The organism is Pseudomonas sp. NFPP02 (assembly GCF_900119355.1).
GTDB classification, from domain to species: domain Bacteria; phylum Pseudomonadota; class Gammaproteobacteria; order Pseudomonadales; family Pseudomonadaceae; genus Aquipseudomonas; species Aquipseudomonas paracarnis.
In genome coordinates this window covers 170216-284152 of the sequence record NZ_FPJI01000008.1, presented here as the reverse complement: position 1 = coordinate 284152, position 113937 = coordinate 170216, and the positions used below count along the sequence as shown (strand labels likewise).

Annotated in this window: 108 protein-coding genes, 1 pseudogene and 1 riboswitch (2 of these 110 only partly in view); of the genes and pseudogenes, 50 read left to right on the top strand and 59 right to left on the bottom strand. The window is 60.7% G+C overall.

What is annotated here, in order from left to right:
• The 7 genes from flgK to BT204_RS16380 all read right to left on the bottom strand — a co-directional run.
• Positions 1-889 carry the beginning of a flagellar hook-associated protein FlgK gene (gene flgK, locus BT204_RS16410; protein ID WP_072447509.1) on the bottom strand. 1157 nt of this gene lie to the left of the window's left edge, so the window shows 889 of its 2046 coding nt (coding positions 1-889); the start codon lies at positions 887-889; its stop codon lies beyond the left edge, outside the window.
• A 10-nt stretch (positions 890-899) separates the two neighbouring features.
• Positions 900-2159: a flagellar assembly peptidoglycan hydrolase FlgJ gene (gene flgJ / locus BT204_RS16405; protein WP_054898649.1), complete on the bottom strand. Its 1260-nt coding sequence runs from the start codon at positions 2157-2159 to the stop codon at positions 900-902.
• A gap of 4 nt (positions 2160-2163) precedes the next feature.
• Positions 2164-3273, bottom strand: a complete 1110-nt coding sequence (locus tag BT204_RS16400; protein WP_175550974.1) for a flagellar basal body P-ring protein FlgI — start codon at positions 3271-3273, stop codon at positions 2164-2166.
• A gap of 6 nt (positions 3274-3279) precedes the next feature.
• Positions 3280-3975: a flagellar basal body L-ring protein FlgH gene (gene flgH / locus BT204_RS16395; protein WP_014719364.1), complete on the bottom strand. Its 696-nt coding sequence runs from the start codon at positions 3973-3975 to the stop codon at positions 3280-3282.
• Positions 3976-4028: 53 nt separating this feature from the next.
• Positions 4029-4814, bottom strand: coding sequence for a flagellar basal-body rod protein FlgG (flgG, locus tag BT204_RS16390; RefSeq protein ID WP_003192986.1), 786 nt, complete (start codon positions 4812-4814; stop codon positions 4029-4031).
• A gap of 62 nt (positions 4815-4876) precedes the next feature.
• Complete coding sequence (locus BT204_RS16385; RefSeq protein WP_003192988.1) at positions 4877-5617, bottom strand: flagellar basal body rod protein FlgF; 741 nt, start codon at positions 5615-5617, stop codon at positions 4877-4879.
• A 236-nt stretch (positions 5618-5853) separates the two neighbouring features.
• Positions 5854-7416 carry a sigma-54-dependent transcriptional regulator gene (locus tag BT204_RS16380; RefSeq protein ID WP_072447505.1) on the bottom strand — a complete coding sequence of 521 codons (1563 nt, stop codon included), beginning with the start codon at positions 7414-7416 and terminating at the stop codon, positions 5854-5856.
• A 256-nt stretch (positions 7417-7672) separates the two neighbouring features.
• Between BT204_RS16380 and phhA the strand changes: the two genes are divergently transcribed.
• The 3 genes from phhA (at position 7673) to BT204_RS16365 (ending at position 10112) form a co-directional block, all read left to right on the top strand.
• On the top strand, positions 7673-8464 hold the full coding sequence (gene phhA, locus BT204_RS16375) for a phenylalanine 4-monooxygenase (RefSeq protein ID WP_003192992.1): 792 nt from the start codon (positions 7673-7675) through the stop codon (positions 8462-8464).
• 98 nt (positions 8465-8562) lie between these two features.
• Positions 8563-8919 carry a 4a-hydroxytetrahydrobiopterin dehydratase gene (locus BT204_RS16370; protein ID WP_003192995.1) on the top strand — a complete coding sequence of 119 codons (357 nt, stop codon included), beginning with the start codon at positions 8563-8565 and terminating at the stop codon, positions 8917-8919.
• Positions 8919-10112, top strand: a complete 1194-nt coding sequence (locus BT204_RS16365; RefSeq protein WP_072447504.1) for an amino acid aminotransferase — start codon at positions 8919-8921, stop codon at positions 10110-10112. The genes BT204_RS16370 and BT204_RS16365 overlap by 1 nt, the downstream gene beginning before the upstream one ends.
• 179 nt (positions 10113-10291) lie before the next feature.
• On the opposite strand, the gene BT204_RS16360 is transcribed toward BT204_RS16365, so the two are convergent.
• Entirely contained in the window at positions 10292-11101 is an 810-nt protein-coding gene (locus BT204_RS16360) for a UDP-2,3-diacylglucosamine diphosphatase (protein ID WP_072447502.1), read from the bottom strand.
• A 137-nt stretch (positions 11102-11238) separates the two neighbouring features.
• On the opposite strand from BT204_RS16360, the gene BT204_RS16355 reads away from it, so the two are divergent.
• Entirely contained in the window at positions 11239-11988 is a 750-nt protein-coding gene (locus BT204_RS16355; RefSeq protein WP_072447500.1) for a helix-turn-helix domain-containing protein, read from the top strand.
• Between the two features lie 100 nt (positions 11989-12088).
• Positions 12089-12970, top strand: coding sequence for a DMT family transporter (locus BT204_RS16350; protein ID WP_054898654.1), 882 nt, complete (start codon positions 12089-12091; stop codon positions 12968-12970).
• 2 nt (positions 12971-12972) lie between these two features.
• Here the strand turns inward: BT204_RS16350 and BT204_RS16345 are convergent, their stop codons facing one another.
• Positions 12973-13260, bottom strand: a complete 288-nt coding sequence (locus BT204_RS16345; protein WP_014719371.1) for an Rdx family protein — start codon at positions 13258-13260, stop codon at positions 12973-12975.
• Positions 13261-13343: 83 nt separating this feature from the next.
• Between BT204_RS16345 and BT204_RS16340 the strand changes: the two genes are divergently transcribed.
• Positions 13344-15533 (top strand): patatin-like phospholipase family protein, encoded by a 2190-nt coding sequence (locus BT204_RS16340; RefSeq protein ID WP_034126768.1) that lies wholly within the window; start codon positions 13344-13346, stop codon positions 15531-15533.
• A gap of 130 nt (positions 15534-15663) precedes the next feature.
• Here the strand turns inward: BT204_RS16340 and BT204_RS16335 are convergent, their stop codons facing one another.
• Positions 15664-16098 (bottom strand): MarR family transcriptional regulator, encoded by a 435-nt coding sequence (locus BT204_RS16335; RefSeq protein WP_003193007.1) that lies wholly within the window; start codon positions 16096-16098, stop codon positions 15664-15666.
• 121 nt (positions 16099-16219) lie between these two features.
• Entirely contained in the window at positions 16220-18349 is a 2130-nt protein-coding gene (recQ, locus tag BT204_RS16330; RefSeq protein ID WP_014719373.1) for a DNA helicase RecQ, read from the bottom strand.
• 276 nt (positions 18350-18625) lie between these two features.
• On the opposite strand from recQ, the gene BT204_RS16325 reads away from it, so the two are divergent.
• The 3 genes from BT204_RS16325 (at position 18626) to BT204_RS16315 (ending at position 23207) form a co-directional block, all read left to right on the top strand.
• Positions 18626-19213, top strand: coding sequence for a UPF0149 family protein (locus BT204_RS16325; RefSeq protein ID WP_072447498.1), 588 nt, complete (start codon positions 18626-18628; stop codon positions 19211-19213).
• Positions 19214-19233: 20 nt separating this feature from the next.
• Complete coding sequence (locus BT204_RS16320; protein ID WP_072447496.1) at positions 19234-19617, top strand: YbaN family protein; 384 nt, start codon at positions 19234-19236, stop codon at positions 19615-19617.
• A gap of 119 nt (positions 19618-19736) precedes the next feature.
• On the top strand, positions 19737-23207 hold the full coding sequence (locus tag BT204_RS16315; RefSeq protein WP_072447494.1) for a hybrid sensor histidine kinase/response regulator: 3471 nt from the start codon (positions 19737-19739) through the stop codon (positions 23205-23207).
• Positions 23208-23314: 107 nt separating this feature from the next.
• Here the strand turns inward: BT204_RS16315 and rmuC are convergent, their stop codons facing one another.
• Both rmuC and BT204_RS16305 read right to left on the bottom strand, forming a co-directional pair.
• A complete protein-coding gene (rmuC, locus tag BT204_RS16310; protein ID WP_169918249.1) occupies positions 23315-24679 on the bottom strand; it encodes a DNA recombination protein RmuC in 1365 nt (454 codons plus the stop codon).
• A 175-nt stretch (positions 24680-24854) separates the two neighbouring features.
• Positions 24855-25178: an SEL1-like repeat protein gene (locus BT204_RS16305; RefSeq protein WP_034128342.1), complete on the bottom strand. Its 324-nt coding sequence runs from the start codon at positions 25176-25178 to the stop codon at positions 24855-24857.
• Positions 25179-25635: 457 nt separating this feature from the next.
• Between BT204_RS16305 and BT204_RS16300 the strand changes: the two genes are divergently transcribed.
• The 4 genes from BT204_RS16300 to BT204_RS16280 all read left to right on the top strand — a co-directional run bounded on the left by BT204_RS16300 (position 25636) and on the right by BT204_RS16280 (position 28792).
• Entirely contained in the window at positions 25636-25941 is a 306-nt protein-coding gene (locus BT204_RS16300; protein WP_072447492.1) for a hypothetical protein, read from the top strand.
• Positions 25942-26383: 442 nt separating this feature from the next.
• Positions 26384-26608, top strand: a complete 225-nt coding sequence (locus BT204_RS16290; protein ID WP_034128340.1) for a hypothetical protein — start codon at positions 26384-26386, stop codon at positions 26606-26608.
• Between the two features lie 278 nt (positions 26609-26886).
• Positions 26887-27369, top strand: a complete 483-nt coding sequence (locus BT204_RS16285; protein ID WP_054899027.1) for a hypothetical protein — start codon at positions 26887-26889, stop codon at positions 27367-27369.
• A 145-nt stretch (positions 27370-27514) separates the two neighbouring features.
• A complete protein-coding gene (locus tag BT204_RS16280) occupies positions 27515-28792 on the top strand; it encodes an OmpP1/FadL family transporter (protein WP_003193026.1) in 1278 nt (425 codons plus the stop codon).
• 64 nt (positions 28793-28856) lie between these two features.
• Here the strand turns inward: BT204_RS16280 and BT204_RS16275 are convergent, their stop codons facing one another.
• The 13 genes from BT204_RS16275 to cobO all read right to left on the bottom strand — a co-directional run bounded on the left by BT204_RS16275 (position 28857) and on the right by cobO (position 40725).
• Complete coding sequence (locus tag BT204_RS16275; RefSeq protein WP_034128338.1) at positions 28857-29408, bottom strand: glutathione peroxidase; 552 nt, start codon at positions 29406-29408, stop codon at positions 28857-28859.
• Positions 29409-29558: 150 nt separating this feature from the next.
• Positions 29559-30758 (bottom strand): MFS transporter, encoded by a 1200-nt coding sequence (locus tag BT204_RS16270; protein ID WP_175550973.1) that lies wholly within the window; start codon positions 30756-30758, stop codon positions 29559-29561.
• Positions 30759-30821: 63 nt separating this feature from the next.
• Positions 30822-31226: a MarR family winged helix-turn-helix transcriptional regulator gene (locus tag BT204_RS16265; protein WP_003193031.1), complete on the bottom strand. Its 405-nt coding sequence runs from the start codon at positions 31224-31226 to the stop codon at positions 30822-30824.
• 42 nt (positions 31227-31268) lie between these two features.
• A complete protein-coding gene (locus BT204_RS16260; RefSeq protein ID WP_054920193.1) occupies positions 31269-31997 on the bottom strand; it encodes an adenosylcobinamide-GDP ribazoletransferase in 729 nt (242 codons plus the stop codon).
• A gap of 2 nt (positions 31998-31999) precedes the next feature.
• Positions 32000-32575: an alpha-ribazole phosphatase family protein gene (cobC, locus tag BT204_RS16255; RefSeq protein ID WP_034128334.1), complete on the bottom strand. Its 576-nt coding sequence runs from the start codon at positions 32573-32575 to the stop codon at positions 32000-32002.
• Positions 32572-33627, bottom strand: coding sequence for a nicotinate-nucleotide--dimethylbenzimidazole phosphoribosyltransferase (gene cobT / locus BT204_RS16250; RefSeq protein ID WP_057976926.1), 1056 nt, complete (start codon positions 33625-33627; stop codon positions 32572-32574). The genes cobC and cobT overlap by 4 nt, the downstream gene beginning before the upstream one ends.
• Complete coding sequence (cobU, locus tag BT204_RS16245; protein WP_060764462.1) at positions 33624-34145, bottom strand: bifunctional adenosylcobinamide kinase/adenosylcobinamide-phosphate guanylyltransferase; 522 nt, start codon at positions 34143-34145, stop codon at positions 33624-33626. The genes cobT and cobU overlap by 4 nt, the downstream gene beginning before the upstream one ends.
• A 607-nt stretch (positions 34146-34752) precedes the next feature.
• On the bottom strand, positions 34753-36204 hold the full coding sequence (locus tag BT204_RS16235; protein ID WP_054899032.1) for a cobyric acid synthase: 1452 nt from the start codon (positions 36202-36204) through the stop codon (positions 34753-34755).
• The gene (gene cobD / locus BT204_RS16230; protein WP_054899033.1) at positions 36201-37190 is read right to left on the bottom strand and encodes a threonine-phosphate decarboxylase CobD; all 990 of its coding nucleotides are present in this window, start codon (positions 37188-37190) and stop codon (positions 36201-36203) included. Before cobD ends, BT204_RS16235 begins: the two co-directional genes overlap by 4 nt.
• On the bottom strand, positions 37183-38091 hold the full coding sequence (cbiB, locus tag BT204_RS16225) for an adenosylcobinamide-phosphate synthase CbiB (RefSeq protein WP_072447489.1): 909 nt from the start codon (positions 38089-38091) through the stop codon (positions 37183-37185). Before cbiB ends, cobD begins: the two co-directional genes overlap by 8 nt.
• Positions 38088-38738, bottom strand: coding sequence for a 5,6-dimethylbenzimidazole synthase (gene bluB / locus BT204_RS16220; RefSeq protein WP_034128328.1), 651 nt, complete (start codon positions 38736-38738; stop codon positions 38088-38090). The genes cbiB and bluB overlap by 4 nt, the downstream gene beginning before the upstream one ends.
• Positions 38735-40117, bottom strand: a complete 1383-nt coding sequence (locus tag BT204_RS16215) for a cobyrinic acid a,c-diamide synthase CobB (protein ID WP_072447487.1) — start codon at positions 40115-40117, stop codon at positions 38735-38737. Before BT204_RS16215 ends, bluB begins: the two co-directional genes overlap by 4 nt.
• Positions 40114-40725: a cob(I)yrinic acid a,c-diamide adenosyltransferase gene (cobO, locus tag BT204_RS16210; protein ID WP_072447485.1), complete on the bottom strand. Its 612-nt coding sequence runs from the start codon at positions 40723-40725 to the stop codon at positions 40114-40116. The genes BT204_RS16215 and cobO overlap by 4 nt, the downstream gene beginning before the upstream one ends.
• Positions 40726-40803: 78 nt before the next feature.
• A riboswitch (cobalamin riboswitch) is annotated at positions 40804-41051 on the bottom strand.
• Positions 41052-41150: 99 nt separating this feature from the next.
• Between cobO and BT204_RS16205 the strand changes: the two genes are divergently transcribed.
• On the top strand, positions 41151-42464 hold the full coding sequence (locus BT204_RS16205) for a PQQ-dependent sugar dehydrogenase (protein ID WP_072447483.1): 1314 nt from the start codon (positions 41151-41153) through the stop codon (positions 42462-42464).
• Positions 42465-42587: 123 nt separating this feature from the next.
• On the opposite strand, the gene BT204_RS16200 is transcribed toward BT204_RS16205, so the two are convergent.
• From BT204_RS16200 to BT204_RS16180, 5 genes are all read right to left on the bottom strand, one after another.
• Positions 42588-43127 (bottom strand): C40 family peptidase, encoded by a 540-nt coding sequence (locus BT204_RS16200; protein WP_003193049.1) that lies wholly within the window; start codon positions 43125-43127, stop codon positions 42588-42590.
• Between the two features lie 144 nt (positions 43128-43271).
• Complete coding sequence (locus BT204_RS16195; RefSeq protein ID WP_003193051.1) at positions 43272-43901, bottom strand: C40 family peptidase; 630 nt, start codon at positions 43899-43901, stop codon at positions 43272-43274.
• Positions 43902-44110: 209 nt separating this feature from the next.
• On the bottom strand, positions 44111-44815 hold the full coding sequence (gene hda / locus BT204_RS16190; RefSeq protein ID WP_014719395.1) for a DnaA regulatory inactivator Hda: 705 nt from the start codon (positions 44813-44815) through the stop codon (positions 44111-44113).
• Positions 44816-45020: 205 nt separating this feature from the next.
• A complete protein-coding gene (locus tag BT204_RS16185; RefSeq protein WP_003193054.1) occupies positions 45021-46094 on the bottom strand; it encodes an AI-2E family transporter in 1074 nt (357 codons plus the stop codon).
• A 55-nt stretch (positions 46095-46149) separates the two neighbouring features.
• Positions 46150-47190 (bottom strand): DUF2066 domain-containing protein, encoded by a 1041-nt coding sequence (locus BT204_RS16180; protein WP_070415432.1) that lies wholly within the window; start codon positions 47188-47190, stop codon positions 46150-46152.
• 341 nt (positions 47191-47531) lie between these two features.
• Here BT204_RS16180 and purM point away from each other — a divergent pair, with 341 nt between their 5' ends.
• The 7 genes from purM to BT204_RS16145 all read left to right on the top strand — a co-directional run bounded on the left by purM (position 47532) and on the right by BT204_RS16145 (position 55871).
• Positions 47532-48590 carry a phosphoribosylformylglycinamidine cyclo-ligase gene (purM, locus tag BT204_RS16175; RefSeq protein ID WP_014719398.1) on the top strand — a complete coding sequence of 353 codons (1059 nt, stop codon included), beginning with the start codon at positions 47532-47534 and terminating at the stop codon, positions 48588-48590.
• The gene (gene purN / locus BT204_RS16170; RefSeq protein ID WP_003193061.1) at positions 48590-49240 is read left to right on the top strand and encodes a phosphoribosylglycinamide formyltransferase; all 651 of its coding nucleotides are present in this window, start codon (positions 48590-48592) and stop codon (positions 49238-49240) included. The genes purM and purN overlap by 1 nt, the downstream gene beginning before the upstream one ends.
• 8 nt (positions 49241-49248) lie before the next feature.
• Complete coding sequence (locus tag BT204_RS16165) at positions 49249-49962, top strand: DUF3108 domain-containing protein (RefSeq protein ID WP_014719399.1); 714 nt, start codon at positions 49249-49251, stop codon at positions 49960-49962.
• 275 nt (positions 49963-50237) lie between these two features.
• Complete coding sequence (locus BT204_RS16160; RefSeq protein WP_003193064.1) at positions 50238-50426, top strand: hypothetical protein; 189 nt, start codon at positions 50238-50240, stop codon at positions 50424-50426.
• Positions 50427-50612: 186 nt separating this feature from the next.
• Complete coding sequence (locus BT204_RS16155) at positions 50613-52538, top strand: IucA/IucC family protein (RefSeq protein ID WP_072447481.1); 1926 nt, start codon at positions 50613-50615, stop codon at positions 52536-52538.
• Positions 52528-53748: an MFS transporter gene (locus BT204_RS16150; protein ID WP_072447479.1), complete on the top strand. Its 1221-nt coding sequence runs from the start codon at positions 52528-52530 to the stop codon at positions 53746-53748. The genes BT204_RS16155 and BT204_RS16150 overlap by 11 nt, the downstream gene beginning before the upstream one ends.
• Positions 53749-53750: 2 nt before the next feature.
• The gene (locus BT204_RS16145) at positions 53751-55871 is read left to right on the top strand and encodes a TonB-dependent receptor (RefSeq protein ID WP_054897824.1); all 2121 of its coding nucleotides are present in this window, start codon (positions 53751-53753) and stop codon (positions 55869-55871) included.
• A 66-nt stretch (positions 55872-55937) separates the two neighbouring features.
• On the opposite strand, the gene BT204_RS16140 is transcribed toward BT204_RS16145, so the two are convergent.
• From BT204_RS16140 to BT204_RS28170, 8 genes and pseudogenes are all read right to left on the bottom strand, one after another.
• Entirely contained in the window at positions 55938-56483 is a 546-nt protein-coding gene (locus tag BT204_RS16140; protein WP_072447477.1) for a DUF2058 domain-containing protein, read from the bottom strand.
• Positions 56484-56508: 25 nt separating this feature from the next.
• Entirely contained in the window at positions 56509-57342 is an 834-nt protein-coding gene (gene mazG, locus BT204_RS16135; protein ID WP_034128320.1) for a nucleoside triphosphate pyrophosphohydrolase, read from the bottom strand.
• Positions 57343-57495: 153 nt separating this feature from the next.
• Positions 57496-59739 (bottom strand): GTP diphosphokinase, encoded by a 2244-nt coding sequence (gene relA, locus BT204_RS16125; protein ID WP_003193076.1) that lies wholly within the window; start codon positions 59737-59739, stop codon positions 57496-57498.
• 120 nt (positions 59740-59859) lie between these two features.
• Entirely contained in the window at positions 59860-61212 is a 1353-nt protein-coding gene (rlmD, locus tag BT204_RS16120) for a 23S rRNA (uracil(1939)-C(5))-methyltransferase RlmD (protein ID WP_034128319.1), read from the bottom strand.
• Complete coding sequence (cysM, locus tag BT204_RS16115) at positions 61212-62114, bottom strand: cysteine synthase CysM (protein WP_034128318.1); 903 nt, start codon at positions 62112-62114, stop codon at positions 61212-61214. The genes rlmD and cysM overlap by 1 nt, the downstream gene beginning before the upstream one ends.
• A 105-nt stretch (positions 62115-62219) precedes the next feature.
• A complete protein-coding gene (locus tag BT204_RS16110) occupies positions 62220-62819 on the bottom strand; it encodes a tRNA-uridine aminocarboxypropyltransferase (protein WP_072447473.1) in 600 nt (199 codons plus the stop codon).
• A gap of 7 nt (positions 62820-62826) precedes the next feature.
• Positions 62827-63720, bottom strand: a complete 894-nt coding sequence (locus tag BT204_RS16105) for a LysR family transcriptional regulator (RefSeq protein WP_034128316.1) — start codon at positions 63718-63720, stop codon at positions 62827-62829.
• A gap of 68 nt (positions 63721-63788) precedes the next feature.
• A pseudogene (locus tag BT204_RS28170) lies at positions 63789-63899 on the bottom strand (outer membrane lipoprotein carrier protein LolA); the annotation flags it as partial.
• A gap of 124 nt (positions 63900-64023) precedes the next feature.
• Between BT204_RS28170 and speB the strand changes: the two are divergent.
• Together speB and BT204_RS16095 are read left to right on the top strand one after the other, a co-directional pair.
• A complete protein-coding gene (speB, locus tag BT204_RS16100) occupies positions 64024-64974 on the top strand; it encodes an agmatinase (RefSeq protein ID WP_034128315.1) in 951 nt (316 codons plus the stop codon).
• Positions 64975-65136: 162 nt separating this feature from the next.
• Complete coding sequence (locus BT204_RS16095; RefSeq protein ID WP_072447471.1) at positions 65137-66519, top strand: sodium:solute symporter family protein; 1383 nt, start codon at positions 65137-65139, stop codon at positions 66517-66519.
• A gap of 189 nt (positions 66520-66708) precedes the next feature.
• Here the strand turns inward: BT204_RS16095 and BT204_RS28295 are convergent, their stop codons facing one another.
• Together BT204_RS28295 and BT204_RS16090 are read right to left on the bottom strand one after the other, a co-directional pair.
• Complete coding sequence (locus tag BT204_RS28295) at positions 66709-66831, bottom strand: PA1414 family protein (protein WP_003193089.1); 123 nt, start codon at positions 66829-66831, stop codon at positions 66709-66711.
• Between the two features lie 142 nt (positions 66832-66973).
• Complete coding sequence (locus BT204_RS16090) at positions 66974-67867, bottom strand: putrescine utilization regulator PtrR (RefSeq protein ID WP_069557109.1); 894 nt, start codon at positions 67865-67867, stop codon at positions 66974-66976.
• Between the two features lie 104 nt (positions 67868-67971).
• Here BT204_RS16090 and BT204_RS16085 point away from each other — a divergent pair, with 104 nt between their 5' ends.
• Positions 67972-69150, top strand: coding sequence for an MFS transporter (locus tag BT204_RS16085; RefSeq protein ID WP_054897829.1), 1179 nt, complete (start codon positions 67972-67974; stop codon positions 69148-69150).
• Here the strand turns inward: BT204_RS16085 and BT204_RS16080 are convergent.
• Both BT204_RS16080 and BT204_RS16075 read right to left on the bottom strand, forming a co-directional pair.
• Positions 69094-69492, bottom strand: a complete 399-nt coding sequence (locus tag BT204_RS16080) for a DUF2177 family protein (RefSeq protein WP_072447469.1) — start codon at positions 69490-69492, stop codon at positions 69094-69096. The genes BT204_RS16085 and BT204_RS16080 overlap by 57 nt on opposite strands.
• A gap of 159 nt (positions 69493-69651) precedes the next feature.
• Complete coding sequence (locus BT204_RS16075) at positions 69652-70488, bottom strand: CvfB family protein (RefSeq protein WP_054897831.1); 837 nt, start codon at positions 70486-70488, stop codon at positions 69652-69654.
• 324 nt (positions 70489-70812) lie between these two features.
• Here BT204_RS16075 and BT204_RS16070 point away from each other — a divergent pair, with 324 nt between their 5' ends.
• From BT204_RS16070 to BT204_RS16060, 3 genes are all read left to right on the top strand, one after another.
• Positions 70813-70992 carry a hypothetical protein gene (locus tag BT204_RS16070; protein ID WP_003193095.1) on the top strand — a complete coding sequence of 60 codons (180 nt, stop codon included), beginning with the start codon at positions 70813-70815 and terminating at the stop codon, positions 70990-70992.
• Between the two features lie 212 nt (positions 70993-71204).
• Positions 71205-71927 (top strand): TorF family putative porin, encoded by a 723-nt coding sequence (locus BT204_RS16065; RefSeq protein WP_057976196.1) that lies wholly within the window; start codon positions 71205-71207, stop codon positions 71925-71927.
• A 66-nt stretch (positions 71928-71993) separates the two neighbouring features.
• Entirely contained in the window at positions 71994-72860 is an 867-nt protein-coding gene (locus BT204_RS16060; RefSeq protein WP_072447467.1) for a DUF6279 family lipoprotein, read from the top strand.
• 13 nt (positions 72861-72873) lie between these two features.
• Here the strand turns inward: BT204_RS16060 and BT204_RS16055 are convergent, their stop codons facing one another.
• From BT204_RS16055 to BT204_RS16045, 3 genes are all read right to left on the bottom strand, one after another.
• Complete coding sequence (locus BT204_RS16055) at positions 72874-73701, bottom strand: copper resistance protein B (protein WP_072447465.1); 828 nt, start codon at positions 73699-73701, stop codon at positions 72874-72876.
• Positions 73702-73711: 10 nt separating this feature from the next.
• The gene (locus BT204_RS16050) at positions 73712-75427 is read right to left on the bottom strand and encodes a copper resistance system multicopper oxidase (protein WP_054920224.1); all 1716 of its coding nucleotides are present in this window, start codon (positions 75425-75427) and stop codon (positions 73712-73714) included.
• A gap of 126 nt (positions 75428-75553) precedes the next feature.
• The gene (locus tag BT204_RS16045) at positions 75554-75943 is read right to left on the bottom strand and encodes a hypothetical protein (protein WP_034128303.1); all 390 of its coding nucleotides are present in this window, start codon (positions 75941-75943) and stop codon (positions 75554-75556) included.
• Positions 75944-76096: 153 nt separating this feature from the next.
• Here BT204_RS16045 and BT204_RS16040 point away from each other — a divergent pair, with 153 nt between their 5' ends.
• Positions 76097-76366, top strand: coding sequence for a hypothetical protein (locus tag BT204_RS16040; protein ID WP_072447464.1), 270 nt, complete (start codon positions 76097-76099; stop codon positions 76364-76366).
• Between the two features lie 106 nt (positions 76367-76472).
• Here the strand turns inward: BT204_RS16040 and BT204_RS16035 are convergent, their stop codons facing one another.
• Positions 76473-77819 carry a DEAD/DEAH box helicase gene (locus tag BT204_RS16035; RefSeq protein ID WP_003193110.1) on the bottom strand — a complete coding sequence of 449 codons (1347 nt, stop codon included), beginning with the start codon at positions 77817-77819 and terminating at the stop codon, positions 76473-76475.
• A gap of 192 nt (positions 77820-78011) precedes the next feature.
• Between BT204_RS16035 and BT204_RS16030 the strand changes: the two genes are divergently transcribed.
• Positions 78012-79304 (top strand): mechanosensitive ion channel family protein, encoded by a 1293-nt coding sequence (locus tag BT204_RS16030; RefSeq protein ID WP_034128301.1) that lies wholly within the window; start codon positions 78012-78014, stop codon positions 79302-79304.
• Between the two features lie 16 nt (positions 79305-79320).
• On the opposite strand, the gene BT204_RS16025 is transcribed toward BT204_RS16030, so the two are convergent.
• Positions 79321-79887, bottom strand: coding sequence for a TetR/AcrR family transcriptional regulator (locus BT204_RS16025; RefSeq protein ID WP_072447462.1), 567 nt, complete (start codon positions 79885-79887; stop codon positions 79321-79323).
• A 125-nt stretch (positions 79888-80012) separates the two neighbouring features.
• Between BT204_RS16025 and BT204_RS16020 the strand changes: the two genes are divergently transcribed.
• On the top strand, positions 80013-80801 hold the full coding sequence (locus tag BT204_RS16020; RefSeq protein WP_072447460.1) for an SDR family NAD(P)-dependent oxidoreductase: 789 nt from the start codon (positions 80013-80015) through the stop codon (positions 80799-80801).
• Positions 80802-80863: 62 nt separating this feature from the next.
• The gene (locus BT204_RS16015) at positions 80864-81892 is read left to right on the top strand and encodes an NADP-dependent oxidoreductase (RefSeq protein WP_054897837.1); all 1029 of its coding nucleotides are present in this window, start codon (positions 80864-80866) and stop codon (positions 81890-81892) included.
• On the opposite strand, the gene BT204_RS16010 is transcribed toward BT204_RS16015, so the two are convergent.
• The 3 genes from BT204_RS16010 to BT204_RS16000 all read right to left on the bottom strand — a co-directional run bounded on the left by BT204_RS16010 (position 81849) and on the right by BT204_RS16000 (position 83987).
• Positions 81849-82718, bottom strand: a complete 870-nt coding sequence (locus BT204_RS16010; RefSeq protein ID WP_034128297.1) for a carboxylate/amino acid/amine transporter — start codon at positions 82716-82718, stop codon at positions 81849-81851. The genes BT204_RS16015 and BT204_RS16010 overlap by 44 nt on opposite strands.
• A 203-nt stretch (positions 82719-82921) precedes the next feature.
• Positions 82922-83521, bottom strand: coding sequence for an FMN-dependent NADH-azoreductase (locus BT204_RS16005; protein WP_072447459.1), 600 nt, complete (start codon positions 83519-83521; stop codon positions 82922-82924).
• 151 nt (positions 83522-83672) lie between these two features.
• Positions 83673-83987: a hypothetical protein gene (locus BT204_RS16000; protein WP_054897838.1), complete on the bottom strand. Its 315-nt coding sequence runs from the start codon at positions 83985-83987 to the stop codon at positions 83673-83675.
• A 49-nt stretch (positions 83988-84036) separates the two neighbouring features.
• Between BT204_RS16000 and BT204_RS15995 the strand changes: the two genes are divergently transcribed.
• The 5 genes from BT204_RS15995 to aqpZ all read left to right on the top strand — a co-directional run bounded on the left by BT204_RS15995 (position 84037) and on the right by aqpZ (position 89137).
• Positions 84037-84960, top strand: coding sequence for a PA3225 family LysR-type transcriptional regulator (locus BT204_RS15995; protein ID WP_003193120.1), 924 nt, complete (start codon positions 84037-84039; stop codon positions 84958-84960).
• A 14-nt stretch (positions 84961-84974) separates the two neighbouring features.
• Positions 84975-85778 carry an alpha/beta fold hydrolase gene (locus tag BT204_RS15990; RefSeq protein ID WP_072447458.1) on the top strand — a complete coding sequence of 268 codons (804 nt, stop codon included), beginning with the start codon at positions 84975-84977 and terminating at the stop codon, positions 85776-85778.
• A 3-nt stretch (positions 85779-85781) separates the two neighbouring features.
• Complete coding sequence (locus tag BT204_RS15985; protein WP_034128293.1) at positions 85782-86345, top strand: peptidylprolyl isomerase; 564 nt, start codon at positions 85782-85784, stop codon at positions 86343-86345.
• An 82-nt stretch (positions 86346-86427) separates the two neighbouring features.
• Positions 86428-88260, top strand: a complete 1833-nt coding sequence (locus tag BT204_RS15980; RefSeq protein ID WP_054897840.1) for an ABC transporter ATP-binding protein — start codon at positions 86428-86430, stop codon at positions 88258-88260.
• A 175-nt stretch (positions 88261-88435) separates the two neighbouring features.
• Complete coding sequence (aqpZ, locus tag BT204_RS15975) at positions 88436-89137, top strand: aquaporin Z (protein WP_054897841.1); 702 nt, start codon at positions 88436-88438, stop codon at positions 89135-89137.
• A gap of 120 nt (positions 89138-89257) precedes the next feature.
• Here the strand turns inward: aqpZ and BT204_RS15970 are convergent, their stop codons facing one another.
• Positions 89258-90391, bottom strand: a complete 1134-nt coding sequence (locus BT204_RS15970) for a GNAT family N-acetyltransferase (protein ID WP_054897842.1) — start codon at positions 90389-90391, stop codon at positions 89258-89260.
• A 285-nt stretch (positions 90392-90676) separates the two neighbouring features.
• Here BT204_RS15970 and BT204_RS15965 point away from each other — a divergent pair, with 285 nt between their 5' ends.
• The gene (locus BT204_RS15965) at positions 90677-91999 is read left to right on the top strand and encodes a putative porin (protein ID WP_003193136.1); all 1323 of its coding nucleotides are present in this window, start codon (positions 90677-90679) and stop codon (positions 91997-91999) included.
• 135 nt (positions 92000-92134) lie between these two features.
• Here the strand turns inward: BT204_RS15965 and BT204_RS15960 are convergent, their stop codons facing one another.
• The 5 genes from BT204_RS15960 to aceK form a co-directional block, all read right to left on the bottom strand.
• Positions 92135-92371, bottom strand: a complete 237-nt coding sequence (locus tag BT204_RS15960) for an anti-sigma factor family protein (RefSeq protein ID WP_014719432.1) — start codon at positions 92369-92371, stop codon at positions 92135-92137.
• Complete coding sequence (locus BT204_RS15955) at positions 92365-92979, bottom strand: RNA polymerase sigma factor (protein WP_057976213.1); 615 nt, start codon at positions 92977-92979, stop codon at positions 92365-92367. The genes BT204_RS15960 and BT204_RS15955 overlap by 7 nt, the downstream gene beginning before the upstream one ends.
• A gap of 145 nt (positions 92980-93124) precedes the next feature.
• Entirely contained in the window at positions 93125-94246 is a 1122-nt protein-coding gene (locus tag BT204_RS15945) for a beta-ketoacyl-ACP synthase III (protein ID WP_072447456.1), read from the bottom strand.
• 312 nt (positions 94247-94558) lie between these two features.
• Complete coding sequence (gene hrpA, locus BT204_RS15935) at positions 94559-98470, bottom strand: ATP-dependent RNA helicase HrpA (RefSeq protein ID WP_072447452.1); 3912 nt, start codon at positions 98468-98470, stop codon at positions 94559-94561.
• A 134-nt stretch (positions 98471-98604) separates the two neighbouring features.
• Positions 98605-100305 (bottom strand): bifunctional isocitrate dehydrogenase kinase/phosphatase, encoded by a 1701-nt coding sequence (aceK, locus tag BT204_RS15930; protein WP_072447450.1) that lies wholly within the window; start codon positions 100303-100305, stop codon positions 98605-98607.
• Between the two features lie 161 nt (positions 100306-100466).
• Between aceK and BT204_RS15925 the strand changes: the two genes are divergently transcribed.
• A complete protein-coding gene (locus BT204_RS15925; RefSeq protein ID WP_072447448.1) occupies positions 100467-101351 on the top strand; it encodes a DMT family transporter in 885 nt (294 codons plus the stop codon).
• Positions 101352-101481: 130 nt separating this feature from the next.
• Here BT204_RS15925 and BT204_RS15920 read toward each other — a convergent pair whose 3' ends face one another.
• Complete coding sequence (locus tag BT204_RS15920; RefSeq protein WP_072447446.1) at positions 101482-102342, bottom strand: DMT family transporter; 861 nt, start codon at positions 102340-102342, stop codon at positions 101482-101484.
• A gap of 421 nt (positions 102343-102763) precedes the next feature.
• Here BT204_RS15920 and BT204_RS15915 point away from each other — a divergent pair, with 421 nt between their 5' ends.
• The 4 genes from BT204_RS15915 (at position 102764) to BT204_RS15900 (ending at position 106881) form a co-directional block, all read left to right on the top strand.
• On the top strand, positions 102764-103555 hold the full coding sequence (locus BT204_RS15915) for a CPBP family intramembrane glutamic endopeptidase (protein WP_054921757.1): 792 nt from the start codon (positions 102764-102766) through the stop codon (positions 103553-103555).
• 216 nt (positions 103556-103771) lie between these two features.
• Complete coding sequence (locus BT204_RS15910; RefSeq protein ID WP_034128405.1) at positions 103772-105337, top strand: methyl-accepting chemotaxis protein; 1566 nt, start codon at positions 103772-103774, stop codon at positions 105335-105337.
• Positions 105338-105500: 163 nt separating this feature from the next.
• Positions 105501-106349, top strand: coding sequence for a hypothetical protein (locus BT204_RS15905; protein ID WP_072447444.1), 849 nt, complete (start codon positions 105501-105503; stop codon positions 106347-106349).
• 85 nt (positions 106350-106434) lie between these two features.
• Positions 106435-106881, top strand: a complete 447-nt coding sequence (locus BT204_RS15900; RefSeq protein WP_072447442.1) for a hypothetical protein — start codon at positions 106435-106437, stop codon at positions 106879-106881.
• A gap of 43 nt (positions 106882-106924) precedes the next feature.
• Here BT204_RS15900 and BT204_RS15895 read toward each other — a convergent pair whose 3' ends face one another.
• Positions 106925-107611, bottom strand: a complete 687-nt coding sequence (locus tag BT204_RS15895; protein ID WP_072447440.1) for an alpha/beta family hydrolase — start codon at positions 107609-107611, stop codon at positions 106925-106927.
• Positions 107612-107690: 79 nt separating this feature from the next.
• On the opposite strand from BT204_RS15895, the gene ccoN (BT204_RS15890) reads away from it, so the two are divergent.
• The 8 genes from ccoN (BT204_RS15890) to ccoP (BT204_RS15855) form a co-directional block, all read left to right on the top strand.
• Positions 107691-109115, top strand: coding sequence for a cytochrome-c oxidase, cbb3-type subunit I (ccoN, locus tag BT204_RS15890; protein ID WP_034128402.1), 1425 nt, complete (start codon positions 107691-107693; stop codon positions 109113-109115).
• Between the two features lie 10 nt (positions 109116-109125).
• The gene (gene ccoO / locus BT204_RS15885; RefSeq protein WP_003193159.1) at positions 109126-109734 is read left to right on the top strand and encodes a cytochrome-c oxidase, cbb3-type subunit II; all 609 of its coding nucleotides are present in this window, start codon (positions 109126-109128) and stop codon (positions 109732-109734) included.
• 3 nt (positions 109735-109737) lie between these two features.
• Positions 109738-109938, top strand: a complete 201-nt coding sequence (locus tag BT204_RS15880; RefSeq protein WP_072447439.1) for a cbb3-type cytochrome oxidase subunit 3 — start codon at positions 109738-109740, stop codon at positions 109936-109938.
• Positions 109935-110882: a cytochrome-c oxidase, cbb3-type subunit III gene (gene ccoP / locus BT204_RS15875; RefSeq protein WP_054897851.1), complete on the top strand. Its 948-nt coding sequence runs from the start codon at positions 109935-109937 to the stop codon at positions 110880-110882. Before BT204_RS15880 ends, ccoP (BT204_RS15875) begins: the two co-directional genes overlap by 4 nt.
• A gap of 418 nt (positions 110883-111300) precedes the next feature.
• A complete protein-coding gene (ccoN, locus tag BT204_RS15870) occupies positions 111301-112743 on the top strand; it encodes a cytochrome-c oxidase, cbb3-type subunit I (RefSeq protein WP_014719443.1) in 1443 nt (480 codons plus the stop codon).
• On the top strand, positions 112743-113351 hold the full coding sequence (gene ccoO, locus BT204_RS15865; RefSeq protein ID WP_003193167.1) for a cytochrome-c oxidase, cbb3-type subunit II: 609 nt from the start codon (positions 112743-112745) through the stop codon (positions 113349-113351). The genes ccoN (BT204_RS15870) and ccoO (BT204_RS15865) overlap by 1 nt, the downstream gene beginning before the upstream one ends.
• A 5-nt stretch (positions 113352-113356) precedes the next feature.
• Positions 113357-113542: a CcoQ/FixQ family Cbb3-type cytochrome c oxidase assembly chaperone gene (locus tag BT204_RS15860; RefSeq protein ID WP_005790274.1), complete on the top strand. Its 186-nt coding sequence runs from the start codon at positions 113357-113359 to the stop codon at positions 113540-113542.
• Positions 113539-113937: the start of a cytochrome-c oxidase, cbb3-type subunit III gene (ccoP, locus tag BT204_RS15855; RefSeq protein WP_014719444.1), read on the top strand. The gene runs 579 nt beyond the window's last position; 399 of the gene's 978 nt are visible here — the first part of the coding sequence; its start codon is at positions 113539-113541; its stop codon lies beyond the right edge, outside the window. Before BT204_RS15860 ends, ccoP (BT204_RS15855) begins: the two co-directional genes overlap by 4 nt.

Sequence of the window (113937 nt, the reverse complement as noted above, 5' to 3'; positions counted from 1 at the left end):
TACGCCCCAAGTCATTGATGGCCGGCATCAGGGCATCACTGCGATAACGCAACAGGCCGCCGATGCTGCCCCCACTGAGCACGTTGCCCAGGTCGATCGCCGTACCGCCGCCAGCATTGAGCGCAATGGTGTACTGGCTTGGGTCGCTAGCGCTCGGCACTGCCGAGAGGGTGTTGGACCGGTCGCCCAATACCAGGGATTGGCCCGTGCCGGTGCTGACGCTGAACACACCATTCTGTTCACTGGTGGTCACACCCACCAGTTCATTGAGCGAGCGCACCGCCTCGTTACGGGCATCCAGCAGGTTGGCCGGGGCGCTGTTGCTTGAGCCCTGGGCCTGGGTGATCTGCTTGTTGAGCGAAGCAATCGAGGAGGTCAACTGGTTGACCTGGTCACTCATGGTGCTCAACTGGCCATTGATCGACTCTTTCTGTTGAGTCAATTGGCTGGAGATGGCGTTGAAACGGTTACTCAGGGTCTGGGCGCTGGTCAGCAGCACTTGCCGGGCAGACACGTCGCTGGGGTTGGCCGCGGAGGTCTGCACAGCGGCAAAAAACGCGCTGAGCACCGAAGACATGCCGGTTGTCTTGTCCGACAAAGTCTTGTCGATGGCGCTGGCCTGGCTGGAATAAGCCTTGGCATCGTTATTGAGCGCCGTGCTGTTCTGGTAGGCCGCGTCCAGGAACTCGTTATAGACCCGACGCACATCCGCCAGCGTGGTGCCGCTGCCAATGTACACACCGCCGTAGGGGTTGTTGGCACTCGCATTCTGCGTGGTCTGCTGGCGCGAATAACCCGAGGTGTTGGCGTTGGCGATGTTATTACTCAAGACCGACAACGATCCTTGAGCGGCATTGAGCCCTGACATCCCGATACTGAGCAAACTCATGGTTCAGACCTTATAAATGTGTGGTTGCGCCAGCGGCAGCGTAGTTCTGGTAACTGTTCATGTTTTTTGCGATCTGCGAAATCTTGCTGGCGTAATCCGGGTCGGTTGCATAACCGGCTTTTTGCAACTCGCGTACAAACTGTTCCGGGTTGTCGGCTGATTTCACAACTTCTTTATAGCGATCATGGCTTTGCAGCAGGGTCACGAGGTCGTGGAAGCTGTCTTGGTAGGAGCTGTAGGAACGGAATTGCGCCGTTTCCTTGACCATCGCCCCATCGCGAAACTCGCTGGTGATCGCCCGGGCCTGACCGCCCTGCCAGCTCTGCCCGGCCTTGATGCCAAACAGGTTGTGGCTGCTGCTGCCGTCCTCGGCGCGCATGACTGATTTGCCCCAACCGGTTTCCAGTGCCGCCTGGGCCACCAGGTACTTGGGGTCGATACCAATCCGTGCGGCAGCGGCCTTGGCCATCGGCAACATGGTGGCGACAAATTCATCCTGGGAGCTGAAGGCTTTCTTGGCCGGCGCCAGCGGTGGCTGGGCAATGGCGCGGCCATACACCTGCATGCGCCCGCTCGGCACGGCAAAGCTACGCGTGCTGCTGTTGATGACCGTGTCGTCGGCAGCGCTGTTACGCAGGGGCGCGGATTTGGCTTCGACCGGAGCGTTCGGCACGATACCCGCCAGCAGGCGGTCGGCCAGCTTGCTGGGCAAGGCGATACGACGCTGGTTCATCAGTTCCATGTCGTTGGCATGGGTGCTGGCGCCCTCAGGCACGGCCACGCGATACGCCCACAAAGGCCGCTGTCCATTGGAGCGGCCCAACGGGCCTTCGGCCTGGGTACCGGCGGCAATCTCGGTCGGCACATCGACTTTCTTCACCGGCGCATCCGCCGCCGGGCCTTGCAAGGTGGCGGCCTGAGCCTCCACCGGCTTGTTCTTCTGCATCTGGCGCATCAGCACATCGGCCAGGCCGATACCGCCACCTTCGCGGGACATCGACACCGCCAGTTGCTGGTCGTACATTTCCTGGTATTGCTTGGCGGCCGGGGTGTTCAGCGGGTTGTCCTTGCCCAGGGCCTCGGTGGCCGAACGCATGGACTTGAGCATCTCGTTCAAAAACAGCGACTCGAATTCCTGCGCCACTTTGCGCAGGTTGCCTTCGCTGTTTTTGTCGTCACCGACCTTGAGCTGGTTAAGCCGGTTCAGGTCGGAGTAAGACCCCGAGTCCGCCGTGCTGCTGATGCCGCTCTTGCGCATATCCATGGCCATGGCCTCAGATCACGATCAGGTCGGCTTGCAACGCGCCGGCCTGCTTCAAAGCTTCGAGGATCGCCATCAAGTCGCCGGGCGCAGCGCCCACCTGGTTCACCGCACGGACAATCTCGTCCAGGGTGGTGCCGGGGCCGAACTTGAACATCGGCTTGGCTTCTTGCTGGGCATTGACCCGCGAGCGCGGGACCACGGCAGTCTGGCCACCGGACAACGGCCCAGGCTGGCTGACGATCGGGTCTTCGGTGATGGTCACCGTCAGGCTGCCGTGGGTTACCGCCGCTGGCGAGACCTTGACGTTCTGGCCGATCACGATGGTGCCGGTGCGCGAGTTGATGATGACTTTCGCCACGGCCTGGCCGGGGTCCACTTCAAGGTTTTCCAGAATCGACAGGTAGTCCACGCGCTGGCTTGGGTCCAAAGGCGCAGTGACGCGAACCGAGCCGCCGTCGATGGCCTGGGCCACGCCAGGGCCGAGCATGTCGTTGATCTTGTCGACCACGCGCTTGGCGGTGGTGAAGTCGGAGCGGTTGAGGTTCAAGGTCAGGCTGTTGCCCTGGTTGAAACCACTCGGCACGGTGCGTTCAACCGTGGCGCCACCGGGGATACGCCCGGCCGACGGCACGTTGACGGTGATCTTCGAGCCGTCGCGGCCTTCGGCGTCAAAACCGCCGACCACCAAGTTGCCCTGGGCAATGGCGTAGACGTTGCCGTCGATACCTTTGAGCGGCGTCATCAGCAAGGTGCCACCGCGCAGGCTCTTGGAGTTACCCATGGACGACACGGTGATGTCCACCACCTGCCCCGGCTTGGCAAACGCGGGCAGATCGGCGCTGATTGACACCGCTGCGACGTTCTTCAACTGCACGTTGCCCGAGCCTGGCGGTACCTTGATGCCGAACTGCGAGAGCATGTTGTTGAAGGTTTGCAGGGTGAACGGCGTCTGGGTGGTCTGGTCACCCGTGCCGTTAAGCCCCACGACCAGGCCATAACCGATCAACTGGTTGGAGCGCACGCCGGAAATACTGGCGATGTCCTTCAGGCGCTCGGCCTGGGCCACAGCACTCAAGGCCAGCAAAAGCGCCATCGCCATCAGCAGTTTGAACTTCAAAATGGCCACCTAGAAAGGGAACAGCGGGCTGAGGAAGAAGCGGTCGAACCAGCCCGGCTGGCTCGCATCGGCAAACGAACCGGTGCCCGAGTAGGTAATGCGTGCATCGGCAATGCGCGTCGACGGCACGGTGTTATCGGTGGAGATGTCATCGGCGCGGACCATGCCGGCGATGCGCACCAGCTCGTCGCCGGTGTTGAGGGTCATCCACTTTTCACCGCGCACGGCAATGATGCCGTTGGGCAATACATCGGCGACGGTCACGGTGATCGAACCGGTCAGGCTGTTGCCCTGCCCGGCCGCGCTCTTGCCGTTGGTGGCGCGGTCGCCGCTGTAGCCGGCGTCCAGGCTCAGGTCACCACTGCCCAGCGGGTTGTTGGTGTTGAGGCCGCCGCCGAACAGCGAAGTCAGGCCGATGCTGGTCTTGCTGTTTTTGCCGATCTGCGAGTTGGCGTTCTTGCTGGCCTGGGTCTTCTCGTTCAGGGTGATGGTGATGATGTCACCGACCCGGAACGCCTTGCGGTCGCTGTACAGGTTCTGCTCGAAACCGGCCTGGTAGATCGAGCCATTGTTGGCCGCCGCCGGCAGCGGTGTGCGTGGCAACACCGGCGCGTAGTACGGGTCATTGGGCTTTGGCGTAGGGGCGACACAGCCCGCAAGCACGGCGATCCCACTCAATGCCAACACACAAACATAGCGATTCATGACCCTAACCTCACGGTGTTGCAGGCACCCTCAAGGGCGCCCCATAGACTTGATTACAGATTCTGCGTAACGAACGAAAGCATCTGGTCGGCGGTGGAAATCACCTTGGAGTTCATCTCGTAGGCGCGCTGGGTGGTGATCATGTTGACCATCTCCTCAACGGTGCTGACGTTGGAGGTTTCCAGAGTGCTTTGCAGCGTGGTGCCGAAGCCGTTCAAGCCAGGGGTGCCGATTTGCGGCGCGCCACTGGAGGCGGTTTCCAGGAACAGGTTGTTGCCCATGGCCTGCAGGCCGGCCGGGTTGATGAAGTCGGCGGTTTGCAGGTTGCCGATCACCTGGGACGCTGGGTTGCCAGCGACGGTGATGGACACGGTGCCGTCGTTGCCGACGGTGAAGGTCTTGGCGTCGGGCGGCACCACGACAGCAGGCTCCAGGGCGAAACCGTTGGCGGTCACGATCTGGCCGTTGGAGTCCAGGTGGAAGGTGCCGTCACGGGTGTAAGAAGTGGTGCCATCCGGTTGCAGCACTTGAAAAAAGCCCCGGCCGTTGATCGCCATGTCCAGGGGCTGGCCGGTTTGCTGCAGGTTGCCGGCGCTGAAGTTTTTCTGGGTGCCGACGATCTGCACACCGGTACCCAGTTGCAGGCCCGACGGCAGTTCGCTGTCCTGGGTCGATTGGGCGCCCGGTTGCTTCTTGATCTGATAGAGCAAGTCCTGGAACTCGGCGCGGTCACGTTTGAAGCCCGTGGTCGACACGTTTGCCAGGTTGTTGGAAATGGTCGTCAGGTTGGTGTCCTGGGCGGACAGGCCTGTCTTGGCAACCCATAGAGCCGGAAGCATGCTGTTCTCCTTCGTGCGCCGGATGGTTGGCGCTGCGTTGCAAATTAGTTAATGGGCTTGAATCAGCTCATCTGCATGACGCGCGTCATGGCCTGGTCGTCTTCTTTAGCGCTGTTCATCATCTTGATATGCAGCTCGAACTGCTTGGCCAGCGCCAGCACTGCGGTCATTTCTTCCACGGCATTGACGTTGCTCGCCTGCAGGAAACCCGAGGTCAGCCGCACGTTCGCGTCGGCCTGGGCCGGTTGGCCATCCTTGGTGTGGATGGTGCCGTCCAGGCCCTTGGTCATGTTCTTGAGGTCAGGCTGGACCATCTTGATACGGTCCACTTCCGCCATCACCCGCGGACCTTCGCCCATGGCACGGATGCTGATGGTGCCGTCCGAACCCACTTCGATTTTCTGCTGGGGCGGCACGGCGATCGGGCCACCGTTGCCCATGATCGGCATACCGTTGCCGGCCCGCAGCACGCCCAGGGCATCCACGTTCATGCTGGCGCTGCGCACGTAGGCTTCGCCGCCATCGGGGGTCTGCACCGCCATCCAGCCGTCGCCGCTGACGGCTACGTCCAGGTCGCGACCGGTCTCGATCATCGCGCCCGGTGAAAAGTCGGTAGCCGGACGTTCGGTCATGGCAAACGCCCGCGCCGGAAAGCTGTCACCGAACACCGGCATCGAACGCGCCTGTTCCAGGTCGCGCTGGAAGCCGTTGGTGGAAATGTTCGCCAGATTGTTGGCATGGGCCTTCTGCGCCAGTGCATTCTGGCTGGCGCCGGTCATTGCCACATAAAGGTACTTGTCCACGCTCTATCCTCTTTCTGACGGACGCTTGCCGCCCACCGCTGTACTGAGGAGGCTTAAGCAATTTGCGAACCAACTTTTTAAAAGAGGCTAAAGTCCAGGCGGGGCAGGGGTTTCGTGGAGTAGCTGAAAGAAGTGAAGGGAGAAACAGTCGAAAAAACGGCGGACTACTGCCGCCTGCGGCAAACACCGGCCTGGAAAACGACGAAGATCAAATGTGGGAGCGTTGAATCAGCGAACTATTTATCGGCCTTGAGCACTTCGTAATCACGCAGTTTGTTGGCAATGGTGGTGTGCGACACCCCCAGGCGCTTGCCCAACTGGCGACTGCTCGGGTGTTCGGCGTACAGGCTTTCCAACACCGCCTTTTCAAAGCGCCCGACGATATCCTCCAGGCTACCCTCCATGGAAAAATCGCCCAGCGGCTGACGCACGCCATAATCCGGCAACCGAATATGCTCAACCTTGACCGTACCGCCCTCACACAACGACACCGCCTGGAACAGCACGTTTTCCAGCTGCCGCACGTTGCCCGGCCAGTGGTAGTGGCTGAGCTTGTCCATAGCGGCGGGGGCCAACTTGGGCAGAGGACAACCGATCTGCCGACTGGCCTGATCGAGAAAGTGCTCGACCAACGGCGCGAGGCCATCCAGGCATTCGCGCAACGGCGGAATATGCAAAGACAGCACATTCAGCCGGTGATAAAGGTCCTGACGAAACTCACCCCGGGCGCAGAGTTCCGACAAATCTACCTGGGTCGCGCAGATCACCCGCACGTCCAGGTACACCTCTTCATCACTGCCCACCCGGCGAAAACAACCGTCCTGCAGAAAGCGCAGCAGCTTGACCTGCAAGCGCGCGCTCATTTCTCCCACGCCATCCAGAAACAAGGTACCGCCCGCCGTCAGCTCAAGCAGGCCCAACTTACCTTCCGCCCGCGCCCCTTCAAATGCGCCGGGGCCATAACCAAACAGTTCGGTCTCGGCCATCGACTCGGGCAACCCCGCGCAGTTGAGCGCCATCAACGGCGACTGCCCGCGCGGGCTGGCCAAGTGGCAGGCCCGGGCCAACAGCTCCTTGCCGGTGCCGGTTTCGCCTTCTATTAATAGTGGCGCATCCAGCGGCGCCATGCGCCGCGCTTCACGCACCACTGCGGCCATGACCTTGGAGCTCTGGAAGATGCTGTCGAAACCGCGCAGCTCTTGCTTGCGCACGTTATAGATACGCTCACCGACCCGGTCGGCACGGTGCAGGGTGAGCACGGCGCCGGCCATGGCTTCACTGTCATCGTGCTCGGAGGATTGCAGGGGCGCGATGTCCGCCAGAAATACGTCACCCTTGACCTTGACCCGCAGGCCATTGATTCGCGATTTGCTGGCGCGCACCAGTTCCGGCAGGTCGAAATCCTCGGCGTAACGCGACAGGGGAATCCCCGGCACTTCATCTACCCGTACGCCAAGCAACTGCGCCGCCGCACGGTTGGCGGCCACGATGGAGCCGCCCATATCAATGGACAGCACCGGGAATTCCAGGGCGCCGAGCAATGCGTTGAGTTCCATATGCCGCCGCTCGCTGGGCATCAGCCCTACCCGCTTGACCCCGAACACTCCGGCAATCGCCTCGAACTGCGGGCGCAACGCCTGGAACTGCATGTTCACCAGGTTGGGGCAGAACAGGTAGATGGCATTGCCGTGCTCGCCGCCGACTTCGCCCTTGGCGACGTTGACGCCGTACTCCACCAGCAGGTTGAGGATGTCCCGCAGGATGCCGATGCGGTTTTGGCAGTGCACTTTGATACGCATGGAAAGACTCGAAAAGGGAGTAGGCGCCGCGGCTTTTTGTCGCTGGGCGCAGATAGTCGTCAAGATTATGTGACAGCGCGGTGGCTTTTCCCAGCCCATAGCTGCGACGAGCGGGCCTGTCGTAACGAATACTTTACGATAATCGGTAATTTTTCCTACACAAGTCCGTTAAGGCTGATGGAATCCGGCGCCTATCCGGTTATCAATAGGAGCATCCCAGGACATAACAAGAACGAATGCCTAGCAGGAGAGCCGTATGAAGCAGACGCACTACGTGGCCCGCGAGCCCGATGCGCAAGGTTTTATCCACTACCCGCCAGAAGAACATGCGGTGTGGAACACCCTGATCACTCGCCAATTGAAAGTGATCGAGGGCCGCGCCTGCCAGGAATACCTGGACGGTATCGACAAGCTCGGCCTGCCTCTGGACCGCATTCCCCAGTTGGGCGAAATCAACAAGGTGCTGGCCGACACCACCGGCTGGCAAGTCGCCCGCGTGCCGGCGCTGATCCCCTTCCAAACCTTTTTTGAATTACTGGCCAGCAAGCAGTTTCCGGTGGCGACTTTTATTCGCACCCGTGAAGAATTGGACTACCTGCAAGAGCCGGATATTTTTCACGAGATCTTTGGCCACTGCCCGCTGCTGACCAACCCCTGGTTCGCTGAATTCACCCACACCTACGGCAAGCTCGGCCTGGCGGCCACCAAGGAGCAACGGGTGTACCTGGCGCGCCTGTACTGGATGACCATCGAGTTCGGCCTGGTGGACACGCCCCAGGGCCGGCGTATCTACGGTGGCGGCATTCTGTCGTCGCCTAAAGAAAGTGTGTATTGCCTGTCGGACGAGCCCGAGCACCAGGCCTTTGATCCGCTGGAAGCGATGCGCACCCCCTATCGCATCGACATCCTGCAACCTTTGTACTTCGTATTGCCCGAGCTCAAGCGCCTGTTCGACGTGGCGCAGGAGGACATCATGGGCATGGTGGAGCGCGGTATGCAGTTGGGTCTGCACGCACCGAAATTCCCACCCAAGCCCAAAGCCGCGTGAACCTTGCGTTTTAAGGCCAGGTGAGTCTGTTCCCTGGCCCCGCGTTGCTTTAGGGTAACGCCACTGACCTTCAATCATTCGAATTCAGGACACCTTCCATGACCACCTTGAACCAAGCCCACTGCGAAGCCTGCCGCGCCGATGCCCCGCAAGTCAGCGATGAAGAACTGCCGGTGCTGATCAAGCAGATCCCTGACTGGAACATCGAAGTGCGCGACGGCGTGATGCAGCTGGAAAAGGTTTTCCTGTTCAAGAACTTCAAATTTGCCCTGGCTTTCACCAACGCCATGGGTGAAATCTCCGAAGCCGAAGGCCATCACCCAGGCCTGCTCACCGAGTGGGGCAAAGTCACCGTGACCTGGTGGAGCCACTCCATCAAGGGCCTGCACCGCAACGACTTCATCATGGCCGCGCGCACCGACGAAGTGGCCAAGACCGCCGAGGGCCGCAAGTAATGCATTTCGATGCCATCGACCGCGTGCCCGGCGACCCGATCCTAGGGCTGATGGACCTGTATGCCCAGGATGCCAACCCGAACAAGTTCGACCTGGGCGTAGGTGTCTATAAGGACGACCAAGGCCTCACGCCGATTCCTCACTCGGTGAAACTGGCGGAACAGCGCCTGGTCGACACGCAAGTGACCAAGACCTATATCGGTGGCCATGGCGATGCAGCCTTCGGCAGCCTGATCAGCCAACTGGTGCTAGGCGCCGACTCGGCCTTGCTGCGTGACCGCCGCGCTGGCGCCACACAAACCCCAGGCGGCACCGGCGCCCTGCGCTTGAGTGCCGACTTTATCGCCCACAGCCTGCCGGGCCGTGGCGTGTGGCTGAGCAACCCGACCTGGCCGATCCACGAAACCATTTTTGCCAAGGCCGGGCTCAAGGTCAGCCATTACCCTTACGTGGGCAGCGACAACCGCCTGGATGTGACGGCGATGCTGGCAACCCTGTCCAGCGTGCCCAAGGGCGACGTGGTATTGCTGCACGCGTGCTGCCATAACCCGACCGGCTTTGACCTGTCCCAGGATGACTGGCGCCAGGTGTTGCAGATCGTGCGTGAACGCCAGTTGCTGCCGCTGATCGACTTCGCCTACCAGGGCTTTGGCGATGGCCTGGAGCAGGACGCCTGGGCGGTGCGCCTGTTTGCCGCCGAGCTACCGGAAGTGCTGATCACCAGTTCGTGCTCGAAAAACTTCGGCCTGTATCGCGACCGCGTGGGTGCATTGATCGTGTGTGCGGCGGATGCTGAAAAGCTCACCGATGTGCGTAGCCAACTGGCGAATATCGCTCGCAACCTGTGGTCGACACCGCCGGATCACGGTGCCGCCGTGGTGGCGACCATCCTCGGTGATGCACAGTTGAAAAAGCAGTGGAGCGAGGAAGTCGAGGCCATGCGTTCGCGGATCGCCCATTTGCGCGCAGGATTGGTGGAAGCGCTTGCACCCCATGGCCTGGCCGAGAAATTCGCACATATCGGCGCGCAGCGTGGGATGTTTTCCTATACCGGCTTGAGTGCCGAGCAGGTCAAGCAACTGCGCGAGAAGCACAGTGTGTATATGGTCAGTTCGGGGCGGGCTAACGTGGCTGGGGTTGATGCGACGAGGCTGACGTTGCTGGCTCAAGCCATCGCCGACGTCTCCAACTGAAGCAACAGGATTAACTGTGGGAGCTGGCTTGCCTGCGATGGCGGTGGTTCAGTTGCAGATTAATTGCCTGACCCGCCGCCATCGCGGGCAAGCCCGCTCCCACATTTGAATCGTGGGGTGTCAGGTAGATCAGCGTCGGCTGTCAGGCCGTCACGGGAGCAAGCTCCCTCGCCACAGGTTCAGCCAGCGACCATTTCGGCCTTTAGCAGTGCCTCTTTAGCCTGCGCATCCGCCAACCGATACAACTCGATATGCCCATCCCAGTGCTCGATCAAGGCCGTGCACGACTCCACCCAGTCCCCGCAGTTGAGGTAATCCACCTCGCCCACCTTGCGAATCTCGGCATGGTGAATATGCCCGCACACCACCCCGTGCAATTCCCGCTTGGTCACCTCGTGGGCAATCGCCTCTTCGAAATCGCTGATAAAACTCACCGCCGTCTTGACCTTGTGTTTCAGGTACGCCGACAGCGACCAATAACCGTAGCCATACCGCGCACGCCAGTGGTTCAGCCAGCGGTTCAGCGTCAGGGTGAATTCGTAGGCCGAGTCGCCGAGGAAAGCGAGCCAGCGGTGATAGCGCGTGATCACATCAAACTGGTCGCCATGAATCACCAGCAAATGGCGGCCATCGGCGGTGACGTGCACAGCCTCATCGACCAATTGGATATTGCCCAGGATCAGCTTGGAATAGCGACGCAGGAACTCGTCATGGTTGCCGGTGACATAGATCACCTCGGTGCCACGCTTGGCCATGGTCAGCAAGCGGCGGATCACGTTGGTGTGGGCTTGAGGCCAATACATGCCGCCGCGCAGTTTCCAACCGTCGATGATGTCACCGACCAGGTAGACCTTGTCGGCGTGGTAGCCCTTGAGAAAGTGCGAAAGGTGTTCGGCCTGGCAATCCCGAGTGCCCAGGTGCACGTCGGAAATCCACAGGGTTCGCACCCGGTGCTTGCGGCTGGGCTTGGTGAACTCGGCACGGGTCATGGGCATCCCTCGACGCTGTTTTGGCGAGCTTGCGCCTTGGCGATTAATAGCCCATGACAAGCGTGCGTCAGTCTGATGACAGCGCCTGCGGCCCGCCAAGCGTTGTAGACTGACGGCTTGCCGCCCTGGAGACCGCGATGAGCCCGACCCTCACGCTACGCCACTACCTCGAAGCGCCCATTGCCCACAGCCATGACCATGCGCAGTTGGTGTTCGGCCTTTCCGGGCACCTGGACCTGGAGGTCGATGGCCGTGGCAGCCAGGTACGCGAAAGCAGCGTGATGGTGCTGCCCTTCTCCGCCCACCACGCCTGCATCAGCCACGATGGCAGCCGCTGCCTGGTGCTGGATGTGCCGACCGAGCACTGGGTGGTGCAATCCTTGGGCGAACATGCCGATGCCAGCCGCCGCTTGCTCGACCAACCCGCGCGCCTGGCGCTGGATGCCCGGCAACACCAGTTAGTGCAGTGGCTGGCACAAAGCCCGGTGCACGACCCGCTGATCGTCCAGCAAGGCGCTGTGTTGTTACTGGCCAGCCTCAACCACCCTCAAGCTCAACCGCTGCCTGGCCGGCGTCTGCCTTATGCCGCGTTAAATAGCCATATCGAGCGCCATGCGGCGCGTCCGCTCCAGGTGGCCGACCTGGCGCGGATTGCCGATTTGTCCGTGCCGCGCCTGCATGCGCGGTTCATGGCGGAGTGCGGGCAAACGCCGATGGACTATCTACGCAGTCGCCGCTTGCACTTGGCGCTCAGGCTTTTACGCGAAACCTCCCTACCCATCGGCGAGATTGCCGAGCGCGTCGGCTACGCCTCGCAAAGTGCATTTTGCGCCGCCATGCTTCGGGCGTTTGGCGCCTCGCCCGGTGCATTGCGTCGAGCGGGCTAGCAAGAGTCTTGCGCTAAAAATCACCCCACCCGCGACAGACGCCCACCCGCCAACCCTCTAGACTGCGAGGCTGTCACCCCCTGTTGGATCAAGGATCGCAATGACTCCCCGCTCAGCCCTCGGCGCCCTGCATATCGGCGCATTGATGTTTGGCCTCACCGGCGTGTTCGGCAAGCTGGCGGCGGCCTCCCCCGCCATCATCGTATTTGGCCGGGCGGCGTTTGCCGTGCTGGCGCTGGCGGTATTTGCGCGCTTTGCCAGCAACGCTCCCTGGAAAAAACTGGAGATGCGTGACTGGCGCCGGCTGCTGGTCAGCGGCGTGTTGTTGGCTGCCCATTGGGTGACGTTCTTTATCGCCGTCAAAGTCGCCGGCGTGGCCGTGGCGACCTTGGGGTTCACCGCCTTTCCGGCCTTTACGGTGATCCTTGAGGGGCTGATTTTCCGCGAGCGTATTCGGGCCAATGAAGTGCTGCTGGTGGTGCTGGTCACCGTTGGCCTGGTGCTTGTGACCCCGGATTTCAATCTCGCCAGCGAAGCCACGGGCGGCCTGCTGTGGGGCATCGCCTCGGGCCTGTTGTTCTCGTTGTTGTCGCTGAACAATCGCGCCAGTTCCGGGCGCATTCCAGCGGTACAGGCCGCGCTGTGCCAGAACGTCGTGGTCGCCGCGTGCCTGCTGCCCGTGGCCGCGCCGGGGTTGGCGGATGTGCGAGGGATAGATTGGCTGTGGATCGGGCTGCTGGGGGTGTTTTGTACCGGCCTCGCCCACAGCCTGTTTGTCGCCAGCCTTGCCGTAATCAAGGCGCGCACCGCTTCGGTGGTGTTTGCGATGGAACCGGTCTACGGCATCACCGTGGCCTGGCTGTTGTTTGCCGAAACCCCGACCCTGCGCATGCTGCTGGGCGGCGCCTTGATCATCGTCGCCATCGTGCTCTCCGGCCTGATGGGCAGCGCCAGCCAGGCCAAGCAACCGGCGCCGGCCTGACTTCAGACGGTACGGTCGTTATGCCCGAGGTCGCGCTGGGGGTCGATCTGGTCGCGCACTCGCTGCTTGAGCACCTTGGCCTCGGGAAAACCGCCATCGGCCTTGCGCTCCCAAATCTGCACGCCATCGCAGGTAATGCGAAAGGCCCCGCCGGTGGCCGGTTCCAGTGCCACGCGCCCCAAGTCATCGGCAAAGGTGCTGAGTAGCTCCTGGGCCAGCCACGCGGCGCGCAGCAACCACTGGCACTGGGTGCAATAGGTGATAACGATCTCGGGTTTGCATGCAGACATCATTAAGCGGCTCCTGGCGTAACAGGCTCAGCGAATCGGGTGGCTATAATAGCGGCCTTTGTCGCCCAGCCACGAGATTGATGATGCGCCGCCTGCTGTCTTGCCTGTTCCTGTGCCTTGTCCCCCTACTTGCCGACGCGGTAGAAGCCCCCCGCCCGAAAATCGGTCTGGTGCTGTCCGGCGGGGCTGCCCGTGGCCTGGCGCATATCGGTGTGCTCAAGGCGCTTGAAGAGCAAGGTATTCATATCGATGCGATTGCCGGCACCAGCATGGGCGCGGTGATTGGCGGGTTGTACGCGTCAGGCTACAAGATCGACGAGCTGGAGAAGTTGGCGCTGGGTATCGACTGGCAGCAGGCCCTGTCCGACGCGCCACCACGTGAAGACGTACCGTTTCGGCGCAAACAGGATGACCGGGATTTCCTGGTCAAACAAAAACTCAGTTTCCGCGACGATGGCAGCCTCGGCCTGCCGCTGGGCGTGATCCAGGGCCAGAACCTGGCACTGCTGTTGGAAAGCATGTTCGCCCACAGCAGCAACACACGTAATTTCGACAAGCTGCCGATCCCATTCCGCGCCGTGGCCACCGACATCACCACCGGCGAAAAAGTGGTGTTCAGCAAAGGCCACCTGCCCCAGGTGATACGCGCCAGCATGTCGATCCCCGCGGTGTTCGCCCCGGTGGAGCTGGATGGCCGCCTGCTGGTAGATGGCGGCATGACCGACAACATTCCGTTGGATGTGGCGCGGGAGATGGGCGTCGATATCGCCATCGTGGTCGACATCGGCACCCCGCTACGCTCGCGCAAGCAATTGGCAACCGTGGTGGATGTGCTCAACCAGTCCATCACCCTGATGACCCGGCGCAACTCCGAAGAGCAGCTCAAGGCCCTGAACCCCAAGGATGTGTTGATCCAACCACCGCTGGCCGCTTATGGCGTCACCGACTTTGGCCGCGCCAAGGACATGATCGACGCTGGCTACCGCGCCACCCGTGCCCTCGACGTACGCCTGGCACACCTGCGCCCTGCCGAACCCATCGACGCCGACCTGGTAGCCGCGCGCACGCCGGGCGAACGCACCCCGGTGATCACCGCGATCCAGGTGGAGAACGACTCCAAGGTCAGCGATGACGTCATCCGCTACTACATTCGCCAGGGCCTGGGAGAACCTTTGAATCTGGGCCGCCTGCAATCGGACATGGGCACCCTGTACGGCCTGGATTACTTCGAGCAGGTGCAATACCGCGTAGTGAAAAAGGGCCAGGACAACACCCTGGTGATCAGCGCACGCGGCAAGCGCAGCGGCACCGACTACCTGCGACTGGGCTTGAACCTCTCGGATGACATGCGCGGTGATAGCGCCTTCAACCTCGGCGCCAGTTACCGTGTGAACGGCATCAACCGCCTCGGCGCGGAATGGCTCACACGGGTGCAGATTGGTGATCGGCAGGAGCTCTACAGCGAGTTCTACCAGCCCATGGACACCGGCTCACGCTACTTTGTGGCCCCCTATATCAGGGCCGAGGCACAGAATGTCGAGCTGATCCTGGACAACGACCCCATCTCCGAATACCGCCTGGAACGCTATGGCTTTGGTTTGAATGTTGGCCGGCAGATCGGCAACAGCGGCGAGATCCGCTTTGGCGTGGGCGAAGCCTGGGGTAAGGCGGACGTGCGCATTGGCGACCGCGACCTGCCGAGCGTGAGCTTCAGCGAAGGCTTCTATGAACTCAAATATTCCTTCGACTCCCTGGACAACGTGTACTTCCCCCACAGCGGCGAAGACATCGGCCTGGCCTTTCGCGAGTTCGAACCCGGTTTGGGCTCCGACCAGCGCTACCGCCAGTGGGAATTCAAGCTGGACAAGGCCATGAGCCACGGGCCGGACACCTTGATACTGGGCGGTCGTTACGGTCGCACACTGGATAATTCGGATGTGGTGATTTCCAGCTTCCTGCTGGGGGGCGCACGGCAATTGTCGGGCTTCCGCCAGGATGCGATTTCGGGGCAGAACATCAGCCTCATGCGCGCGGTGTACTTCCGCAGGCTCACCCCCCGCTCTTACCTGCCGCTGGACTTCCCGTTGTACCTGGGTGCATCCCTGGAACGGGGCCGGGCGTGGAACAACGATAACGAGTTCGACAGCGGCTATATCAACGCCGCGAGTATTTTCCTGGGGTTTGATACACCACTGGGGCCGCTGAATTTCAGCTATGGGTTCAATGATGATAATCAGAAGGCGGTGTACTTGAACCTGGGCCAGACGTTCTAGGAAAGGATTGCCAAGGACTTTTGTAGGAGCGAGCTTGCTCGCGAAAAACCCACAGACGCCGCGTTTATTCAGGAAGCCCGCGTTATCGTTGGCGTTTTTCGCGAGCAAGCTCGCTCCTACATTTTGCAGATCAGGACTTTTCCAGGTTCGCCAGGATGTGCTCATGCACCCGCATGCACACCCGCAGGTCTTCTTCATTCACGCCCACGAACAATTCATGGCGCAACGCCGTGGCAATGGTTTCGATCTGGTCGATCAACGGTTGGGCGGTGTCGCACAGCAGGATACGTTTGGCACGACGGTCTTCCACTACGGCCTGGCGTTGCACCAGGCCCTGGCCCTCGAGGCTGTCGAGCAGGCGAGCCAGGGTGGGCCCTTCCACGCCGACACTTTGGGCCAATTCACGCTGGGTGGGTGCTTCGACAAAACGGGCCAGGTGCAGCAGCACCAACCAGCGCGCCTGGGACAAGCCCAGCCCCGCCAAGCGGCGGTCCAGTTCGGCGCGCCAACCTCGCGACATTTGCGCCAACTGCATGCCAAAACGGTGTTGATCGGTTAACGGCATAAAAAACTCGTGTTTAAGACTGAAAATAAAGTATGGCTAATTATTAGTCAGCTAAGCATGAGCCCTGCCCATAGGCAAGGCCCGCTATGTACTGATTCGTTACATTGTCGTAATTGGCACACTAAATTTCGAATTCAGACTGCAAAGCGGCACGCACGCAGTACAAAACGCCTTCCGGAACACGCCCGGTAAACAACGGCGCAATTTCGGTGACAGCTGGCAATTCGCCTTCTCCATCGAGAAAGGCGTCCTGGATTTCACCGAGCAAATCCTCAGGCAAATCAAGGGCCTGCTCCAGGGACAATTGCTGCTTGCCGATGGCTTCGGCAAGCAAGGTGTACACGTTTTTTTCCGAGCATTGCAGTTGGCCTGCGATCTGGATCGGGGTCATGCCGGCACGGGCCAGGCTGATCAGTTCGTGGCGAATATCGGCGATTTCCTTCGGCGCTTCGGCCTGGCCGCCGAGCACTTCCAGGAAGGCCTGGCCGTAGCGCTCCAGTTTACGCGCGCCCACACCGCTGACCCGGGCCATCTCGGCCATGGTGGTGGGCTGCTCGCGGAGCATCTCCAGCAGGGTGGAGTCGGGGAAGATAACGTAGGGTGGCACGCTGTGCTCCTGCGCCAGTTTGCGCCGCAGGGTGCGCAAGGCTTCCCATTGTTCGCGCTCTTCACCCCGCACCAGTTGGCTGGCCTGGCTGGTGCTGCTGCTTTTGGCGGTGGTCTGCGGCTTGAGGTCACGGCGCAGTTCCAGGCTCACTTCGCCCTTGAGCAACGGCCGGCAACTGTCATTCAGCCGCAGCCCGCCGTAGCCTTCGATATCGATGTCGACAAGCCCACGGGCAACCATCTGGCGAAACAGCGAACGCCACTCACCTTCGGCGCGAGCTTTACCGACACCGTACACCGAGAGTTTTTCGTGGCCGAAGCTGCGGATTTTTTCGTTGTCCTTGCCCAGCAGAACATCCACCAGATGGCCCACGCCATAACGCTGGCCGGTGCGATAGATCGTCGACAACGCCTGGCGCGCCGGTTCGGTGGCGTCCCAGGTTTGCACGCCGTCGATGCAGTTATCGCAGTGGCCGCAGGGCTCAGGCATGTCTTCGTCAAAATACGCCAGCAGGGTCTGGCGGCGGCAGCGGGTCTCTTCGCACAACGAAAGCATGGCATCGAGCTTGTGCTGCTCCAGGCGCTTGTGGCGCTCGTCGCCCTCGGAGTTCTGCAGCATCTGCTTGAGCATCACCACGTCTTGCAGGCCGTAGACCATCCAGGCATCCGCCGGCAGGCCATCGCGGCCGGCACGCCCGGTTTCCTGGTAATAGGCCTCAAGGGACTTGGGCAGATCCATGTGCGCCACGAAACGCACGTTGGATTTGTCGATGCCCATGCCAAAGGCAATGGTCGCCACCATGATCAGGCCTTCCTCGTTCAGGAAGCGTTTCTGGTGCGCTGATCGCGTTTCATTGGGCAGGCCGGCATGGTAAGGCAGCGCCGGGTAGCCTTGTTCACAGAGGAACGCCGCGACCTCGTCGACTTTCTTGCGCGAAAGGCAATACACGATGCCCGCGTCACTGCGCCGCTCGGACAGGAACGCCAGCAACTGCTTGCGCGGCTGCTCCTTGGGCACGATGCGGTAGAAAATATTGGGCCGGTCAAAACTCGACAGGAAGCGCTCGGCGTTCTGCAAATGCAGGCGCTCGACGATCTCTTCGCGGGTGCGCTTGTCGGCGGTGGCGGTCAGGGCGATACGCGGCACATCGGGAAACAGTTCTGCCAATTGGCCAAGCTGCAGGTATTCGCGGCGGAAATCGTGGCCCCATTGCGACACACAGTGGGCTTCGTCGATGGCGAACAGAGCGATCTCAAGGCTCTGCAAAAAGGCCAGCATGCGTGGCTGCACCAGGCGCTCCGGCGCCAGGTAAAGCATTTTAACCTCGCCACGCTTGATGCGTGCAGCCAGGTCGCGCTGCTGCTCGGCGCTGAGGGTGGAGTTCAACGACGCGGCGGCGACACCGAGTTCTTCAAGGGTGGCGACCTGGTCGTCCATCAACGCAATCAGCGGCGACACCACCACGGCCAGGCCATTGCGCAACAGCGCCGGCACCTGGAAGCACAGCGACTTGCCGCCACCGGTAGGCATCAGCACCAGGGCATCGCCGCCACTGGCCACGCGCTCAATGATCGCACCCTGGCGGCCACGAAAACTGTCGTAGCCGAAGATGTCCTTGAGGACGCGTTGAGCCTGCTCGAGCATGTAAAACTCCAAAATGGTGCCGAAATCCCTCAATACAGGCTGGCCGAAAATATCCGCGCTCACGAAAAATAATCCGTAAGCGAAGTTTTCCCGGATTGGCGCTGGGCCTGCAGGGGCATCACAAAACGCGGCAGTATACCCGAGCGTTATCCACCAAAGGGCGCGACTGACGAATAGACGCACCAGGCTAAAACCGGGCAAATATGCCGTGCGGCTGGCCTGGGCGCTCAAGAAAGCCTAGAATTCAGCATCGTTTATTCCCAAGGTAGCCCTTCAATGTCCTTCGCTGAGCAACTAACCCGCCTGCAAGCCTTCCTCGACGCCGATGAGCTGCATGACGAGGCGCTGGACTACGTGGCCGCCCACGGCTACCTGACCGCCCTGTCGATCTGCTCCGACCCCGTCCCGGACCGTGAATGGATCGACGCGCTGTTCGCTGAAGAGCCTCATTACAGCGACGCCGCCCATCGCGAAGAAATCGAATCCACCCTGATCGCCCTCAAGGCCCACATCGCGCGCCAACTGGCCTCCGACGAAGAGTTCGAGCTGCCGTGCGAGCTGGATCTGGGCCACGATCCGGATGACTCCGACCTGCGCGGCTGGTGCATCGGTTTCATGGAAGGCGTATTCCTGCGCGAAGCCGCCTGGTTCGAAACCGCCGAAGAAGAAGTCAGCGAAATGCTGCTGCCGATCATGGTCGGTTCGGGCCTGTTCGAAGAGGAAGCAGAGTTCTCCGACATCGCCGCCGACGCCAACCTGATGGACGACATGATCGTGCAGATCCCGGAAGCCCTGACCGCGCTGTACCTGCTGTGCAACGCGCCTGACGAAAAACCGGCGATCCTCAAGCCACGTAACCATTGAGTCGCTTGCCCGTGGAACCCATGGGCAACCGTCCACTGCTCCTGCGCTATGCGCTGCTGGTCATCGGCTGGCTAAGCGTAGCGCTGGGAGTCATCGGTATTTTCCTGCCGGTACTGCCGACCACACCCTTCCTGCTACTCGCCGCCGCCTGCTTCGCTCGCAGCTCCCCGCGCTTCTACCACTGGCTGGTGGAACACCCGCGCCTGGGGCCCTGGGTGCGCGATTACCTGGACGGCAATGGCATCCCGCTCAAAGGCAAGGTCTACGCCATCGGCTTGATGTGGCTGAGCATCTCGATTTCCTGCTACCTGGTACCACTGCCATGGGCACGGGGCTTTATGCTGACCAGTGCGGTGCTGGTGACGATCTACATCCTGCGCCAGAAAACCCTGCCGCCACGCTGAGCGCCGCCTGCGACATTCGATCCCACACGACCTTGGTCGACACTGACTAACACCAGGCATCATGCGAGACTGTCCAACCGGGCCTGGAATGCCCGGGTGTTCTTATGCTCGGAGTTACCATGACGCTGTCCAGCGGGCTGATCGCCGCCGTTGCCCTGGCCTATATGGCCACTATGTTTGCCATCGCCTTTTACGGTGACCGCCGCCATGCGCCGCTGCCGCCGCGCGTGCGTGCCTGGGTGTATAGCCTGTCGCTGGCGGTGTACTGCACCAGTTGGACATTCTTCGGCGCCGTAGGCCAAGCGGCCGAACAGCTGTGGGCATTCTTGCCGATCTACCTGGGACCTGTGCTGTTGCTGGTGCTGGCACCCTGGGTGCTGCAAAAGATGATCCTGATCAGCAAGCAGGAAAACATCACCTCAATCGCCGACTTTATCGCCGCCCGCTACGGCAAATCCCAGTCCCTGGCGGTGGTGGTGGCGTTGATCTGCCTGGTCGGCGTGCTGCCCTATATCGCGTTGCAGCTCAAGGGCATCGTGCTGGGCGTGAACCTGCTGATCGGCGCCGGCCCCGACACCACCGGAACCCGCGCCCAGGACACGGCCTTGATTGTGTCGCTGGTATTGGCGCTGTTTACCATCGTGTTCGGTACACGCAACCTCGACGCCACCGAACACCACCGCGGCATGGTGCTGGCGATTGCCTTTGAGTCGCTGGTCAAGCTGTTCGCTTTTCTCGCCGTCGGTGCGTTTGTCACCTACGGCTTGTACGACGGTTTCGGCGATCTGTTCAGCCAGGCCATGCTCGCCCCGCGCCTTGAGGAATACTGGAAAGAGACCATCAACTGGCCTTCGATGGTGGTACAGACCGGCGTCGCCATGATGGCGATCATCTGCCTGCCGCGACAATTTCATGTGACGGTGGTGGAGAACATCGACCCCCAGGATTTGCGCCTGGCCAAGTGGGTGTTCCCGGCTTATTTGATCCTCGCGGCACTGTTCGTGGTGCCCATCGCCCTGGGCGGCAAGATGCTGTTGCCCAGCTCGGTGCTGCCGGACTCCTATGTGATCAGCCTGCCAATGGCCGAGGCCCATCCTGCCCTCGCCGTGCTGGCATTCATTGGCGGTGCATCGGCGGCTACTGGCATGGTCATCGTAGCGAGCATCGCCTTGTCGACCATGGTTTCCAACGACATGCTGCTGCCCTGGCTGTTGCGCCGATCCAGCGCCGAGCGGCCATTCGAAGTCTTCCGTCACTGGATGCTGTCGGTTCGCCGGGTGAGCATTGTGATCATCCTGCTGCTGGCGTACGTGAGCTACCGCTTGCTGGGCTCCACCGCCAGCCTGGCGACCATCGGCCAGATCGCCTTTGCCGCTGTGACCCAACTGGCCCCGGCGATGCTCGGCGCCCTCTATTGGAAGCAGGCCAACCGGCGTGGGGTGTTTGCCGGTTTGGCCGCCGGTACTTTCCTGTGGTTCTACACGTTGGTCTTGCCAGTGACGGCGAAAAGTCTGGGCTGGTCGCTCAACCTTTTCCCCGGCCTGACCTGGATGCACTCCCACCCGTTCGGGCTGTCGGTCACCTCGCTGACCCTGGGCACCGTGTTCTCCCTGGCAGGTAACTTCACCCTCTTCGTGTGGGTGTCGATGCTGTCGCGCACACGGGTTTCCGAGCACTGGCAGGCAGGCCGTTTTATCGGCCAGGAAATCAGCCAGCGTGCGAGTGCACGCTCCATGCTGTCGGTGCAGATCAGCGACCTGCTCAGCCTGGCTGCACGCTTCGTCGGGGAAGAACGGGCCCAGCAGAGTTTTATTCGCTTCGCCTATCGCCAGGGCAAAGGCTTCAACCCCAACCAGAATGCCGATAACGATTGGATCGCCCACACCGAACGCTTGCTCGCCGGCGTACTCGGAGCCTCCTCGACGCGGGCGGTGGTGAAAGCGGCGATTGAAGGGCGGGAAATGCAACTGGAGGACGTGGTCCGTATCGCCGACGAAGCCTCGGAAGTGCTGCAGTTCAACCGCGCTCTGTTGCAAGGTGCCATTGAGAACATCACCCAGGGCATCAGCGTGGTGGACCAGTCGCTCAAGCTGGTGGCCTGGAACCGGCGCTACCTGGAACTGTTCAACTACCCGGACGGCTTGATCAGCGTCGGCCGGCCCATTGCAGACATCATTCGATACAACGCCGAGCGCGGCCTGTGTGGCCCCGGTGAAGCGCAAGTGCACGTGGCGCGTCGCCTGCATTGGATGCGCCAGGGGCGTGCGCACACCTCCGAGCGCCTGTTCCCCAATGGCCGGGTGATCGAGTTGATCGGCAACCCGATGCCCGGCGGCGGGTTTGTCATGAGCTTCACCGACATCACCGCGTTCCGCGAAGCCGAACAAGCGCTGACCGAGGCTAATGAGGGCCTGGAGCAGCGGGTGACCGAGCGCACCCATGAACTGTCGCAACTGAACGTGGCCCTCACCGACGCCAAGGGCGTGGCCGAATCCGCCAGCCAGTCGAAGACGCGGTTCCTGGCGGCCGTGAGCCATGACCTGATGCAACCGCTGAACGCTGCGCGGCTGTTTTCCGCCGCCCTTTCCCACCAGACCGATGGCCTGTCCGGCGAGGCACGGCAGTTGGTGCAGCATCTGGATAGCTCACTGCGCTCGGCCGAAGACCTGATCAGCGATTTGCTGGACATTTCGCGCCTGGAAAACGGCAAGATCAACCCACAACGCCAGCCCTTTGTTCTCAACGAGCTGTTCGACACCCTGGGAGCAGAATTCAAGGCGCTGGCCCAGGAGCAACACTTGCGCTTCCGCTGGCGCGGCAGCCGTTTGCGAGTGGACAGCGACATCAAGCTGCTGCGGCGGATTTTGCAGAATTTTCTGACCAATGCCTTCCGTTATGCCGACGGCCCGGTGCTGCTGGGCGTACGTCGTCGCAAGGGCGAACTCTGCCTGGAGGTCTGGGATCGCGGGCCTGGTATTGCGCCCGATAAACAAAAGGTGATCTTCGAAGAGTTCAAGCGCCTGGACAGTCACCAGACCCGTGCCGAAAAGGGCCTGGGGCTGGGCCTGGCGATTGCCGACGGCCTGTGCCGCGTGCTGGGCCATCGCCTGAGCGTGCGCTCCTGGCCGGGCAAAGGCAGCGTCTTCAGCGTGTGCGTGCCGCTGGCCCGTAACCAGACCAGCGTGCAACCCAAGGCGCCCGCAGAAACCGGCCTGCCCTTGAGTGGCGCACGCGTGCTGTGTGTGGATAACGAAGACAGCATCCTGATCGGCATGCGCAGCCTGCTCACGCGCTGGGGCTGTGAAGTCTGGACGGCCGCCAACCAGGCCGAATGCGCGGCATTGCTGGCCGAGGGTATCCGCCCGCAACTGGCGTTGGTGGATTACCACCTGGACCACGGCGAAACCGGTACCGAGTTGATGGGCTGGCTGCGTACGCAACTGGCCGAGCCGATTCCCGGCGTAGTGATCAGTGCCGATGGGCGACCGGAGATGGTGGCCGAGGTGCATGGGGCGGGGTTGGATTACTTGGCCAAGCCGGTGAAGCCGGCGGCGCTGCGGGCGCTATTGAGCAGACATTTGCCCCTGTAGGAGCGAGCTTGCTCGCGAAAAACGTCAATGATAACGCGTGTTTCCTGAATAAACGCGGCGCCTATGAGTTTTTCGCGAGCAAGCTCGCTCCTACAATTTAGCCCCTTTTATTCCGGGAGATGCGCCACGCCATCCGAATCGGTCATCGCCCGCTCCAGCAGATCCGCCGGCAAGCTCTTGCTGGCGCGGGCACCGAGCAACCTGAGTTGCTCGGTACGGCTGACCAGGTTCCCACGCCCATCCGTCAGCTTGTTGCGCGCCGCGCTGTAGGCCTTGTCCAGCTGTTGTAGCCGGTTGCCCACTTCGTCCAGGTCCTGGATAAACAGCACGAACTTGTCATACAGCCAACCGGCACGCTCGGCAATTTCCCGTGCGTTCTGGCTCTGGCGCTCCTGCTTCCACAGGCTGTCGATCACGCGCAGGGTGGCGAGCAGGGTCGTGGGGCTGACGATTACAATATGGCGGTCGAAGGCTTCCTGGAACAGGTTGGGCTCGGCCTGCAATGCCGCAGAAAAGGCAGCCTCGATCGGTACGAACAGCAGGACGAAATCCAGGCTGTGCAAACCCTCCAGGCGCTTGTAGTCCTTGCCGGCCAAGCCTTTGACATGATTACGCAGGGACAGCACGTGTTGCTTCAAGGCGGCCTGGCCAATCACCTCGTCATCCGCCGCAACGTACTGTTGATAGGCGGTCAAGCTGACCTTGGAGTCGACCACCACCTGCTTGTCGCCCGGCAACATGATCAGCACGTCGGGCTGGAAACGCTCGCCATCCGGGCCTTTGAGGCTGACCTGGGTCTGGTACTCACGGCCCTTCTCCAGGCCCGCGTGCTCCAGCACCCGTTCAAGAATCAACTCGCCCCAGTTGCCCTGGGTTTTCTGGCCCTTGAGGGCGCGAGTCAGGTTGGTGGCTTCGTCCGACAGACGCAGGTTCAATTGCTGCAGGCGCTCAAGCTCTTTGGCGAGGGAAAAGCGCTCACGGGCTTCGTTCTGATAGCTTTCTTCGACACGCTTCTCGAAGGACTGGATACGTTCCTTGAGCGGGTCCAGAAGTTGGCCCAGCCGCTCCTGACTGGTTTCGGCGAAGCGTTGCTCACGCTCGTCGAAGATCTTGCCGGCCAGCTCGGCAAATTGCGCACGCAGCTCGTCCCGTGAGCCTTGCAGGTCGGTGAGTCGTTGCTGATGACTCTCTTGCTGCTCGCGCAATTCGGCGCTCAGGGCAGCGGCCAAGGCGTCAAGGCGACGCAGTTCGGTTTCCTTGGCGCTGCGGTCGAGGTTCCAGGCGTGCGCGGCATCGCGGGCGTTATCGCGGTCGATCTGCAACAACTCGACTTCACGGCGCAGCGCCGCCAGGTCGGCTTGTTTGGCGGCATTGGCCTGGCTGAGGTCACTGATCTCATCGCGACTGGCGTCCAGTTGCGCGGCGAGCCCTTCCTGGGCCAGTTGCGCGGTTGCCAGGCGTTCTTCCAGCAGTTCCCAACCGGTGGTGCGTGCGGTCAGGCGCCGCTGGAGTTGCCAGCACAGCGCCAGTAGCGGCACGGCTGCACCCACAAGACCCAAGGCGATACTGGTCCAGTCAAACACCATAGCCATTTCTGCCATCACCGAAAAAGATCAAGGTTAACCAAGCCTAAGGCCGGAGGACAGCTCAGTCTTCGACCTGCCCCAGTTCGCGCTGGGCGCGACGGTCGCCGGCGCGGGCAGCCGAACGCAACAAATCGTGGCCGATGCGCCGGTCACGGGCATTTCCGCACTCGCGGCACATCAGTTGGCCAAGACGGCTCTGAGCGGCCACCACGCCTTCGCGGGCGGGCTGCTTGAGCAAGCGTCCGGCGAGATGCTTGATATTGGTGCTCTGCCCCAGGCGCGGGCTGTCGAGCAGCCACAATGCGACCTTCAAGGAAAAACGCTTGGGTGCGGTAACAGTTTGGGGCGTGTCGGTAACAGAAGGTGATACTGAGCGAAACTTCATAAAGCACTGTGGGGCAGAACGGAAGGCGCGCCACTCTACTCTTTTTTTCGTACAGGTAAAGCTGAAAAAACCGTGCACGCCCGTCCTAGAGCAAGCGCTCGGGACAATCCACAGAAGCTGTGGATAACTCAGTGGACAACCCCCCTAGAACAGGCGCAAAGCCCCATGGAACGGGGGCCGCAGTCAAACTGACGATTTTTTCACCAATAAAAAAAAGCGAGATTTTTCATTGACTTAAATTTTGATTACAGGCAAATGGGCGCACTTGCACACCAGTGAGAGCAGGGTTACACCCTTGGCCACAAATGTGCACAAGTCCCGATCGACTGGTTATATCGGCGGCGTTTTTTGATTCAACACCGGTTAAACATGTTACTGACCGGGCAAACCCGAGGGCTTTTCAAATCCGCCTCGGCTCGCCACACTGCGCCACCGACAATGCAAACCAGTAGGGCCGATGAAAGGAATTCTGTTATTCGCCGGGCTGCTTCTGGCCATCTGCGCGACCTCCCTGGGAATCAATGCGGCGCTCCCCTCTCCGGACGGCGCACTGTTCGCCATTGCTATCTTGCTGTCAGCAGCCTTTACCGCCGTGGTCCTGTGCATCGAACTCAGTGACGGAAAGATCAATGACATGCGCGAAGTGATCCACATGATCGAGACCGGCCAGTCCTTGCGATTGACGCTCGCCGCCTATGGGCTGGGGTGCGCCCTGGCCGCGTCCATGACCATACTGGTCTATCGCGAGTTGCTCGGCGGCTGATCGAAGTTTTTTGCAATCGGCCTTCCCTTCCCTGTTTCAATCCGTTACTATCCGCGGCGTTAGTACCAAGCTGAAAGTCAATTCTGGTCGAATACGTCCCCTGAACCACATGGGATCGGCCACCTCGATGGTTTCCAGGTATTCCTTGCGACGACACTGCCTTTGAACAAGCAAAGGGTGGCGCGAAGTTCCAATACTCTGACCGAACCAACCTGCAAATTGATCAGGATCTTCACCCCGGGCCCAGAACCTTTGCCCCTGTTGTGTTGCCTGCCCTCCTAAGTACCTACCTGCCAGCCCAAGCGCGCCTAATTCCATAGCGCTTCAAACTGGCTGCTTTGTTCCAGTCGGGTTCTTCGTTTGATCAATGGTGATCAGCGTTACTGGAACGTTTTAACGTTGCACGGTTCTTATCCGTGTCATTTGTAGGAACACCAATAATATGAACGCTCAAATCCACACTCAGGATGCCATTCGCGCCCTCACCAACGCTTTTGCCCCAATGAACTGCCTGATCATGGCTGCTCGCAAAGGCTGCTTCAGCTTCACCCTGGTCAACGAACACGGCATCGCTCGTCACAGCGAACGCCTGTACCCCGATCAATACTCCAGCGCAGAACCGCTGCAGGCCGTGATCGATCGTACCCGTCAGGCACTGACCGCCTGATCGACCCGCGTCGCTGAAACCTCAAAAACCCTGTTTGAACAACAGGGTTTTTTATTGCCTGGAATTTGGCCTTGAGTCCGTGGCGCTAAGTACAAATCGATATAAACGTTATAACCGATTGCAGAAGATGTTTTAAAAACAGTCCTTTACATCAGGAATATGACACTACACTTCAAGTCAAGCGGCATGATCCGCTTACGACGGGCCTGAGATCCGATTCATTGCTGCCAAGCTCCCCTTCTCAGGCTCGTCCACTCTTTGCAAGGACTGAGGCTCGTATGGGTATTGCCGCCAGTGAATTGTGTCGCTATGTGATCCGGCCGACGCTGATGTACCTCGGCCGTCACAGCTCGACAGCCGAATCCCTGCTGCTGGGAATTGCCGCCAGCCAGTCAGAACTGGGCTCGGCGCTGCATGACCGGCGCGGCCATGGCCTTTACAGCATCACCGAACCACGTCACCGCGCCCTCTGGGATGACTACCTGGCCCTGGACCCTGAACGCGCCAGCCTGGTGCGCGGGCTGGCCAGCCAACATGCGTTCCTCAGCGCGCCTCAGTTGGAGTTGACCGTGAACCTGCGCTACGCCACGGCCATCGCCTGGTTGCTGGTGGAACAACAGCGCCCTGCCCTACCCGCACCCGGCGATGTGCTGGCCATGGCGCGTATCTGGAAAGAAATATTCCATCCACAAGGCCGCCTGCGAGATTTCACCCAAGCGTGGCAAACCTGTGTAAGCCCCATGAAACAGGCAGCTTGCTGACCGGGCAAATTGCAAGATTCGGCAAAAAACGGCAATTTTGGTCGGATTGTCCTACAAAACCGCTCTATCTCCTGCATTACAGCCTATAGCGCGATGTGAAATTTATTGATACTTTCCGCAGCGGTGATCACACGGAGTTCTAATAATGAAAAAAGTAATGCTCAAGACCACACTTAGCCTCGCCGTTGCCATGGCATCCTCCCAATTGTTCGCCAGCGGCTTTGCCCTCAACGAACAGAGCGTCAGCGGGATGGGTACCGGTTTCGCAGGTCGCTCTTCTTCTGCCGATGATGCGAGCACTGTGTTCGGTAACCCTGCCGGTATGGCACGCCTGGAAGGCCAACAGATCACCGGTGGCGTTGCAGCCATTGATGCCTCCACCGATATCAGCAATGTCAGCGGCCGCTCCGCTGGCAGCAACAAAGGCGATATGGTGCCTTTCACTGCCGTGCCTTTCGGTTTCTACACCAATAAGCTCAACGACCAGTGGGCTGTCGGCTTCGGCGTCTATGCGCCGTTCGGCCTGGTAACCGACTACGAAAGCGGCTTCCAGGGCCGTGGCTTTGGCAGCAAGAGCGAAGTGAAAGTCATCACCTTGCAACCGACCGTCAGCTACGCCTTCAACGATCGCGTTTCCGTGGGTTTTGGCCCGACCATCAACCGCATCGCCGGCACCCTGGAATCGGACCTGACGCTGAACCCTCGCGCGCCAGACACCAATATCAAGATCAAGGGTGACGACACCGCGCTGGGCTTCAACATCGGCGTACTGGTCCAAGCCACCGATACCACCCGTGTCGGCCTGACCTACCACTCCAAGGTCAGCTACAAGCTGGACGGCCACACCGAAGTCACCGCACCGACCGCGACCTCGCCGTTCCTGCGCAGCAACCGCTATGACGCCTCGCTGAAAATCGACACACCTGAGTCCTACGACCTGTCCGTCACTCAAGACCTGACCGACGCGTGGAAACTCTATGCCGGTGCAACCTGGACACGCTGGAGCCGCCTGAAAGACATCACCGTCAAGAACGAAGGCGTCAGCGGCGCTACTGGCGGCGCGCTTGCCCCAGGCTTGGTCAGCACAATCAAGGAAGACCAGAACTGGCACGACACCTGGGCCTACGCCGTGGGTACTTCGTACCAGCTCACCAAGCAAGTGGTACTGCGTACCGGCCTGACATTCGACCAGTCGCCTACCAACAACACGGATCGCTCACCGCGCATCCCGACCGGCGACCGTACTATCTTCAGCCTGGGCCTGGGCTACCAGGTCATGGATAACATGACCATCGACCTGGCCTACTCCTACCTGAAGGAAGAGGACGTCAAGATCTCGCGCTCCAACCAATTGGCCAGCTACAACGCCAAGTATGAAAACAGCGCCAACGGTTTCGGCTTGGGCATGACCTACAAGTTCTAACCGCAGTCGTATAAAAAAGCCCCGCTCTCCTGTGAAGGAGGCGGGGCTTTTGTTTGGCTGACGGTCAGGGTTTGGAAGCCAATGCCTGTTCCACCGCCTTGATCAGCTCCGGACTGTCCGGCTTGGTCAGGCTAGAAAAACTGGCAACCAGATTGCCCTGGCGATCCACTACATACTTGTAGAAGTTCCACTTGGGCGCGGCGTCGGCCTGCTGTGCAAGCACCTTGAACAGGTGCACCGCATCCGGCCCCTTGACCTTCTGCGGCTCGGTCATGGTGAAGGTCACGCCATAATTCACGTAGCAGACCTTGGCGGTTTCTTCCCCGGTCTTGGCTTCCTGTTTGAAGTCATCGGACGGCACGCCGATCACTTCCAGACCTTCGCCCTTGTAGCGCTGATACAACGCTTCCAGGCCCTTGAATTGCGGGGCAAAGCCGCAGAAGCTCGCCGTGTTGACGATCACCAAGGGTTTGCCAGCGAATTGCTGGCACAGGTCGATGGATTCCTTGGCCCGCAGCTTGGGCAGTTGGCCCTCCAGCAACGGTGGGCAACTGGCGGCCATCGCCACGCTGCCAATAGCCATCAGGACGGGTACAGCGAGCCAGCGCATCTGCATGTCAAAAGTCCTTGAGTCAGTTCAGACCCACAACTTAGCAGATCGCCATGCCCAGTTGCATCAACGCCAGGCCGCCCCGTTGCCAACCCCACCAGGCCAGCAGCAACAACCCCAGCCCCACAGCCAACAGCATAAGACGCGCTGTCATGCTCATGCCGCCTCCATCTGCGCCTGAATGCGCGCCACCGGCCGCTCACGCACCGGCCAATTCAGCGCGGCGGCAAGCAGGCTGAGCAAAATTGCCACCTGCCAGATCAAATCGTAGCTGCCGGTTCGATCATAGACCACCCCGCCCAGCCACCCGCCGAGGAACGAGCCCAGTTGGTGGAACAGGAACACGATCCCGCCGAGCATCGAGAGGTTGCGCACCCCAAACAGGGTCGCGACGGTGCCATTGGTCAGCGGCACCGTGGACAACCACAAAAAGCCCATCGCCATGCCAAACAGATACGCCGTGAATTCGGTGACCGGCGCCCACAGGAACAACACAATCACTACCGCCCGCAACAGATACAAGCCGGTGAGCAGACGTGGCTTGGACATGCGGCCACCGAGCCAACCCGCCGTGTAGGTGCCAAATACGTTGAACAGGCCAATCAAGGCCAGCACCGTGGTGCCCACCGTGGCCGGCAGGTGCTGGTCGACCAGGTACGCCGGCAAGTGCACACCGATAAACACTACTTGGAAACCGCACACAAAAAAGCCGAAGGACAGCAGCCAGAAGCCGGAGTGGGAGCAGGCCTCTTTCAGCGCTTCACCCAGGGTTTGCTGGCCCACCGTGACCGCCAGCGGCCGGTCCTTGAGCATGGCGACCAGCGGCAGGATCAACGCCACCATCAAGCCCAGCGCCAGCAACGCTGCGGACCAGCCCAGCCAACCAATCAAGCCGAGGGTGCCGGGCACCATGGCGAACTGGCCGAACGAGCCAGCGGCGCTGGCAATGCCCATGGCCATGCTGCGCTTTTCCGGCGCAACGGCGCGGCCAACCACGCCGAGAATCACCGAGAACGAGGTGCCGGACAGGCCAATGCCAATCAGCAAACCTGCGCTCAACGACAGTGACCACGCGGAGTCGGACATGCCCATGAGCACCAGGCCGACGGCGTACAACACCCCGCCGACAAACACCGCCTTGGTCGCGCCGAAACGGTCGGCCAAGGCCCCGGTAAATGGCTGCGCCAAGCCCCAGATCAGATTCTGCAAGGCGATGGCAAAGGCAAAGGTTTCACGCCCCCAACCGAATTCGCTGCTCATCGGCGCCAGGAACAGGCCAAAGCCATGCCGTACGCCCAAGGACAACGCCAGGATCAGCGCACTCCCTAAAAGGACCCAACCACTGGTGCGCCACATCGAGGTCATTTCTTATTCTCCGTTCGCGGGTATATACCCGCTTGTAGTCGAACAAACCGCCATTCAGGCGAGTTCATCCAGCAAGGCCAACAACATTTCGCGCTTTTCGGCGCCGAGCTTATCAATCAGTTTCTGTTGCGCTGCTTCCCACGCCGGCAACGCAGCGGCGAGCCGTTCATGGCCGGCGTCAGTCAACACCACCAGGCGGTTGCGCAAATCGTCACCCTCGACCAACTGCACCAGCCCCTCACCTTCCAGGACGCGCAGGTTGCGCCCCAGGGTGCTGCGATCCAGGCCCATGGCGTCCGCCAGGCTGGAAATGCTCGGCTGGTCGAGACGCTGCAGGTTGCACAACAGAGAATACTGGGCAACGTTGATCCCGAAGCCGTCGAGAGCGCCGTCGTAGTGCCTGCTGACGCCACGGGCAGCCCGTCGCAGGTTGGTGCATAAACATTGGGAGGCAAGCATAGAGCGTGTATATACCCGGAGTTAATCAATTGCAAGAAAGCGTTACAACGCCAGCCCGACCAGCACCGCGACTTCAAGCAGCTCCAGCAGTGCGCCAGCAGTGTCGCCCGTGGTACCGCCCAGACGCTTGACCATCAACTGGCGCAGCCACACGAAACACAGTGCCGCCAGCAACACCGCGATGCCGCCGCTGAAACCGCCGATCAGAATGCAGGCCAACCCGCTGAGGATCAGCACCTGTTGGCCGACAATTCGCGGCAGATGGTCTGACAGTGCCTGGCCCAATCCGCCCGCCCGCACATAGCGCGTGCTGAGAAACAGCGCCAGCATCGAAGCGCGTCCGATCAGGGGCGCCAGGATCAACGCGGCGCCATTGTGTTGTTCGATCAATGCCACCAGCGCGCTGAACTTGAGTAGCAGCACCAAGCCCAGGGTGACCACCGCAATCGGGCCGCTGCGCGGGTCTTTCATGATGCTGAGGGTGCGCTCGCGGTCGCCAAAACCACCCAGCCAAGCATCGGCGCTGTCGGCCAGGCCGTCCAGGTGCAGGCCACCGCTGAGCAACACCCAGGCTGTGAGCAGCAACGCGGCGTGCAACAGCAACGGGGCGCCCTGCAACACCTGGTTGAGGCCCCATAACAGCACGCCGAACAGCAACCCAACCAGCGGATAAAACAACAACGAACGGCCCAGTTCTTGAGGTTGCGGCATGCCCGGCAAGCGAATGGGCAGGCTGCTGAGAAATTGCAGGGCGATCCAGAACGGCAGCATCGTCAGAGTCCTTCCTTCAACACACCATCGGCTTCAACCTGCAGGCCGAACAAGGCACCGTGCCCCACTTCAACATTCAGCAGTTGCTCACGGGGCAACCCTCGCGCCTGAGCCAGCAGCAGGCGCATCACACCGCCATGACTGACCAACAGCACGCGCTGGCCCGCGTACGCCTGATGCAGCCGGGCGACAGCGCCAAGCACGCGCTCGGAAAACTGGATGACAGGCTCACCCTCCGGCGGCGTGAAGCCATAGGGGTTGGCCCAGAACAAGCCCAGCCCTTCGGCATCGGTATCCATCAACGCGGCCGCACTCTGCCCTTCCCAGGCGCCGAAGTGAAGCTCCTGCAAGTCAGGCTCCAGACTCACCGGCAAATCAAGTTGCGTCCCCAGCTCCCGGGCGAACAGAGCGCAGCGTTGCAGCGGCGAGCTGATCAGCCGATCCCAGGGCCCTTGCCCCACCACTGCGTCGCGCATCTGCTGCCAGCCGTTGGCGGTCAGCGCATCGTCCAGGCTGCCACGCAGGCCGCCGCCCAGCTCGGTTTCGCCGTGGCGCAGCAGGTCCAGGCGCAAGGTCATGCGGGGCGATCCGCCACGGCGGCTTCGGCGAAGGTCGCCATCTGCCCGTGCAGCGCGCATGCCAGACGCAACAAGGGCACCGCCAACGCCGCGCCGCTGCCTTCGCCCAGCCGCAGGCCCAGTTCCAGCAACGGTTGCGCATCGAGGCTGTGCAGCACATGGCGATGACCCGGCTCGGCACCCCGATGGCCGAACACCAGCCATTCGCGGCATGCCGGGTTCAAGCGCACCGCCACCAGCGCGGCCACGCTGCAGATGAACCCATCCACCAGCACCACCATGCCTTCCTGGGCGCAGGCCAGGTAGGCGCCAACCAAGGCTGCAATTTCAAAACCGCCGAGATTGAACAGGGTTTGCAACGCATCGCCGCGCTGACCGGCGTGCAACGCCAAGGCGCGCTCGATGACCGCGACCTTATGGCTGACCCCTGCGGCGTTCAAACCGGTACCAGGGCCTGTAAGGTCAGTGACCTGGCAATCCAGCAATGCGCAGGCCAAGGCACTGGCGGCGGTGGTGTTACCGATGCCCATCTCGCCGCCGATAAACAGCTGCGCGCCGCCTGCCAGGGCGCGGTGTGCGCTGTCTCGCCCGGCTTGCAGGGCCAGTTGCCCCTGAGACTGAGTCATCGCCGGGCCATGCACGAAATTGGCCGTGCCCGCGCCGATATTCAGGTGACGAACGCCGGGCAAATCCAGGGACGGCGTGACCGTCCCAAGGTCAACCACTTCCAATTGCGCTTCCAGTTGCCGCGCCAACACACTGATTGCCGCACCACCGGTGACAAAGTTTTGCAGCATCTGCCCGGTCACCGCCTGGGGAAATGCCGACACGCCTTCAGCGACCACGCCGTGATCGCCGGCAAAAATCACGATCCACAGGTGATCCACCGACGGTTTGACCTGGCCCTGCAAACCCGCCAACCGCACCGCCAGGGCCTCCAACTGGCCGAGGGAGCCAGCGGGCTTGGTCAACTGCTGCTGACGCGCCAGCGCCTGTTCGTGGGCTGTGGCATTCACCGTCTTGCAGGGGTTGAGCCACCAGGAGTCGGTCATAACGCAGTACCTTTCAAAGTCAGGGGCAGGCCGGCAACCGTCAGCACAACGCGCTGACATTGCTCGGCCAAGGCTTGATGCAGCCAACCGGCTTCATCCACATAACGGCGAGTCAATTCGCCCAGCGGCACGACACCCAGACCGGTCTCGTTGCTGACAAAAATGATTTCCCCCGGCAGCGAAGCCAGGGTTTGCAACAGTTGATCACGCTCGCACGCAAGGCGCGCCGGGTCTTCGAGCATCAGAAGATTGGTGAGCCATAAGGTCAGGCAATCCACCAGCAGGCAGCGATCAGTGGCGGCGTTCTCTCGCAGCACACGCGCCAACTCGATGGGCTCCTCAACCAGGCCCCAATGGTCGGGGCGACGCTGGCGGTGCAAAGTGACACGCTCGTTCATCTCACCATCGAGCGGCTGGCTGGTGGCGATATAAATGACGGCAAGCCCGCTCTCTGCTGCAAGCTTTTCGGCCAGACGGCTCTTGCCCGAACGGGCGCCGCCGAGGATCAATTGATACATGCAAAGGCCCCTGACAAACAATGTGGGAGCGGGTTTGCTCGCCAATAGGGTGTATCAGTTAATGCACCTATGGCTGACCCACCGCATTCGCGACGGTCTGACAGCCGGCGCATATCCATCTGATGCTCCGCAATCCAAATGTGGGAGCTGGCTTGTCGGGTCGCCGCATCGCTGCGAAGACGGCCTGACAGCCAACTGGGATGTTGGATTAGACCGAGTGCATATCCGTTATGTAGGTAACGGCCACTTAGGGTTCCGCCCTGACGGCGGCTCACTTTTGAAAAGCGCAAAAGTAAGCAAAACGCTCTTGCCCCACCACTCGGCACCTCGCCTAGGCTCGGTGTGCCCGTAATCCGACAGGGATTTTGGGGGCCGCCGCCACGCGCCATCCATGGCGCGGGGCGGCTAAACCGGCATCCCTGCCGGTTTACCCCCCAAATCCCTGTCGAATTCCGGCCAGCGTGGTTTAACGGGGCGCCTAAGATCAAAAGCAGATCAAGAGCGGCTCGCTTCGCATCGTGGTTACCGTTGAGCACTACAGCGTTGTGCAGATACACATGGCTATCGCAGGCAAGCCAGCTCCCACAGTTGGATGGTGTGAACACCGTCAGATCCCACATAGCTTGCGCAACAAATCGGTGTCCAAGTGGTGCTCCACCAAGTCCGCCAACCGCTCGATATCGCGCTCGCGCAAGCCGTGATAATCCACCTCTTGCACATCCTGCAACCCGGCCCAACGCAGCAACGCGCTGCACGCAGCCGGGGTCTCGAACAGGCCGTGCAGGTAGGTGCCTAGAATTTGCCCATCAGGGCTCTGCGCGCCATCGCTGCGGCCATCGTCCAGCAGTACCGCAGCGCTTGCCAAGGCAGCGCCGCAAGTCACCCCCGCATGGATTTCATAACCGCTGACGTCGGCATCTTCCAATACCAGACGCCCACGCACATTGCGCAGTTGTTTCTCTTGTTCCAGGGTTGTGCTGAACGCCAGCAACCCAAGGCCGGCACTGGAGCCCGCAAGCCCCTCCAGGCCCAATGGGTCATGGACTTGCTCGCCGAGCATCTGCAAGCCGCCGCAGATCCCCAGTACCTTGCCGCCATAACGCAGATGCCGCGCCACGGCAGTATCCCAGCCGTTGGCACGCAGATAGGCCAGGTCACTGCGCACGCTTTTCGAGCCCGGCAGGATGATCAGGTCAGCAGCAGGTATCGCCTGGCCCGGCCCGACGAACTGCAAGTCCACCTGGGGGTGCAAGCGCAGCGGGTCGAAGTCGGTATGGTTGCTGATGCGCGGCAGCACCGGCACCACCACCTTGAGCACCTGGGCGGCCTTGTCGATCTGGCGCTGGTCGATGCCGTCTTCCGCCTCCAGGTGCAGGTCCATCACGTAGGGCAGCACGCCGACTACCGGTTTGCCGGTCCGCGCTTCGAGCCAGTCCAGGCCTGGTTGCAGCAACGCGATATCGCCGCGAAAACGGTTGATGATGAAGCCCTTGACCCGGGCCTGCTCACTGGGCGACAGCAGCTCCAGGGTGCCGACCAGATGGGCGAACACGCCGCCGCGGTTGATGTCCGCGATCAACAGCACCGGGCAGTCCACCGCTTCGGCGAAGCCCATGTTGGCAATGTCATTGGCGCGCAAATTGATCTCGGCCGGTGAGCCCGCGCCTTCGACGATCACCACCGGGTAGGCCTGGCTCAAACGCGTGTGGGAGGCCAGCACCGCTTGCATCGCAATGGCTTTGTAGTCGTGATAGGCCACAGCATTCATGCTGGTGACAGCACGGCCATGGATGATCACTTGGGAGCCGGTGTCGCTGTTGGGCTTGAGCAACACCGGGTTCATGTCGGTGTGGGGTGCCAGGTTGGCAGCCTGGGCCTGCACCGCCTGGGCACGGCCGATCTCGCCGCCTTCGGCGGTCACCGCGCTGTTGAGCGCCATGTTCTGCGGCTTGAACGGCGCCACCGCGACGCCCTGGCGTACCAGCCAGCGACACAGCGCAGTCACCAGGGTGCTTTTACCGGCGTCGGAGGTGGTGCCCTGCACCATCAACGTGGTCATGTGGCGTCCTTGTAGGCGGCCAGGGCTTCGTCAAGGCGCAGCCAGTCGGCGTCGGTGCCGGGCAGGCCCAAGCGCACGCTGCTGTTGTGCACAAACAAGCGCAGCAGGATGCCGCGTTGGGCCATGAACTCGTACAGCCGTTCAGCGTGAGGGGTAATCAACCACTGGAACAATGCGCAGCCACCGTGAGGTTGAAGGCCGCGGCGCTCAAGCAACTCGAACAGACGCTGGCCGGCTGCGATGCAACGACTGCGCTGGCGCGCATGCCCGTCGGTGTCGCGCAGGCACACTTGGCCCAGCACCCGCGTCGGACCACTGACAGCCCAGGGCCCGACCTGTTCGGCCAACAGCTTGAGCAACTTGCGCTCGGCCAGCACAAAGCCCAGGCGCACGCCGGCCAGGCCGAAGAACTTGCCGAATGAGCGCAGCACGATCAAGCCGACCTGATCGGCATGGCTGGCCAGGCTCAAGTCCGGGGTCACGTCAATGAATGCCTCGTCCACCACCAGCCAGCCACCGCGCTGGGCCAGCCGCGCATGCCAGTCCAGCAGGCGTTGCGGGCTCAGGCTCAAGCCGGTGGGGTTGTTGGGGTTGACCACGACCAGCACGTCGAGGCTGTCGAGAAAGAAGTCGACTTCCTGCTCCTGCACTTCACGCACCACATAACCGGCACGGCGCCAGGCTTCGGCATGCTCGGCGTAACAGGGCGAAAGCACGCCGACCTTACCGGAACGACGCAGTCGCGGCAGCAGTTGGATCGCTGCCTGGGAACCCGGCACCGGCAGCAACGGGCCGGCACCGTAATACTCGCTGGCAGCCTTCTCCAAGCCGTCATCGGTTTCCGGCAAGCGCGCCCAGGCACGCAAGGGAATCTCGGGAATCGGCCACGGCCAGGGCGCCAGGCCGCTGGACAGGTCGAGCCAATCCGCTTCGGCAATGCCGTACTCAATCGCGGCCTTACGCAGCCGACCACCATGTTCAAGCATAGATTTGCGCCCCCACGCACAGGACCAGCAGCCACAGCCACACGCCGCGCTGCACCAGTTGCCAGCCGCGATCAATGGAATCGGCGTCGGCCGGCGGGCCTTCGCCCAATGGCGGGCGCTGATGCACCTCGCCGTGATAAATCGCCGCGCCGCCGAGTTCCACACCCAAGGCTCCGGCCCCTGCCGCCATCACCGGGCCGGCGTTGGGGCTGTCCCAGGTCGGGCCCTGGGTGCGCCAGCATTTGAGCGCCAGGCGGGTTTTACCCAATAGCGCGTAGGTTAAGGCCACCAAACGCGCAGGAATATAGTTGAGCACATCATCGATCCTGGCGGCTGCCCAGCCGAAACGCTCAAAGCGCTCATTGCGATAGCCCCACATGGCGTCCAGGGTGTTGCTGAGGCGATAGAGCACCACGCCTGGCACACCGGCCACCACGAACCAGAACAACGCAGCGAATACCGCATCGCTGCCGTTCTCCAGCACCGATTCGGTGGCTGCGCGCGCGACTTCAGTGCGGTCCAGTTCGCTGGTCTGGCGGCTGACCAGGTAACTCACACGCGTGCGCGCTTCGTCCAGGTCGTCACTGCGCAGGGCCTGGGCCACCGGCATTACGTGCTCGCCCAGGCTGCGCATGCCCAAGGCGCAGTACAGCGCCAGGATCTCCAGCAGCCAGCCGATATAAGGCGCCCACGACAACGCCGTGGCCAGCAGGGTCAGCGGCACCACCGCGATAAACCACGCGGTCACACCATGGCTGCGCCAGCCACGCCCGCCAGTATTGAAACGTTGCTCGATGCGCCCGGCGAAATTGCCGAACGCCACCAGCGGATGCCAGCGCCTGGGCTCACCCAGCAGCGCATCCAGCGCCACCGCAGCCACACACAGCAAGGCCACACTCATTGACTCACTCCCCACTTGTTTTCATACAGCATGTCACTTAGCGGTCGCGGCTCGGCCCAGCCCTCGAGCTGCAACATCGGTGCCGGGTAAAACTCTGCCACCGGGCCCAGGCACAACACTGCCAGGGGCTTTGCGCCGGGTGGCAAACCCAGCAACTCGGCCAGGGCCTGGGGGTCGAACAGCGAAACCCAGCCCATGCCCAACCCTTCCACGCGCGCCGCCAGCCACAGGTTCTGGATGGCGCAGGAGAGCGAGGCCATGTCCATTTCCGGCAAGGTGCGGCGCCCGAAGATGTGGCGCTCGCGATCGTCCATCAAGGCGGCGACCAGTACCTCGGCGCAGTCGCTGATGCCTTCGACCTTGAGCTTCATGAACGCATCGGAGCGCTCGCCCAAAGCTTCGGCGGTGCGCACGCGCTCTTCTTCCACCAACTGTTGAATCTGGCTGCGCAACGAACGGTCGCTGATGCGGATAAAACGCCACGGCTGCATCAGGCCGACACTGGGCGCCTGGTGCGCGGCGTGGAGCAGGCGTTGCAGCAGTTCAGGCGCGACGCTGCCACCGCGGAAGTGGCGCATGTCGCGGCGTTCGGCGATGGCGCGATAGACGGCCTCGCGATCGGCTTGGGGGAAAGCGTTGTCAGTCATGGCCTCATCGGGGGCAAGCCCCCTCCCACATTTGGAATGCATTCCCCTGTGGGAGCTGGCTTGCCTGCGATAGCTGTCTCAAGGTCTGGCGCGAACAACGCGGCCACCGCGCCAGGATTCGACGGAAAATAAAAGTGCACATAGGACGCCGTCATCCGCCCCTGTCGATAGACCGCCTCGGCACCGCGCCCGCCGTTAGGGCTAAGCCCACGGGCAATCGGCGCCCATTCGGTACTGGTCAGAGAATGATGATAGGTATGCCCACGCAAGGTCCCCTCCGGCAGCTCGACACTTTGCAGCGCCAGGGCCGCGAGTTTCTTCTGCATCACCGCATCGCCTTGCAACAAGCCAACCAGTTCGGCGCGTGTACCGTCCACATCGGTCAAGGAGTCGAGCAGATAGAGCATGCCGCCACATTCAGCGAGCAGTGGCTTGCCAGCGGCGTGATGAGCACGAATTGCGCCCAGCATCGAGGTATTGGCCGACAATGCCTGGTGGTGCAGTTCCGGATAGCCGCCGGGCAGATAGAGGCTGTCAGCTTGAGGCAATTGGCGATCATGGATCGGTGAAAAGAACTTCAACTCGGCGCCCATCGCCCGCAGCAAATCCAGGCTGGCGCCGTAGGTAAAGGCAAAGGCTTCGTCGCGGGCCACGGCAATCCGCACACCGGCCAGCAAGGGCTCGGCCTCGACCACTTGCGGCGCGGCAAAGGTCACCGGCGGCGGCAGGGCCACTTCGCAACTGCTGCCCAACGCCTGGGCGGCAGCATCCAAGCGTATATCAAGGTCATTCAGTTCGCTGGCTTGCACCAGGCCCAGGTGGCGGCTGGGCAGTTCGATGCCGGTCTCACGGGATAACGCGCCGTACCAACGCAAGCCCTCGGTGAGGCTGCCTTCAAGCAATTGCGCATGGCGCAGGGTGCCGACGCGATTGGCCAGCACGCCGGCGAACGGCAGGTCGGGCTGATAGCGCGCCAGCCCCAGGGCCAAAGCGCCGAACGTCTGGGCCATGGCGGTGCCATCGATCACGCCCAGCACCGGTACACCGAAGTGCCGCGCCAAGTCAGCGCTGGAAGGCGTGCCGTCGAACAGGCCCATCACGCCTTCGATGAGGATCAGGTCAGCCTCCCCCGCTGCCTCCCAGAGCAGGCGGCGGCTTTCCTGCTCGCCCACCATCCACATGTCCAACTGGTACACCGGCGCGCCACTGGCACGCTCGTGGATCATCGGGTCGAGAAAGTCCGGCCCGCATTTGAACACGCGCACCTTGCGTCCCAGGTTGCGGTGCAAACGGGCGAGCGCGGCGGTGACCGTGGTTTTGCCCTGGCCGGACGCCGGAGCGGCGATCAATACGGCCGGGCAATGACGGGGCTGATTCAAAGTTCGACGCCTTTCTGTGCCTTGATACCGGCCTGGAACGCGTGCTTGAGCATGCCCATTTCGGTGACGGTGTCGCCCATTTCGATCAGCTCAGGCTTGGCGCCACGGCCGGTGACCACCACATGCTGCATGGGCGGGCGGGCTTGCAGGTCGCTGAGTACCTGGTCCAGGTCAAGGTAACCGTGCTTGAGGGCGATGTTCAATTCGTCCAGCACCACCAAGCCGATAGAGTGGTCATTCAACATGGCCCGGGACACCGCCCAAGCCGCTTCGGCAGCGGCGATATCGCGCTGGCGATCCTGGGTTTCCCAGGTGAAGCCTTCGCCCATCACATGAAAGTGCACCTGCTCGGGGAAGCGGCGGAAAAACAATTCTTCGCCAGTGCTGTTACGCCCCTTGATGAATTGCACCACACCGCATTGCATGCCATGCCCCATGGCCCGGGCCAACATGCCGAACGCCGAACTGCTCTTGCCTTTGCCGTTGCCGGTCAGCACCAGCAGCAGGCCGCACTCATTGGGGGAATTGGCGATGCGCTCGTCAATCACGGCTTTTTTGCGCAGCATGCGCGCCAAGTGGCGTTCGTCGCGGTCGGGGGAATCAGTCATGGCAGCTCTCCGTTGGGGCTGGACAAAAACGGCGGGCAGGAAAAAGAAAAAACAGACAGCCAAGCATCGCCCACCGTGATGCTGTTGGATGATCCAGGCCGGTCTCCGGGCTCATGAGTGGCGCTTTTGATAGCAAGCAGCCGAGGGTGCGCCTTCCCATATCGCACGCGATACAGTGGCAAACAGCACCGTCTTGACTCATTTACCGTTGCGGGGGCAGCGCCGGAATCGCGGCGGCACTGTGTACAAGTGCGCTCACTCACCGGCTTCCCTGTTTCACTCTGTCGACGCGCGCGCCACAGAGCACCTGGAACAAGCCGCGAAGGTTAGTGGGTTGGGGGTGGAGCGTCAATTAAAGCTGGCCTTGTACTTGAACCATCTGCCGTTCGTGCTTCTCTACCCCTACAGGTATCAAGGAGAAAACCATGCCTAAAACCCGACTCGCCCTACTGATCATGCTTGCAGGCAGCCTCGCCGCGTGCGGCGAAAGCTCGACCCTGCAGGTCGCCGATGGCACCGGGCCCTCGCCCAAGTTGCCGGAGCCGAACAAGACGCTGATCCCCACCGTCAATATCGCCCCGGCCATCGGCTGGCCCGAAGGCGCCAAGCCCATCGCCGCCGCCGGTACCCAAGTGGCCGCGTTCGCCGAAGGCCTGGATCATCCGCGCTGGCTCTACGTGCTGCCCAACGGCGACGTGCTGGTGGCCGAGACCAATGCACCGCCCAAGCCGGACGATGCCAAAGGCGTACGTGGCTGGGTGATGGAAAAGGTCATGGATCGCGCTGGCGCCGGGGTGCCGAGCCCGAACCGTATTACCTTGCTGCGCGATGCCGACCATGACGGTGTGGCAGAAACTCGCACGGTGTTCCTGGAGAACCTCAATTCGCCGTTTGGCATGACCTTGGTGGGCAACGACCTGTATGTGGCCGATTCGGATAAGTTGCTGCGCTTCCCCTATCAGCCGGGTGAAACCGCAATCACCTCCCCAGGCACCAAGGTGGTGGATTTACCCGGTGGCCCCTTGAACCACCACTGGACCAAAAATGTGGTGGCCAGCCAGGACGGCAGCAAGCTGTACGTGAGCGTCGGCTCCAACAGCAACGTCGGCGAAAACGGCCTGGAAGCCGAACAGGGCCGCGCCGCCATTTGGGAAGTCGACCGCGCCAGCGGCCAACACCGCATTTTTGCCTCCGGCCTGCGCAACCCCAACGGCATGGCGTGGGAGCCACAGAGCGGCAAGCTGTGGACGGCGGTCAACGAACGCGATGAGATCGGCAGTGACCTGGTGCCGGATTACATCACCTCGGTCAAGGATGGCGGCTTCTACGGCTGGCCTTTCAGTTATTACGGCCAGCATGTGGATGTGCGTGTCACCCCGCAGAACCTGGACATGGTCGCCAAGGCCATCGCTCCCGACTATGCGGTAGGCCCTCATACTGCGTCGCTGGGGCTGACCTTCGCCGAGGGCAGCAAACTGCCCGCTCCCTTCAGTAATGGCGCATTTATCGGCCAGCACGGTTCCTGGAACCGCAAGCCGCACAGTGGCTACAGGGTGATTTTCGTGCCCTTCGAAGGGGGCCAGCCGAAAGGGCAACCGGTGGATGTGCTGACGGGGTTTCTTGATAGCGATGAGAAAGCCATGGGCCGGCCGGTCGGCGTGGTGATAGATCAGCAGGGGGATTTGCTGGTGGCCGATGATGTGGGCAATAAGGTTTGGCGAGTGTCGGCTGTTAAGTAAATCGCCACACACCAATGTGGGAGCGGGCTTGCCCGCGATTACGGTGGCCCAGCCAACCAAGCCGTTGACTGACACACTGCATTCGCGGGCAAGCCCGCTCCCACATTTTGGAGTTTTATTGATTCAGGGGTTACGCGCCAGATTTCCTGGCAACACGCGCTTGGCGCTCAGGTAGGCATTCTGCCAATACGCTTTGGATAGCGTATCCAGCTTCACCGTACCGCCGGTTTGAGGCGCGTGTACGAAGCGGCCCTCCCCCACATAGATGCCCGCATGGCTGACCCGCGAACCACCACCGGTGGCGAAGAACAGCAGGTCGCCGGTTTGCAGGTTTTGTTCGCTCACGTCCTGGGCACGCATCACGATCAATTCACGGGTGGTGCGCGGCAATGAGATGCCGGCAGCGTCGCGGAATACAAAGCCGATCAGGCCACTGCAATCAAACCCCGAGTCCGGTGTGTTGCCGCCCCAGCGGTAAGGTGTGCCGACCAGGCCCAGCGCACGAAAGAGCACGTCTTCGGCAGCAGGCGAGAAATTCTGGGTGGCATAGTTGAACACCGGCTTAGGCTTGACCGCGACGGGCGCGGGCGGCGGTGTACGGCTGGCGCAGGCGCTGAGCAGCGCGGCGCAAACAATAAGCATCAGGCGGGCCGAGGTCGACATGTGCAGAACAATCCTGGTCTGGATGCGGCTTTCGCTGCCGAACGTTGAAAACCAGAACGCGCAAGCAAAGCTCGCGCGAACGGATGACAACAATGTCCAGGGATTCTAGCGCTTACACGTCAAACTTCAAGTATCACTTTAACTTTACTTACTAGCGGTAACCGTAGTCGGAGCCATGGCGAGTGCACGCTTGGCTTCGATGAAGGTTTTGCTCCAGTAGCTGTCACCCAGGTTATCGACCCGAACACCACCACTGCGGCGGCTGCTGGAGTGGATAAATTGGTTATCGCCCAGGTAGATACCGGCGTGACTGACACGACCGCGGCCACTGGTACTAAAGAAAAGCAGATCACCGGGCTTGAGGTTGTTGCGCGCGACCAACGGTGCATTCACGTTGATCATCTCGCGTGTAGAGCGCGGCAGATTCATGCCGGCTTCTTCACGAAACAGGTAGCCAATGAACCCACTGCAATCAAAACCGGCTTCAGAGGTCCCGCCGAAACGGTAACGGGTACCGATCAAGGACATGCCGCGCTCAAGGATACTATCGGCCAGAAGAGGCAGTTGGTAAGGCTTGCTGTCAGAGAACTCGGCGAGTTCTTTTTCGGTTGCCACCTCTTCTTCATAAACAGAAGCAGACTGTGCAGCAACGAACTTTGCCTGATTTTGAACCTGTGGTTTTTGCTGTTCTGCCACCTGCTGAGGGTGGGAGGCGCAACCAAACAACAGGGTAACGAGTGCGAGAGGCACGAGGGGTGCGAAGCGATTTAGCATGGGCACGACCGTGGCTGATGTGTAAAGAAGCCGAGACTATGCCCTCTATCACATCGATTTGCAAATTCAATCGCGATCTATGTGACTTATCGTTTCGACTATGCCATCTAAGCCGTGATTCCATTTTTCGGTTCAGTTGCGTAGCCCCTCGGGCTCAAACGCAGGCTTTCTGACGCCTTGAAAATGCCGACACACGGGAAATCAAGACCTTACCAGCCCAAAGTTTCTTTCAGGAAAGGGATCGTCAATTTTCTTTGTGCCTGCAAGGAAGCCTGGTCGAGTTGCTCAAGCAAATCGAACAGCGCGCTCATGCTGCGAGTGCCACGGGTGAGGATAAAGTGCCCGACTTCGTCGGTCAGGTGCAGGCCACGACGGGAAGCGCGCAGTTGCAACGCACGCAGCTTGTCCTCATCGGATAACGGGCGCATCTGGAAGATCAACGCCAGGGTCAGGCGCGACTTGAGGTCAGCCAGCTTCACCGGCAGTTCACGCGGCGAGGTGGACGCAGCGATCAGCAAGCGCCGGCCGCTATCGCGCAAGCGGTTGAACAGATGAAACAGCGCCTCTTCCCACTCCGGCTTGCCGGCCACTGCCTGCAGGTCGTCGAGACACACCAGTTCATATTGCTCAAGGTTATCGAAGATGCCGATCCCGCGGTCCATCAACTCGGCCAAGGGCAGGTAGACCGCCGGCTCGCCCGTCTGCTCGAAACGCAGGCATGCGGCCTGCAGCAGGTGGGTACGCCCTACGCCATGCTTGCCCCACAGATAGATCAGGCTTTCAGTCCACCCGGCGTCGGCTTCGCAAAGCCGCTCCACATAGCCGAGTGCAGCGGCATTGGCGCCTGGGTAGTAGTTGATAAAGGTAGCGTCATCACGCAGACGCACACCTAGGGGCAGCTGAATCGGTTTCATGCTGACTGAACGGCTCCCATCGAACCGTTAGTGGCCTCTATGTAAAGTTTGCAAAGTTTATACCCGTGACGCCGGGCGCACAATGCAGCAGACCACAAGCAAAATCAAAGGTTTGCGTTAACCCGGAGGTTTTACGCAGTTTGTTTGACGCACCCCGGGGCCAGAAACAACAAACCCGGCCAGGGCCGGGTTTGTGACACCGCGATTACAACTCGGGCTCATCCACCCCGGTATACACGTCCGAATCCTTGTACAGGTCGTGCACATGGCGCACCAGCACCATGATCACCGCCGCCACCGGCAGCGCCAACAGGATGCCGGTGAAGCCGAACAGCTCGCCACCCGCCAAAATCGCAAAGATCACTGCCACAGGGTGCAGGCCGATCCGATCGCCCACCAGCAGCGGCGTCAGCACCATGCCTTCCAAGGCCTGGCCCACCATGAACACTGCGACAATCCCCAGCATCGGGTACAGGTCGCCGCCGAACTGGAACAGCCCGGCCACCAGCGCCGCGCCGATACCGATCACAAAGCCCATGTAGGGCACGATGGCCGCCAGGCCCGCGATCAAGCCGATCAACAGCCCCAGCTCCAAGCCGATCGCCATCAGGCCGGCAGCGTAAATCACCCCCAGGGCCAGCATCACCAGCAACTGGCCACGCACGAACGCACCCAATACCTCATGACACTCCGCTGCCAGGGAAACAACACGCTCTTCCCGGTCGCGGGGGAGCAGGCTGCGGATCTTGGCCATCATGATGTCCCAGTCTCGCAGCAGGTAGAACGCCACCACCGGGATCAGCACCAGGTTGGTCAACCAGCCGATCAGCGCCAGGCTCGATGCAGTCGCCTGGCTGAGCACCACCGTAACGATATCGGTGGTCTTGTCCATGTGCTCGCTGATGGCTGCCTTGACCTTGTCGAACTTCCAGAAGCCATCCGCCAGCCCGAACTTGGACTGGGCCCACGGCATCGCCGTGTGCTGCAACCAGTCGAGCATCTGCGGCGCCAGCTCATAGAGGCGAAACAGCTGCTTGGCCAACATCGGCACCAATATCAACACCAGCGCCGTGATGATCAACGTGAACAGCGCAAACACCGTGATCACGCCCCAGGTGCGCGACATGCCGACTTTTTCCAGGCGATCCACCACCGGATCGAACAGGTAGGCGAGCAGCAGCGCCACCAGGAACGGCGTCAGGATCGAATGCAGCAAGAACACAAAAACGCACAGCAGGACAATCCCGCCAAGCCACACCCAACGACGCGTATCCGCCATAAACCACTCCATCTGTTTTTTACGCCCTTCTTCTATATAGAAGGAGGAACACTATTTACCAACGAAAACGCAATTGCGCCTGGGGCTCAGGTGCAACAGCCGGTTGCGTGCCATCGATCACGGCTGGCTGGGCCGGGGCTTCGCCAGCAGGAATTTCCTGCAGCTTGGCCAGGCTCAATTGGGTGCGCAGTTGTTCGGCGCTGCCATTGACGCGATACACAATCCGGTTGCCATCCACCCACTGCGGCTGGCCGCCAAAGGGCTCCAGCAAACGACCCAGGGCGGCGTAGCGCTCAAGGTTCATGCCTTGTACCTCAAGCAGTTGCTCAGTGCTCACGCCCGGCTTGACCGCAAAGCGTGGCGCCAGCTTTTGGCTGACCGCCAGCAATACCGCATCGGCGAGCGCGGCAGTGTCAGCGCCTTGGGCGGTGCCCTCCTCAGCCTTGTCGCCCAGCCACAGGCGCCATTTGGCCTGCCATTGACTGCCTTCCTGGCGCGCATGCACCGCCAGCAAAGCATCGGCACCGTAACGCTCGGAGGCTGCGCGCAAAGGCGTGGCGTCGGGGCTTTCAAGATTCGGCGCGGTGGCGACTACCTGTTCATCCAGGTCTCCCAACGGCAAGCGCAGCGGCAGCCCCCTGTGTTGCGCGGCTCGGCGCAGGGCCTGGGCAACGGCCTGGCCATCGCCGACCAGGCTGCTGCCTTCAGTTGAATCGTTCAGCCACCAACCCAGGATCGACGGCCGGTTGCTGCCCCAGATCGACAGGCCGGCATCACGCAAGGCGCGGTCGGTGCTGACCGGGTCGAAGTCTACTTGCAGGCTTTCCGGCGGGCCGGCGTCGTAGCCGTACTGGCTGATGATTTGTTGCGGGTCTTTGCGGATCGCTGCCAGGCCCGGGCCATCGGCGGCCTTGGCGTCGCCGGTCAGGCGGATCACCAGGGTCTGCACGGCACGCTGGGTGGCCTGGTCGCGCTCTTGGGGCGACTGGCTGCTGACCGGTTCAAGTACTTGATAGAGGCCATTGAGGGTTTCGGCATGACTCGCCAGGCTGACCAACGACAAACAGCCCACAAAGAAGAATTTACACAGACGCATGGAAGATTCCCGAACGACAAATTTAGCGGTTGGAACAGACCGCGTGATCTCGGTTTGGCAAGGCTGTGACACAGCGACCGGTAAAACATTCACAGGGTCCCGGTAAGTTTTCATACTGTCATAACGCTAGCGAGCTCAAGGCTATACCTTAATACGCACGATTACCGGCCCGATTTGCATTTTTTTGAGCTCATATGCCCTGCCCGTCGGCCCGAGGATGGCCGCTGCCCCTCAAGCCTGATAAAATCGCGCGCCTTCGCAGACCGTCAACGGCAGGGCCCTTTCCAAAAGCCCCCGCCCGCCCGGTCGTTACCCAGAAATCCCCCCTAAAGGCCTGGATCATGAGCAAGCAACCCTCCCTGAGCTACAAGGACGCCGGTGTAGACATCGACGCCGGTGAAGCATTGGTCGAACGCATCAAGAGCGTCGCCAAGCGCACTGCGCGCCCTGAAGTCATGGGTGGCCTGGGCGGTTTTGGCGCCCTCTGCGAAATCCCGGCCGGCTACAAGCAGCCTGTACTGGTGTCCGGCACCGACGGCGTGGGCACCAAGCTGCGCCTGGCCCTGAACCTGAACAAGCACGACAGCATCGGCATCGATCTGGTCGCCATGTGCGTCAACGACCTGGTGGTGTGCGGCGCCGAGCCGCTGTTCTTTCTCGACTACTACGCCACCGGCAAGCTCAATGTCGAGACCGCGACCCAGGTCGTGACCGGCATCGGCGCCGGCTGCGAGTTGTCGGGTTGCTCCCTGGTCGGCGGTGAAACCGCTGAAATGCCAGGCATGTACGAAGGCGAAGACTACGACCTGGCCGGCTTCTGTGTCGGTGTGGTGGAAAAAGCCGAGATCATCGACGGCTCCAAAGTAGCTGCTGGTGACGCCCTGCTCGCCCTGCCATCGTCCGGCCCGCACTCCAACGGCTACTCGCTGATCCGCAAGATCATCGAAGTGTCCGGCGCCGACATCGAGAACATCCAGCTCGACGGCAAGCCACTGACCGACCTGCTGATGGCGCCGACCCGCATCTACGTCAAGCCACTGCTCAAGCTGATCAAGGACACCGGCGCCGTCAAGGCCATGGCCCACATTACCGGTGGCGGCCTGCTGGACAACATCCCGCGCGTCCTGCCAAAAGGCGCCCAGGCGATTGTCGACGTGGCCAGCTGGCAGCGCCCGGCTGTCTTCGATTGGCTGCAGGAAAAAGGCAACGTCAACGAAACCGAAATGCACCGCGTGCTGAACTGCGGCGTAGGCATGGTGATATGCGTTGCGCAGGAACACGTTGAAACCGCACTGAACGTGCTGCGTGAAGCCGGCGAGCAACCTTGGGTCATTGGCCAGATCGCCACTGCTGCCGAAGGCGCAGCCCAGGTTGAACTGAAGAACCTCAAGGCTCACTGATGCCCCAGACCTGTGATGTCGTGGTGCTGCTTTCCGGCACCGGCAGTAACTTGCAGGCCCTGATCGACAGCACGCGCACCGGCGACAGCCCGGTGCGCATCGCTGCGGTGATTTCCAACCGCAGCGACGCCTACGGTCTGCAACGCGCCCGTGACGCGGGTATCGATACTCGCTCCCTGGATCATAAGGCGTTCGACGGTCGCGAGGCCTTCGACAGCGCCTTGATCGAACTGATCGACGCCTTCAACCCCAAACTCGTGGTCCTTGCGGGTTTCATGCGCATCCTCAGCGCAGATTTCGTCCGGCACTACGAAGGGCGCCTGCTCAATATCCACCCTTCCCTGCTGCCCAAGTACAAAGGCATGCACACCCACCAGCGCGCCCTCGACGCCGGCGACAGTGAGCATGGCTGCAGCGTGCACTTTGTGACCGAGGAACTCGATGGCGGGCCTCTGGTCGTACAGGCAGTGGTTCCGGTAGAGTCAGGCGACTCGGCGCAGACGCTTGCGCAACGGGTTCATACCCAGGAACACAGGATTTACCCGCTGGCTGTTCGCTGGTTTGCCGAAGGACGGTTGATTCTTGGCGACCAGGGTGCATTATTGGACGGCCAGTTACTCGCGGCCAGCGGCCACTTGATTCGAACCTAGGAGATTTTATGCGTCGCGCCCTGCTTTTCGCTTTTGCGCTGTTCGCTTTGCCTGCCGTACAAGCGGCAGACCTTCACCCCTTCTCCGTCAGCTACACCGCCGACTGGAAACAACTGCCCATGAGCGGTTCGGCTGAACGCAGCCTGAGCAAGAATGGCGACGGCACCTGGACCTTGAATTTCAAGGCCTCGATGATGATTGCCAGCCTGACCGAAACCAGTGTGATCCTGTTCGACAAGGACACCCTGCAACCCAAGAGCTACAGCTTCGAACGCGGCGGCCTGGGCAAGGCGAAGAAGATCAACCTGGACTTCGACCAGAGCGCCAAGAAAGTCACCGGCTTTGAAAACAAAGACCCGGTCAATGTCACGCTCGAAAGCGGCATGCTCGACAAGTCCACGTACCAGCTTGCCCTGCAACGCGATGTTGCCGCCGGCAAGAAGAGCATGAGCTACCGCGTGGTTGAAGGTACAGATACCGATACCTACGACTTCCGCGTGATCGGCTCGGAAAAGGTCCAGACCAAGGTCGGTTCGATCGACGCGATCAAGGTCGAGCGCGTGCGCGACCCGTCGCAGAGCAAGCGCATCACACAGATGTGGTTTGCCAAGGACCAGGGCGGCATTCTGGTTGCCCTGCGTCAGGTCGAGACTGACGGCAAGGAATACAACATCATGCTGCAGGATGGCACCGTTGACGGTAAGGCCGTCAAAGGCAGCTGATTGCTGATGCACCGAAAAGAGCCTCGCTGAATGCGGGGCTTTTTTTGCCTGCGATAGCGGTGCCGAGGTCAACCTAGCCAACCTGAACATGAAACTTTTGTCATAAAGCCGCTGCGATGGCGACGCAATGCCTTGGTTTACAAGGCTTGCAGCATTGTTGCGTTCCCCGCAATGAATTATTGCGCGCAAAATCAGTTTACTTAGCAAGCTAACAAATCATATAACAGAGACCTGCGACGACTTGCCGCAGATCAACCAGAGATTGGAGCAAGCAGATGACTGTAAAAGTAACTGAACGCGACGATGAACATATGTCCCATGAAGCAGTAGGCCACGGGATTCACATCTGGGATGTCCATCAGCAAGACGTATTGGTCGGCATGTTTCACAACGAGAGCGACGCCCACAACTATAAAAACGAGCTCGAAACTCTCGAACTGCAACGCCAGGCAAAAAGCTCCTGAAGCTCTGAAATCATGTGGACGCCCGGCCCACGCAGCCGGGCCGTTTACGAGAAACCGCGCCTTTGGGGCGCGGTTTTTTTGTCAATAATCGCCATAAATTAATGTAACAAAAACACACACAAATAATGATTCTCGATATCATTCGTTCGCTTTTCATTCAGGCTCACGAATCAGGGAATCAATTAGATGCATGGAAATAGCAGCAAGCCAGAAAACGCGTTACTGGAACGCTGGAGCGAAGCACTTGCCACTGCGCAATTTCAGACCAGCCACGTCACCCTCGAAGCCCTGATCAATACGCTGGCACCTGCCGCCGAACGTAGCTTCCAACGCCTGATCCAAGCATTGTTTCGTGAAAGCCTGCTGGACCCCAGCACTCTCCTTTATGACGAACATGGGCATTGCTCGCTGACACTGGCTTGCCAGGCCCGATTGCGTTTCGAACATTTGCACCCTGGCCGCATGGCAAGCTGGGACCTGCGTGGCGAAGTCATCCTGTTGCGCGAAGGCCAGCCCGAACAGAAAATCCAGTTCCCCTCACAGTTGTTGACGTTGCTTAACGCCAGCCTCGAGTCGCCTGCCGACCGGGAAGTGCTCAACCGCCTCAACGTAGAGATCGACGACAGCTTCATCAACGACACCTTGTGCCTCGCCTTCCATGAGCAATGGACGCTCAAGCTGCATGCGTCAATGGACCCGGTGCATCAAGACAACCTGCTGAGTCATCTCAAGAACAGCCCGAGCGTTATCAACCCGACTTCCGTGCTTGAACAGTGGGGAACATTGGGTCACCCATGGCACCCCAACTACAAGACCAAGCTGGGCCTGAATACCGCACAAGTCATCAACTATTCGCCGGAGTTCGAAGCACGCTTCCCGGTGCTGCTGTGCGCGCTGCATCGCCAGTTTGCCCATGTCGAAAAGTTGGCCGGTACCGCCGATTACTGGCAGTGGTGGAGCGAGCACTTCCCGCAGGCAGCACAGCAATTGACCGCAGCCCTGCAAGCGCAGGGCCTTCAGGCAGACGATTATCTGCCGTTGCCTGCCCACCCTTGGCAGGCACGCCAGGAGTTGCCTCAACTGTTCGCCAACGAAATCGGCGACAAACTGCTGGTGCTGACCGATATCGTCGCGTTTACTGCCCACCCCACCATGTCATTCAGAACCGTGTTGCCTGAAGGCCGTCGCGATGCACCGATGGTCAAACTGCCCGTGTCACTGCGCCTGACCAGCGTACAGCGCACCGTATCGCCGCGTTCAGCGCGCATGGGCCCACGGATCAGCCATCTGCTGCTGAGCATCCTGGAACGCGAGCCTGCGATTCAAAAATGCCTGAACATCATTCCCGAGCGGATCGGTGTGCATTTCCAGCCACAACCGGCCAATGACGAGCACTCCCGCCACTTGGCGGTGCTCTATCGCGACAATCCCCAGAGCCAGCTCCAGCCGGACGAAATGGCCGTGCCGGTGGGCAGCCTGTTTGCCATTGATCAACACGGCCAGCCGCTGCTGCGCCAATGGGTGCGCCTGAGCCAAGGCAAGGATGACGCGGCGGCCATGCTCGCCTTCTTCCATGATTACGCGGCGATCAGTGTGCCGGCACTGCTGGGCATATATTTGCGCTACGGCATCGCTTTTGAGGCCCATCAACAGAACTCCTTCATGGTGATGGCCGCAGACGGACAATTGAGCCGTCTTCTGTTGCGCGACTTCGGCGATATCCGAATCGATCGCAAAACTTTGCACGCCCACGGCCTGGACATTGAACTGCACGACCCGAAGATGACGCTGTACGACGACGCAGGTTTCGTACGGGACAAGCTGCTGCACACCGTATTCATGTGCCATCTTGGCGAGCTCATCCTGCTTGCCGCGCGCCACTTCGACATCCCCCAGGCGCTGCTCTGGAATGAACTGTCGGCTCAGGTCAGCCAGTGTTTTGACGACCTGCGCTCGCAGGTTGATCCGCAGCGCTGGGCCACCGAGCGCGAAGCACTGCTGGAGCAAGCATGGCCGGCCAAGTCGTTCATGCGCATGCGCCTGCTGGAGAGTCATGCCGATATCGTCGGGCGGTTGCCTAACCCGTTGAGCGCGGCCGCCAATGCCGACTAACAACACAGCGCTGCGGCTGCTGGTGGTGATTCAGTTGGTGTCGATGGGGGCGATGGAAATGAGCGGCCCGTTCTGGCCGCTGCAAATCCAGAAGTTGCTGGGCACTGCAAATGCCCAGTACACCGGCCTGCTGTCTTCGCTGGTGTATGCCGGGCCGATGATGGCAGCGATGATTCTCACACCCATGTGGGGGAAGCTGGGCGACCGTACCGGCCATAAGCCCATGATCATCCGCGCATTGCTGGCACTGGCGGTGTGCCAGGCGCTGGCTGCGATAACGCCTGATCCGTGGTGGCTGGTGGTCATCCGCGTGGTGCAAGGTGCGTTGGCCGGCTTCATTGCAGCGGCCCAAGCCTACGCACTGGCCTGCTGCGGCGAGGGTGGGCGCGGGCACATTCTTGCACGACTGCAATCAGCCACCGCTGTAGGCTCCCTGGCCGGACCGGTATTGGGCGGCTGGCTCATGGACATATCCGGTTTCGCATTGCTGTGCTACAGCGCCACCGTCGTCTGCCTGCTGTGCGCGATAATCAGCGCGTTTTTACCCAGCGACTCACCACGATCGAGACCTGCCCGCACGTCCAAGCCTGCCGCACTCCCCAGAGGCTGGATTGGCGCGATGCTGGGGATCATCGTATTGATCCAGGCAGCCAGGATGATGCCGCAACCGTTTTACGCCTTATATGTCGCCCAGGTTTTGCACGCGCCCGCGTGGCTGATCGGCGCCAGCTATGGCGCCAGTGCCTTGACCCTGGCACTGTCCGCGCCGTTGTGGGGCCGCCTGTTCGATCGACATCAGCCAGCCCATACGCTGCGCATCATCGAGTGGGTCACGTGGGCCTGCGCCTTAACGCTAGCCTGCACGGCGCTGGCCAGTGAATGGTCGGGGTTTATCGTTAGCCGGTTGCTGTGGGGCGTGTGGCAGGGTGCTTTGTTGCCCGTGGCCTACACACTGATCGCCACTACCGTAGCGCACAGCCAGCAAGGTTTTGCCCTTGGCATGGGCAACAGCGCCGCCAAAGCCGGTGCGCTGTGCGGCGCATTGTTGGGCGGTATCGGCATGGGGTGGGTAGGCCTGGCACACAGCTTCTGGCTGGTCGCACTGACCTATGCCTTGGCCGCCGTGAGTATCCGCGCCATCCGTTCGTTTGCGCGAGCGCCTGAGACATCCGATTTTTCTGTCAATACTTCTAATAACTCTGAGACATGATCATGAACACATCGCAATGGGCAGTACTGCTGCCACTTCTTGGGTCAATAAGTGCCCCTGCCTGGGCCGATCAGACAGAGCAGACACAGGCAGCCCCGACCAGTCTGCAACTGCAGGCGACAGTGGTATCGGCTACGCGCAGCGAAACCAGCATTGCGCAGATTCCAGGCTCAGTGCAGGTGATCAATGAAGCGCAAATCCGCCAGCAGACCGGGGCAGGACGTCGGGTTGCAGATATCCTCGGCCAACTGGTGCCTGGCATTGCCCCTTCCAGCGGCGGCATGAGCAACTTCGGCCAGACGCTTCGCGGGCGCAATACCCTGATCCTGATCGACGGGGTTTCGCAAAACGCCACGCGCGATAACTTCCGCCAGCTCAACAGCGTGGCACCGGAAAGCATCGAGCGTATCGAAGTGATCTCCGGCGCCAGCAGCGTCTACGGCGCAGGCGCATCGGGCGGCATCATCAACATCATCACCAAACGCAACCAAGGTGAAGACCTGGCGTTCAGCAGCAAGATCGGCATGACCGCCGGCAACAACCTCAGCCACAAGGGGTTCGCTTACCAGGCGTTCCAAAGCGCCACCGGGCGCAAAGGCCCGGTGGACTGGTACCTCTCGGGCAACACCGTGCAGCGCAACGATCAGTTCGACGGTAATGGCAAGCGCATTCCCCAGGACACGTCCCAGGGCAGCAACATGGACACCGATACCTACGACCTGCAAGGTCGCTTCGGCTATGAGCTTGATGACGACAAGAAGATCAGCCTGTCGCTGCAAGACTACAAGGACGAACAAGACACCCGCTACACCAAGAACCCCCGCATCACCAGCAACGCAGTCGCCGTAAAAGGCCTGGACCTGGGCGACCAACCCTACACCCACAACCAGGCGGTCAACCTCAACTACGCCGACAAGGATTTCTACGGCCAGGGCCTGCAGATCGAAAGCTACTGGCGGCGGGCCGACGCCCTGTTCTTTCCAGACCTGTCCCGAGGCCGGGCAGGCGTGTCAGATAACAACAGCGTGCAGGACGTCTACGGCCTGCGTGCAGCGGTCGATACCCAGATGCCGGACATCGGCCCGGCAACGGGCAACCTGGTATGGGGCGCGGACTACGACCATGAAACCTCACGCCAGCGTGGCGACCAATACCGGGTCAATGGCCTGACCTACACGAAAACCGGTACCACGTTCGAACTGGGTCCAGATATCGAGACCACCACCAAAGCCATCTTTGGCCAGCTCTCCTACGACATCGACAACTGGACCTTGCGCGGTGGCGTACGTCGCGAATGGATTGAAAGCAAGGTCTCCGACAGCATCGCATACGGCGAAATCGTCCAGACCGGCAACCGCGCGACACTGCCCGGCGGCACGCTCAAATACGATGACACGCTCTATAACCTCGGTGCGGTGTACCACCTGACCGACAACCAGGATGTGTTCGTCAACTTCAGCCAGGGCTTTTCCCTGCCGGATATCCAGCGCTTCCTGCGTGACGTGAACAGCAAATACGATATCCAGGACCTCAATGCCCAGGCCTTGAAGGTCGACAGTTACGAGCTGGGCTGGCGTGGCGACTGGGACAAGTGGCAGGCCAGTGTCACCGCGTACGAAAACACCTCGGATGTCACGCAGTTCTATGATGCCAATGATCGTGTGCTGCGCCTGATCAATCAGAAAGAACGCGTGCGTGGCGTCGAAACCGGCCTGACCTATAACATCACCGACCAATGGTCCGTCGGTGGTACTTACGCTTACGCCAAAGGCGAGACCCAGCAGAACGGCAAGTGGATCGACCTGCCTGCCACCCGCATCTCCCCCGCCAAGACCACAGCGTTTGTCGGCTACGAGCGTGACGACTACAGCCTGCGCTTGCAGGGGATGCGCCTGGCCAATTATGACGCTGCGGCAAAGGACAACAACGGTCGCGATATCCAGGGCTACACCCTGGTCGACCTGCTGGGCTCGGTAAGGCTACCGGTAGGCCGCCTCGAAGGTGCGGTGTACAACCTCACCAACCGCAACTACCAGAACATGTTCGCCCAGGCCAACGCCCGCGCACCGTACCCGAATGCCGAGGGTCGTACCTTCAGCCTGAGTTACGCAGTGGATTGGTAACCGGTTGGTGCTGCACGCTTAAAACACAAACCCCGCCTTTTGGCGGGGTTTGTCATTTCCAGCGGCTTACCACATCAGATCATCAGGGATCTGGTAAGCGGCGTACGGATCATCCTCGTCCGGCACCTGGCTTTCGGTGAGGATGTTGAGCTGCACGATACGCTCCGGAGCGCGCTCCTGGATTTTAAGCGCCGCTTCCCGCGGGATCACCTCGTAGCCGCCGCCGTGGTGCACGATAGCCAGGGAGCCGTTGCTCAGCTTGTTGCGCATCAGCGTGTTGACCGACAGGCGCTTGACCTTCTTGTCATCCACGAAGTTGTAGTAGTCCTCGGTGGTCAGCTTGGGCAGGCGCGAGGTCTCGATCAGTTGCTTGACCTGGGCGGTACGCGCCTTGGCTTCGGCTTTTTCCTGCTGCTGACGGTTCAGCTCCTGGTCACGCTTGACCTTCTCGGCGTGTGCCTCAGCAGCCAGGCGCGCCTGGGTATCATCGAATTCGGCCTGGCCCTTGTGGACCAGGCGCTGCTGTTTCTGTTTCTCTTTGCCGACCTGCTTGGCCTGCTTTTGGTTGACCAGACCTGCTTTGAGCAACTGGTCGCGAAGGGAAAGGCTCATGGTGCTTACTCACTTAGGCAACTGCTCAACCGCAGCTGGACACATTCTTTTCCTGACGTTTGGCTTCACCCCAGAGGGCGTCCAACTCTTCGAGGGTGCAATCTTCTATGGGTTGGTGTGTATCGCGCAATGCCTGTTCGATAAATCGGAAACGTCGTTCGAACTTGGCATTGGCACCGCGCAAGGCAGTTTCCGGGTCGACCTTGAGGTGACGGGCCAGGTTGACCGCGGCAAACAGCAGGTCGCCGACTTCATCGGCGATGGCCGCCGCATCGTTATCGGCCATGGCTTCGAGCACTTCGTCCAACTCTTCGCGCACGTTGTCCACCACCGGCAACGCGGAAGGCCAGTCGAAACCAACCTGGCTGGCGCGCTTTTGCAATTTGGCCGCACGGGACAACGAGGGTAAGGCGGTGGGCACATCATCGAGTAGGGAGAGTTGCTCGGGAACGTCGGACTTTTCTGCGCGCTCCTCAGCTTTGATCTGCTCCCAGCGCTCCTTGACCTGTTCTTCGCTCAACTGCGGGATATCCAGCGGTGCGTACAGGTCGCCGGTTGGGAACACGTGAGGATGCCGGCGAATCAACTTACGAGTGATGCTGTCGATCACGCCGGCAAATTCGAAGCGCCCTTCTTCCCGGGCCAGTTGGCTGTAATACACCACCTGGAACAGCAGATCGCCCAGTTCGCCTTGCAGATGGTCAAAGTCGCCGCGCTCGATGGCGTCGGCCACTTCATAGGCCTCCTCCAGCGTGTGCGGGACGATGGTCGCGTAGGTTTGCTTGATGTCCCACGGGCAGCCGTACTGCGGGTCGCGCAGGCGGCTCATCAGGTGCAGCAGGTCTTCGAGTGAATACATCGTATCTCTTTCCGCTGAAAATCCAATGTGGGAGCTGGCTTGCCTGCGATGCTTGCGACTCGGTGCTTCAGTTAAACCGAGGTGATGCTATCGCAGGCAAGCCAGTTCCCACAGAAAACAACTCCACATGTCAGTCGGCTGTCATCCTGCTAATCATGGGGTGCGGTTGCGCCGGGTTTCGATGATGTTCGGCAACTGGGAAATCCGCCCCAGCAACCGTCCCAGTGCGTCCAGCCCCGGAATCTCGATGGTCAGGGACATCAATGCAGTGTTGTCTTCCTTGTTCGAACGGGTGTTGACCGCCAGCACGTTGATCCGCTCGTTGAGCAGCACTTGCGAGACGTCACGCAGCAAGCCGGAACGGTCGTAGGCACGGATGATGATGTCGACAGGGTAAGTGAGCACCGGCACCGGACCCCAGCTGACCTGGATGATCCGCTCCGGTTCGCGCCCGCCCAGTTGCAGCACCGAGGCGCAATCCTGGCGGTGAATGCTCACGCCACGGCCCTGGGTGATGTAGCCGACAATGGCGTCGCCCGGCAACGGCTGGCAGCAGCCGGCCATTTGCGTCATCAGGTTGCCCACGCCCTGGATCTGGATATCGCCACGCTTGCCCGGCTTGTAGCCAGTGGCTTTGCGCGGGATCAGCTCCAGCTGTTCGTTGCCGCGCTCCGGCTCGACCAGTTGCTGGGCCAGGTTGACCAGTTGCGCCAGGCGCAGGTCGCCCGCGCCGAGGGCGGCGAACATGTCTTCGGCGATCTTCATGTTGGCCTTTTCGGCCAGCTTGTCGAAGTCCACCTGAGGCAGGCCCAGGCGCGCCAGTTCGCGTTCAAGCAAGGTCTTGCCAGCGGCGACGTTCTGGTCACGTGCCTGCAGCTTGAACCAGTGGACGATCTTCGCCCGCGCCCGCGAGGTGGTGATGTAGCCCAGGTTCGGGTTCAGCCAGTCGCGGCTCGGCGTGCCGTGCTTGCTGGTGATGATCTCGACCTGTTCACCGGTTTGCAGGCTGTAGTTGAGCGGCACGATGCGCCCGTTGATCTTGGCGCCGCGGCAGTTATGCCCGATTTCGGTGTGCACGCGGTAGGCGAAGTCCAGCGGCGTGGCGCCCTTGGGCAAGTCGATGGCGTGGCCGTCAGGCGTGAAGATATAGACCCGGTCCGGCTCGATATCCACCCGCAGTTGTTCGGCCAGGCCGCCGATGTCGCCGAGCTCCTCGTGCCATTCCAGCACTTGGCGCAGCCAGGAAATTTTCTCTTCGTACTGGTTGGACCCGGCCTTGACGTCGGTGCCCTTGTAGCGCCAGTGCGCACACACCCCCAGCTCGGCCTCTTCGTGCATGGCGTGGGTGCGGATCTGCACTTCCAGCACCTTGCCTTCAGGGCCGATCACGGCGGTGTGCAGCGAGCGGTAGCCGTTTTCCTTGGGGTTGGCGATATAGTCGTCAAATTCCTTGGGAATGTGCCGCCACAGGGTGTGGACGATACCCAGCGCGGTGTAGCAGTCGCGCATTTCCGGCACCAGCACGCGCACCGCACGCACGTCGTAGATCTGGCTGAAGGCCAGGCCCTTGCGCTGCATTTTGCGCCAGATGGAATAGATGTGCTTGGCGCGGCCGCTGATGTCCGCGTCCACGCCGGTGGCCTGCAGCTCCGAACGCAACTGGCCCATCACGTCGCTGATAAAGCGCTCGCGGTCCAGGCGCCGCTCATGCAGCAGCGTGGCGATCTGTTTGTACTGGTCAGGTTCCAGGTAGCGGAAGGACAAATCCTCCAGCTCCCACTTGATATGGCCGATGCCCAGGCGATGGGCCAGTGGCGCGTAGATGTCGAAGACTTCGCGGGCCACACGGTTGCGCTTTTCATCATCGGCGGTCTTCACCGCACGGATCGCGCAGGTACGCTCGGCCAGCTTGATCAGGGCGACGCGCACATCGTCGACCATCGCTACCAGCATTTTGCGCAGGTTCTCTACCTGGCCCTGGGTGCCCAACACCATCGACTGCCGCGGGCTGAGGCTGGCACTGATGGCCGCCATGCGCAGCACGCCGTCGATCAGCTTGGCCACCACCGCGCCGAAACGCTGGCTGACCAGCGGCAACGCAATGTGCCCTTCGCGTACGCCGCGATAGAGCACGGCGGCGATCAGGGAATCCTGGTCCAACTTGAGATCGGCGAGGATCTCGGCGATTTCCAGGCCAGTGCGAAAACTTGAAGTGCCTTCGGCCCACAGGTTCTTGGCCGCATTGTCTTGCTGTTCAGACTCACGAGCGAACTCGCAGGCTGCTTTCAAGGCTTCACGGTCCAGTGCCGGGTCGACACTGACGGCATGATCCAGCCATGCCTCGAGATTGATACTGCCGTCGGTGTTGATCGGCTGGTGTGCTCTCACCTGTACCATCTTGCTTACCTTCCCTACGACGCACCTTCGATGCGCCAAAATCATCGCCGACTTTACTGCGAGCTCCGTGGCAGTGTTCAGGCCCTGGAGAACGCAGGCCAGTCGGATTAAACGGGCATCCTAGCCCGCTTCAAATAACGCCATGGCCTCGACATGCGCGGTCTGCGGAAACATGTCGAGGATCCCGGCACGCTTTAGCCGGTAGCCTTGCTTGACCAACTCAACCGTGTCCCGCGCCAGCGTGGCTGGGTTGCAGGACACATACACCAGGCGCTTGGCCCCCAAGGCTGCAAGTTTGCGCACAACCTCCAGGGCACCATCGCGGGGTGGGTCCAAGAGTACCGCAGAAAAGCCCTGTTTGGCCCATTCTGCGTCGGTCAAAGGCTGGGACAAATCGGCCTGAAAAAACTGTGCGTTATGCAAATGGTTGCTGACGGCATTGAGGGCCGCACGGTCCACCATGGCCTGTACGCCCTCCACCGCCACCACTTCGCGTACGTGGCGAGCCAGTGGCAGGGCGAAGTTGCCCAGGCCGCAAAACAGGTCCAGTACCCGTTCGTCGGCTTGTGGCGCCAGCCATTGCAGCGCTTGGGCGACCATCGCCTGGTTGACCCCGGCGTTGACCTGCACAAAGTCGCCCGGCCGGTACGCCAGCTCCAGATCCCACGCCTCCAAACGGAAGCCCAAGGCCTGACCCGGCTCGACGGGCTCCGGCTGCCCTTCCCCGTGCAGCCACAATTGGGCGTCATGGAAGGTGCAGAATTCCTTGAGGATCTGCAGGTCAGCCTCGGACAACGGCGCCATATGCCGCAGCAACACGGCGATGGACGAACCGCTGAACAACTCGACATGCCCCAACGCCTGCGGTTTACTCAAGCGACGCAGCATCGTTGGCAAACGCTGCATGATCGGTTGCAAGGCCTGTACCAGCACCGGGCAATCATCGATAGCGACGATGTCCTGACTGGCCACGGCGCGAAAACCCACTTCGAGTTTCTTTGCCTTGGCGTCCCAACGTACGGCCACACGGGCGCGGCGCCGATAACCGAACTCCGGCCCGCTCAACGGCGCTGCCCACTCCTGTGGCTCGACACCGGCCACCCGGGACAATTGCTCGGCAAGCATGCGCTGTTTCAGGGCAAGTTGTTCTTCATGGGGCAGGTGCTGCACGCTGCAACCGCCGCAGCGGCCAACATGGGCGCAGGGTGCCGGGCGACGCAACTCGCTGGCCTGGAACACCCGCTCGGTGCGCGCCTCGACCACTTTGCCATGGGCGCCCAACACCCGTGCTTCCACCTCTTCGCCGGCCAACGCACCGTTCACAAACCAGGTGCGGCCTTCAAAGAACACGATGCCCCGGCCATCATTGGCCAGACGCTCGATGGTCAGGCGCTGTTTCTTGCCCACGGGTATCTGTGGGGCCCGGCTGCCGCCCGTCGGTTGGAAGCGCAGGCCTCTCTCGTGCTTGGCCATCAGTTGGGTTCGTCGAAAATGCCGGTCGACAGGTAACGGTCGCCTCGGTCACAGATGATCGCGACGATCACCGCGTTTTCCACTTCTTTGGACAAGCGCAACATACCGGCCACGGCGCCACCGGAGGACACGCCGCAGAAGATGCCCTCTTCACGGGCCAGGCGGCGCGTGGTGTCTTCGGCTTCGCGCTGGGCCATGTCGATGATGCGGTCTACCCGCGTCGCGTTGTAGATCTTCGGCAAATACTCTTCGGGCCAACGACGAATACCCGGGATGGCCGCGCCTTCCATCGGTTGCAGGCCGACGATCTGGATCGCCGGGTTCTGCTCCTTGAGGTAGCGCGAGTTGCCCATGATGGTACCGGTGGTGCCCATGGAGCTGACGAAGTGAGTGATGGTGCCCTGGGTCTGGCGCCAGATCTCCGGGCCGGTGCTGGTGTAGTGCGCCTCGGGGTTGTCGCCATTGGCGAACTGATCGAGCACCACGCCACGGCCTTCGGCGGCCATGCGCTCGGCAAGATCACGGGCGCCTTCCATGCCTTCTTCCTGGGTCACCAGGATCAGCTGGGCGCCATAGGCGGTCATCGCCGCCTTGCGCTCGGCGCTGCCGTTGTCGGGCATGATCAGCACCATCTTGTAACCCTTGATCGCTGCGGCCATGGCCAGGGCGATCCCGGTGTTACCCGAGGTGGCTTCGATCAGGGTGTCGCCGGGTTGGATCTGCCCACGCAACTCGGCGCGGGCGATCATCGACAGCGCCGGGCGGTCTTTGACCGAGCCGGCCGGGTTGTTGCCCTCGAGTTTGAGCAACAGGGTATTGCTGGTTTCACCCGCCATGCGTTGCAAGCGGACCAGGGGCGTGTTGCCGACACAATCGGCGATTGTTGGGTACTGCAAGGTCATGGCGTATTCGCAATCCAGACTGCGGGGCGCACATCATACCGGGAAAGGCCGGCGGGCCATATCACGCAAAGTGTGGTGCTTATGGCTTAAAGGCATAAGCCGGGTTTATGTCGGGTCGCCATGGTTGCGCTGGAATACTTCATCGCCCATCGCAGCAATCTGCCCTTCGATCAGCGCTTCAAAGGGTTTGAGCAGTGGCTCGAAGGACGTCGGCGCTTCCAATACCTGCAACGCTTGCGTGATCGCTTCGACCGTCGACAAGGCGCCAGGCCCCGGCGCCTTGCGCAAGCGATAGCGGGAAACGCTGCCTTCAGCCAACGTCACCCGGGGCAATGCCGCCAGCAAAGGGTTGAGGTGCAGCAGTTTGCGCGCCTTGCGCCAGGTGCCATCGGGAACCACCAACAGCAGTGGCTGATCGTCAGGTGCGTAGGCGTGCAGCGGCTCGGCGTCATCCGCCGGAAACAACAGGCGTGCCCGATAGCCAGGCGGGTTCAATAGCGTCGCAAGGTCATCAAACACCTCCCCCACCACCAACTGCGCGTTGTTCAGGCCCAACGCCGCCAACCGCGCAGTATTGAGCGCATGGCCGACCTCGCTCGGGTGCTGCAACAGCAACACGCGGGTGCGGCTGTCGAGGTGGGGGATCAGCGCACACAGGCAGTGCGTGGTCGGGCGCAGGCAGCGCGGGCAATGGGGTCGGGACATGGTGTTTTCAGGCCTGGTTGAGCTGGGTCTTGAGCAAATCGCGGAAGGTCTGGATCAGGGGCTCGCGGCTACGACCACGGCGCATGATCAGCGAAAACGGCGCCTGGTAGCCGAAGGTGGCCGGCAGCAAAACGCGCAGGTCGCCCTTGTCAGCCCAGGCCTGGGCGTAGTGTTCGGGCAGGTAGCCAATATAAGCGCCCGACAGCACCAGAATCAGTTGCGCCTCCATACTTTCCACCGTGGCAGCGCTGTGCTTGAAGCCGTGGCGCGCCAACTCCGCCTGGCTCCAGTAACCCCGCCCGACCATGCGTTGCTGGGTGATCACTTGTTCCGGGATGCGCCGCTCGTTGAACAATGGGTGCCGGGTGCTGCAATACAACCAGTGCTGTTCGCGGTACAGCGGCATGTAGACCAGCCCGCTCATGCGGTTGGAAAACGCACCGATGGCCAGGTCCAGGCGGTTGTCCTGCACCCCCAGTTGCAATTCGTAGGGGCTCATCACCGACAGGTGCAAATGCACTGCCGGGTGCTCCAGGCTGTAGGCGCCAATCACTTCGGCGAACGGCAAGGCCTTGTCGCTGACGGTGGAGTCGAGCACTCCGAGCTTGAGGGTGCCGCGCAATTCGCCTTTCAACGCAGCGGCGTATTGCTCGAAACCTTCGAGTTCGCCCAACAGGCGCAGGGTTTCCTGATGAAACAGCTCACCCTTGCTGGTCAGGCTGAAGCCGCCACGGCCACGATGGCACAGCACCAGGCCCAAGGCTGACTCGAGTTGGCTCATGTAGGTGCTGATGGCCGACGTCGACAGGTTGAGCTCATGCTGGGCGTTGGCAAACCCTTGGTGGCGCACGACGCTGACGAAGATGCGCAGGAGTTTCAGGTCGGGCAAGGCGTTGGCCATGGGGGCTCCAGTGAAGCGTGACGCAGAGCATCACAGGATGCATCCCCACGCAGAGCGTGGGAACGATCAACTGTAGGAGCGAGCTTGCTCGCGAAAAACCTGAGGACGCCGCGTACATTCTGGGGCTGCGCATCATCGTTGACGTTTTTCGCGAGCAAGCTCGCTCCTACAGGGATCAGGGAGTTTAACTCAGGCTTTAGTTTAGAAAAATCTGAACTAAGTATTTGCCTCTGCCGATTCTTCCTAAGCCAGGCTTTTCGCAGAATCGGCCATCAATAAACAAAACAACGATGAGGCAATCCCGTGGACAAGATTTTCCACCAACCACTGGGCGGCAACGAAATGCCGCGCTTCGCCGGCATCGCCACCATGATGCGTCTTCCCCACCTGCAAACCGCCAAGGGCCTGGACGCCGCCTTCGTCGGCGTGCCTCTGGATATCGGCACCTCGCTGCGCGCCGGTACGCGCTTCGGCCCACGGGAAATCCGCGCCGAGTCGGTGATGATCCGTCCCTACAACATGGCCACCGGCGCCGCACCGTTCGACTCACTGTCGGTGGCCGATATCGGCGACGTGGCGATCAATACCTTTAACCTGCTCGACGCGGTGCGCATCATCGAAGAGGCCTACGACGAGATCCTCGAGCACGACGCCATCCCCCTGACCCTGGGTGGCGACCACACCATCACCCTGCCGATCCTGCGGGCGATCCACAAAAAACATGGCAAGGTCGGGCTGGTGCACATCGATGCCCACGCCGACGTCAACGACCATATGTTCGGCGAGAAAATTGCCCACGGCACCACCTTCCGCCGCGCCGTGGAAGAAGGCTTGCTCGATTGCGACCGCGTGGTGCAGATCGGCCTGCGCGCCCAGGGATATACCGCCGAAGACTTCAACTGGAGCCGCAAGCAAGGCTTCCGCGTGGTCCAGGCCGAAGAATGCTGGCATCACTCCCTCGCGCCGCTGATGGCCGAAGTGCGAGAAAAAGTCGGCGGCGGCCCGGTGTACCTGAGCTTCGACATCGACGGCATCGACCCCGCCTGGGCACCCGGCACCGGCACCCCGGAAATCGGCGGGCTGACCACCATCCAGGCCATCGAAATCATCCGTGGCTGCCAGGGCCTCGATCTGATTGGTTGCGACCTGGTAGAAGTTTCGCCGCCTTACGACACCACCGGCAATACCTCGTTGCTGGGCGCCAACTTGCTGTACGAGATGCTCTGCGTACTGCCTGGCGTCGCGCATCGCTGATGAGGCGAACGCGCTGCGAACGATAAAAACCGCGTCTTCACACTCACAACCAAGGGGGTCGCACAGATCCCCGACAACGATGTACCTGACTTTCGCTCGCGTGTTTACCGAGCCAGCTGCCGCCTGATCGCCCATAAAAAATATAATCGGAGAACCGCCGTCATGGCTTTGGATTTATTCGTCGTACTCATCTACGCCGCCGGCATGCTGGTGCTCGGCTACTACGGCATGCGTCGCGCCAAGACCCACGAAGACTACCTGGTCGCCGGCCGCAACCTCGGCCCATCGCTGTACATGGGCACCATGGCCGCCACGGTGCTGGGCGGTGCCTCCACCGTCGGCACCGTGCGCCTGGGGTATGTGCATGGTATTTCGGGTTTCTGGCTGTGCGCCGCGCTCGGCGCGGGCATCATTGCCCTGAACCTGTTCCTGGCCAAGCCCCTGTTGAAGCTGAAAATCTTCACCGTCACCCAGGTCCTGGAAAAACGCTACAACCCCATGGCCCGCCAGGCCAGCGCGGTGATCATGCTGGCCTATGCGCTCATGATCGGCGTGACCTCGATCCTGGCCATCGGCACCGTGCTGCAAGTGCTGTTCGACCTGCCGTTCTGGATGTCGGTACTGGTGGGCGGCGGCGTGGTGGTGGTGTATTCGACCATCGGTGGCATGTGGTCGCTGACCCTCACTGATATTGTGCAATTCGTGATCAAGACCGTCGGCCTGATGTTCATACTGTTGCCGATCTGCCTGTACCGCGTCGGTGGCTGGGATGAACTGGTGGCCAAACTGCCGGCGTCGAGCTTCAGCTTCACCGCTATCGGCTGGGACACGATCATCACCTACTTCATGATCTACTTCTTCGGCATCCTGATCGGCCAGGATATCTGGCAACGGGTCTTCACCGCCCGTGACGAAAAGGTCGCCCAGTACGCAGGCACTTTTGCCGGCTTCTATTGCATCCTGTACGGCCTGGCCTGTGCGCTGATCGGCATGGCTGCCCATGTGCTGATCCCGGACCTGGACAACGTCAACAATGCCTTCGCCGCGATCGTCAAAGCTTCGCTGCCGGACGGCATTCGCGGCCTGGTCATCGCCGCCGCGCTGGCCGCCATGATGTCCACCGCCAGCGCCGGACTGCTCGCCGCCTCCACCGTATTGACCGAAGACCTGCTGCCCCGCCTGCGCGGCGGCAAGGCGTCGAGCCTGCGCATCAACCGCCTGTTCACCCTGTTGACCGGCGTTGCCGTGCTGGGTATCGCATTGGTGGTGAACGATGTGATCAGCGCCCTGACCCTGGCCTATAACCTGTTGGTGGGCGGTATGTTGGTGCCCTTGATCGGCGCGATCTTCTGGAAGCGCGCGACCACCTCGGGCGCAATCACGTCCATGAGCCTGGGCTTTGTGACCGCGCTGGTATTTATGTTCAAGGATGGGTTGGATGCAAATACGCCGATCTACTACAGCCTGGCGGTGGCGCTGGTGAGCTTTGTACTGGTGAGTTTGCTGTCGCGTCGGCTGGCCAAGGTGGCGGCTGCGGTGGTTTGAGCTATAACAGGGACGGGGATATTTTCTTCAGCGGGCGCGACGTCGGAGGTCGCGCCCGTTTTTTTCGCCTGGTGCAAAACAACTGTGGGAGCGGGCTTGCTCGCGAAAGTGGTGTGTCATTCAACCTTATTTTGGCTGATACACCCTATTCGCGAGCAAGCCCGCTCCCACATTTTTTAGACCGCGTGATTAGCGGCGACGTGGCCGACGTTGCTCGTCATCCGTGCGAATCGGCACCGGTTGCAGCGGAGGCTCGATCAAGCCCAATGCAACGCCGAGGTCGTGGAGCCAGTTTTGGATTTTCTCTTTCATGATTGCCCCCTTTGAGGGTAGTGCTGGCCGGCGTGAGTTCTGTCGCCGTTTCCTACAGTGATAGTAGCCCTAAGTCCTAGGTAATGCTTGAAGGAAACCACAACGAACTATTACTGAATTGATCCGAATCCTGACGGATCGTTCAAGCAATGGCACGTGTGTCTTGCACGCATCGCGGGTTGCCGTCTTGCTGCAGGTCGATCCATGCATTGAGGTTAGCGCCGAGCATGCCCTTTCGCCACATCAGCCAGGTGGTCGCAGTGGCAAAAGGCCCAGTCAGCGGATGAACGGACACGCTGTCCTTGCCGGGCAGGCTGGCGAGCATGGACTCAGACATCAACGCCACGCCGGAACCTGCGATCACGCAGGCGAGCATGCCTTGGTAGGACTCGATCTCGATCGCCCGCCCCATCGCCACACGCTCATGGGAAAACCAGGTTTCCAGGCGCGTGCGGTAGGCGCAACTGCGCCGGAACGTGAATACTGCACGGCCCGCCACATCCTGGGGGCCACGCACCGGCGGATGATCGGCCTCGCAAATCAGCACCAGGCGCTCTTCGCACAGCGGTACGCCATCCAGGGTGGCGATGGTCAGAGGGCCGTCGACGAAGGCTGCGTCCAGGCGCCCGGTAATCAGCCCTTCCAGCAACTCCCCGCTGGGCGCCGACTGCACCTGCAGATTCACCATGGGGTAAGTCTTGTGATAGCGCGCCAGCAGCTTCGGCAAATGAACCGCGGCGGTGCTGTACATGCTGCCCAATACGAAATCACCAGCCGGTTGCCCGCCTTGTACGGCGCCGTGGGCTTCATCGTGCAGCGCCAGCAGGCGGGTGCTGTAGTCCAGTAGTACCTTGCCTGCCGGAGAAAGCTGCAAACGCTGGCGCTCGCGCACGAACAGATCGACACCCAGTTGCTCTTCCATTTGTTTAAGCCGGGTCGACAGATTTGAGGGAACGCGGTGCAGGCGCTCAGCGGCGCGGGTGATGGAGCCCTCTTCCGCCACGGCCTGGAAAATGCGCAATTGACTGAACTCCATTACTTTCTCCAAAACTGAACAAGTTACTCACTATTATTCAATTTTACAGAAAGTCAATCCGTCTTAGCCTGCAAGGCATTCGCTTCTTTGCAGGAAACCTGACCATGTCCCCGCTGATTCGTTTACTCGCCAGCTTCGTCGCCCTGATGATGGCCATGGGCATTGGCCGCTTCGCCCTGACTCCGCAAATGCCGCATTTGCTCAGTGAAGGCCAGATCGACCTGACCGGCGCCGGCCTGATCGCAGCCGCCAATTACCTGGGCTATTTTGTCGGCGCGGTGGACTCGATCTTTGCCCGCAGCCATCAGCATGTGCGCGGGCGCCTCTACGGCGGGCTGTGGTTGTGCGTATTGCTGACCCTGGCGTCCTACTGGGCTAACGGGTTCTGGCCGCATTTGTTGCTGCGTTTCGGCACCGGGGTCGCCAGTGCCTGGGCCCTGGTGATGATTACCAGCCTGAGCCAGCCACTGGCGATTGCCGCCGGCCGCCCGCGCCTGGGTGCGCTGGTGTTTGCTGGGCCGGGGTTGGGGATTGTGCTGACGGGGCTGCTGGCGCTGGTGTCGAACCTATCGGGGCAAAGCTCTGCCGCGCTGTGGTTGATCTACGGGACGGTGGCGCTGGTGATGTTGCTGGCGATCCTGCCGTTTCTACCCAAGCCGACCCTCACCGTGACACAGCCCACCAGCGCGGGGAGCAACGGCAGCATCGCGCACTTGTGCTGTATCTATTTCTTGTACGGCCTGGGCTACATCATCCCGGCGACCTTTCTGTCGCAAATGGCCAGCGCACAATTCCACGGGGCCTGGCAGGCCGACTTGTTCTGGCCCTGCTTTGGCCTGGCGGCCGCGCTGGGAGTGGGGGTGGCCAGCCTGCGCCGCAAGCACCCGAACACCACCCGTCGCTGGCTGATGGCGACTTTATGGCTGCAAGCGGCAGGGGTGTTCGCCTGCCTGTTCGGCAATGGCTGGGGCTTGGCGTTGGGCGTTTTACTGTGCGGTGCGCCATTTCTGGCCTGCATGCAGTTGGTGATGGCGCGATTAAGGGAGGTCGCGCCCCATGGCTACCAACGCAGCACGGGGTTGTTGACCGCCAGCTTCGCCGTCGGCCAATTGAGCGGCCCCCTGTTGGCATCGGTCAGCAGCCATCTCAGTGGCGGCCTGCAACCGGCGTTGGTCGTTGCCGGTACCGGGTTGTTATTAGCCGGTTCAGTACTGATCAACCACCCTCTACCGCCACGGCCGATTTGCACACAAATGGCCAACAGTGCAGCAAATGGCGGTTAGGCACGTGCCCCACGCCATGTCCATCAGCGCCAACCCAGCGGACCAGCCTTGAAGCGTGGCCCAGTTGCTCAGGTCATAGGTGCCGTAGGCCACCAGGCCAAGCAAGGCGCCCAAACGCGCAGCGCGCTGCCAACTGGCGCTGGGCAAGATAACCAGCACCACGCAACCGAGGACGTACAGGAGATAGAACAATACGGCAGGCAACAGGCGTGGCTGATCAAGCATCAGCGCGCCAAGCAGGGATTTGTAGGTGGGCCCCATGAGCACACCGAGCCAAAGGCCGTCGAGGACCAGGAAGGCGAGCAAGGTACCGAGGTAGGCATACAACGACTTTCTTGACATGAGCAAGCCCTACTGTGAAGGCAAGCTTGTTGTGGCGAGCAAGCTTGCTTGCGTTGGGGTGCGAAGCGCCCCCAAAAAAGCTTGCGACTGCTACGCAGTCGAGCGGGAGCAAGCTCGCTCGCCACAACAAGCTCGCTCCTACAGGAGAGCGAAGCGTACTCAGCTTAGTTCAATGCGATCCGCATGAATCACGATCTGGCCCTGCTTGTAGAGCGCACCAATGGCCTTCTTGAAGTTGCCCTTGCTCACGCCGAACAAGTTACTGATCACCGCCGGGTCGCTTTTGTCGCTGACCGGCAGGCTGCCATTGTTGTCGCGCAACTTGGCGAGGATCTTCGAGTTCAGGCTGGAGGCCGCTTCCTGGCCCACCGGCTGCAGGCTCAGGCTGATGTTGCCATCGGCGCGGATCTCTTTGATAAAGCCCTTCTCTTCCTTGCCCGGGCGCAGGAACTTGAACACTTCGTTCTTGTGGATCAAGCCCCAGTGCTTGTTGTTGATGATCGCCTTGAAGCCCATGTCAGTGGCTTCGGCCACCAGCAGGTCGACTTCCTGGCCCACCTGGTAGTTGGCCGGCGTCTTGTCCAGGTAACGGTCAAGGCGAGCGGTGGCGGTGATGCGCTTGGTGTGCTTGTCGAGGTAGACGTGCACCACGCAATATTCACCCGCGGTCATCTGGCGTTTTTCTTCCGAATAAGGCAGCAGCAGATCCTTGGGCAAACCCCAATCAAGGAAGACGCCAATGCTGTTGACTTCCACAACTTTCAAACTGGCGAATTCACCGACTTGAACTTTGGGCTTTTCGGTGGTGGCGATAAGTTTGTCATCGCTGTCCAGATAAATGAAAACGTTGAGCCAGTCTTCATCTTCACTGGGAATATCTTTAGGGATATACCGATTAGGCAAGAGGATTTCCCCATCTTGCGCACCATCGAGGTACAAACCAAAGTTAGTGTGCTTGACCACTTGCAAGCTGTTGTAGCGCCCGACTAAAGCCATTTCCAATACCCTCATTGCGTGGGCGGCATTCTACCCGAGTTGTGCCCTGCACGCGCACACGCCTGAAAAATCGCGGGCTGGCATGGCGTTCCAGTGGCATCGCCCCACTCGTCTGATCGTTCGGTTCACTTTGAGCAGGCCATCAGCGTGTCCACAAGCCTTGGGTTTCCAGCTAAAACAGTAAGTTAGCGCTTTATTTCAGCGCTGAACTTCGGCTATTTCCAGCCGCGAGCACTTATTCTCGAGGGATATTTGCCAAGCAATTGTCAAGTATTTCCTGTACGATAGCTGGCCAAGTTAATTTTCTACAGGTTAGTGGCCGCCATGCGTGTAAAAGCATCCAACAGCAAAGCAAAGCCAGCTCCCGCCGTTGAAACCAGCGAATCGATCAATAGCCAGATTGCTGCGTTCCTCAAGTCCGGCGGCGAAATCCAGCAAATTGCCAAGGGCGTGAGCGGCCAGACTTTCGGCCCGTCCAAGCAGATCAGCCTGGGCAAGAAGTAATAGTCATACCCGCGCACTGCATCTGGTCCCTAAGCGTCTTGCCTTCGAGGCGCTAGGACTAGAGTTGCCACCCCCTCCCGACACCCTCAATACGCAGCTAATCGACGAACGGGCCTCAATGCCTGGCATTCGCCGGTATCCTTGCACACGTCTAGCACGGGCATCTGCCTGAATCTTTCCGTTACTGCTCCTCGCTTTTCATGGAGTGAAGCATGCTTAAACGCTGTATTTTCGTGGTCAGCATCCTGGTCGCCAGCCCTTTGGCCGAAGCGCATATCTTCCAGCGCGAATTGGGTGACTTCGACCTGAAATTAGGTACAACCCCCAGCCGCACCATGGCCCAGGGCCTTGTCAAGCCGACCGCCCCTGGCAGCGACTCGTTCCACGGAGGCCTGGACCTTACCCACGACAGCGGCCTGTATTTCGGCCAGTTTTCCCCGAACATGGGCCTGTCGTCGGCCAATAACCTTGAAGTCGACTCCTACATGGGCTTCAAGCGTCCGTTCGACCAGACCCTGGGCTATGAAGTCGGCTTGATCCACTACAGCTACCCCAAGCTCAGCCCCCTCGACAGCCAGGAGTTCTACGGCGGGCTGAACCTGTTGGGCAACCGCTTTGGCGTGTCTTTCAGCAACGACCCCGACCGCCAGGACAGTACCCTGTTTGCAGACCTGGGCGGCACCCAGCCTTTCGGCATCGGCGTCAGCATGAAATACACCACCCATCAACTGGGCACACCGGTCTCGGTAGAGAACGGCGCCATCAGCAGTTTCAGCGATTGGTCGGTGCAGTTTTCCCGGGCCTGGAAAGGCATTGACCTGGACCTGATCTACAGCGGCTCCAGCCTCAGCGGCAGTGACTGCTCGGCCTACTCCGGACACAATTCGCAATGTGATGGGCTGTTGACCTTGAAGGCCGCGCGGTCGTTTTATTGATGGGCTGAACTGTCGCACCCCGCGCAGGTTCACATGTATTAACGCCCTCCATGCAAGGACCTGCCCATGTTGCGCCGGCTCAAACTCCTGATGCTACTGCTGACCCTGAGCCTGGTGCTCGCCGGCTGCAATCGCGTGGGCCTGGCCTACCGTAACCTCGACGTGATCATCCCCTGGACCCTCAACGACTACCTGGACATGAATGCCGGGCAAAAGAGCTGGTTCAACGACACCCTCAAGGAACACCTGGCCTGGCACTGCACCACGCAATTGCCTGGCTACCTGGACTGGCTCGACCGCCTGCAACAGATGGTCGACAGCAACCAGGTCACCGACGCCGCATTGCAAACCCGTACAGTCGAAGCCAAACAGGCAATTGCCGAGATTGCGCGGGAAATCACGCCCTCAGCCGTGCAATTGCTGCAAGGCCTGGACGATCAGCAGGTCAAGGACATGAGCGATGCCCTGGCCAAGGACCTGCGCAAACGCCAGGACGAATACCTCAAGCCGCCGCTGGCTCAACAAATCAAGGAACGCGCCGAGCGTATGAGCAAGCGCCTGGACGCCTGGATCGGCCCGTTGAGCCCAGGCCAGCAAAACCGCGTCACGGCCTGGTCGGCCGAGTTGGGCGCGCAAAACCAAGCGTGGATCGGCAACCGCGCCCATTGGCAGGCGCAATTTATCGAGGCGCTGCAACAACGCCACAATGCCGATTTCCCGCAGAAAATCCAGCAACTGCTGGTGGATCGCGAAAGCCTGTGGACCCCGCAATACCGCGCCGCCTACGCACAGACCGAAGCCGCCGCGCGCAGTTTGCTCGTGGACGTGATGGCCCAAAGCTCCCCAGCGCAGCGCCTGAAACTCACCCAGAAAATCGACAAGGTCCGCAGCGACTTCCAGGCGCTTAAATGCCTGAAAAGCGCACAGTCTTGATGGATGCTTGCGGTCAGAACCATAGGCGCACGCCAACCACCCAGTGCAGTTGGTTAACGTCTTCGCCTTCGTCCCGTGCGTATTGCGCGGTCTGGCCATAAGTGCGGTTCCAGCTGAGCCCGACATAAGGCGCAAGCTCGCGGCGAACTTCGTAGCGCAAACGCAAGCCCAGCTCACTTTCCGCCAAGCCCGAACCAACGCCGCGTTGCGGATCGTTCTGCGCATAAAAATTGAGTTCGGCGGTGGGCTGCAGGATCAGGCGATTGGTGAGCAGAATGTCGTAGTCACCCTCAAGGCGTGCGGCCGTATGCCCCGATTCGCCGACAAACAACGTGGCTTCGGCCTCGAAGTTGTAGAGCGCCATGCCTTGTAGGCCAAAGGCCGCCCAGCTCTGGCTGGCACCGGGCTTGAAGTCCTGACGCACGCCGCCGACCACGTCCCACCACGGGCCGATAGCGTGCCCCCATAACGCTTGGGCTTCGGCGCTTTCAGTGCGGCCGGCGCTGCGTTCGCCTTCACTGCGTAGCCACAGCCGGTCGATGTCACCGCCGACCCAACCCTTGATGTCCCAACTCTGCGCGTTGCCGTCGCCGCCCTGCCATTCCAACTGGTTGACCAGCAGCATCGAGTTCACGCCGCTGTCGTGCACCTGATGCCCTCCCGGCGCGTTGTACACCGCTGCGCGCTCTGCGTCGGTCAGCGTCGGAATCGGCGTACGGCTTTGCGTCAGCGCTGGCGTCGCCGGGCTCATGCCCTGAAATTCATCCTCGGCCGCCAACGCCCATGGGGCGAAACCCAGCGTGGCGAAGGCGATGCACAGGGACGAGACGCAACGGTTCATGCTCGCTTCCTTATTCATGCACGCGCACCTCGCGGAACATGCCCATTTCCATGTGGTACAGCAGGTGGCAGTGATAGGCCCAGCGCCCCAAGGCATCAGCGGTGACGCGGTAACTGCGCCGGGAGCCCGGTGGCATGTCGACCGTATGTTTGCGCACCTGGAACTGGCCGTTTTCGTCCTCCAGGTCGCTCCATAAGCCATGCAGGTGAATCGGGTGGGCCATCATGGTGTCGTTGACCAGCACCACCCGCACACGCTCGCCATAAGTCAGTTGCAAAGGCTCGGCATCGGAAAACTTCACGCCATTGAACGACCAGGCGAACTTTTCCATATGCCCGGTGAGATGCAATTCGACGGTGCGCGAGGGATCGCGGCCATCGGGGTCTTCAAAGGTACTGCGCAGGTCGGCATAGGTGAGCACCCGGCGGCCATTGTTGCGCAGGCCGATTCCAGGGTCGTCCAGCTTGGGCATCGGGTTCATCGCCTGCATGTCTACCAGCGGGTTGTTCTGCTCGCTGGCGGGGTGTTTCTGCATCGCCATCGCGCCCATGGCGCTGTGATCCATGCCTTCCATGCCCGGCATATCGGCCATGGCACCGTGGTCCATGCCGCCCATGCCCATGTCATCCATCGTCAGCCACGGGCGCGGATCAAGCGGCGGTACTGAGGCGGTCGCACCCATCTGCCGGGCGAGGGTGCCACGGGCATAGCCTGTGCGGTCCATGGACTGGGCAAACAGGGTGTAGGCCTCTGCCACAGGCTCGACCAGCACATCGTAGGTTTCCGCCACGGCGATACGGAACTCGTCGACGCTTACCGGCTTTACCGGCTGGCCATCCGCGGCGATGACGGTCATCTTCAACCCTGGAATGCGCACATCAAAATAGGTCATCGCCGAACCATTGATAAAACGCAGGCGAATCGTTTCCCCCGTCTTGAACACTCCGGCCCAGTTCTGCCCAGGCGTCTGGCCGTTGAGCAAGTAGGTGTAGGTCTCACCGCTGACGTCCGCAAGGTCGGTGGGGCTCATCTTCATTTGCGCCCACATCAGCCGGTCGGCAGCCGTGGCCGACCAGCCCTGCTTGCCCACATCCCGGATAAAATCGCCCAGGGTGGGTTTGTGCAGGTTGTAGTAATCAGACTGCTTCTTGAGGGTCTTCATCAGGGCGATGGGGTCTTCGTCGGTCCAGTCCGACAGCATCACCACGTAATCGCGCTGGTAGCTATAAGGCTCGGGTTCCTTGGGATCGATAACCAGCGGGCCGTACACGCCCTGCTGCTCCTGAAGCCCGGAATGGCTGTGGTACCAGTAGGTGCCGTGCTGCTTGACCTTGAATTGGTAAACGTAAAGGCCGCCCGGTTCGATGCCCTTGAAGCTCAGGCCGGGCACGCCGTCCATGGTCGATGGCAACAGGATGCCGTGCCAGTGGATCGAGGTGGGCTCGCCAAGACGGTTTTTCACGCGCAGGGTCACGGTGTCGCCTTCGCGCCAGCGTAACAGCGGGCCGGGCAGGCTGCCGTTGACGGTCAACGCGGTGCGCGCACGGCCGGTCAGGTTGACGGGAGTCTGGTCAATAAACAGGTCAAATTCGCTGCCGGCGAGCACCGTGGGCTGGCCGGGGCTGGTCAGTGCCCACACAGGTGGGCGCCAAAGCCCGAGCCCACCCAGCAGGCCGCCTGCGGCCAGGCCTTTGACGAATGTGCGTCTGGAGGTTGTGGAGTGCATGCCGATTCAAGTCCGTGAGTTGAATGGCAGCAGATTAGGAGTCGCCGGCTGTCAGCAACCTTAGCGACAGATTACCGATTCGACAGGTTCACCCGGCTCCCTCGGGGGCGCCGGGGCACAAGAAGATCAGGCGATCTGCGCTTTGGAGGCCACTTCAGCGAACGTTGCCGGATCAAGCGCGTCCTCCTGCTCATCCAACACCTGACGTGGATGATCATTGCCCGGAATCGAACTGTCGATCAGCGCCAGCAATTGCGCACCCAGCGCCGTCAGAATGAAATTCTCGCCATTGCCGCCCTCTTCCTCAGGCCGCGACTCGATAAAGCCACGCTTGAACAGCAGCGCCTCGTAATCGGCAGCGGTCTTCTTGAGTGCGTCCAGGTTGCCAGTGTCCTCGCCGGCCGTCGCCTTCTCGGCCGCTTCTTGTTCGGCGTATTTGCGCGGGGCAAAGCTGCCTTCGCCGTTCTGCACTTCATGCAGCAGACGTTCGATCAGATCCCAATTGTAAGTCGTCATCCTGATTCCTCCTGCAGGCCGATGGAGTTAGCCCGTCTAAGGGAGTGACACGTTCCGGCACTGGCCGTTCAACCGAACGGACGGGCGTCATTTCTCTGAACTTTCCAGAGGTTCGCCGCCTCAACTGCACATCACTGCCAAGGAAGTCCGACCATGAAAACCTTGATGAAGCTGACCCTCGCCGCCACGCTGTTGAGCACCCTGCCCGCCTGGGCCTGCACGCCTGAGGAGGCCACGGCCAAGCGCGAGGAGCTGGCCAAGGAAGTGACCAAGCTCACCGAGCAGAGCCCGAACAAGGCCAAGGAGATGAATGACGAGTTGCAGAAGATGGACCTGGATACTGAAAGCGCCAAGTTTCCCGACAAGTGCCAGTTGATCGATGCGCGGCTCAAGGAGCTCAGAGAGGCTGCGCGGAAGCATTGAGCACAACGCGACGCAGAGCGTCTCTGGAGGCATTCCCACGCGGAGCGTGGGAACGATCATGGCGAAAAAAAACCGGACATTGTCCGGTTTTTTTATGCCCAACTGCTTATTCGGCAGCCGGAGCTTCTGGCTTGCGGCGCTTGAGCGGCGCCATGCCGTCCTTGCTGACGAGCGACAGGTTGTCGGTCTTCGGCCGGTTGGCGATCTTGCGCTTGGTCGGCGACTTGGCGCCGGTTTTCTTCTTGTCGCCCTTGGCGTCGGTCTTTTTCTTCTTCACGCCAACGGCCTTGCCCGACGCCTTGACCTTCTTCGGCCCGGTGTACGTGCCTTTGACTTCCTTGATGGTGCGGCGCTCGAACGACTGCTTCAGGTAGCGTTCGATGCTCGACATCAGGTTCCAGTCGCCGTGGCAGATCAGCGAGATAGCCAGGCCATCGTTGCCGGCCCGTCCGGTACGGCCGATACGGTGCACGTATTCGTCGCCGCTGCGGGGCATGTCGAAGTTGATCACCAGGTCCAGGCCGTCCACGTCGAGACCGCGTGCGGCAACATCGGTGGCCACCAGGATCTTCACGCCGCCCGCCTTGAGACGGTCGATGGCCAGCTTGCGGTCCTTCTGGTCTTTCTCGCCGTGCAGCACGAACGCCTTGTATTCCTGCGCAACCAGGCGCCCGTAGATACGGTCGGCGGCGGCACGGGTGTTGGTGAACACGATGGCCTTCTGGTAGGTCTCGTTGGCCAACAACCAGTTCAGGATCTGTTCTTTGTGCACGTTATGGTCAGCGGTGACGATCTGCTGACGCGTGGTGGCGTTCAGGTCGCTGACGTTGTTGACCTGCAAGTGCTCAGGGTTGTTCAGCACCTTGGCGACCATATCGCGCAGGGTCGAACCACCGGTGGTGGCGGAGAACAGCATGGTCTGCTGGCGGTTGACGCACTCACCGACCAGACGTTGCACATCATCGGCAAAGCCCATGTCGAGCATGCGGTCGGCTTCGTCGAGCACCAGCACTTCGACTTCCTTGAGGTCGAGGTTGCCAGCGTTGAGCTGCTCGATCATGCGCCCTGGGGTGCCGATCAGGATGTCCGGTACCTTGCGCAACATCGCGGCCTGGACCTTGAAGTCTTCGCCACCGGTAATGATGCCGGACTTGATGAAGGTGAACTGCGAGAAGCGCTCGACTTCCTTCAGGGTCTGCTGGGCCAGCTCGCGGGTCGGCAGCAGGATCAGGGTCTTGATGCTGACGCGCACTTTGGCCGGGCCGATCAGGCGGTTAAGTACCGGAAGGACGAAAGCGGCGGTCTTGCCGCTGCCGGTTTGCGCCGTCACCCGCAGGTCACGCCCTTGCAGCGCGAGCGGGATGGCCGCTGCTTGCACAGGCGTAGGCTCGACAAATTTAAGCTCGGCCACGGCTTTAAGCAGGCGTTCGTGCAGGGCGAATTGGGAAAACACGGGTGCTACCTCGAAGAAATACAAAATATCAGCTGCATAGGTTACCGGTTTCGGGCGCCCAAACCGAGTTTCTTTACGCGAACGGGGCTAATCAGCTGCTTTTTTGTCAGCGATTTTGTCCAGAGCGTCAACTTTGTTGCACTTAAATGCTCTAATCGCCCCGTGTTGTCTTACAGAAGAATCGGTTCACTCATGGATATCAAACAGCTCTGGCTCAACGTCCAAGACCTTTGGGGCGCCCTCGATGAACACCCGGTCCTGCATTCCAGCCTAGGCTTGCTGGTGTTGCTGGTGGTGGCATTGGTGGTGGGAAGGGTCGCCCGTTACCTCATCCTGCACGCGGTCAAATTGCTCGGCCGGCAGCCGGCCCTGCACTGGCTGAACGACCTGCGGCATAACAAAGTCTTCCATCGCCTGGCGCAGATGACGCCATCGCTGGTGGTCCAGTTCGGCCTGTACCTGGTGCCGGACCTGAGCAAGACCGCCATTCTGTTTATCGGCAACGTCGCCCTGGCGATCACCATTCTGTTCATGGTTTTGGCCATGAGTGCCCTGCTCAACGCGCTGCTGGATATCTACGCACGCACCGAACACGCACGCACCCGCTCGATCAAGGGCTATGTGCAACTGGCGAAAATGGTGCTGTTCGTGTTCGGCGCGATCATCATCGTCGCCACCCTGATCGACCGCTCGCCGCTGTTGCTGCTGTCGGGCCTGGGTGCGATGTCGGCGGTGATTCTGTTGGTGTACAAGGACACGCTGCTGTCGTTCGTCGCCAGTGTGCAATTGACCAGCAACGACATGCTGCGCGTCGGTGACTGGATCGAAATGCCCCAGGTGGGTGCCGATGGCGATGTGGTGGACATCACCCTGCACACGGTGAAGGTGCAGAACTTCGACAAGACCATCGTTTCCATCCCCACCTGGCGCCTGATGTCCGAGTCGTTCAAGAACTGGCGTGGCATGCAGGCCTCCGGTGGGCGCCGTATCAAGCGCAGCCTGTACATCGACGCCAGCGGCGTACGCTTCCTGAACGACGAGGAGGAAGTGCGCATGACCCAGGTGCACTTGCTCAGCGGCTATATCAGCCGCAAGCAGGCCGAACTCAAGGCCTGGAACGAGGCTCAGGGCCACAGCGCGCAACTGTCGGCCAACCGTCGGCGCATGACCAACCTCGGCACCTTCCGCGCCTACGCACTGGCATACCTGCAAAGCCACCCGGACATCCAGCCGAACATGACCTGCATGGTGCGCCAGATGCAAACCACCGCCCAGGGCGTGCCGCTGGAGATCTACTGCTTTACCCGCACCACGGCGTGGGGCGATTACGAGCGGATCCAGGGCGATATCTTCGATTATCTGTTGGCGGTGTTGCCGGAGTTCGGGCTGAGCCTGTATCAGCAGCCGAGCGGCAACGACCTGCGCGCCGGCGTGCTGCCGGCATTGGCCGGGGCCACGCAGGTACCCGTCGCCGAAACGGCATGAGGTGATGCAAACGGGATTACGGCAGTGACGCCGTAATCTCCTTGCGGCAAACCTCAAGCACTTCATCGGCCAGTGCGGAATCATCCGGGCACGCCCGCGACAGCATGATTGCGCCGATGGCATGGGCCATGCTGTCGAGCATTTTCGCGCGCACGCCTTCTTGTGGCGTCTCATGAGCTGCGTTGTACTTTGCTTCCAGGGCCTGCAGGGTATTTTCCAAACCGTCGGCAAAGGTCGCCTTCAGCGTGTCCGATTGACGGGCGGCATCGGCACACAACGCCGCCAATGTGCATCCGCCGCCGCGATGGTCGCGGTGCTGCCTGGACAGGTAAACCTCGAAAAACTGCTCCACCTCCATCTCCGCGCTGTCGGCCAGTGACTGCGCCAGACTGTTGGCGGCTGCTTCCGCCATCAAGTCCGCCTTGGAACCGAAGTGCTTGTAAAAGCCGCCTTGGGTAAAACCGGCCGCAGCCATCAACTCGGCCACGCCCACCCCATCGAAACCCCGCTCGCGGAACAGCTCCGAAGCTGTCTCGACGATATGGGCCCGATTGCTCTGTGACTGCGCCTTGGTGATCTTCATGTGTATGGTCCTGCCAGCTTGCGAGATAGGCATATTACTATGATGTCGATCATAATCAAAACCGTTGACAGCTTTGATTATGATCGACATCATAAAACCTCCTCGCACTCACAGAGCATCACACCATGAGCACTTCCACTACCGTTCTGATCACTGGCGCTTCGACCGGCATTGGCGCCGCCTACGCCGAACGCTTTGCCGCACGCGGCCACGACCTCGTACTGGTCGCCCGTGACATCACGCGCCTGGAAGCGCTCGCCGCCAGGCTGCGTAAGCACCACGCCGTCAGCGTTGATATCCTCCCGGCCGACCTGACCCAAAGCGCTGACTTGGCCGCAGTTGAAGCGCGCCTGCGCGATGACGCCAGCATTGGCACGCTAGTCAATAATGCAGGCGCCGCGCAGTCCGGCAGTTTTATTGAACAGTCCACCGAAAGCGTCGCGCAGTTGGTCGCCCTCAACACCACGGCTCTGGTACGCCTGGCCAGTGCCATCGCCCCGCGCCTGGCGGCAGCCGGCAACGGCGCTATCATCAACATTGGCTCGGTAGTGGGCCTGGCCCCGGAATTCGGCATGACGGTGTACGGCGCGACCAAGGCGTTCGTGCTGTTCCTGTCCCAAGGCATGAGCCTGGAACTGGCGCCCAAAGGCGTGTACGTGCAAGCCGTGCTGCCCGCTGCCACGCGTACCGAGATCTGGGAGCGTGCGGGCATTGATATCAACACCCTCACGGACGTGATGGAAGTAGGTGATCTGGTGGACGCGGCGCTGGTCGGTTTTGACCGCCGCGAGCCGGTGACCATTCCGCCGTTGCAGGACGGCGCCCGTTGGGACGCGTTGCAGGCTGCGCGGCAAGGCTTGCTGGCACAGATCAAGCAGTCCCAGGTTGCCGAGCGTTACCTGGCCAACGCCTGAACAACCGGTAGCAGGCGTGCTGCGCGCCTGCCCCTTCTCACCGAAGCAACGAGCGTTGAACCATGAAGGCATTTTCCATCGAACGGTACGGCAAACAGCCCGGCCGCCTCACCGAGGCCCCCGCGCCTGTTGTGGGTGAGCATGACGTGCTGGTTCAGGTGCGGGCCAGCAGCGTCAATGTGCTGGATGCAAAGATCGCCAAGGGCGAATTCAAACTGATCCTGCCCTATGCGATGCCGTTGACACTCGGCAATGACCTGGCCGGCGTGGTGCTCAGCGTCGGCGCGGCGGTACGACGCTTCAAGCCGGGGGACGAAGTCTACGCCCGCCCGCCCCAGCAGCGTATCGGCACCTTCGCTGAGTTGATTGCCGTGCACGAAGACGCACTGGCGCGCAAACCCGACAACATCACCATGGAGCAAGCCGCGGCCCTGCCCCTGGTCGCGCTCACGGCGTGGCAGGTGCTGGTGGAAACCGCGAAGCTGAAGAAAGGCCAGAAAGTGTTCATTCATGCGGGCTCAGGCGGAGTGGGCAGTATCGCCATTCAGTTGGCCAAGCATTTGGGCGCTTTTGTCGCCACCACCACCAGCACCGCCAATGTCGAGTGGGTCAAGGCGTTGGGCGCGGATGTAGTGATCGACTACAAACAGCAAGCCTTCGAGGCCGTGCTGCGGGATTACGATGTGGTGCTGAACAGCCTGGGCCCAGATGCGCTGGCCAAGTCACTGAAGATTCTCAAGCCCGGCGGTCAGCTCATCTCCATCTCCGGGCCGCCGACACCCGCCTTCGCCCGCGCCCAGAACCTGCCCTGGTTATTGGGCCTGGTCATGGGTGTGTTGAGCAGCGGTATCCGCAGGAAAGCACGCAAGCAAGGCGTGAGCTATGAGTTTGTCTTCATGCGTGCCAGTGGCGCACAACTGGATGAAATCACCGCGCTGGTCGAGTCCGGCAGTATCCGGCCGGTTATCGACCGTACCTTTCCGTTCGAATCCACAGCGGCGGCCCTGGACTATGTCGAACAAGGCCGCGCCAAAGGCAAGGTGGTGATCACGATGGGGACGACACCGCCCGACGCACACCCAGCCGGCTGATCCAAACCGCCCCCAGAATCACCAGGCCGCCCAGGGCCAAACGGCCCAGCGGTTCGTGCTGGTTCCAGATCAGCAGGTTCAGCAGCAACCCCACCGGCACATGCAGGTTGTTCATCACCGCCAGGGTGCCGCCATTGACCAGGCAGGCGCCCTTGTTCCACCAGTACATGCCCAGCGCGGTGCTGACCAACCCGAGGAACACCAGCACACCCCATTGCAGCGGCGCTTGCGGCAGGAAGTCAGCCTTGCCGAACAGCAGGAACGCCGGCAACACCACCAACAAGGCGCCCAGGTAGAAATAACCGAAACGCCGGAAGTGCGGCTGATCACTGGGGTAACGCGCCACCAGGTGCTTGTACATGACTTGCCCGGCGGCGTAGGTGAAATTGGCCAATTGCAGCAGCAAGAACCCCATCAGGAAATGCGGGGTGATCTGATCGAAACGAATCACCGCCGCCCCCCCCACCGCCACCAGGGCCGCCACAAGCGCCCAGGGATTGAAGCGACGATTAAGCGCGTCCTCGATCAGGGTCACATGCAGCGGTGTGAGGATGGTGAACAGCAGCACTTCCGGCACCGTCAGCACACGAAAGCTCAGGTACAGGCATACGTAGGTCACGCCGAACTGCAATGCACCGATCACCAACATGCCGCGCATGAATGCGGGCTCCACCGAGCGCCAGCGCGTCAGCGGAATAAAGATCAGCCCGGCCAGCACCACGCGCACCAGCACCGCAAAGTAACTGTCGACGTGACCGGCGAGGTATTCGCCAATCAAGCTGAAGGAAAATGCCTGAATCAGGGTGACAACCAGTAGATAGCCCATGCGCGCCTCGTTTCGAATGGGCGCGACATTAAAGCTTTTTGGTTTTTGAAGAAACTCGGCGCAAAAAAAACCCGACCTCGCTAAAGCGGCAGTCGGGCAGGAGCACTCAGGAGCAAAAAGTGCAAAGGGAGGTTCGATACGCGTACTTGAAGGGTTTGCGTGGGGCTATATAAGCAGCACGGGATTATCTGACGATTAACGCCTCAGGCCACCTGGGCCAGCAGTGCCTTGGCGTGATTGACGCCCTTCTCCTGGAAGTCGCCGCCCAGGTTGACGCCTTCGGCGTGAATGAAGGTGACGTCATGAATGCCAATAAATGCCATGACCTGGCGCAGGTACGGTTCCTGGTGATCCGAGGTAGCACCCGTGTGAATACCGCCGCGTGCGGTGAGCACGATGGCGCGCTTGCCGGTCAACAGGCCCTGGGGCCCAGTGGCGGTGTATTTGAAAGTCACACCGGCCCGCAACACGTGATCCAGCCAGGCTTTGAGGGTGCTGGGGATAGCGAAGTTGTACATCGGCGCGGCCATCACCAACACGTCGGCGGCCAGCAGTTCGTCAGTCAACTCGTTGGAGCGGTCCAGGGACACCTGTTCGTCGTCGTTACGCTGCTCCGCCGGTTTCATCCAACCGCCCAACAGGTTGACATCCAAGTGGGGTACCGGATTGAGCGCGACGTCGCGCACGGTGATGTGGTCTGCCGGATGGGCGACTTGCCATTGGCTGATGAACTGTTGGGTGAGCTGGCGGGAAATGGAATCCTGCTGGCGCGCACTGCTTTCGATGATCAGAACATTGGACATGGCTTCGTAGGCTCCATCGGTAATTGCTGTAAGTCGATGGAGAGAAGGTTAACCAGGGCCCATTCGATAAAAAAGCGCAAAAAACTGCTATAACCCATCTACAAATTTGTTTATAAGCGGAGTATTCCTGTGGGCGTGCTCCGCTGTTGCATTATTTTGGCGCGCAGTCCAAGGCAATACGCATCTTGATGATGGAGCGGTTGAACTTGACCGTGGTGTTAGTGCTTTTGCCAGCAGGCACGGTCACGGTACGACGGCGTGGCGATTCCGGGCCGTTGGTGAAGGTAACCTTGCACACCGCGTCCTGGGTACCGTAGTTGTTCAGCTGGATCGAACTGATGTCGCCGTCCACATCGGAGGCGGTGTAATCAATGCTCACGCCATCAATCTTTTTCGTCACGTCGATAGGGTAGGCAAACGCACTCATCGGCAGCAGCGCCAGCAACACACAACACAATTTTCTCATTCGGCAGTCTCCAATAAGGACCGCCAGCTTAGGACAAGAGGAGCTCATCTTGAAAGCGCCCCGCGTTACCCTCGATCAATGGCGCACCTTGCAAGCCGTGGTCGATCATGGCGGCTTTGCCCAAGCCGCCGAAGCGCTGCACCGTTCGCAATCTTCAGTGAGCTACACCGTAGCGCGCATGCAGGACCAACTCGGCGTCCCCTTGCTGCGTATCGACGGGCGCAAGGCGGTGCTGACCGAAGCCGGTGAAGTGCTGCTGCGCCGCTCCCGCCAACTGGTGAAAAACGCCAGCCAACTGGAAGACCTCGCCCATCACATGGAGCAGGGCTGGGAAGCCGAAGTGCGCCTGGTGGTGGATGCCGCCTACCCCAGCGCACGCCTCGTTCGCGCGCTGACCGCCTTTATGCCCCAAAGCCGTGGCTGCCGGGTGCGCCTGCGCGAAGAAGTGCTGTCCGGCGTCGAAGAGTTGCTGCTCGACGGCATGGCGGACCTGGCCATTTGCGGGTTTATCATCCCGGGCTACCTGGGCACGGAAATGAGCGATGTGGAGTTCGTCGCCGTGGCCCACCCCGATCACTCGCTGCATCGCCTCAACCGTGAGCTGAGTTTCCACGACCTGGAGAGCCAGATGCAGGTGGTGATCCGTGACTCCGGCCGCCAACAACCGCGCGACGTCGGCTGGCTAGGCGCCGAACAGCGCTGGACCGTCGGCAGCCTCGCTACTGCCGCCACCTTCGTCGGCAGCGGCCTGGGCTTTGCCTGGCTGCCCCGGCACATGATCGAGCGCGAACTCAAGGAAGGCGTGCTCAAGCAGCTTCCCCTGGAAAAAGGTGGCAGTCGCAACCCGACGTTTTACCTGTACTCCAACAAAGACAAACCCTTGGGGCCCGCCACGCAGATCCTCGTGGAATTGCTGCGCACCTTTGACACCGCTCCCCTGGACGCGCCCTTTGCCGCCCCCCAACAAGCCTGAAACGGAGTTCATCCATGGCCTGGTTCGATCATGAAGGCTGCAGCCTGCATTACGAGGAATACGGCCATGGCAACCCCCTGATCCTGATTCACGGCCTGGGCTCCAGCAGCCAGGATTGGGAACTGCAAGTACCGGTACTCGCCCGGCACTACCGCCTGATCGTGGTTGACGTGCGCGGCCATGGTCGCTCGGACAAACCCCGGGAGTGCTACAGCATCAAAGGGTTTACCTTCGACCTGGTCGCCCTGATCGAACACCTGGACCTGCCAGCGGCCCACGTGGTGGGTTTATCCATGGGCGGCATGATCGCCTTCCAACTGGCGGTGGATGAACCCCTGCGGGTCAAAAGCCTGTGCATCGTCAACAGCGCGCCTGAGGTCAAGGTGCGCAGTGCCGACGACTATTGGCAGTGGGCCAAACGCTGGACCCTGGCCCGCGTGCTCAGCCTGGGCACCATCGGCAAGGCCTTGGGCGATCGGCTGTTCCCAAAACCGGAGCAGGCCGACCTGCGCCGCAAGATGGCCGAACGCTGGGCAAGCAACGACAAACGTGCTTATCTCGCCAGCTTCGACGCCATCGTGGGCTGGGGCGTGCAGGAACAACTGTCGAGAATTGCCTGTCCAACCCTGGTCATCAGCGCCGACCATGACTACACCCCCGTGGCGCAGAAAGAAATCTATGTAAAACTGCTGCCCGATGCGCGGCTGGTGGTCATCGAAGATTCCCGCCATGCCACGCCCTTGGATCAACCCGAGGTCTTTAACGCGACCTTGCTCGAGTTTCTAAAGACCGTCGAAACCACTACCCAGGATCACTGACCCATGCTGAAAAAAATCGCCTTCTTTGCCGGTTCCGCCCTGTTCGCTGCCAACCTGATGGCGGCCGAGCCGGCCAAGGCGCCACACGTGTTGCTCGACACCACCAACGGCCAGATTGAAATCGAACTGGACCCGGTCAAGGCGCCGATCAGCACCAAGAACTTCCTGGCCTATGTCGACAAGGGCTTCTACACCAACACGATCTTTCACCGCGTGATCCCCGGCTTCATGGTCCAGGGCGGCGGGTTCACCCAGCAAATGGCGCAAAAGCCGACCGAAGCACCGATCAAGAACGAAGCCAGCAATGGCCTGCATAACGTGCGTGGCACCTTGTCCATGGCTCGCACCAATGACCCGAACTCGGCCACCAGCCAATTCTTCATCAACGTGGCCGACAATGCCTTCCTCGACCCGGGCCGCGATGCCGGTTATGCCGTGTTCGCCAAAGTGGTCAAGGGCATGGACGTGGTAGACATCATCGTCAACTCCCAGACCACCACCAAGCAAGGCATGCAGAACGTGCCTATCGATCCTGTGATCATCAAGTCGGCCAAGCGCATCGACTGAGGTCCGCAGGCAGCTTTGCACGGTGCCCGCATGGCACCGTGCACCTTTGAAAGGAGAGCCCGCCCGGCGGGCGTCAAACCTAATGCTCTATCGTCGTTTTGAACAACTGATCGATATTTTCCGCGACGCCCCCAGCGCGGCCCCTCCCGAAAAAGTCCTGCCCTTCTATCTCTATTACCTGCGCCAGGTGTGGCCGTGCTTCGCCGCGCTGCTGGTGGTGGGGCTGGTCGGCGCCCTGATCGAAGTTGCGTTGTTCAGCTACCTGAGCCGCATCATCGACCTGGCCCAGGGCACGCCACCGGCGAATTTTTTCCAGATCCACAGCGCCGAGCTGATCTGGATGGCCGTGGTCGCCCTGTTGTTGCGCCCGCTCTTCAACGGCCTGCATGACTTGCTGGTGCACCAGACCATCAACCCTGGCATGACCAGCCTGATTCGCTGGCAGAACCACAGCTACGTGCTCAAGCAGAGCCTGAATTTCTTTCAAAACGATTTCGCCGGGCGCATCGCCCAGCGGATCATGCAAACCGGCAACTCCTTGCGTGACTCGGCGGTGGCGACCGCGGAGGCTATCTGGCACGTGTCGATCTACGCCATCAGTGCCCTGGTGTTGTTTGCCGAGGCCGACTGGCGGCTGATGATTCCGCTGATCACCTGGATCGTTTGCTACAGCCTGGCCCTGCGTTACTTCGTACCTCGGGTGAAAGAACGCTCGGTGATTTCCTCCGAGGCGCGCTCCAAACTGATGGGCCGAATCGTCGACGGCTACACCAATATCACCACTTTGAAGCTGTTCGCCCATACGCAGAACGAACAGGAATACGCCAAGCAAGCGATCATCGAGCAGACCGAAAAAACCCAACTGGCCGCCCGCGTGCTCACCAGCATGGACACCGTGATCTGTATTCTGAACGGCCTGCTGATCGTCACCACTACTGGCCTGGCCCTGTGGCTGTGGACCCAGTCGCTGATTTCCGTGGGCGCGATTGCCCTGGCCACCGGCCTGGTGATCCGCATCGTCAACATGTCCGGCTGGATCATGTGGGTGGTCAACGGCATCTTCGAAAACATCGGCATTGTGCAAGACGGCCTGAAGACCATCGCCCAGCCACTGGCCGTTATCGATCGGGAAAACGCTCCGCGCCTGACGGTGCCCCACGGCCAGGTACGCTTTGAGCAAGTGGACTTCCACTACGGCAAGAAGAGCGGAATCATTGGCGGCCTCAACCTTGAGATCAAGGCCGGGGAAAAGATCGGCTTGATCGGCCCATCCGGCGCGGGCAAGTCGACGCTGGTCAACCTGCTGCTGCGCCTTTACGACCTGCAGGGCGGGCGCATCCTCATCGACGGCCAGGACATCGCCGAGGTCGCCCAGGAGAGCCTGCGCGCACAAATCGGCATGATCACCCAAGACACCTCGTTGCTGCACCGCTCGATCCGCGACAACCTGCTGTATGGCAAGCCCGACGCGACAGACGAAGAACTGTGGGCGGCGGTGCACAAGGCCCGCGCCGATGAATTCATCCCGCTGCTGTCGGATTCCGAGGGCCGCACCGGGCTGGATGCCCATGTGGGTGAACGCGGGGTGAAACTCTCCGGCGGGCAACGCCAGCGTATCGCTATCGCCCGTGTGCTGCTCAAGGACGCACCGATCCTGATCATGGACGAAGCCACCTCTGCGCTGGACTCTGAAGTGGAAGCGGCGATCCAGGAGAGCCTGGAAACCCTGATGCAGGGCAAGACGGTGATCGCAATTGCACACCGGTTGTCGACCATCGCACGAATGGACCGCCTGGTGGTGCTGGAAAAAGGCCAGATTGCCGAAAGCGGCAGCCATTCCGAGTTACTGGCATACGGCGGGCTTTATTCGCGGTTATGGCAGCATCAGACCGGGGGTTTTGTCGGCATAGACTGATTTTGCTGGGTAAAGCCCCGCTCAATTCCGAACAATTCTGACAGCTTTCTCTATCTGGCTGGTCTTGCGAGACAATCCTGCTGTACTGCAATCAGGCCCCAGGAGGGCCCTGATTTAAGGCAGCAGGGAAGCCACACAGACCGTTAATCAGATAGAGCAATCTAAGGAAGTGTTCATGTCACTGTTCAAACGTTCCGTAACGGAAGGACTGGGTACGTTTTGGCTGGTGTTGGGTGGCTGCGGGAGTGCGGTGTTGGCCGCAGCGTTCCCCAACGTCGGCATCGGCCTGCTCGGGGTGTCCCTGGCTTTCGGGCTCACGGTGCTGACCATGGCATTTGCCATCGGGCATATCAGCGGCTGTCACCTTAACCCGGCCGTCTCGGTGGGGTTGGTGGTCGGCGGCAGATTCCCGGCCAGGGAGTTGCCGGCCTACATCGTGTCGCAAGTGATCGGTGGCGCCATCGCCGCCGCACTGCTGTACTTCATCGCCAGCGGCAAACCCGGGTTCGAACTGGCCTCCGGGCTGGCAAGCAATGGTTATGGCGAGCATTCACCCGGTGGTTATTCAATGGCGGCAGGCTTTGTCTGTGAGCTGGTGATGACGGCGATGTTCGTGCTGATCATCCTTGGCGCCACCGACCGTCGAGCCCCGGCAGGCTTCGCGCCCATCGCCATCGGCCTGGGGCTGACGCTGATCCACCTGATCTCCATCCCGGTGACCAACACCTCGGTCAACCCGGCCCGCAGCACAGGGCCTGCGTTGATTGTCGGCGGCTGGGCGCTGCAGCAATTGTGGCTGTTCTGGCTCGCGCCCATCCTCGGCGCGGTGATCGGCGGCATTACGTACCGATGGGTGGGTGCAGAAAAAACAGCTTGACCCAATCCCTGCAGGAGCGAGCTTGCTCGCGAAAAACGCCAACGATGACGCGGTGCATACAGCTGTAATCCCGCGTCGTCTGCACGTTCTTCGCGAGCAAGCTCGCTCCTACAGGGTGTTTCACGTGCCGTCAGAGTGCCGATAAGGCAGGGCCGCCCTCGCCTCTTCGGCATACGCCAGAACCCCCACCCGTTCGCGCTCAAGAAAATCTTCCACAGCGTTCTTCAACCCCGGGTGGCGCAGGTAGTGCCATGACCGCGTAATCACCGGCTCAAACCCGCGAATCAATTTGTGCTCACCCTGGGCACCTGCATCGAAGCGTTGCAGGCCGTGGGCGATGGCGTAGTCCATGCCCTGGTAGAAACAGGTTTCGAAATGCAGGCGGTCGAATTCCGCCAGGCAACCCCAGTAGCGACCATAGAAGCTGTCGCCACCGAGCAGGCTGAAGGCCATGGCCACCGGGCGCGTGCCTTGTTTGGCCAAGACTACGCGTATGGCTGCCGGCATGCGCTCAGCCAACAAGCTGAAAAATACGCGGGTCAGGTAGGGCGATTGCCGACGCACCGCGTAGGTGTTGGCGTAGCAGGCGTAAACAAAATCCCACTGGGATTCGCTCAGCTCATGGCCTTGCAACCACTCGAACTCGATACCCTGCCCTGCCACTTGTTCGCGCTCTTTGCGCATCTGTTTGCGCTTGCGTGAACTCAGGGCGTCGAGGAAATCCTGGAAGTCGCGGTAACCACGGTTCTGCCAATGAAACTGACAACCCAAGCGTTGCAACCAGCCGGGGTGTTGGGCCATGGCTTCATCGGCGAGGGCATCGGTAAAGTTGATATGGGCGCTCGACAGGCCCTCGATCTCCAGATACCCCGGCAGGCTATTAAGCAATTCGAAAGCGTCTGCGGCACTGGCAGCCAATACGCGCGGCCCACCGACCGGGCTGAACGGCACGGCCGTCAGCAACTTGGGGTAATAGTCGATGCCGGCGCGCTCGCAAGCGTCGGCCCAGCCGTGATCGAACACGTACTCGCCATAAGAATGCCATTTGCGATAACCCGGCAATGCCGCCATCAACCGGTCGCCTTCCCAGTGCAGCAAGTGCTCCGTCTGCCAGCCCGAATGCGGGCCGATGCTGGCGCTGTCTTCCAGCGCACTGAGAAACCCATGCTGCATAAACGGCTGGGCCTGTGGCATCAGGGCATCCCACGTGTGCGCAGCGATATCGGACAGGCTGTCCAGGCGTTGCAGCGGCATCGGCATCCTCATTGTTTCTTGGCATGAAAACCTGGGGAGTATCGCTGATCACAGCCGCGCACACATCCTCAAAACACGCGGACAGACGTCAAAACCCTTAGTTCCGTTGCGTAACGATTTGTCATCTAGATGAAATCACTTAGCCACTACTCCGTCATAAACGGTCGCGATACTGACGCCAGTTTTTAGAGCGTCCGGGTCTACCGGGCGACATTTTTTCCGTCCGTCATGGGTCGGTTGTGTCCTGGAGGGTGTTGCCCTCCCTCCTCACTTTCGGAGATTGATATGCGTCTTGCTTCCACTAAAACTGCGGCGGTCCTGTGTGGCGGCCTGTTGCTGGCACTGAGCGTTCCGGCCAGCGCTGCAGTCGACGCTAAATTGCTCGACATGCTCAAGGCCAACGGCCAGATCACCGCGGCGCAGTACACCGAACTGCAAATGGAACTGGCCAGGGATCAGAAAGAGCAGCAGATCGCACGCCAGGCTCAACAAGAGACCAACGAGCAGATCGCGGCCACTGCGAAAAAAACCAACGAGCTGAGCAGCTTCGACCAGAAATTGGCTTGGGCAGCCAAGACCCAGTTCAAGGGTGACGTGCGCTTCCGCCAGGAAACCATCAAGATCGACGGCGAGCCCAACAACGGTGGGCGTGACAAAGACCGTCAACGCATTCGTGCCCGCCTGGGTGCCTACACCGAAATCAACCCGCAGGTGGACACTGGTATCCGTATCGCCACCGGCGGCGGCGATGATGCACGCTCCACCAACCAAGACCAGGATGGTTACTTCGATAAGAAGTCGATCTGGCTGGACCTCGGCTACATCGACTACCACCCGGACCAGATCAAGAATCTGCACGTGATCGGCGGCAAGATGCTGCAGCCGTGGGTGAACATGGGCGATGTGATCTGGGATAGCGACATCAACCCTGAAGGCCTGGCCGTCACCTACAAATACCCACTGGGTAGCAGCGCTGAGCTGTTCGGTAGCCTGGGTAACTACAACCTCAAGGACAACGTGGACGGTGACGGCGTGCAATTTCGCCATGACCTGCGCCTGACGTCCGGCCAGTTGGGCACGCGGTTCTCGGTCACCGACAACCTGAAAATGACCTTGGGCGGCAGCATCTACGCCTACAAGAATGACGAAGACAGCCGCTGCACAACCACCACCACGCCTTGCGCATTGGCGGTCAACGGCAACTCGGCCAACAATGAATTCCGCTTGTACGAAGGCTTTGCGCAAGCAGACATCGGTGGCCTGGCCGTGCCGCTGTCGTTCTACGGCCAGTACGTGAAAAACAACGATGCGGTGACCGACCAGGACACCGCCTGGTTGCTGGGTGCCAAGTCCAAGGTGTTCGGTTTGAACCTGGACTACAACTACCGCGACGTTCAACGTAACGCCGTCGTAGGCGCCTTCACCGATTCGGACTTCGCCAACGGCACCACCGGCTCGCGCGGTCACAAGATGAAAGTCAGCTATGACATCGACAAGAACTTCGCCATCGGCGCCACCTACTTCCTGACCAAGGCTGACTTCGCCAGCCGGACCCAGCGGGATGCCGATACCAACACCTTGCAGCTGGATGCTGAAGCCAAGTTCTAACGCTTAGCATGTAGGAGCGAGCTTGCTGTGGCGAGCAAGCTTGCTTGCGCTGGGGTGCGAAGCGCCCCCAAAAGCCTGCGACTGCTGCGCAGTCGAGCGGGAGCAAGAAGCTCCCTCGCCACAGCAAGCTCGCTCCTACATGATGTCTTTACGCCGCTCGGCGGCCAGTTGTTCGGCCAGCGCATCAACACCCTCCACCGGCTCCTGCGGCATACGCTTGAGCGTTGCCTGCATCAGGCGCATCTGACGGATAAAGCGCCGGCAGTTCGGACAAAACATCAAGTGATGACGCACCAGCAGACGCTCCCGAAAGGTCAATTGCCCATCGAGATAGTCACTGGAACGCGCTACTTGTTCTTTACAGGTCAACATTCGCCCGTTTCCTCAAAATGCTCCACCGTGGCGAAGACTTTAAGCCGCGCTCGATGCAACAGCACACGGACGTTGGAGAGTGAAAGGGTCAGAAGATTACAGATTTCTTCCAGTTCCAGGCCCTGGCGTTCACGCAGGACCAGCACACTGCTTTGCAATTCGGACAAACTCAGAATCGTATGCTCCAGGCATTTGCGCAGTTCATCTTCGGTCAGCAGCGCTTCCGGGGTGTCTTGGTGCCAAGCGTAAGGGGCGACAGCCCAATGGCCATCATCCGGGCTGAAGCGGTCATCGCCAATGGTGCCGTGGGGTGAGGGCAAATCGTCGAGAAGGACTTCCCGACGATTTTGTTTGTAACGGCTCTTTGCGGAGTTGGCAGTGATCGTCAATAACCATGTCTTGAGGCTCGATCGCCCTTCGAACTTGGCCAGGTTGCGCACCACCGAGAGCCAGGCATCTTGCACCACCTCCTCGGCATGGCGCTGGCCGACGATGGCATACGCCACTGCGCGCATCGCACTCTGGTAAGTGTTGACCAAATCCTTATAAGCCCGCTGCTCACCCTTGAGCAGGCGTTCAAGCAGGTGCGCATCGTCCGCTGCTGCCATCGATTACCTCAATATTGCCGTGGAAATACGCTCAATGTGGGAGCTGGCTTGCCTGCGATCCAGACAACTCGGTGATTCAGGCACACCGAGCCGATGCCTTCGCAGGCAAGCCAGCTCCCACAGTAGATCGCGTCCGGCCACACACTCAGCGTTTGCGCAGGATCACACTGCCAATCGAATACCCGGCGCCAAAGGAGCTGAGTACGGCAACCGCGCCCTTGGGCAGGTCATCCTGATAAGTGTGAAACGCAATCACCGAGCCGGCCGAGCTGGTATTGGCGTAAGTATCGAGGATCACCGGCGCTTCTTCCACCGATGCCTCGCGTCCCAGCAATTTTTTCACGATCAAGTGATTCATGCTCAGGTTGGCCTGGTGCAGCCAGAAACGCTTCACATCAGTCACACTCAGCTGGTTTTCTGCCAAGTGCTCACCGATCAATTCGGCCACCATCGGGCAGACATCACGGAATACCTTGCGGCCTTCCTGCACGAACAGCTTGTCGGGGGCGCCGATGCCCTCTTCCGCCGTGCGGTTGAGAAAGCCGAAGTTGTTGCGAATGTTGTTGGAAAACTTGGTCAGCAGCTTGGTGCTCACCACGTCGAACTGATGTTCGGACGTCGCCAGGTCAGCACGCTCCAGGATCACCGCCGTGGCGGCATCACCGAAGATGAAATGGCTGTCACGGTCACGAAAGTTCAGGTGGCCGGTGCAGACTTCCGGGTTGACCATCAGGATCGCCCGGGCCTGGCCCAACTGGATGCTATTGGCCGCGTTCTGAATGCCGAAGGTGGCCGAGGAACACGCCACGTTCATGTCGAAGCCGAAACCCTGGATACCCAAGGCTTCCTGGACTTCGATGGCGATCGCCGGGTAGGCGCGTTGCAGGTTGGAGCAGGCGACAATCACGCCATCAATGTCGGCGACAGTCTTGCCGGCGCGCTGCAGGGCTTGTTCGGCGGCACCGATGGCCATCTGACAAAGCACCGACCATTCGTCGTTGCTGCGCTCGGGCAGGCGCGGCGCCATGCGCTGCGGATCGAGGATGCCGTCCTTGTCCATCACAAAACGGCTCTTGATGCCGGATGCCTTTTCGATGAATGCCGCGCTCGACTCGGTCAGCGCCTGCACCTCGCCACGTTCGATAGCGGCGGCGTTGTCGGCGTTGAACTGTTGTACGTAGGCATTGAAAGACTGCACCAGCTCTTCGTTGGAGATGCTGTTGGCCGGGGTGTACAGGCCAGTGCCGCTGATGACGACGTTATGCACGGTCGTTCCTCTAAATCTGTCAGGCAGAAGATATTGGTACCGTCGTACCAAACTGTAAGTCGTTTGATTCCGTCCAGCAGGCATCAAACTGGCAACGCTTTATCTAATCTTATAACCGCGAAGTTTGCCACAACGCCGGTGATTTGGCGCCATATGCCAGACAAACATCCAATTGTGGGAGAGGTTTGTCCTCATACCTGTAGGAGCGAGCTTGCTCGCGAAAAACTCACAGGCGCCGCGTTTATTCAGGAGAGCCGCGTTATCGTTGACGTTTTTCGCGAGCAAGCTCACTCCTACAAGTGGGCCAGGGGTTCAGGGCTCTGCCTGGCTCCATTGCTTGCTCAGGCGTTTATCGGAAATCGGTACCTTGGTGCCCAACTGCTGAGCAAACAGCGACACCCGGTATTCCTCCAGCCACCAGCGGTATAGCTCCAACTGCGGGTCGCGCTTGCCTTCCTGGGTGTGTTTGTTCAGGCGGTTCTGGTACTGCGCCCACAGGCCGCCCAATTCGCTGCTCCACACGCGGTCCTTTTGCACCTGGCTCGGCAGTTTTTCCAGGCGCAGTTCAATGGCCTTGAGGAAACGCGGCAGCTCCTTGAACCACTGCGCCGGGGTTTCCCGCACAAAACCTGGATACACCAGGTTGCTCAGTTGCTGCTTGATATCGTTCAAGGCCACGGCCTGGGCCAGGTCGATCTTGCCTTTGAAGCGTTTTTGCAGGCCGTGCCAGAGTTTCAGCACTTCCAGGGTCAGGCGCGCGAGGCGTTCGGCGTGCTCAGTCCAACTGCCGCGCTTGCGTTCAGCCAAGGCTGCCAGGCCAGCGCCATCGCGTGGCAGGCTGGCTTCGCCTTCAAGTACACAGGTATCGAGGCTGGCCAGCAGGATGTCTTCCACCAGCGCGTCGATTCGCCCCAGTTCACGGTACATCAAGCCCAGTTCGGTCAGGCCCGGCAATTTGCCGCGCAGGAATTTCGCCGGCTCCGCCAATTGCTGCATCAGCAGGCGCTGCAAGGCGCGACGGTGCTGGAACTCGGCTTCGGCAGCGGTGGAGAAGCGCCCCTCCTTGACCGTGCCGTTCTCTTCCACCAGTGCCGGATACACCGTCATCGACAGGCCGGCGATGTTCTGCTGGGTCTTTTCCGCCACCGCCGCAAACACCTTGGCCTCTACCGGCTGCTGGCTTTTCGCGGTTTGCGGCACGGCCAAGGCCGCCTGGCTGGCTTCGGCGAACCGTGCGGTGAGCTCGGCCAAGTCACGGCCTTCGCCGAGGAACTTGCCCTGGCCGTCGACCACTTCCAGGTTCATCTTCAGGTGGTTTTCCACCTGTTGCGCCGCCTCGGCCCACGCCTCATCGCTGACCCGCGCACCGGTCATGCGCAGCAATTCACGCCCCAGCGCCTGGGGCAGAGAGCCCTGGCCGAATTCGATACGTTGCAGCGCAGCCTTGACGAAGTCCGGCACCGGCACGAAGTTTTTGCGCAGCGCCTTGGGCAAGTTGCGCACCAGAGCGATGCACTTGGCTTCGATCAACCCCGGCACCAGCCACTCCAGGCGCTCGGCTGGCAACGCCGGCAACAACGGCGCCGGCACCCGCAGGGTCACGCCGTCACGGGGGTGGTTGGGTTCGAAGTGGTAACTCAAGGCCAGGGCCAGGTCGCCCAGGTGCAAGGTGTCCGGGTAATGCGCGGCGGTGACTTCACTGGCCTCGCGGGCCAGTACGTCTTCTTCACGCATGATCAGCAGTTGCGGGTCTTTCTGGCTGTTGACCTTGTACCAACTGTCAAAGGTGGCGGTCTGGTGAATCTCTGCGGGCAGGCGCGCATCGTAGAAGGCGTACAGGGTTTCTTCGTCGGCCAGGATGTCGCGACGGCGGGCCTTGGCTTCCAGCTCGTCGAGTTGCTCCAGCAGTTTCTGGTTGGCCGTCAGGCACTTGGCACGGGACTGAATCTCGCCGCGCACCAGGCCTTCACGGATAAACAACTCACGGGACACCACCGGGTCAATCGGCCCGTAATGCACCGGCCGGCGCCCGACCACGATCAGCCCGAACAGGGTGATCTGCTCAAAGGCCACCACCTGGCCACGCTTCTTCTCCCAATGGGGTTCGAAGTGGTTCTTCTTGATCAGATGCCCGGCCAGCGGCTCGATCCAGTCGGCGTCGATTTTCGCCACCATGCGTGCATAGAGCTTGGTGGTTTCCACCAGTTCAGCGGTCATCAGCCATTGCGGGCGCTTCTTGCCGATGCCCGAAGACGGGTGAATCCAGAAGCGACGCTGGCGCGCCCCGAGGTAATCGCCGTCTTCGGTCTTCTGGCCAATCTGGCTGAGCAGGCCGGACAGTACCGCCTTGTGCAATTTTGGGAAGTCTGCTGGTTCTTTATTGATGCTCAACTGCATGTCGCGGCAGATGAGGCTCAACTGGCGATGGGAGTCGCGCCACTCGCGCAGGCGCAAGTAGTTGAGGAAGTTTTTGCGGCACCAGTTGCGCAACGGGCTGGCGGTCAGTTCCTGGCGCTGCTCCTCGAAACCGCGCCACAGGTTGACCAGCCCGGCGAAGTCCGAATCCGGGTCTTTCCACTGTGCGTGGGCCTGGTCGGCCGCTTGTTGACGCTCCGGTGGGCGCTCGCGCGGGTCCTGGATCGACATGGCGCTGGCGACGATCAACACTTCCTGCAAACTGCCCAGCTTGGCCGCTTCCAGCAACATGCGGCCCATGCGCGGGTCCACCGGCAAGCGGGCAAGCTGGCGGCCCAACGGCGTGAGCTGGCTGTTGCGGTCGACCGCCGAGAGTTCTTGCAGCAGGTTGAAACCGTCGCTGATGGCCTTGCCATCCGGCGGTTCGATAAACGGGAAATCGGTGATCTCTCCCAGGCGCAGGTGCAGCATCTGCAGGATCACAGCAGCGAGGTTGGTGCGCAGGATCTCCGGGTCGGTAAATTCCGGGCGCCCGATAAAGTCTTCTTCGCTGTACAAGCGCACGCAAATACCCGGCTCAACCCGGCCGCAACGGCCTTTACGCTGGTTGGCGCTGGCCTGGGAAATCGCCTCGATGGGCAAACGCTGCACCTTGGCGCGGTAGCTGTAGCGGCTGATGCGCGCGGTGCCGCTGTCGATCACGTAGCGAATGCCCGGCACGGTCAGCGAGGTTTCCGCGACGTTGGTCGCCAGTACCACGCGCCGGCCCGGGTGGGACTGGAAAATGCGCTGCTGCTCGGCCGGCGACAGCCGTGCGTACAACGGCAAAATCTCGGTGTGCTTGAGCTGGGCCTTGCGCAGCATGTCGGCCGCGTCACGAATCTCGCGCTCGCCGGGCAGGAACACCAATACATCGCCAGGACTGCGCCGTTCGCTGCGCTCATAGGCGGCGATTTCATCAAGGGTGGCAAGGATCGCCTGGTCGACGGTCAGGTCGTCCTCGACGCGGTTGCCCTCCTCGTCCTGTTCTAGGGTGAGTGGGCGATACCAGGTGTCCACCGGGAAGGTACGGCCCGACACCTCGACAATCGGCGCATCGTCGAAGTGCTTGGAAAAGCGCTCCAGGTCGATGGTGGCCGAGGTGATGATGACTTTCAGGTCGGGGCGACGCGGCAACAGGGTCTTGAGGTAGCCGAGCAGGAAATCGATGTTCAGGCTGCGTTCGTGGGCTTCGTCGACGATGATCGTGTCGTAGCGCTCGAGGTAGCGGTCGTTCTGGGTTTCGGCCAGCAGGATGCCGTCGGTCATCAGCTTGATCAGGGTGTTGGAGTCACTCTGGTCTTCGAAGCGCACTTGGTAACCGACCAGCGCACCCAATGGCGTGGCCAGCTCTTCAGCGACGCGGCTGGCGACACTGCGCGCCGCGATCCGGCGCGGCTGGGTGTGGCCGATCAGGCCGAACTGGCCACGGCCGATTTCCAGGCAGATTTTCGGCAACTGCGTGGTTTTACCCGAGCCGGTCTCACCGGCAATGATCAGCACCTGGTGCTTGTTCAGCGCGTCCTTGATCTCATCGCGCTTGGCAGCAATCGGCAGGCTGTCGTCGTAGCGAATCACCGGCAGGCTGGCGCGCCGCGCCGTGACCTGCGCGCACGATGCCTGCATGCGCGCCACCCACTGCGCCAACTTGTCCTCGTCGGGCTTCTTGCGCAGCTCAAGCAACTGCCGGCGCAAGCGGTGGCGGTCGGCGAGCATGGCGTGATCGAGGGTTTTGAGCAGTTGGTCGATGGTGGGTGCTTGGTCAGTCATCAGGTGCGTTTGGGTCGTCTATTTATGCAGGGGGCGGATTGTCGCAGAAAAGCAGCTGCTAGCGGCAAGCTTCAAGCAGCAAGTAAGGGCAGACCTACTTTCACTTGCCCCTTGCAGCTTGCAGCTTATGGCTGCTATTTCCTCTTATAAGGGAACACGTCGATCACCTTGCCGGCACGAATCGCGTCCTGCAGGCCCTTCCAGTAGTCAGCGTTGTACAACTCGCCATGCAGCTCATCGAACAACCGGCGCTGCCCGGCGTCGGCAAACAGGAACGGCGGGAACTCTTCGGGGAACACATCCAGCGGGCCGATGGAATACCAGGGCTCGGAGGCCATTTCATCCTCGGGGGTGCGCGGCGCGGGAATATGGCGGAAGTTGGCTTCGGTGAGAAAGCAGATTTCGTCGTAGTCGTAGAACACCACGCGGCCGTGGCGGGTGACGCCAAAGTTCTTCAGCAACATGTCGCCGGGGAAGATATTCGCCGCCGCCAGTTGCTTGATCGCCAGGCCGTAATCCTCCAATGCTTCGCGCACCTGGGCGGGGTTGGCGTTGTCGAGGTAGAGGTTGAGCGGGGTCATGCGTCGCTCGGTCCAGCAGTGGCGGATGAGCACGGTGTCGCCCTCCACTTCGACGGTACCGGCGGCGACTTCCAGCAGCTCGGCCAGGCACTCGGGCTCGAACTTGCTCAAGGGGAAGCGGAAGTCGGCGAACTCCTGGGTGTCGGCCATGCGCCCTACCCGGTCGACGCTTTTCACCAGGCGGTACTTTTCGATCACCGTGGCGCGGTTGACGTTTTTTGACGGCGAGAAGCGGTCCTTGATGATCTTGAACACCGTATTGAAACCCGGCAGCGTGAACACGCTCATGACCATGCCGCGCACGCCGGGGGCCATGATGAACTGGTCGTCGGTGGTGGCCAGGTGGTTGATCAGCGCGCGGTAGAACTCGGATTTGCCGTGCTTGTAGAAACCGATGGAGGTGTACAACTCGGCAATGTGCTTGCCCGGCAGGATGCGCTTGAGAAAGCCGATGAATTCCGCTGGCACGGGTACATCGACCATGAAATAGGAACGGGTGAACGAGAAGATGATCGACACGTCGGCTTCGTCAGTGATCAACGCATCGATCTGGATGCCACGCCCTTCGCGGTGCAGCAGCGGAATCACCAACGGCCATTGTTCGTCGCGGGTGTAGATACGCCCCACGAGGTAGGCGCCTTTGTTGCGGTACAGCACTGAGGAAAACAACTCGACCTTGAGGTCCGGGTCCTTGCACACCCAATCCGGCAGGTTTTCCCGCAACTGGGCTTCGAGGCGGCGCAGGTCGGCGGGCAGGTCGGCGTAGGGCTCGCTGAAGCTGTAGTCAGAGAAGACCTGCGCCAGCATGTCCGCTATTTTACCGGCCGGCGTGTAGATACGGGTTTGCGCCGCCCGCGCCCGACGCAGGCTAGGCCGGGTGGTATGGATGAACATGCAGCCGTCACTGATCAGGTCATGGCTGAACAGGCCGCAGAAGATCGAGTTGTACCAGGTCTCCGACAGCTCATCGTCAAAGCGCAGGTCGATCAAACCGATATAAGCGCTTTTTACCAAGGGCCACTGGCCGATGTCCTGCAATCCAGCAGGGTCGAAACTGGCGCGCAGACGGGTAGTCACCTCAGCGACTTTCTCCTCATAGAGATTGATGCGCGCCGCCGACGCGGCCTGCCCCTGCTGCCACTGGGCCTTCTCGAAACGCTCACGGGCGCCATCGGTGATCTGGCGGAAGTGCTCACGGTAATCGTCGAAACCGTCGAGGATCATCCGGGCGATAGCGAGGGCGGACTGCGACATGCGGGAAACCTCGAACGGGTATCTGGAAGCCCAGAGCTTAGCCAGTGAACCGAGGCAGGAGAAGAATGATTTTGCACGGGGGCAAACTGACTGCAATTAGCCATTGTGCCGACCTGCCCGCTGGGCAACACTTCTGCGCCCGATTGGCATAGGAGTTTTCCGTGAGACCTGTTGACACCCTGTATCTGCTGGGGCTGGCTGCCATCTGGGGCGCGAGTTTCCTGTTCATGCGCATCATCGCGCCGGAAATCGGCACGGTGCCCACCGCGTTTTTCCGCGTGTCGATTGCCGCCGCGGGCCTATTGGTGATCCTGGCGATGCTGCGCGTGAGCTGGGATTTCCAGGGCAAGTTCAAGACGGTCCTGCTGCTGGGCGTGATCAACTCGGGGATTCCCGCGACGATGTACTCGGTGGCGGCGCAGGTACTGCCGGCGGGTTATTCGGCGATTTTCAACGCCACTACACCGCTGATGGGTGTGCTGATCGGCGGGTTGTTTTTCAGCGAACGCCTGACGCCGGCAAAAATAGCGGGTGTGGCCTTGGGTCTGCTTGGTGTTGCCGTGCTCACCCGCGCAGGGCCGGTGGCATTTGATCTGGAACTGTTAATGGGCGCATTAGCGTGCCTGCTGGCGACCACCTGCTATGGCTTCGCCGGTTTCCTGGCGCGACGCTGGCTGGATCAGCGCGGCGGGTTGGACAGTCGTCTCTCTGCCTTGGGCAGTATGCTGGGTGCTACGTTGTTTTTGCTGCCGTTCTTCGCCTTCAGCGCCATCACCCAGCCACCGGCGAGTTGGGGCGGCTGGCAGGTGTGGGTGTCGCTGCTGGGATTGGGGCTGGTATGTACGGCGTTCGCCTACATCCTGTACTTCCGCCTGCTGTCATCCATCGGCCCGGTCAAGTCAATGACCGTGACCTTCATGATTCCGGCGTTCGGCGTGTTGTGGGGGGCGTTGTTGTTGGATGAGCCGCTGTCCATGGCTCATCTGTATGGTGGTGTATTGATTGCCGGGGCGTTGTGGTTGGTGTTGCGCCCGCAAAAACTGTAGGAGCGCCCCTGTGGCGAGGGAGCTTGCTCCCGCTCGACTGCGTAGCAGTCGCAAGCTCCTGGGGGCGCTTCGCACCCCAGCGCAAGCAAGCTTGCTCGCAACAGCTAGCTCGCTCCTACAGGGGTGGTTTCTAGCTCTTACGGAACACGAAGACCAAGCCGACAATGATCAACGCCATTCCCAGCACGCTCAACAGCGCCAGGCGGTTACCGAAGATCAGGTAGTCCATCACCGCGGTCACCGCCGGCACCAGATAGAACAAACTGGTGACATTCACCAGGTTGCCGCGGGCAATCAGCCGATACAGCAACAGCGTCGCCAGCACCGACACCACCAAGCCCATCCACAGCACCGGCAGGTAAAAGCCTGCACTGTGCTCGAAGTGGAACGGCTGGAACGGCACGAACACTCCGCACAGCAACAGCCCGGCCAAGTATTGCAGTGGCAGCGTGCCCAAAGGATTGTCGGTGATGCGCTTTTGCATGATCGAGCCAAACGTCATGCTCGCCAGCGCCAGCAGCCCGAACACCATCCCGGCCAGGGACATGCCCGCCAACCCGATGCCCTGGTACACCACCATGATCAAGCCCGCCAACCCCAACCCCAGGCCGAACAGCCGGCGCCAGGAGCGTTGGCGCTCCATCAGCACCACGGTGAGGATCGGCTGCACACCCATGATGGTCGCCATCACCCCAGGGGTGACGTTGAGGTCCAGGGCCAGCAGATAGAAGATCTGATAGGCCCCCAGCAAAACCAGGCCCGTCGCCGCCGCATACAGCAGCGGCTTGCCGGGACGTGGCAGCTTCAACTTGAGGAGCGGGACCAGCACTACCAACCCCATCAGGGCAATGGCAAACCGGATCAACAGAAAGGCAAAGGGCGACGCATGGGCCAGGCCCAACTTGGAGAAGATCGCCCCGCTGCTCCACAGCAAGACAAACACGCTCGTCGAGGCCGCCGCGGCCACGGATTGTTTCGAAAGCACAGACATGGTTACCACCTGTTATCAGGCAAAAAAGCCGACTCAGTAAAAAACTGAATTTCAGTAGGTTTTTTCAGGCAGGCACGGGCAACAGCGAATCGCTGATCAGCCCGAAATGCCAACACCCGGCGGTGATACGACTGCGTACACCGGCGTGCTACTGACAGGTGGGGGGTAATGACTGATCTGCGCAGGCTGCTTGCCACGGCACGGCACGACCACGGCGTTGACCGCTGAATCGACTACCGCTATGCGCTGGGAAGCTGGCATGTGCTGATCTTTTTGAAGGGATATAAAGACGCGACGACTATAACCAGCCGCAAACATACTTTGCAATCCTTTCCCCCTTGCCTTGTACATGGAGGCGTTTTCATGCCCTAGAACCTGGCCACTCGCTATAATGCCGCCCGGATTTTTCGAAGGATTTCACATGATTGCTTTGCCCTGGCTGTACCTCACCCTACTTTCCATTGGCTATGTCGTGGCTTTGATCTACGGCCAACTGGGCGTACTGGCGGCGGTCTCCATCGCACTGCTGCTGGTGGCCGGGTACGCCGTGCGCCAGCAACGCAACCCTTGGGCACGCTACTTGGGCCAAGGCTTGTTTATCGTACTGGCCCTGGGCCTGGTGATGCACTGGCTGCCGGGTTTCTATAACGGCCGCGGTATTGCGCCCCAGCGTTTAACTCCGGACTCAGTGCCCTTCTCGATGTACCTGAACCAGGACAAGCCCCTGATAGGCTTCTGGCTGTTGCTGGCCTGCCCGTGGATTGTGGCGCGACGCTCATTGCGCCTGTCGATCTGCGTCACCGCCCTGGCACTGACCCTGACCGCCATCGTCGCACTGGGTGGTGCCGCACTGATGGGAATGATCAGTTGGGCGCCGAAATGGCCGGACCAGGCATGGCTGTGGGTACTCAATAACCTGCTGCTGGTGACGCTGGTGGAAGAAGCGCTGTTTCGTGGCTATGTTCAGGGCGGCCTGAGCCAACGTTTCAAACACTTGCCCTACGGCGAGAACCTTGCGCTGCTGCTGGCTTCGCTGTTATTCGGCCTGATGCATTTCGGTGCGGGTTGGCAATGGGTGACGCTGGCCAGTATTGCCGGGGTCGGTTACGGCCTGGCGTATCGCTTTGGCGGGCTCGGCGCAGCGATTGCCACGCATTTTGGCTTGAATCTGCTGCACTTCGGCTTGTTCACCTACCCAATGCTGGCCAGCTAAGCCTGCCCGACTGTAAGAACGAGCTGTTGTGGCGACGGAGCTTGCTCCCGCTCCGGTGCGTAGCGCCCGCAAGTTGTTTGGGGCCGCTTCGCAGCCCAGCGGGAGCAAGCTCCCTCGCCACAGTCGGCACTCTGCTCCCAGGATTGTTGCAAAAATAAGTTAAATAAATGCCCAGCATGGCCGATAACCCCTGAAAGCCTTGCGGATTGAACAATCATGCGTAATAACCAACCCGTTACCCAGCGCGAACGTACCTTCCCTGCTCAGCAACGGTTGATCTCCACCACAGATGCCAAGGGTGTCATTACCTACTGCAACGACGCGTTTGTCGAAATCAGTGGGTTCACCCGCGACGAACTGGTCCGTGCTCCGCACAACCTGGTGCGTCACCCGGATGTGCCCTCGGCGGTGTTCGCACACATGTGGTCCACGCTCAAACAAGGCTTGCCATGGATGGGCATTGTCAAGAATCGCTGCAAGACCGGCGACCACTACTGGGTTAACGCCTATGTAACACCGGTATTCGACGGTAACCAGGTGATCGGCTACGAATCGGTGCGCATCAAGCCCACCGCCGAGCAGATCCGCCGGGCCGAGGCGCTTTATCAACGCATCAACCAGGGCAAGTCGGCGATTCCCCAGCGCGACAAATGGCTGCCGGTGCTGCAGGACTGGCTGCCGTTTATCCTGGTCAGCCAACTGAGCTTCATGATCGGCGCCACCCTCACCTCCCAGTGGGGCTTTGCCTTGGCGGCAGCGTTGTCCGTGCCGTTGGGCCTGCTGGGGCTGAGCTGGCAACAGCGCGGCCTCAAGCGCTTGCTGCGCCTGGCCGAGCAGACCACGTCCGACCCGCTGATTGCGCAGATGTACACCGACAGCCGTGGCGCCCAGGCCCGACTGGAAATGTCGATTCTCAGCCAGGAAGCGCGTCTGAAGACCTGCCTGACCCGCTTGCAGGACACTGCCGAGCACCTCAACGATCAGGCGGCACAGTCCAACACCCTGGCGCACAGCAGCTCCAGCGGCCTGGAACGTCAGCGTGTGGAAACCGAACAGGTGGCCACCGCCGTCAACCAGATGGCTGCAACCACCCAGGAAGTTGCCAGCCATGTGCAGCGCACCGCCGACGCCACCCAGGAAGCCAACCGCCTGACCGGTCGCGGCCGCGATATCGCCGGGGAAACCCGCGAGGCGATTCAGCGTCTTTCGGCCGCCGTTGGCGAGACCGGTGTGACCGTCACGCAACTGGCCAAAGACAGCGATGAAATCGGCGGCGTGGTTGATGTGATCAAAGGCATTGCCGACCAGACCAACCTGCTGGCACTCAACGCCGCTATCGAAGCCGCGCGTGCCGGTGAGATGGGCCGTGGTTTTGCGGTGGTCGCCGATGAAGTGCGCCAACTGGCGCAGCGTACGGCCGAATCCACTGGGCAGATCCATGCCCTGATCGCCAAACTGCAACACACGGCAGCTGCGGCCGTGCAAACCATGGACGCCGGGCACCGCCAAGCCGAAGAAGGTGTGGCGCGGGTGATGGAAGCGGACCAGGCATTGGTGGGTATCAGTGAGGCGGTGGCCAATATCACCGACATGACCACCCAGATTGCCGCGGCTACCGAAGAGCAAAGTGCTGTTGCCGAGGAGATTAGCCGCAATATCAGCACCATCGCGTTGTTGGCAGATCAGACTTCAGAGCAGGCGATGAACTCGGCGCAGTTGAGTGAAGAACTGACTCATACGGCGAATACTCAGTACTCGCTGGTGGAGCGTTTTAACCGGTAGAACGTCAGGGGCTCACTTTCCCCAACAAGTGAGCCCCTTGCAGATGGCTATCACTCATCATCTTTTTATCACCAAGCATTCTATAAAACTGTCACTTCTCACAGTTAACCTTTGAACGCCTCCCTCCTTATAGTGTGAACCTGTCAAACAGGAGCACACCGTCATGTCCCGGTCTACCGACTCAAATAGCGCCCTGCATCCATTCCCAAAAACCATGGGACGTGTGCAATGGACTGAAAAATCATCAAACAACGAAAGAACACTGGAAGGCTGGGTCCTCCCACTGCACCTATCCGAATCCAATAATCAGTACTGGGTCAAGTTGACGCTCCAGTCCTCAGACACTCAACAATCACTGTTATTGAAAATACCTTTCGACTCCATAAGCACATCACCTAACAAATCAATCAAGCAAAACCCGGAAGCCTTCGCTCACGTGTACATTCAAGGTGCAAACAATAACGCACCTGAAACGGAAGAACGTTTTAAACCAGTCGGCGACATTGAAGTAAACGTTGACGAAAGCACAGGGAACACAACGCTGAATTTCGAAGGTTCTTTCACTGACACAGCGTCGGAATTACGCGAAATAAAATGCTGCTGTGAGTGGCCTGGAACTACCCTTGACACACAACATTCGGTCTTTAAATGGACAGAAGGACAAACTCAATACAAGACGGAGGGCTGGTTGGCCTACTCCAGTTCAAGCAAGGCATGGTATCTGACCAGCGAGGAGGGAGAATGGGGTACGCCTCAATACCGTGAATGGGCTATTTTTATTTACTGCGACGATGAAAATGAACAGATCATCGATGAAACATTTAAAAACGGTGATGAGAAATCGAATTTTTACTATGCTCCCTTCGGCGGTGGCACCTATGAAGACGAATACAATGTAACGCTTACACTGACTCAGCAGCCGTTGCGCTGCGAAGCCACCTTTAAAAATAAAATCCGCGACCGTGTAGACATGACTAACGGCACGTTTCAGCCTATAAAAGACTGCCCCTAGCCACATCGTTTTCACGGATGCTCGTACAGTGAGACCTCAACCCCCTGACAAACTTAAACCCACCCCGATATAAAGGAGCTTTATAATGTCGACCGACCTCTACTCCTTGGAAAATCAAGAAAACTCCACGTCTAAAAATACGTTTACGTGGATTAAATGCAACGAAAGTACATCTGCGGAAAAAGTGTATTTTTACCACAACAAAGATAAAACGCAATGGGCTATCGAAGGATTAATAGGATCTTATAAGGATAAGAACCTGCTGGGTTATCATTTCAACATCCCTTATGAAGAAGGCGATATAACTAAAACTTATAACCTCACAAGTGAATTTGTAGCTTACCACTCCACCGACTCTCCAGGTCATGAAACTCAAACTTACAGAGCTGAGGAGGCCGAAGTAACGATTAGCATCAATACGTTTACCGAAAGAGCAACAGGTTCTTTCAAAGCAACCTTTAGAGAACAGTCGGCCCACATGAATGTTACAGGTGATTTCGAAATGTACTATATTCAAAAAGAATACCTTTAAAAAAACTCATCACCTTTGCAACACCCAACCTCCTCACAAAGCGTCAGGCGAGAAAACCTGACGCTTTGATGGCCGCCGCCTCCAAATGCTGCTCATGACTGAACCCCGACGCCTTCAACGGCTTCAAATCATGATCCCCCGCCACCAGCCACATCACCTCAATGCTCGGCGATAACGCATACCCCTCCACCGCCGCTCGATTGCCCAAGGCATCACGCTCGCCCTGCACTATCAGCGTCGGCGTCGCAAGCGCAGCCAGATGCTCCACCCGAGGCTTTTGCGGCTTGCCCACCGCATAAAACGGATAGCCCAGGCACACCAACCCATCTGCGCCCAGCTCATCGGCCAACAAACTGGCCATGCGCCCGCCCATGGACTTGCCGCCAATCGCCAGTTTCCCAGCGACATGACGTCGCACCTGGGCATACACCTCACGCCACGCCTCCAGCAGTTTCGGCGCCGGATTCGGCGGGCGTTTGCCCCCGTCCAAGCGGCGCTGGGCCATGTACGGGAACTCGAAGCGCAACACGTTCACACCATGCCCGGCAAGGCGTGCAGCCATGTCGTTCATGAACGCCGAGTCCATCGGTGCACCGGCGCCATGGGCCAGAATCAGCGTGACCGGCTCGCCCGAACGCTTGCCCGTGGCGACATCCCACAACCAGCCATGTTCCCGTACACACTGCGCCCATTGATCCCCGTCAATACTGGCCTTGTGCTCTTTGCCCATGCTTGCCTCGCTTTTTAGTCTGCCTATAACTCCAGCCCAAGTGCCGCACTTGCTTGGGTTGAACCGTGGATGGGGAACCATGAACACTACTTTAAGTACCGCCTATAACTACAAGGTGGTCCGCCAATTCGCCATTATGACGGTGGTGTGGGGCATCGTCGGCATGGGGCTCGGGGTTTTTCTCGCCGCCCAATTGGTTTGGCCTGCGCTCAACTTCGATTTGCCCTGGACCAGCTTCGGCCGTCTGCGCCCATTGCACACCAATGCGGTGATCTTCGCGTTCGGTGGCTGTGCGCTGTTCGCCAGCTCCTTTTACTCGGTGCAACGCACCTGCCAGACGCAGCTGTTCGCGCCGAAAGTCGCCGCGTTCTGCTTCTGGGGCTGGCAGCTTGTGATCCTGCTGGCCGCCATCAGCCTGCCACTGGGCTACACCAGCTCAAAGGAATACGCCGAGCTGGAATGGCCCATCGACATCCTGATCACCATCGTCTGGGTCGCCTACGCCATCGTGTTCTTCGGCACGATCATGAAACGCAAGACCAAGCACATCTATGTGGGTAACTGGTTCTTCGGCGCGTTCATCATCACCGTGGCCATTTTGCATATCGTCAATAACCTGGAAATCCCGGTCAGCCTGACCAAGTCCTACTCGCTGTACGGCGGTGCGACGGATGCCATGGTGCAGTGGTGGTATGGGCACAACGCGGTAGGCTTTTTCCTGACGGCGGGCTTCCTCGGGATGATGTACTACTTCGTGCCCAAGCAGGCCGAACGCCCGGTGTACTCCTATCGATTGTCGATTGTGCACTTCTGGGCGCTGATCACCCTGTACATCTGGGCCGGTCCTCACCACTTGCACTACACCGCCTTGCCGGACTGGGCGCAGTCCCTGGGCATGGTGATGTCGCTGGTGCTGCTGGCGCCAAGCTGGGGCGGCATGATCAACGGCATGATGACCCTCTCGGGTGCCTGGCATAAGTTGCGCAGCGACCCGATCCTGCGCTTCCTTGTCGTCTCCCTGGCCTTCTACGGCATGTCGACCTTCGAAGGCCCGATGATGGCGATCAAGACCGTCAACGCCCTTTCCCACTACACCGACTGGACCATCGGCCACGTACACGCCGGGGCGCTGGGCTGGGTGGCGATGATCTCCATCGGCGCGCTGTATCACATGATCCCGAAAGTCTTCGGTCGCGAGCAGATGTACAGCCTCGGCCTGATCAACGCGCACTTCTGGCTGGCCACCATCGGCACCGTGCTCTACATCGCCTCGATGTGGGTCAACGGCATCGCCCAGGGCCTGATGTGGCGTGCGGTCAACGAAGACGGCACCCTCACCTACTCCTTCGTCGAAACCCTGGTGGCCAGCCACCCAGGCTTCATCGTGCGTCTGGTGGGCGGTGCGATCTTCCTCAGCGGCATGTTCCTGATGGCTTACAACACATGGCGCACCGTGCGTTCGGCGCAACCTGCCGAAGTCACCGCTGCCGCGCAGATGGCCTGAGGAGTCGATGATGAAACACGAAACGATTGAAAAGAACGTCGGCCTGTTGATGCTGCTGATGGTGCTCGCCGTGAGCATCGGTGGCCTGACGCAGATCGTCCCGCTGTTCTTCCAGGACGTGACCAACAAGCCGGTCGAAGGCATGAAGCCCTACACCGCGCTGCAACTGGAAGGCCGCGACATCTACATCCGCGAAGGCTGCGTGCAGTGCCACTCGCAGATGATCCGCCCGTTCCGCGCCGAGACCGAGCGCTACGGCCACTACTCGGTGGCTGGCGAAAGCGTGTGGGACCACCCGTTCTTGTGGGGCTCCAAGCGTACCGGGCCGGACCTGGCCCGCGTCGGCGCGCGCTACTCGGACGACTGGCACCGCGCGCACTTGTACAACCCGCGCAACGTGGTGCCAGAGTCGAAAATGCCGGCCTACCCCTGGCTGGTCACCGCCGCCGTCGACAGCAGCCACACCGAGACCAAGTTGAAAGTGATGCGCACCCTCGGCGTGCCGTACACCGACGACGACATCAATGGCGCCGTCGCCAGCCTCAAGGGCAAGACCGAGATGGACGCGCTGGTTTCCTACCTGCAAGTGCTCGGCACTGCCATCAAGAGCAAGAGGTGAGCCATGGGATCTGAATTCGATGCGGGCACCATCCGCGGCCTTGGCACGCTGGTGGTCGCCATCGCCTTTATCGGCCTGTCGCTGTGGGTGTTCAACAACCGCCGCAACGCGGAATTCGAGCAGGCCCGCCTGCTGCCGTTTGCCGATGAACCTTCCCCACCCGACGCTCAAGCAGAGCCAGCCAAAAGGAGCACTCGGCCATGACTACGTTCTGGAGTACATGGATCTGCGTATTGACCCTGGGCAGCCTGATCGGCCTGACCTGGCTGTTGGTCGGCACCCGCAAGGGCGAGACCAAGGGCAGCGTCGACCAGACCATGGGCCACGCCTTCGACGGTATCGAGGAATACGACAACCCGCTGCCCCAGTGGTGGTTCATGTTGTTCGCCGGCACCCTGGTGTTTGCCGTCGGCTACCTGATCCTCTACCCGGGCCTGGGCAACTGGAAAGGCGTACTGCCGGGCTATGAAGACGGCTGGACCCAGACCAAGGAATGGGACAAGGAAATGGCCAAGGCCGACGCCAGGTTCGGGCCGATCTTCGCCAAGTTCGCGGCCATGCCGGTGGAAGAAGTCGCCAAGGACCCGCAAGCGTTGAAGATGGGCGGTCGCCTGTTTGCCTCCAACTGTGCGGTGTGCCACGGCTCGGACGCCAAGGGCGCCTATGGCTTCCCCAACCTGGCCGACAACAACTGGCGCTGGGGCGGTTCGGCCGAGGCCATCAAGGCCACCATCCTGAACGGTCGCCACGCGGCGATGCCGGCCTGGGGTGAAGTGCTGGGCGAGGACGGGGTGAAGAACGTCGCCGCCTACGTGCGTCACGACCTGGCCAAGCTGCCGTTGCCCGCCGACAACACCGCCGACCTGGCCGCCGGGCAAGCCGCCTTCAGCACCACTTGCGTGGCGTGTCATGGTCCGCAAGGTCACGGCGTGGAAGCCATGGGTGCGCCCAACCTGACCGAGCCTGCCGGCTTTATCTACGGCACCAGCCTGGCGCAGTTGCAGCAGACCATCCGCCATGGTCGCCAGGGCCAGATGCCGGCTCAGGACGTGCTGCAAGGCAATGACAAGGTGCACTTGCTGGCGGCTTACGTGTACAGCCTGTCCCATAACGCTGAAGGCGCAACGCCAGACAGCCAACCGCAGTAAAAGCTCTACCTGTGGCGAGGGAGCTTGCTCCCGCTGGAGTGCGAAGCGCTCCCACGATTTTGGGGCCGCTACGCAGCCCAACGGGAGCAAGCTCCCTCGCCACAGGCATAAGTCGCGACCAAGTGTCGCACCCCTTCCAAACCCAACTTTCCCCTCCTCCTAATTCGGGTCTACGCTTGTTCCCACAGTGGAGCAATTCTGGCGTAGGCGACGGTATCCGTTGCGCCCTCTAAAATTCCTGTCCACTTGATCAGCTTTCTATTTCGGTCTTTATCCTTACACCAAACATGGAAAGGGCGCAGAATCTGGCGTGGAACGCATTGATACAGGTCAGCCATTGCGTTGCAATGGCCCCTCGGTTTCTACATACTTGCGGCCGATTTTACCTATAAAAAAACCTAAACCGTGGAACCTTAGAATGAGCACAGCAATCAGTCCGACTGCTTATAACTATAAGGTAGTCCGCCAGTTCGCCATCATGACGGTGGTCTGGGGGATCCTTGGCATGGGGCTCGGGGTGTTCATCGCCTCGCAACTGGTTTGGCCGCAATTGAATTTCGACCTGCCCTGGACGACTTTCGGCCGCCTGCGCCCACTGCACACCAACCTGGTGATCTTCGCCTTCGGCGGATGTGCACTGTTTGCCACCTCCTACTATGTCGTGCAGCGCACCTGCCAGACGCGACTGATTTCCGATGGTCTGGCCGCCTTCACCTTCTGGGGCTGGCAGGCGGTCATCGTCGGCGCCATCATCAGCCTGCCCCTGGGCTACACCACTACCAAGGAATACGCCGAGCTGGAATGGCCGATCGCCATTTTGCTTGCCATCGTGTGGGTGACCTACGGCCTGGTGTTCTTCGGCACCATCGTCAAGCGCAAGACCAAGCACATCTACGTGGGCAACTGGTTCTACGGGGCCTTTATCGTGGTCACGGCGATGCTGCACATCGTCAACCACGCCTCCCTGCCGGTGAACCTGTTCAAGTCCTATTCGGCCTATTCCGGCGCAACGGACGCGATGATCCAGTGGTGGTACGGCCACAACGCCGTAGGCTTCTTCCTCACCACCGGTTTCCTGGGGATGATGTACTACTTCGTGCCCAAGCAGGCCGAGCGTCCGATCTACTCTTATCGCCTGTCCATCGTGCACTTCTGGGCGCTGATCACCCTCTACATCTGGGCCGGCCCTCACCACTTGCACTACACCGCCCTGCCGGATTGGGCACAGTCCCTGGGCATGGCGATGTCGATCATCCTGCTGGCGCCAAGCTGGGGCGGCATGATCAACGGCATGATGACCCTCTCGGGCGCCTGGCATAAGCTGCGCACCGACCCGATCCTGCGGTTTCTGGTGGTGTCCCTGGCGTTCTACGGCATGTCGACCTTTGAAGGTCCGATGATGGCGATCAAGACCGTCAACTCGCTGTCCCACTACACCGACTGGACCATCGGCCATGTACACGCCGGGGCGCTGGGCTGGGTGGCGATGATCTCCATCGGCGCGCTGTACCACATGATCCCCAAACTGTTCGGCCGCGTGCAGATGCACAGCGTCGGGCTGATCAACGCACACTTCTGGCTGGCCACTATCGGCACCGTGCTCTACATCGCCTCGATGTGGGTCAACGGCATCACCCAGGGCCTGATGTGGCGTGCGATCAACGATGACGGCACCCTCACCTACTCCTTCGTCGAAGCGCTGCAAGCCAGCCACCCGGGCTTTATCGTACGTGCCCTGGGCGGTGCGTTCTTTGCCAGCGGCATGCTGTTGATGGCCTACAACGTCTGGCGCACCGTGCGTGCCAGCGACCCTGTAGAAGCCGAAGCCGCCGCCAAGATCGCCGTTGTGGGAGCTCACTGATGAAGCATGAAGTAGTCGAGAAGAACATCGGCCTGCTGGCCTTCTTCATGGTCATCGCCGTGAGCATCGGCGGCCTGACCCAAATCGTCCCACTGTTTTTCCAGGACGTGACCAACAAGCCGGTCGAAGGCATGAAGCCGCGCACCGCCCTCGAACTGGAAGGCCGCGACGTCTACATCGCCAACGGTTGCGTGGGCTGCCACTCGCAGATGATCCGCCCGTTCCGCGCCGAAACCGAACGCTACGGCCACTACTCGGTCGCCGGTGAAAGCGTGTGGGACCACCCGTTCCTGTGGGGTTCCAAGCGCACCGGCCCGGACCTGGCCCGTGTGGGTGGGCGTTACTCCGATGACTGGCAGCGTGCGCACCTGTACAACCCGCGCAACGTGGTGCCTGAGTCGAAAATGCCGGCGTACCCGTTCCTCGTGGAAAACAAGCTCGACGGCAAGGACACCGCGAAGAAGATGGAAGTCTTGCGCACCCTGGGGGTGCCCTACACCGACGAAGACATCGCCGGCGCAGCCGCAGCCGTGAAGGGCAAGACCGAAATGGACGCATTGGTGGCCTACCTGCAAGGCCTTGGCACCATCATCAAAAGCAAACGGTGACCTACATGGATATCGGGATGATTCGTGGCCTGGGCACCGTTGTGGTGATGGTGGCCTTTGTCGGCCTGGCGTTGTGGGTGTTCAGCCCACGGCGCAAGTCGGAGTTTGACGACGCGACCATGCTGCCCTTTGCAGATGATCCCGAAGCCATCAAGCACGTCGAGCAAGCTTCTAGGAGTAACAAAGAATGACTACGTTCTGGAGTCTGTACGTCACAGTCCTCAGTCTGGGTACCATCTTCGCCCTGACCTGGCTGCTGCTGTCGACCCGCAAGGGCCAGCGCACCGAACAGACGGACGAGACCGTCGGCCACTCGTTCGACGGCATCGAGGAGTACGACAACCCGCTGCCCAAGTGGTGGTTCATGCTGTTTGTCGGCACCATCGTCTTCGCCCTTGGTTACCTGGTGCTCTACCCTGGTCTGGGCAACTGGAAGGGTCTGCTGCCAGGCTACAACTACCTCGACAACGACAAGCAAACCCCGTTCGCCAACGGCCAGACCGGCTGGACCGGCGTGCACGAATGGGAAAAGGAAATGGCCAGGTCGGAGGCCAAGTTCGGGCCGATCTTCGCCAAGTTCGCATCG

Excerpts from the sequence above, each read along its gene's own strand:
- purM (WP_014719398.1), top strand. The coding sequence starts at position 47,532 with ATGAGCAAGCAACCCTCCCTGAGCTACAAGGACGCCGGTGTAGACATC.
- BT204_RS16110 (WP_072447473.1), bottom strand. The coding sequence starts at position 62,819 with ATGTCCCGACCCCATTGCCCGCGCTGCCTGCGCCCGACCACGCACTGC.
- BT204_RS16145 (WP_054897824.1), top strand. The coding sequence starts at position 53,751 with ATGAACACATCGCAATGGGCAGTACTGCTGCCACTTCTTGGGTCAATA.
- BT204_RS16300 (WP_072447492.1), top strand. The coding sequence starts at position 25,636 with ATGAAAGGAATTCTGTTATTCGCCGGGCTGCTTCTGGCCATCTGCGCG.
- relA (WP_003193076.1), bottom strand. The coding sequence starts at position 59,739 with ATGGTACAGGTGAGAGCACACCAGCCGATCAACACCGACGGCAGTATC.
- BT204_RS16335 (WP_003193007.1), bottom strand. The coding sequence starts at position 16,098 with ATGCCGTTAACCGATCAACACCGTTTTGGCATGCAGTTGGCGCAAATG.
- BT204_RS16010 (WP_034128297.1), bottom strand. The coding sequence starts at position 82,718 with ATGGGCTATCTACTGGTTGTCACCCTGATTCAGGCATTTTCCTTCAGC.
- BT204_RS16030 (WP_034128301.1), top strand. The coding sequence starts at position 78,012 with ATGGATATCAAACAGCTCTGGCTCAACGTCCAAGACCTTTGGGGCGCC.
- BT204_RS16195 (WP_003193051.1), bottom strand. The coding sequence starts at position 43,901 with ATGCTAAATCGCTTCGCACCCCTCGTGCCTCTCGCACTCGTTACCCTG.
- BT204_RS15980 (WP_054897840.1), top strand. The coding sequence starts at position 86,428 with ATGCTCTATCGTCGTTTTGAACAACTGATCGATATTTTCCGCGACGCC.
- BT204_RS16315 (WP_072447494.1), top strand. The coding sequence starts at position 19,737 with ATGACGCTGTCCAGCGGGCTGATCGCCGCCGTTGCCCTGGCCTATATG.
- cobD (WP_054899033.1), bottom strand. The coding sequence starts at position 37,190 with ATGCTTGAACATGGTGGTCGGCTGCGTAAGGCCGCGATTGAGTACGGC.
- BT204_RS16260 (WP_054920193.1), bottom strand. The coding sequence starts at position 31,997 with ATGCTGCCGTTCTGGATCGCCCTGCAATTTCTCAGCAGCCTGCCCATT.
- hda (WP_014719395.1), bottom strand. The coding sequence starts at position 44,815 with ATGAAACCGATTCAGCTGCCCCTAGGTGTGCGTCTGCGTGATGACGCT.
- BT204_RS16160 (WP_003193064.1), top strand. The coding sequence starts at position 50,238 with ATGACTGTAAAAGTAACTGAACGCGACGATGAACATATGTCCCATGAA.
- BT204_RS16025 (WP_072447462.1), bottom strand. The coding sequence starts at position 79,887 with ATGAAGATCACCAAGGCGCAGTCACAGAGCAATCGGGCCCATATCGTC.
- cobO (WP_072447485.1), bottom strand. The coding sequence starts at position 40,725 with ATGACTGATTCCCCCGACCGCGACGAACGCCACTTGGCGCGCATGCTG.
- BT204_RS16205 (WP_072447483.1), top strand. The coding sequence starts at position 41,151 with ATGCCTAAAACCCGACTCGCCCTACTGATCATGCTTGCAGGCAGCCTC.
- flgH (WP_014719364.1), bottom strand. The coding sequence starts at position 3,975 with ATGAATCGCTATGTTTGTGTGTTGGCATTGAGTGGGATCGCCGTGCTT.
- BT204_RS16060 (WP_072447467.1), top strand. The coding sequence starts at position 71,994 with ATGTTGCGCCGGCTCAAACTCCTGATGCTACTGCTGACCCTGAGCCTG.
- ccoN (WP_014719443.1), top strand. The coding sequence starts at position 111,301 with ATGAGCACAGCAATCAGTCCGACTGCTTATAACTATAAGGTAGTCCGC.
- BT204_RS16185 (WP_003193054.1), bottom strand. The coding sequence starts at position 46,094 with ATGGCGGATACGCGTCGTTGGGTGTGGCTTGGCGGGATTGTCCTGCTG.
- BT204_RS16070 (WP_003193095.1), top strand. The coding sequence starts at position 70,813 with ATGCGTGTAAAAGCATCCAACAGCAAAGCAAAGCCAGCTCCCGCCGTT.
- BT204_RS16305 (WP_034128342.1), bottom strand. The coding sequence starts at position 25,178 with ATGAAGTTTCGCTCAGTATCACCTTCTGTTACCGACACGCCCCAAACT.
- phhA (WP_003192992.1), top strand. The coding sequence starts at position 7,673 with ATGAAGCAGACGCACTACGTGGCCCGCGAGCCCGATGCGCAAGGTTTT.
- BT204_RS16165 (WP_014719399.1), top strand. The coding sequence starts at position 49,249 with ATGCGTCGCGCCCTGCTTTTCGCTTTTGCGCTGTTCGCTTTGCCTGCC.
- BT204_RS16105 (WP_034128316.1), bottom strand. The coding sequence starts at position 63,720 with ATGGCCAACGCCTTGCCCGACCTGAAACTCCTGCGCATCTTCGTCAGC.
- BT204_RS16285 (WP_054899027.1), top strand. The coding sequence starts at position 26,887 with ATGGGTATTGCCGCCAGTGAATTGTGTCGCTATGTGATCCGGCCGACG.
- BT204_RS15990 (WP_072447458.1), top strand. The coding sequence starts at position 84,975 with ATGGCCTGGTTCGATCATGAAGGCTGCAGCCTGCATTACGAGGAATAC.
- BT204_RS15900 (WP_072447442.1), top strand. The coding sequence starts at position 106,435 with ATGTCGACCGACCTCTACTCCTTGGAAAATCAAGAAAACTCCACGTCT.
- BT204_RS15970 (WP_054897842.1), bottom strand. The coding sequence starts at position 90,391 with ATGCCGCTGCAACGCCTGGACAGCCTGTCCGATATCGCTGCGCACACG.
- BT204_RS16380 (WP_072447505.1), bottom strand. The coding sequence starts at position 7,416 with ATGCGTATCAAAGTGCACTGCCAAAACCGCATCGGCATCCTGCGGGAC.
- purN (WP_003193061.1), top strand. The coding sequence starts at position 48,590 with ATGCCCCAGACCTGTGATGTCGTGGTGCTGCTTTCCGGCACCGGCAGT.
- BT204_RS16050 (WP_054920224.1), bottom strand. The coding sequence starts at position 75,427 with ATGCACTCCACAACCTCCAGACGCACATTCGTCAAAGGCCTGGCCGCA.
- BT204_RS16150 (WP_072447479.1), top strand. The coding sequence starts at position 52,528 with ATGCCGACTAACAACACAGCGCTGCGGCTGCTGGTGGTGATTCAGTTG.
- BT204_RS15895 (WP_072447440.1), bottom strand. The coding sequence starts at position 107,611 with ATGGGCAAAGAGCACAAGGCCAGTATTGACGGGGATCAATGGGCGCAG.
- cysM (WP_034128318.1), bottom strand. The coding sequence starts at position 62,114 with ATGACCTTGCAGTACCCAACAATCGCCGATTGTGTCGGCAACACGCCC.
- BT204_RS16140 (WP_072447477.1), bottom strand. The coding sequence starts at position 56,483 with ATGAGCCTTTCCCTTCGCGACCAGTTGCTCAAAGCAGGTCTGGTCAAC.
- cobT (WP_057976926.1), bottom strand. The coding sequence starts at position 33,627 with ATGACCGACTCCTGGTGGCTCAACCCCTGCAAGACGGTGAATGCCACA.
- BT204_RS16055 (WP_072447465.1), bottom strand. The coding sequence starts at position 73,701 with ATGAACCGTTGCGTCTCGTCCCTGTGCATCGCCTTCGCCACGCTGGGT.
- BT204_RS16290 (WP_034128340.1), top strand. The coding sequence starts at position 26,384 with ATGAACGCTCAAATCCACACTCAGGATGCCATTCGCGCCCTCACCAAC.
- BT204_RS16155 (WP_072447481.1), top strand. The coding sequence starts at position 50,613 with ATGCATGGAAATAGCAGCAAGCCAGAAAACGCGTTACTGGAACGCTGG.
- BT204_RS16340 (WP_034126768.1), top strand. The coding sequence starts at position 13,344 with ATGCGCCGCCTGCTGTCTTGCCTGTTCCTGTGCCTTGTCCCCCTACTT.
- BT204_RS16075 (WP_054897831.1), bottom strand. The coding sequence starts at position 70,488 with ATGGCTTTAGTCGGGCGCTACAACAGCTTGCAAGTGGTCAAGCACACT.
- BT204_RS16345 (WP_014719371.1), bottom strand. The coding sequence starts at position 13,260 with ATGTCTGCATGCAAACCCGAGATCGTTATCACCTATTGCACCCAGTGC.
- BT204_RS15880 (WP_072447439.1), top strand. The coding sequence starts at position 109,738 with ATGGGATCTGAATTCGATGCGGGCACCATCCGCGGCCTTGGCACGCTG.
- flgJ (WP_054898649.1), bottom strand. The coding sequence starts at position 2,159 with ATGGCCATGGATATGCGCAAGAGCGGCATCAGCAGCACGGCGGACTCG.
- BT204_RS15955 (WP_057976213.1), bottom strand. The coding sequence starts at position 92,979 with ATGGCAGCAGCGGACGATGCGCACCTGCTTGAACGCCTGCTCAAGGGT.
- BT204_RS16350 (WP_054898654.1), top strand. The coding sequence starts at position 12,089 with ATGACTCCCCGCTCAGCCCTCGGCGCCCTGCATATCGGCGCATTGATG.
- BT204_RS16355 (WP_072447500.1), top strand. The coding sequence starts at position 11,239 with ATGAGCCCGACCCTCACGCTACGCCACTACCTCGAAGCGCCCATTGCC.
- BT204_RS16095 (WP_072447471.1), top strand. The coding sequence starts at position 65,137 with ATGGCTTTGGATTTATTCGTCGTACTCATCTACGCCGCCGGCATGCTG.
- BT204_RS16325 (WP_072447498.1), top strand. The coding sequence starts at position 18,626 with ATGTCCTTCGCTGAGCAACTAACCCGCCTGCAAGCCTTCCTCGACGCC.
- BT204_RS16045 (WP_034128303.1), bottom strand. The coding sequence starts at position 75,943 with ATGACGACTTACAATTGGGATCTGATCGAACGTCTGCTGCATGAAGTG.
- ccoN (WP_034128402.1), top strand. The coding sequence starts at position 107,691 with ATGAACACTACTTTAAGTACCGCCTATAACTACAAGGTGGTCCGCCAA.
- bluB (WP_034128328.1), bottom strand. The coding sequence starts at position 38,738 with ATGACTGACAACGCTTTCCCCCAAGCCGATCGCGAGGCCGTCTATCGC.
- BT204_RS16000 (WP_054897838.1), bottom strand. The coding sequence starts at position 83,987 with ATGAGAAAATTGTGTTGTGTGTTGCTGGCGCTGCTGCCGATGAGTGCG.
- BT204_RS15915 (WP_054921757.1), top strand. The coding sequence starts at position 102,764 with ATGATTGCTTTGCCCTGGCTGTACCTCACCCTACTTTCCATTGGCTAT.
- BT204_RS16365 (WP_072447504.1), top strand. The coding sequence starts at position 8,919 with ATGCATTTCGATGCCATCGACCGCGTGCCCGGCGACCCGATCCTAGGG.
- BT204_RS15860 (WP_005790274.1), top strand. The coding sequence starts at position 113,357 with ATGGATATCGGGATGATTCGTGGCCTGGGCACCGTTGTGGTGATGGTG.
- BT204_RS16090 (WP_069557109.1), bottom strand. The coding sequence starts at position 67,867 with ATGGAGTTCAGTCAATTGCGCATTTTCCAGGCCGTGGCGGAAGAGGGC.
- BT204_RS15920 (WP_072447446.1), bottom strand. The coding sequence starts at position 102,342 with ATGTCTGTGCTTTCGAAACAATCCGTGGCCGCGGCGGCCTCGACGAGC.
- ccoP (WP_054897851.1), top strand. The coding sequence starts at position 109,935 with ATGACTACGTTCTGGAGTACATGGATCTGCGTATTGACCCTGGGCAGC.
- cobU (WP_060764462.1), bottom strand. The coding sequence starts at position 34,145 with ATGTATCAATTGATCCTCGGCGGCGCCCGTTCGGGCAAGAGCCGTCTG.
- hrpA (WP_072447452.1), bottom strand. The coding sequence starts at position 98,470 with ATGACTGACCAAGCACCCACCATCGACCAACTGCTCAAAACCCTCGAT.
- BT204_RS28295 (WP_003193089.1), bottom strand. The coding sequence starts at position 66,831 with ATGAAAGAGAAAATCCAAAACTGGCTCCACGACCTCGGCGTTGCATTG.
- BT204_RS16020 (WP_072447460.1), top strand. The coding sequence starts at position 80,013 with ATGAGCACTTCCACTACCGTTCTGATCACTGGCGCTTCGACCGGCATT.
- BT204_RS15965 (WP_003193136.1), top strand. The coding sequence starts at position 90,677 with ATGCGTCTTGCTTCCACTAAAACTGCGGCGGTCCTGTGTGGCGGCCTG.
- mazG (WP_034128320.1), bottom strand. The coding sequence starts at position 57,342 with ATGTATTCACTCGAAGACCTGCTGCACCTGATGAGCCGCCTGCGCGAC.
- BT204_RS16180 (WP_070415432.1), bottom strand. The coding sequence starts at position 47,190 with ATGCGTCTGTGTAAATTCTTCTTTGTGGGCTGTTTGTCGTTGGTCAGC.
- BT204_RS16200 (WP_003193049.1), bottom strand. The coding sequence starts at position 43,127 with ATGTCGACCTCGGCCCGCCTGATGCTTATTGTTTGCGCCGCGCTGCTC.
- BT204_RS15985 (WP_034128293.1), top strand. The coding sequence starts at position 85,782 with ATGCTGAAAAAAATCGCCTTCTTTGCCGGTTCCGCCCTGTTCGCTGCC.
- BT204_RS15910 (WP_034128405.1), top strand. The coding sequence starts at position 103,772 with ATGCGTAATAACCAACCCGTTACCCAGCGCGAACGTACCTTCCCTGCT.
- flgG (WP_003192986.1), bottom strand. The coding sequence starts at position 4,814 with ATGCTTCCGGCTCTATGGGTTGCCAAGACAGGCCTGTCCGCCCAGGAC.
- aceK (WP_072447450.1), bottom strand. The coding sequence starts at position 100,305 with ATGTCGCAGTCCGCCCTCGCTATCGCCCGGATGATCCTCGACGGTTTC.
- BT204_RS16265 (WP_003193031.1), bottom strand. The coding sequence starts at position 31,226 with ATGCTTGCCTCCCAATGTTTATGCACCAACCTGCGACGGGCTGCCCGT.
- BT204_RS16275 (WP_034128338.1), bottom strand. The coding sequence starts at position 29,408 with ATGCAGATGCGCTGGCTCGCTGTACCCGTCCTGATGGCTATTGGCAGC.
- BT204_RS16040 (WP_072447464.1), top strand. The coding sequence starts at position 76,097 with ATGAAAACCTTGATGAAGCTGACCCTCGCCGCCACGCTGTTGAGCACC.
- BT204_RS16065 (WP_057976196.1), top strand. The coding sequence starts at position 71,205 with ATGCTTAAACGCTGTATTTTCGTGGTCAGCATCCTGGTCGCCAGCCCT.
- BT204_RS16015 (WP_054897837.1), top strand. The coding sequence starts at position 80,864 with ATGAAGGCATTTTCCATCGAACGGTACGGCAAACAGCCCGGCCGCCTC.
- recQ (WP_014719373.1), bottom strand. The coding sequence starts at position 18,349 with ATGCTCGAGCAGGCTCAACGCGTCCTCAAGGACATCTTCGGCTACGAC.
- BT204_RS15905 (WP_072447444.1), top strand. The coding sequence starts at position 105,501 with ATGTCCCGGTCTACCGACTCAAATAGCGCCCTGCATCCATTCCCAAAA.
- BT204_RS16360 (WP_072447502.1), bottom strand. The coding sequence starts at position 11,101 with ATGACCCGTGCCGAGTTCACCAAGCCCAGCCGCAAGCACCGGGTGCGA.
- BT204_RS16320 (WP_072447496.1), top strand. The coding sequence starts at position 19,234 with ATGGGCAACCGTCCACTGCTCCTGCGCTATGCGCTGCTGGTCATCGGC.
- BT204_RS16085 (WP_054897829.1), top strand. The coding sequence starts at position 67,972 with ATGTCCCCGCTGATTCGTTTACTCGCCAGCTTCGTCGCCCTGATGATG.
- rlmD (WP_034128319.1), bottom strand. The coding sequence starts at position 61,212 with ATGGCCAAGCACGAGAGAGGCCTGCGCTTCCAACCGACGGGCGGCAGC.
- cbiB (WP_072447489.1), bottom strand. The coding sequence starts at position 38,091 with ATGAGTGTGGCCTTGCTGTGTGTGGCTGCGGTGGCGCTGGATGCGCTG.
- BT204_RS16005 (WP_072447459.1), bottom strand. The coding sequence starts at position 83,521 with ATGTCCAATGTTCTGATCATCGAAAGCAGTGCGCGCCAGCAGGATTCC.
- BT204_RS16235 (WP_054899032.1), bottom strand. The coding sequence starts at position 36,204 with ATGACCACGTTGATGGTGCAGGGCACCACCTCCGACGCCGGTAAAAGC.
- ccoO (WP_003193167.1), top strand. The coding sequence starts at position 112,743 with ATGAAGCATGAAGTAGTCGAGAAGAACATCGGCCTGCTGGCCTTCTTC.
- aqpZ (WP_054897841.1), top strand. The coding sequence starts at position 88,436 with ATGTCACTGTTCAAACGTTCCGTAACGGAAGGACTGGGTACGTTTTGG.
- ccoO (WP_003193159.1), top strand. The coding sequence starts at position 109,126 with ATGAAACACGAAACGATTGAAAAGAACGTCGGCCTGTTGATGCTGCTG.
- BT204_RS16270 (WP_175550973.1), bottom strand. The coding sequence starts at position 30,758 with ATGTGGCGCACCAGTGGTTGGGTCCTTTTAGGGAGTGCGCTGATCCTG.
- BT204_RS15960 (WP_014719432.1), bottom strand. The coding sequence starts at position 92,371 with ATGTTGACCTGTAAAGAACAAGTAGCGCGTTCCAGTGACTATCTCGAT.
- BT204_RS16280 (WP_003193026.1), top strand. The coding sequence starts at position 27,515 with ATGAAAAAAGTAATGCTCAAGACCACACTTAGCCTCGCCGTTGCCATG.
- BT204_RS16370 (WP_003192995.1), top strand. The coding sequence starts at position 8,563 with ATGACCACCTTGAACCAAGCCCACTGCGAAGCCTGCCGCGCCGATGCC.
- BT204_RS16080 (WP_072447469.1), bottom strand. The coding sequence starts at position 69,492 with ATGTCAAGAAAGTCGTTGTATGCCTACCTCGGTACCTTGCTCGCCTTC.
- cobC (WP_034128334.1), bottom strand. The coding sequence starts at position 32,575 with ATGACCTTGCGCCTGGACCTGCTGCGCCACGGCGAAACCGAGCTGGGC.